This window comes from Streptomyces sp. NPDC058246, from assembly GCF_042881985.1.
In the GTDB taxonomy this organism is placed as follows: domain Bacteria; phylum Actinomycetota; class Actinomycetes; order Streptomycetales; family Streptomycetaceae; genus Streptomyces.
In genome coordinates this window covers 124,743-228,167 of record NZ_JBHVWZ010000013.1, presented here as the reverse complement: position 1 = coordinate 228,167, position 103,425 = coordinate 124,743, and the positions used below count along the sequence as shown (strand labels likewise).

The following is a 103,425-nucleotide window of genomic DNA, read 5'->3' as shown; positions in this document are numbered from 1 at the left end:
AAGCAGTCGGCGAGACGGCGGGTGTCCACCAGGACGACGGCGCCGATCGCGCCGCGGACCAGGTCGTCCCACATGAACCAGAAGCGGTCCTGACCGGGAGTGCCGAACAGGTACAGGATCAGGTCCTGGTCCAGGGTGATGCGGCCGAAGTCCATGGCGACGGTGGTCGTCGTCTTGTCTCCGGTGTGCGTGAGGTCGTCGATGCCCGCGGAAGCGGACGTCATGACGGCCTCGGTGCGCAGCGGGTTGATCTCCGAGACGGCGCCGACGAACGTGGTCTTGCCCACGCCGAAGCCGCCCGCCACCACGATCTTCGCGGACGTGGTGGAGCGGGAAGGCCCTCCGCTAGAGCTTGCGAAGTCCACTGAGCACCCTTTCGAGCAAAGTCACGTCTGGCTGGCCGCCGGCGTTCTCGTCGCCGCCGGGCTGATGGATGGCGACCAGGCCCGCCTCCGCCAAGTCGGCGACGAGGATCCTGGCCACGCCGAGGGGGATCGTGAGCAGCGCCGAGATTTCGGCGACCGACTTGATCTCTCGGCAGAGGTTGCAGATCCGCTGATGCTCGGGCAGCTGGCCCTGCATCTGGTGCGGCTGCGCGGTGGTGTGCACCAGTGCCTCGATGGCGAGCTGGTAGCGGGGCCTGGTGCGGCCGCCCGTCATGGCGTACGGGCGCACCAGGGGGTTGTTCGACGCCCCCGCGGGCGACGGCTCGGGTGAGCGTCGCTGCGGCTGCACGGGCTGGATACGCGGCGCCGGAGGCTGGTCGTACGGCGACGGGCCGGGACCCTGGGGTGCGTACGGCTGACGCCGGTGGCTGGGCGCGGAGGGGAAGTTGTACCGGTTCGGGTTCTGCGAACCGTCACCCTGGCCGCCCTGCCCCTGGCCGGGGCCGTACGACCAGTTGCCCGAAGACGAACCGCCTGGGGGTGTTGCCACTTTCTCCTCCTCCGACTGTGCCGGGCACCCATCACTGTGGGACCGCGTCCCGAAACCTTACGGCCCCGGGACGCCAAGACGCACCGTCTGTCTGTTAGTTGAGAAGGCTCCCCTGGAGCTCTGCTCGAAGGTCCGGGGTCAGGACCGTACCGGCTCGGTCCACCAGAAGCGCCATCTCGTACCCAATGAGACCGATGTCCGCCTCCGGGTGTGCGAGGACGGCGAGCGACGAACCATCGGAAACGGACATGATGAAGAGGAATCCTCGCTCCATCTCCACAACCGTCTGGTTCACACTGCCTCCCTCGAAGATGCGGGAGGCTCCCGCGGTCAACGAGGTCAGACCGGACGCGACGGCCGCCAGCTGGTCGGCGCGGTCACGGGGAAAGCCTTCGGACATCGCCAGAAGGAGTCCGTCGGCGGAGACCACCACCGTGTGGGACACCCCGGGGGTGTTGTCCACGAAGTTGGTGATCAACCAGTTCAGGTTCTGTGCCGCCTGGCTCATCGGGCTCACACTAACGCTCCTGGTTGTAGGTGCTGTCAGGACCACTGTGCTGATTCCTAGTGGCCTGGCCGTTCGTGTCACTACCTGCATTGCGTCCCCGCTGCACGCCCCGGCGCAGGTTGCTCAGCCTGCCCCGGACGTCTTCGGGGGCGCGGGAGACCTGGGGGCCGCCCTGGGGGGTCGATTCCGCGGTTCCCTCGACCAGGTTGGCCTTGGGCACCCGCCGCGGCAGACCGGACGAGGTGACCCCGCCCGCCTTGGGCTTGCGGAGCTGCTCGGCGCGCTGCCACCGGTCGTCGTTGTTCGAGCGCCAGTCGCCGTTGGTCTCCGCGGCCGAAGCCGTGGCCGCCGGCGCCGCCGGCTCCCTCTGCTCCACGGGGCGGCCGTTGCCGTTGACGTTGCCGCCTCCGGTGGATCCGCGGCGGGGCAGCCCGGCGTCGGTCAGCTCGTGGGCGGCCGAGGGGGCCGGTCCCGGACGGGTGAAGCCTACGCGGTCCTGCTCACTCACGTCAGCGGCCTGCGAGGATTCCGCTTCGGGAGCGTACTCGGAGCGGTAGCCGCCCTGATACCCGTCCTGCTGCGGCCAGTCGTCCTGGTAGGACGGCTCTTCGAAGGCCGAGAACGTCTCCGAGGCGGCGCCCCGGGCTCCCGAGTGCTCCTCCTGGACCGGCTCCGCATAAGCGGGCTCCGGGTAGCCGCCGTTGGACGGGAAGTACGTCTCGTCGTACGTCCCCTGCTGCGGATCGGCGTACGCAGTCTGCTGGTCGTACGTCGCCTGCTGATCCTCGTACACGGCCTGCCCGTTGTCGTACGCGGGACGGCTGTCGTAGGACGGCTGTCCGTCGTCGTACCCGGGCTGGCGGCCGTCGAAGTCGTCCCGGTAGCCCTGCGGGCCCTCGATGGCCTCCTGGCCCTGCGCCTGGGCCTCCAGGGCCGCACGGCGCTCCTCACGCATCAGGGAGCGGCCCACCGGATCCAACTCGCGGATGTCGTCGGGGACTTCGGTGTAGCGGCTGTCGTCGAAGCCGAGCTCCGCGGCGGTGCGCAGCGGCTGCTGCTGGACCCCGAAGTCCTCGCCCTGGAACGACTGCTGCTCCGGGATGATCTGCGAGACGGTGAACTCGTCGCGCAGCGGCTGCTGTTCGCCGCCACCACCGTGGGTGATCGCGTCGGGCAGCATGACCAGTGAGGTCGTACCGGCCTGCTCGCCCGAGGGGCGCAGCTGGACGCGGATGCCGTGCCGGTCGGACAGCCGGCCGACCACGAACAGGCCCATGCGCTGCGAGATCGCGACGTCCACGGTCGGCGGGTTGGCCAGCTTGTGGTTGATGTCCGCGAAGTCCTCGGCGGTGAGGCCGATGCCCTTGTCGTGGATCTCGACCATGATGCGGCCGTCGGGCAGACGGGTCGCGGTGACGCGGACTTTGGTCTGCGGGGAGGAGAACGTGGTGGCGTTCTCCAGGAGCTCGGCGAGCAGGTGCACGAGGTCGGTCACGGCGCGGCCGTGGATCTCGGCCTCCGGGACGCCGGAGAGCTCGATGCGCTCGTACTGCTCCACCTCGGAGGAGGCGGCGCGCAGGACGTCCACGAGGGGCACCGGCTGGTCCCAGCGGCGGCCCGGCTCCTCGCCCGCGAGCACCAGGAGGTTCTCGCCGTTGCGGCGCATACGGGTCGCGAGGTGGTCCAGGCGGAACAGGTTCTCCAGCTGGTCCGGGTCGGCCTCGTTGTTCTCCAGGTCGGTGATGAGGGTCAGCTGGCCCTCGATCAGCGACTGGTTGCGGCGCGAGAGGTTGGTGAAGATCGCGTTGATGTTGCCCCGCAGGAGGGCCTGCTCGGCGGCCAGTCGTACGGCCTCGCGGTGGACCTGGTCGAAGGCGCGGGCGACTTCGCCGATCTCGTCCGTGGTGTTGATCGGGATGGGCTGCACGCGGGTGTCGACGCGGCCCGGGTCGGTGCGCGAGAGCTGGTCGACGAGCATCGGCAGGCGCTGCTCGGCGACGCTGAAGGCCGCGTTGCGCAGCTGGCGCATCGCGCGGCTCATCTGGCGCGCCACCATGCCGGCCAGGATGAACGCGGCGAGCAGGGCGACGACGACGACGGCGCCGGTGATGAACGCGTCGGTCTTGGCGCTGTTGGAGATGTCCGCGGCCTCGGCCACCGCCTTGTCGGCGAGGTCCGATTCGATCTGGCGGTAGGCGTTGTACTTGGCGGTGTTGACCGCCCACCAGTTCTGCGCGGTGATGCCCTTGGTGGCGAGCCCGTCGAGGGCGCTCTGCTGCGGGGAGGGGAGCGTCGCGAGGGCCGAGACCATCTTGGTGGTGTCCGACGGCGGCGGCACATAGGTCTGGTTCTGGGCCGCGGCGGCAGCGGCTGCCTGCGTGGCCTGAGCCGTGAGGTCCGTCTTGATCTGCTTCTTGGCGGTGTCGAGCTTGGCCGCGTCGGCCTCGGTGCCACCACCGATGTACTCCTCGATGGCGATGCCCTCGAGGTAGGCGTACGAGGAGAGCGCGACGCGCTGGCTGGCGAGGCTGCCGGCGCCAGGGCCGGGCTTGATCAGCATGTGCATGCCGATGGACCGCTCCAGCGACAGCGCGGCCTTGGACAGCGAGATCGCGTAGACCGTACGGCCGTAGCTGGTGATGTTTCCGGTGCCCAGACCGAGCTCGTTGGCGAACTCCATCAGCGGGTGCTGGATCTGGAGGTAGCTCTCCTCGGTCTGCACGCCGGTGAGCCTGGAGGTGTACGCGACCTTGCGCAGGGAGTCGAGGCCCGGCTCGACCTTGCGGAAGACGGCGAGGCGCCGCTCCAGACCCGCCTTCTTCGGCATGCTCTGGGCGGCCACGTCGAAGGCGTCGGCGGCCGCGTCCGTGTCCTTGCGGACCGCGGTGACGGTGGCCTTGTCCTTGGCGGTCTGGGCGCTGCCCTTCAGCAGCGGGGCCGCGGTGACGTCACGCTCGACGAACAGCTTGTCGCCGTAGTTCAGGGCGGCCTGCACCAGACGCGCCGTCTTCTCCGCGTCCTGGGCTTCCTTCCAGGTGTCGATCGAGCTCTTCACCTGGAAGCCGCCCATGACAAGGCCGACCATCACGGGTATGAGCAGGATCGCGTTCAGCCTGGTCGGCACGCGCCAGTTGCGCGGGGAGAAACGACCGCCGCTCGGCGCGGGCGCCGCCGTGGGCTCCGGGCCGGGCACTTGTGCGGGCGCCGCTCCGCGCGGCGGCGGGGTGAAGTTGCCCCGTGCCGACGGCTCGGGACCGTTCTTGCTTCGCCTCACTCGACCAACAACCTCTCGGCGTCGGCACCTACGTTGTGCCGCGGTATCTCCAGCGCCCTTGACTACTGGGCAGTTCAGCGCATTCCAGCACGTCAGGCGGCGCCCTTCCAAACACTCGGAACCGATGATTCCGAGTGGCACCAGCGCCAGATAAAACGGTCATAAAGAGCGAGCCCCGCCAAAAGGCGGGGCTTTTGTGAGCGCAGCGGTACCGGGTGACCGCGATGCGTGTCGGCGCCAGTGAAATTCTCTGTCGAAACGTTATGAACACTGTGGCCGACCGTGTCAAACGACACAGCCGGCTCCAATGCGTCTACGACAACTGCCTTACGGAACTGTCGACTTGGCTACTACCGCAGCCGTGCCATGAGCGCGTGCTCGACCAGCGTGATCAGCGCGCTCTTCGCATCCGCACGGTGCCGGGCGTCCGTCGTGATGATCGGAGCGTCCGGACCGATCTGCAGCGCCTCGCGGACCTCTTCGGGGTTGTAGGGCTGGTGCCCGTCGAAGCCGTTGAGGGCGATGACGAACGGCAGACCGGAGTTCTCGAAGTAGTCGACCGCGGGGAAGCAGTCGGCGAGACGGCGGGTGTCCACCAGGACGACGGCGCCGATCGCGCCGCGGACCAGGTCGTCCCACATGAACCAGAAGCGGTCCTGACCCGGCGTACCGAAGAGGTACAGGATCAGGTCCTGGTCGAGGGTGATGCGGCCGAAGTCCATGGCCACCGTGGTGGTGGTCTTGTCCCCGGTGTGGGTGAGGTCGTCGATGCCCGCGGAGGCGGACGTCATGACGGCCTCGGTGCGCAGCGGGTTGATCTCGGAGACGGCGCCCACGAACGTGGTCTTGCCGACGCCGAAGCCACCCGCCACGACGATCTTCGCGGAGGTGGTCGCCCGGCCTCCGTCAGAGCTTGCGAAGTCCACTGAGCACCCTTTCGAGCAAAGTCACGTCCGGCGCGCCGCCGTTGTTCTCGTCGCCGCCCGGCTGGTGGATGGCGACGAGTCCGGCCTCCGCGAGGTCCGCGACGAGGATCCTGGCCACACCGAGCGGCATGGACAGGAGGGCCGACACCTCGGCCACCGACTTGACCTCTCGGCAGAGGTGGCAGATCCGCTGGTGCTCGGGGAGCAGCCCCATCAGCTGCGCCGGGTCGGCCGTGGTGCTGATCAGAGCCTCGATGGCGAGCTGGTAGCGCGGCCGGGTCCGGCCGCCGGTCATCGCGTACGGACGTACCAGCGGCTGGTCGCCCTCATCCTCGTACGGCTGTGCGTACGGATCATGAGAGGCGGTGGGCGGGGTCATGAATCCTCCGGGCGGGACAGCAAGTCGGTCAGTCGTGCCGTCTGTTGGGGCCGGTGGGGGGATTGTGGCGGCCGGACGGTGATTTCGTGCTGTGGGTAGAACCCAGGGGCGTCAGTGGAGCAGACTTCCCTGCAGTTCGGCGCGCAGGTCCGGCGTGAGCACTGCGCCCGCGCGGTCGACGAGCAGCGCCATCTCGTAGCCGACAAGGCCGATGTCGCATTCCGGGTGGGAGAGGACCGCAAGGGACGATCCGTCCGAGACGGACATCAGGAAGAGGAAGCCGCGCTCCATCTCCACGACCGTCTGTGCCACCGGGCCACCCTCGAAGATCCGGGAGGCCCCGGCCGTCAGTGAGGTGAGCCCGGAAGCGACGGCCGCGAGCTGGTCGGCGCGGTCACGGGGGAAGCCTTCGGACATCGCCAGAAGGAGTCCGTCGGCGGACACGACGACGGTGTGGGACACCCCGGGGGTGTTGTCCACGAAGTTGGTGATCAACCAGTTCAGGTTCTGTGCCGCCTGGCTCATCGGGCTCAACTAACGCTCCTGCTGGTGAGTGGGGCTGGGGAAGCTGCCGGTCTGGCCGGTACCGGCCTGTCGACCCTGCTGAATGCCCCTACGGAGATTGGTCAGCCGACCGCGTACGTCATCGGGCGCACGCGAGACCTGCGGACCGCTTTGGTGCTGTTGCTGCTGTGCCGTGCCCGCGACGAGGTTGGCTCGCGGGACGCGGCGCGGCAGGCCGGAGGTGGTGACCCCGCCCGCCGACGGTTGACGGACGCGTTCTGCCTGCCGGACGAGGTCGTCGTTCGGCGAGGTGCGCCATGAGGCAGGGGCCGGTGCGGCAGCCGGCCGCTGCGGAGCCGAGGGAGCCTGCGGCTGCTGCTGCGCGGCCTGCGGAGCACCCTGGGAACCGTTGTTCTGAGCACCGTTGGTGGGAGCGCCGTTCGCCTGACCGTGGAACCAGTTGGTCTCCAGCGTGTCGTACAGCGGCGTACGTCCGTCGCCGGGGCCCGCCGGCGGCAGCGCCTCGGGCTCCTGGGGACGTACGGGCCGCTGCTGCGGGCGCTGCGAGGTCCCCGGCCGTTCGAACTGGCCGGTGGACGACGGGTTCTGACCGTTGCCGTACCCCGGGGTGGCGAACTGGCCGGTGGACGAGGAGTCCTGGCCGTTGCCGTTTCCGGGGGTGGCGAACTGGCCGGTGGACGACGGGTCCTGGGAGGCACCGTAGCCCGGGGTGGCGAACTGGCCCGTGGTGGACGGGCTGGACGGGCCGAACACGTCCGGGCGGACGAACTGCCCGGAGTTCTGGCCGTTGTGCTGCGGCACTCCCGCACCGGGGCGCGGGGCGTCGAAGTCGGGGCGGGCGAACTCGGACGTGGAGCCCGGGCCCTGCCGGTCGTCGATCCGCGGTATGCGCGAGGTGGCGTCCGGCTCCTCGTGGCCACGCGGGGTGTCGAGGGACGCGCGCGGCACGGGCGGCTGCGCGTTGTCGTCGCTCCAGCTCGGCGTACGCGGCTGCGGGTTGCCACCGGGCAGCTCGGCGCGCGGACCGCCGCGGCCGGGAAGCTGCGGCCGGCGACGACTGCCCTTGCCGCCGGACGGCTGCTTGGGCGCAGTGGCCGCGGGGCCGCTGTCGGCGAAGCCGCTCTGACGCGTACCGGATCCGCCACGGCCCGCGCCGGGTCCGTCGCCGAACCCGCCCTGACGCGTGCCGGGTCCGTCGCCGAAGCCCTGCGGCGCACCGGTCCCGGCGGCCTGCAGACCCTGCGGGGCGCCCGGCGTGTTCTGCCCGAAGGCACCGGCGCCGGCACCGGCCGGGGCCGGCCTGCCCTGCTGCGGGTTGTTGCCCGGACCCTGGGGGCCACGCGCTCCGCCCGGAGCACCCGGACGACCGCCCTGGTTGCCGCCCGGCAGCGAGGGACCGCCCGGGTTGCTGCCGGGCAGTGCGGCCCGCGGGCCCTGGCCCGCGCCGACCTGCCCGCGCTGCGGCGGGGCGCCTATCCGTCCGGCGCTACCCGCGGGGGCACCGGCACCGAGCGAGGGACCGCCTGTCGAGCCGTTGCCGCGACGGGCCGCGGCGACACCGGCCGAGGCCTGCGCGGCGGCCGGACCACCGGTGCCCGGGGCACCCTGGCCCGGCTTGCCCGGAGCCTTCTTGCCGCCCTGGGCGACATCGACGGGGAGCATGACCAGCGCGGTCGTACCACCGGAGTCGGACGGACGCAGCTGGATGCGGATGCCGTGGCGCTGCGACAGACGACCGACCACGAAGAGGCCCATGCGCCGGGAGACCGAGACGTCCACGGTGGGCGGCGAGGCGAGCCGCTCGTTGATCGCCGCGAGGTCCTCGGGCGACAGGCCGATGCCGGTGTCGTGGATCTCGATCAGCACGCGGCCGTCGGGCAGCGCGTGACCGGTGACCTTGACCTTGGTCTGCGGCGAGGAGAAGGAGGTCGCGTTCTCGAGCAGCTCGGCGAGCAGGTGCACGAGGTCGTTGACGACCCGGCCGGCCACTTCGGTGGTCGGCACGGAGGCCAGCTCGATGCGCTCGTACTGCTCCACCTCGGAGGCGGCGGCGCGGAGCACGTCGACCAGCGGGACCGGACGGGTCCAGCGGCGGCCGGGCTCTTCACCGGCGAGGACGAGGAGGTTCTCACCGTTACGGCGCATGCGGGTCGCGAGGTGGTCGAGCTTGAACAGCGAGGACAGCTGGTCCGGGTCGGCCTCGCGGGACTCCAGCTCGGAGATGAGCGAGAGCTGACGCTGGATGAGGCCCTGGGAGCGGCGCGAGAGGTTGGTGAACATCGCGTTGACGTTGCCCCGGAGAAGGGCCTGCTCGGCGGCGAGTCGTACGGCCTCGCGGTGCACGTCGTCGAAGGCCGCGGCCACCTGGCCGATCTCGTCCCGGGAGTGCACACCGACCGACTCGACGGAGGTGTCGACGTCCTGCGGGTCCGACTCCGACAGCTGCTTGACCAGCTCCGGCAGACGGTCCTGGGCGACCTTGGTCGCGGTGTCCTGGAGGCGGCGCAGCGAGCGGATCATGGAGCGGGCCACCACGAAGGCGCCGACCAGCGAGACACCGAGGACGAGGAGGATCAGCGCACCCGAGATGATCGCTTCGCTCTCGGACTGGCTGCGCAGCTCACGGGCCTTCTGCTCCATCTGGCCGAGCAGCGTGGTCTCGATCTTCGACATCTGCTCGATCTTGGCGGAGTCGTCGTCGACCCAGTCCTTGTACGAGCGCTTGGTCTGCGTCTTGAGACCCTCGGTACCGGCCAGCACGCGCGTCGCGTAGAGGTCGGCCTGCTTGATGGTCGGGTTGCCGCTCTCGATGGGCTTGAGGAGATCGGTGACGCCGTTGCCGTAGATGTTCTTGAAGCCGTTGAGCTCGGACTCCTGGCTCTCCTGCGCGGAGAGCGCGTACTGCCGGTCGTTCTCCGACAGCGTGCCGTACGTCGACTTGTTCTCCGGCAGCGCGGCGGCGATGACGGCGCGCTGGACGGAGGCGTACTCCTTGGCGGAGGAGAAGGCGGACAGCGCGCGGGTGCGCTGGATCATCTCCGGGTTGCTGGTGGCCTCGGCCATGTCCTGCGAGAGCGCGAGGAGCTGGGTCACCAGGCGGTGGTAGGCCTCGACCGTCTGCGTCGAGTTCTTCGGGTCGTTGTAGGCGTCGCTGCGGATGGAGCTGAGCTTGTACAGCTCGCCCGCGATGCCGACCAGGCTGTCCCGGACGCCGGAGAGCTGACCGCTCGCGCTCGCGTCCTCGATCTCCTGGGTGCCCTGGAGGAAGTTCTTCTTGGCGACGTCCGTCGCGTCGCGGACTCCCTTGACCGTGTAGTCGGTGGCCGGGGCGCCGTGCGCCAGCGGGCCGGCCGACTGGTCGCGCTCCTTCTGGAGCGCGGCGGCGAGCTCGGTCGCCTGCTTGGTCATGTCGGTCAGCAGCTTCATGTTGTCGAGCTGCTGGATGGAGTCCATCGACTGGTTGATGCGCAGCGCGCCGAGCGAGGTCGCGGCGACCACGGGGAGCGCGAGCAGCGAGACCAGACGCGTGGAGATGCGCCAGTTGCGCAGGGCTACGCGCGAGCCGGGGCCCGTGGCGCTCTTCGGCTTCGCGGCCGGTGCGGCCTTGGCCTTCGCGCCGGCGCGGGCGGAGTGTGCACCGCCGCCGCCGGTCTCGGCCGATCCCGGGTTCTGGGCGTGCTGGGGCGAGGAACCGCGGTCGGTCCCGCCGTGCGGCTCCGGCTCCGCCGAAGCGCTGCCATCCCTCTTGAAACGTCCCTGCACTAGCGTCGCAACCTCTGGACCAGGCGCCCCTCCGCGAGAACGGTGGGACGGTGTCGGCGTCGTACAGGGGCGCAGATGCGCCCCCTGGTGGTCGTGAGTGACCGGCGCAGGTCCCCCCTTCCCGCCGCCACTCGGCGCTGCGTTGCGCCCCAGCGCGCCGGTTCGATTCCGCGGCGGTCCGTGGAATTCCAGCACAGTGCCGGATCTCCAACAAGGCCCGAGTACCAGGCTGTGACCTCCGTGACAGCTTGTGAGTGGCGCGTCACGAGACGTGCAAAGCGATCTCGTACATAACGGGCGTAAAGGGGCGAGGTGTTGGGGTGTGCGGGGTGTCCCAGTCGCCATGATCAGGAGCGGAATGTTTGCTTCAGTGGCGCAATGTCCGTTTGGCCGGGCGTAGTTGGGGGTCTGAAATGACCGGTTTGCCTGCTAGTAAGTGAGGAAACTCACATGGCGATCATGGCGTCTTCACGTCTTGCCCCGGGAATTGCATGTTTAGCCTGACGCTTTACAGGGATGGCGAATCCGACAACCCGCGCCGACTCGTGGGCCCTTGAGCCCACCCGGCGCCCACGACGACAAGGTCGAGTACAACAGTGAAGACGACGATGATGTTCCGCAACATAGCCAACCCGCGACGCACGACGCTGGCGCACCTCGAGGACGCCGACGTGCTGCGGACGCCGGAGCAGCCGGAGCACTCGATCGACCTCCCCACCCAGACCGCCAACCCCCGCCGCACCATCCTGATGGAAGCCCCGGTGGCGGCCGCCGTCGCGGAGTAGCACGGACACGGCTTCCGTCGCTGAGCGATACGCACCCACTCCACCCCACACTCACCGTGCCGGGGGATATACGCGAAGCTCGCACCCCTCCCCGCGTTAGCCTGGAGCGTCAGACTCCAGCCAGCTCAGTGAGGGGCGCAAGGATCCCGTGCGCATCGCCAGGTTCTCCATCGACGGCAACGTCGCTTTCGGCGCGGTCGAGGGCGACAAGCCGGACGAGCTCGTCCTCGACATCATCAAGGGCATCCCGTTCGCGGACTTCGAGCTCTCCGGTACGAAGGTCCCGCTGAACAAGGTCCGGCTGCTCCCGCCGGTGCTCCCCAACAAGGTCGTGGCCTTCGGCCGCAACTACGCGGAGCACGCGAAAGAGCTCGGCAACGAGGTGCCCGACGCCCCGTTCGCCTTCTTCAAGCCGTCGACCTCGGTGATCGGCCCCGGCGACGACATCCAGTACCCGTCCTTCTCGAACGAACTGCACCACGAGGCCGAGCTGGCGGTCGTCATCGGCCGCATGTGCCGCGAGGTCCCGCGTGAGCGCGTCAAGGACGTCATCCTCGGCTACACCTGTGCCAACGACATCACCGCGCGCGACGTCCAGAAGCGCGAGAAGCAGTGGGCCCGGGCCAAGGGCTTCGACTCCTCCTGCCCGCTCGGCCCCTGGGTGGAGACGGACCTCGACCCGAGCGACCTCACCATCCAGCTCACGGTCAACGGGCAACAGCGCCAGCTCGGCCGCACCAGCGAGATGATCCACTCCATCGAGGATCTGATCGTCAACATCACCGAGGCCATGACGCTGCTCCCCGGCGACGTGATCCTCACCGGCACCCCGGCTGGGGTCGGCCCCCTGAACGTCGGCGACGAGGTCGCCGTCACCATCGAAGGCATCGGCACTCTCACCAACAAGGTGATCAAGCGTGGCTAACGCGAACTCCCCCAAGTCCTCGACTCCGCTCGGACAGGGGGTGCCCCCACGCGTACGTTTCTGTCCGTCCCCGACCGGCAACCCCCACGTGGGCCTGGTCCGTACGGCCCTGTTCAACTGGGCCTACGCCCGCCACACCGGCGGCACGTTCGTCTTCCGTATCGAGGACACCGACGCGGCCCGCGACTCCGAGGAGTCGTACCAGCAGCTCCTGGACTCGCTGCGCTGGCTGGGCTTCGACTGGGAGGAGGGCCCCGAGGTCGGCGGCCCCCACGCGCCGTACCGCCAGTCGCAGCGCATGGACATCTACCAGGACGTCGCGCGCAAGCTCCTGGACGCCGGTCACGCGTACCACTGCTACTGCTCCACCGAGGAGCTGGACGCCCGCCGCGACGCCGCCCGCGCCGCCGGCAAGCCCTCCGGCTACGACGGCCACTGCCGCGACCTGAGCGCCGAGCAGAAGGCCGCGTACGAGGCCGAGGGCCGGGAACCCATCGTCCGCTTCCGGATGCCCGACGAGGCGATCACCTTCACGGACCTGGTCCGTGGCGAGATCACGTACCTCCCGGAGAACGTCCCGGACTACGGGATCGTACGAGCCAACGGAGCCCCGCTCTACACGCTCGTGAACCCGGTCGACGACGCCCTGATGGAGATCAGCCACGTCCTGCGCGGCGAGGACCTGCTGTCCTCCACCCCGCGGCAGATCGCCCTCTACAAGGCGCTGACCGAGCTGGGCATCGCCAAGGGGACCCCCGCTTTCGGCCACCTCCCGTACGTCATGGGCGAGGGCAACAAGAAGCTCTCCAAGCGCGACCCGCAGTCCTCGCTCAACCTCTACAGGGAGCGCGGTTTCCTCCCCGAGGGCCTGCTCAACTACCTCTCGCTCCTTGGCTGGTCGCTCTCGGCGGACCGCGACATCTTCACCGTCGAGGAGATGGTCGCCGCCTTCGACATCGTGGACGTGAACCCGAACCCGGCCCGCTTCGACCTCAAGAAGTGCGAAGCCATCAACGCCGATCACATCCGCCTGCTCGACGTGAAGGACTTCACGGAGCGCTGCGCCCCCTGGCTGAAGGCCCCGTTCGCCACCTGGGCGCCGGAGGACTTCGACGAGGCGAAGTGGCACGCGATCGCCCCGCACGCGCAGTCCCGCCTGAAGGTCCTCTCCGAGATCACCGAGAACGTCGACTTCCTGTTCCTGCCGGAGCCGGTCTTCGACGAGGCGTCCTGGACGAAGGCCATGAAGGAGGGCTCGGACGCCCTGCTGCGTACGGCCCGCGAGAAGCTGGAGACGGCCGACTGGTCTTCGCCGGAGTCCCTCAAGGAAGCCGTCCTGGCCGCCGGCGAGGAGCACGGTCTCAAGCTCGGCAAGGCGCAGGCCCCGGTCCGCGTCGCCGTCACCGGCCGCACCGTCGGCCTGCCGCTCTTCGAGTCCCTGGAGATCCTGGGCAAGGAGAAGACGCTGGCGCGCATCGACGCGGCGCTGGCGAAGCTGTAGCCGCACGGCTGGTCGACTGAGCGAAGGGGCGGTGTCCGGTTCCGGGCGCCGCCCCCTTGCGCGTCCCGTCGGCCGCGTCCCGTTCCTGCCGCGACCGAGGACACCGGCCCTTGCCCGGAGTTACCGTCGCTCCATGAGCATCAAGGCCGTGGTCTGGGACATCGACGACACGATCTTCGACTACACGGCCGCGGACCGGGCCGGGATGCGGGGGCATCTGGCGGCCGAGGGGCTGCTGGACGCCTACGAGTCCGTCGAGGACGCCCTCGTGCGCTGGCGGGAGATCACCGACCAGCAGTGGGCGCGGTTCTCGGCGGGGGAGACGGACTGGCAGGGCCAGCGCCGGCAGCGGGTCAGGGTGTTCCTGGGAAAGTCGCTGAGCGACGCCGAGGCCGACGCCTGGTTCGACCGGTACGTCGCCCACTACGAAGCCGCCTGGGCCCTCTTCCCGGACGTGCTGCCCGCGCTGGACGCACTCGCCGCCAGCCACCGGCACGCGGTCCTGTCCAACTCCAGCCTGCGCGTCCAGGACGGCAAACTGCGCGTTCTCGGCGTGCGCGAGCGCTTCGAGGCGGTCCTGTGCGCGGCTGAGCTCGGCGTCTCCAAGCCCGCCGCGGCGGCCTTCCACGCCGCCTGCCGGGCCCTCGGCCTGCCGCCGCGCGAGGTCGCGTACGTCGGCGACCACCCGGAGATCGACGGGCGGGGCGCCGCCGACGCGGGTCTGCTCTCCGTCTGGATCGATCGTGGCGGCGCTCACACCGGCCACGACGGCGGACCGGCCGGCCCGCACCGGATCGCCTCGCTGGCCGAACTCCCCGCGATCCTCGGCGCGGATACCCGTTTTGGAGCGCCGTCCACCTTCAGGTAATGTTCTTCCTGCGCCGCCGGAGAGCGGGCCGAAAGGCCGGTAACCGGAGGCGCAAGCTAAAACAAGATCCCCACAGGGGGTTGTGTTTCAGTGGCCTATGGTGTAATTGGCAGCACGACTGATTCTGGTTCAGTTAGTCTAGGTTCGAGTCCTGGTAGGCCAGCTCGCAGAGCGCATCTGCACACGCGGAGATCAATTCCGCAACGCCCCCGTTGTGTAGCGGCCTAGCACGCTGCCCTCTCAAGGCAGTAGCGCCGGTTCGAATCCGGTCGGGGGTACAGATCCTTCCCAGGGAAGCAGTCCGGGTCGCACCCACTGTCTCTCGTGCAGGATCGCTAGGGCCCCCGTTGTGTAGCGGCCTAGCACGCCGCCCTCTCAAGGCGGTAGCGCCGGTTCGAATCCGGTCGGGGGTACGCAGTTGGTCTAAACCACATTGGTCTATGGTGTAATTGGCAGCACGACTGATTCTGGTTCAGTTAGTCTAGGTTCGAGTCCTGGTAGACCAGCTCGGGTCTGCGGAAACGCAAGATCCAGGCCCCCGTTGTGTAGCGGCCTAGCACGCCGCCCTCTCAAGGCGGTAGCGCCGGTTCGAATCCGGTCGGGGGTACGCGATTCGATGGGCCTCCACTTCGGTGGGGGCCCATCGGCGTTCCCGGCCCGGCCCGGCCCGGCCCGGCCCGCGGCCGTCGACGGCGCGCACTCCATGCCCGTACGACCGCCCCGCCGCGCCCGTACGACCGCCCCGCCGCGCCCGTACGACCGCCCCGCCGCGCTCGTACGAGATCCGCCCGCGCCCCGCCGTACGACCCCTCACTCGATGCCGTACCGCCGCGCCGACTCCTCCTCCTGGGCCAGCCGGTGCAGCGCCTCCAGGACCGGCTTGAAGAGAACCGCGCCCACGACCGCCGCCTCCACCTTCTCCTCCTCGGACGGGAACGTCTCCACGTAGTCCAGGTCGCGGACGGCCGCCTGGTGCATCAACTCGCCGTAGGGCGCCATGAGTTCGGCGTCCACGGGATAGCCGAGACGGATGAGCGTGGCCACCGCCGCCACCAGGGAGCGGTGCACGGGGGAGAGGGTGCTCAACTCCCGTGCGGTCTCCCAGCCCAGCGACTGGAGCATGCGGTCCACCTCCCGACGCGCGGCCTGTACGGCGGGGTCGTCCTCGTTCGGCGCGGGTGGCTGCGGCAGCGCCCACAGAGCCGCGCCCAGCCGGATCGTGCGCCCCAGGGAGTCGTCGTCGATGTGCCCGAGGACCTCCCGGGTGGTCGCCACCGGGACCTGCCCGTCCTGGATCAGCGCGCGCACCAGGCGCAGCCGGCGCAGATGCCCCTCGTCGTAGTCGGCCGTGGTCGCACCGATCCGACGGCCCGGCGCCAACAGCCCTTCGCGCAGGTAGTACTTGATCGTCGCGATGGGCACACCGCTGCGCTCGCTCAGTGCCGCCAGCCGCATCTCTTGCGCCTCTCGTTGGATACGGGCACTATCTAAGCATCGACTCTTGGATAGCGCGGTTATCCAAGAAGGGGGCAGTCATGTTCGCCAAGCCCATCGCGGGCCGTACCACCGCGGCAGCCGACGGCGACGCCGTGGTGCTGCTGATCGGGATGCGCATCAACCACTTCTGGGCGGTGCACAGTGGGTCCCGGTGCTGCTGGCCATGCCACGGATGCTCCGCGAGCTGTCCAGGGACAGGAGCCGCGGCCTGCTCGGACATGTCCTCCTCACCGCCTCCCCACGGACGTACTACGTCGTCCAGTACTGGGAGTCCAAGGAGAAGCTCTACGCGTACGCGGCGGCGCCCGACATGTTCCACCACAAGGTGTGGGCGATCATCAACCGCAAGGAGCGGGCAGGTAAGACGCGCCGACACGTGGGGATCTGGCACGAGGCGTACATCACGCCCAAGGGCTCGTACGAGTCCATCTACGCCGACATGCCGCCCTTCGGACTCGCGAAGGCCACCGGTGTGCTGCCCGTCGAGCGGCGCGGCCGGCGCGCCGCGGACAGGCTGGCGCATCGCTGAAGGGGGAGGGGGCGGAGGTGTGCCGGGGTCTCGGGGGCCGGCACACCCCGCTCACGTGACGCGTCGCGTGTCCGCCCTGTCACGTTCTCGACTTCCGGGAAGGCCTGCCGCGGCGTTGAGGCCGGCCGGTCCCCTGACGAGCACGATCCGCCGGCGTACGAGTGTGATCCCCTCGCGTACGAGAAGGTCAGCCCGTGCGGCGCAGGGCCTCGGAGAGGCGGCCGGCGGCGTCGATGACCGCCTGGGCGTGCATCCGGCCCGGGTGGCGCGTCAGGCGCTCGATCGGTCCGGAGACCGAGACGGCGGCCACGACGCGGTTCGAGGGGCCGCGCACGGGAGCGGAGACGGAGGCGACGCCCGGCTCGCGCTCGCCGATGGACTGGGCCCAGCCCCGGCGCCGTACGCCCGAGAGCGCGGTGGCGGTGAAGCGCGCGCCCTGGAGGCCGCGGTGCAGGCGCTCCGGCTCCTCCCAGGCCATCAGGATCTGGGCCGAGGAACCGGCCTTCATGGTGAGCGTGGAACCGACCGGGACCGTGTCCCTGAGGCCCGACAGACGCTCGGCCGCGGCGACGCAGATACGCATGTCGCCCTGGCGGCGGTAGAGCTGCGCGCTCTCGCCCGTGACGTCGCGCAGGTGCGTGAGCACCGGGCCGGCCGTCGCGAGGAGGCGGTCCTCGCCGGCGGCCGCGGCCAGCTCGGCGAGGCGGGGGCCGAGGATGAAACGGCCCTGCATGTCACGCGCCACCATGCGGTGGTGTTCAAGTGCCACGGCGAGGCGATGTGCCGTGGGTCGTGCCAGTCCGGTCGCCGCGACCAGGCCCGCGAGGGTGGCCGGACCGGACTCCAGAGCGCTCAGGACAAGGGCTGCCTTGTCCAGGACGCCGACGCCGCTACTGTTGTCCATGCAACGATACTCGCGTCTCACTCTGTGAAACGCAAGTTCAATTTTCCGTGGAACGCGCCACCCTTGTAGACACAGCGGCCCGCGGACCAACGGGTCCGGCGGACGACGTCCGGTATGAGGGGTACGAACGTTGCCCGCCCCGGAAATCTCTAGTTGGGCCGGCGCCACACAGGCCGGCCGGAGGGAAAGCGATGGGTAGGACACTCGCGGAGAAGGTCTGGGACGACCATGTCGTCCGGCGCGCCGAGGGCGAGCCCGACCTCCTCTTCATCGATCTGCACCTGCTGCACGAGGTGACCAGCCCCCAGGCCTTCGACGGTCTCCGTCAGGCGGGCCGTCCCGTGCGGCGTCTCGACCTCACCATCGCCACCGAGGATCACAACACCCCGACCCTCGACATCGACAAGCCCATCGCGGACCCGGTCTCGCGCGTCCAGCTGGAGACGCTGCGCAAGAACGCCGCCGAGTTCGGTGTTCGCCTGCACTCGCTGGGCGACGTCGAGCAGGGCGTCGTCCACGTGGTGGGGCCTCAGCTGGGCCTGACCCAGCCCGGCACCACGGTCGTGTGCGGTGACTCCCACACCTCCACGCACGGCGCCTTCGGCGCGCTGGCGTTCGGCATCGGCACCTCGCAGGTCGAGCACGTGCTGGCCACCCAGACGCTGCCGCTGGCCCGCCCCAAGACCATGGCCATCACGGTCGACGGCGAGCTGCCCGACGGCGTCACCGCCAAGGACCTGATCCTGGCGATCATCGCCAAGATCGGCACCGGCGGCGGCCAGGGCTACATCCTGGAATACCGCGGCTCCGCCATCGAGAAGCTCTCGATGGAGGCCCGGATGACCATCTGCAACATGTCGATCGAGGCCGGCGCCCGCGCGGGCATGATCGCCCCCGACGAGACCACCTTCGCCTACCTCAAGGGCCGCGCCCACGCGCCCGAGGGCGAGGAGTGGGACGCCGCCGTCGCGTACTGGAAGACCCTGAAGTCGGACGCGGACGCGGAATTCGACGCGGAGGTCGTCATCGACGCCGCTTCGCTGGCGCCGTTCGTCACCTGGGGCACCAACCCGGGCCAGGGCGCGCCGCTTTCGGCTTCCGTCCCCGATCCGGCTTCGTACGAAGACGCATCGGAGCGCCACGCCGCCGAAAAGGCCCTGGAATACATGGGGTTGACCGCCGGACAGCCGCTGCGCGACATCAAGGTCGACACCGTCTTCGTAGGTTCGTGCACCAACGGCCGCATCGAGGACCTGCGCGCCGCCGCCGCGATCGTCGAGGGACACAAAGTCGCCGACGGCGTACGGATGCTGGTGGTCCCCGGCTCCGCGCGGGTCGGTCTGCAGGCCGTTTCCGAGGGTCTGGACGTGGTCTTCAAGGAGGCCGGCGCCGAATGGCGGCACGCGGGCTGCTCGATGTGTCTGGGCATGAACCCCGACCAGCTGGCCCCCGGTGAGCGCTCCGCCTCCACCTCCAACCGCAACTTCGAGGGCAGGCAGGGCAAGGGCGGCCGTACGCACCTGGTGTCGCCGCAGGTCGCCGCCGCCACCGCCGTACTCGGCCACCTGGCCTCCCCGGCCGATCTGGCCGACTCGTCTGCCGCCCGTACGCCCGCTGGAGTCTGAGACGTCATGGAAGCATTCACCACGCACACCGGCCGGGCCGTCCCGCTGCGCCGCAGCAACGTCGACACCGACCAGATCATCCCCGCCCACTGGCTCAAGAAGGTCACCCGGGACGGCTTCGAGGACGGGCTCTTCGAGGCCTGGCGCAAGGACTCGTCCTTCATCCTCAACCAGCCCGAGCGCAAGGGCGCCACGGTCCTGGTGGCCGGCCCCGACTTCGGTACGGGCTCCTCGCGCGAGCACGCCGTCTGGGCGCTGCAGAACTACGGCTTCAAGGCCGTCATCTCCTCGCGCTTCGCGGACATCTTCCGGGGCAACTCGCTCAAGAACGGCCTGCTCACAGTGGTTCTGGAGCAGAAGATCGTGGAAGCGTTGCAGGAGCTGACGGAGCAGGACCCGCGGGCCGAGATCACGGTCGACCTGGAGGCCCGCGAGGTACGCGCCGAGGGCATCACCGCGGCCTTCGAACTCGACGAGAACGCCCGCTGGCGGCTGCTGAACGGCCTGGACGACATCTCCATCACCCTCCAGAACGAGGGCGATATCGCCGCGTACGAGGCCAAGCGGCCGTCGCACAAGCCGAAGACGCTCCAGGTCTGATTTCGGCCACCGCAACACACCTCTGTACCCCCAATCGTGGACGGTTGGGGGTACAGCTGTGTCTGCCCCCGAAGGCCTTCGCCGCCCCGCGACGGGCGGCCTCAACTCCCCTCGTTACAAGGGTGGTTACCGGGGTAGCCGACCCCTGGTGCCGCGTCCTGCCGAGGTGCTCAGAACCCCCTCCAGGGGCGGCAGTTACCCCCTGCGCAGGCGACAACTCGCCCCAGATGGCACAATCTGTGCATGGAACACGACGGCCAACTCGAGCTCTACGTGGCAGTCGCGGCCCAACTCAAGGAAGCGCACACAAGAGTGCGCGCACTGCAAGTCCCGGAGGGCGTACGGATGGCGCTGACCCGGAAGCTGCTGGTCATTACGGCCGTGGCCAAGCACGATCTCGCCGACGCGACAAGGCGGCTGGAGCGGTTCACCAACGACCTCGACGAGGGTCGATTCCTCGAAGGGGAACGCTGAGGAACTCCGCGACAGCCCGAGTTCGTTGCGGCACAAGGGTGATTAGCCCGTTTCGTGTTTGATTTGCGGTATATATCTGCCTAACGTGCGAAAAAGCTTGAACGCATTCGTTCGGGCAATGTCTCCGAAGGGGAAGACGTGAACAAGGCGCAGCTCGTAGAAGCGATTGCCGACAAGGTCGGCGGGCGTCAGCAGGCCGCCGACGCGGTCGACGCCGTACTGGACGCCATCGTCCGTGCAGTTGTCGGCGGGGACCGGGTCTCGGTCACCGGCTTCGGTTCCTTCGAGAAGGTCGACCGTCCGGCTCGTTACGCCCGCAACCCGCAGACGGGTGAGCGTGTTCGGGTCAAGAAGACCTCCGTGCCGCGCTTCCGCGCGGGCCAGGGCTTCAAGGACCTGGTGAGCGGCTCGAAGAAGCTCCCGCGCGGCGGCGAGGTCGCCGTCAAGAAGGCGCCCAAGGGCAGCCTGACCGGCGGTGCCGCCGCCACGGTCAAGAAGGCCGCGGCCAAGAAGGCCACCACCGCCAAGAAGGCGACGGCGAAGAAGACCACCGCCGCCGCGAAGAAGACGACGGCGAAGAAGACCACCGCCGCCGCGAAGAAGACCACGGCCAAGAAGACGACCGCCAAGAAGACCACGGCGACCGCCAAGAAGACCGCGGCGAAGAAGACCACCGCCAAGAAGGCGACCGCCAAGAAGGCCCCGGCGAAGAAGGCGACCGCCAAGAAGGCCCCCGCCAAGAAGTCGGCGGCTCGCAAGACCACCGCCAAGAAGGCCACCGCCCGCTAGAAGCAGAGGCGCAGAGGCACCTCACGCGCCGGGCCGGGCTCCCCTCGGGAGCCCGGCCCGCGGCGTGTGTGCGGGGTGTACGACCGCCGGTCCGCAGGGCGTACGGCCGCCGGCCCGCGGCGTGTGCGAAGGGCGTCCGGACGCCGGCCCGCGGTGTGTGCGGGGCGTACGGCCCCCGGCCTTCGGCGTGTGCAGCACGTACGGCTCCCGGGCCCGCGGTGGGTGCGCAGCGCGTACAGCCCCAGCTCCAGCCCCTACAGCGTCTGCAGGGTGATCAGCGTGATCCGGCGGGCGGCGCCCTCGCCGACGGTCTCGATGCGCACGCGCTGCCCGGGGCGCAGCAGCCGCAGCCCGCCGGCGTCGAACGCCGGACCGTCGAAGGGCACCGGAGTGCCGTCGTCGAGCAGCACCTGGCCGCTACGGGTCTCGGGGTCGTACGTGTACGCGGTCGCCTGCATAGAAGGCAGCCTACTTACCCCCTGGCGCCCTCGAGAGGCGCGGGCCGTGACATCTGTGGCCCCGCCGTGTGGGCGCGACCGGCCACGGACGGCCGCGGGAAGAGAACCCGCGGACCGGCCACGGACGGCCGCGGGAAGACAACCCGCCTACTGCCCGGGAATCAGCAACCGCGCCGCCGCGGCCGCCGTGCGCGGTCCCACCCCCAGCGCCAGCGCCGCCCGCAGATCGGCCCCGGTGTCCACGTCCTGTCGTACGGAATCCACGCCGTCCACCGGGAGTTCCACCGCTCCCGAGGCACGATGCCGGGCGCGGGAATCACCACCGAAAGCCGGGAGCAATTCCCGGCCGGGAGCCGCGGCCAGCAGAGTCGTACCGATTGCGGCGGTATCCGGCAGAAAAGCGCGAGGGAATTCGGCCGCCGCATCGAGTACCCGGCCCAATTCCTCGGACCGCAGCGCGGGCAGATCGGCGTTGAGGGCCGCCACGGCACCGTCGGGGCGCCAGGAGCGTACGACCCGCGCTCCGTGCGCCAGCGCCGCGTTCAGGCCCCCACCGGGCTCGTCGGGAACGACCCGCGCGCCCAGCGCGGCCAGCTCCCGGCCGGCCAGGGCGTCGTCCGTGACGACCGCCACATCCCGGACCGCGGCGCAGGCCAGCGCAGCCGCCACGGTGTCCTGCGCGAAGGCGAGGGCGAGCCCGGGACGGAGTCCGTCGGCGGCCGTGTCGGCCAGCCTGCTCTTGGCCCGCGCCAGGGGTTTGAGGGGTACCACCACAGTCCAGCGCACGAGCGTTCCGCCCTCCCTTGTCGCGCCCCATTGTGACCCGGCGGCCCTGGCGGCCCGGATCCCGGGGCGTACGGTGTTCTCGACAGACAGGCGGCCTGGGGCGACACTTGTGCGGCCCCCCAGGCCCTAGAGGAAGGTGTCCGCGTGCCCCGCCGCAGAATCGGCTTCTGGTACCGCTTCGCAGCGGTCCTCTGCAAACCGCCGCTGGTGGTTCTGATCAAGCGGGACTGGCGCGGAATGGAGAACATTCCGGTCGAGGGCGGATTTATCACCGCGGTGAACCACAATTCGCATGTGGATCCCTTCGCGTATGCCCACTATCAGTACAACACCGGGCGAGTTCCGCGATTCCTGGCGAAGGCGGCGCTTTTCCGGAAGGGATTCGTGGGGGCCGCGATGCGCGGCACCGGACAGATCCCCGTCTACCGCGAGAGCACCGACGCGCTGAGCGCCTTCCGGGCCGCGATCGACGCGGTGGAGCGCGGCGAATGCGTCGCGTTCTACCCCGAGGGCACCCTCACCCGCGACCCCGACGGCTGGCCGATGACCGGCAAGACCGGTGCCGCGCGGGTTGCGCTGCAGACCAGGTGCCCGGTGATCCCCGTCGCCCAGTGGGGCGCCAACGAACTGCTGCCGCCGTACGCGAAGAAACCCAACATCCTTCCGCGCAAGACCCACCACGTGCTCGCCGGCCCGCCGGTGGACCTCTCGCGCTTCTACGGCAAGGAGATGAGCCCGGAACTCCTGAAGGAGGCCACCGAGGTCATCATGGCCGCCATCACCGTGCAGCTGGAGCATATCCGCGGCGAGAAGGCGCCCGCGAAGCCGTACGACCCGCGTGAGGTGCGCATCGCGCAGCGCCGCAGGGCTGCGGCGAAGGAAAAGGCACAGGCACAGCGGGAAGAGGGGCAGAGCACGTGAGCAAGCCGGTCAAGGCGGCTGTCTTCGGGACCGGATCGTGGGGTACGGCCTTCGGCATGGTGCTCGCCGACGCGGGGTGCGAGGTCACCCTGTGGGCGCGCCGCGCCGAACTCGCCGAGGCGGTCAACTCCACCCGTACGAACCCGGACTACCTGCCGGGCGTCGAACTCCCCGAGAACCTGCGGGCCACGACCGACGCCGCCCGGGCCGCCGCGGACGCCGACTTCACGGTCCTCGCCGTGCCGTCCCAGACGCTGCGCGAAAACCTCGCGGCCTGGGTGCCGCTGCTCGCCCCCGACACCGTCCTCGTCTCCCTCATGAAGGGCGTCGAACTCGGCTCCACCATGCGGATGAGCGAGGTCGTCGAGGACGTCGCCAAGGTCGGCGCGGACCGCATCGCCGTGGTCACCGGGCCCAACCTCGCCCGGGAGATCGCCGCGCGGATGCCGGCCGCCGCCGTGGTCGCCTGCCGCTCCGAAGCGGTCGCCCAGCGCCTCCAGTCGGCCTGCCACACGCCGTACCTGCGCCCGTACACGAACACCGACGTGGTGGGCTGCGAACTCGGCGGCGCCGTCAAGAACGTGATCGGTCTCGCCGTCGGCATCGCCGACGGCATGGGCCTCGGCGACAACGCCAAGGGCTCGCTCATCACCCGCGGGCTCGCGGAGACCACCCGGCTCGGACTCGCCATGGGCGCCGACCCGATGACGTTCTCCGGACTCGCGGGCCTCGGCGACCTGGTGGCCACCTGCTCCTCGCCGCTCTCGCGCAACCACACCTTCGGCATCAATCTCGGCAGGGGCATGACCCTTCAGGAGACCATCGCGGTCACCAAGCAGACCGCCGAGGGCGTCAAGTCCTGTGAGTCCGTGCTGGATCTGGCCCGCCGGCACGGCGTCGACATGCCCATCACGGAGACGGTCGTCGGCATCGTCCACGAGGGCAAGCCGCCGGTCGTCGCCCTCAAGGAGCTGATGTCGCGCAGCGCGAAGCCCGAGCGCCGCTGAACCGGTCGCACCACTGGTCGCACCACCGGTCCCACCACCGGTCGGGACGCTCCGCGGCGGCTCGTAGGAGGTCGGAAATCAACGCTGTGCGACCGCTCGTACGACGCTGAGCAACGGCGGCCGTGGGACGCTGACTCACCGCCGTACCACCGGGTACTCTCAACGCGATATGAGCACCGAGAACCTCCCCCAGAGCCCTGAGCAGCCGCCTCGCAAGCCGCGCGTGGCCGTCGTCTTCGGCGGCCGCAGCTCCGAACACGGGATCTCCGTGGTCACGGCCGGCGCCGTCCTGCGCGCCATCGACCGTACGAAGTACGACGTCCTGCCGATCGGCATCACCCAGGACGGCCGTTGGGCGCTCACCGCGGACGAGCCGGAACGCATGGCGATCGTCGACCGGAAGCAGCCCAGCGTCGAGCAGCTCGCCGAGTCGAGCGAGGGCGGCGTGGTGCTCCCTGTCGACCCGGCCAACCGTGAAGTCGTCTACAGCGAGCCGGGTTCCGTCCCCAAGGCCCTCGGCGAGGTCGACGTCGTCTTCCCCCTGCTGCACGGCCCGTACGGCGAGGACGGCACTCTCCAGGGCCTCCTGGAGCTCTCCGGGGTCCCGTACGTCGGTTCCGGCGTCCTCGCCTCGGCCGTCGGCCAGGACAAGGACTACATGAAGCGGGTGTTCACCTCGTTCGGCCTGAAGGTGGGCCCGTACGTGGTGATCCGGCCGCGCGAGTGGCAGCAGGACGAGGCCGCCGCCCGCAAGAAGATCATCGACTTCGCGGGCGAGCACGGCTGGCCGCTGTTCGTGAAGCCCGCGCGCGCGGGGTCCTCCTTCGGCATCACCAAGGTCGACGACCTCTCGGGCCTCGACGAGGCGGTCGAGGAGGCCCAGCGGCACGACCCGAAGATCATCGTGGAGGCGCTGCTGCGCGGTCGCGAGATCGAGTGCGGCGTGCTGGAGTTCGAGGACGGGCCGCGTGCCTCCGTTCCCGCCGAGATTCCCCCCGTGCAGTCCCACGCCTTCTACGACTTCGAGGCCAAGTACATCGACTCGGCCGACGGGCTCGTGCCGGCGCCGCTCACCGAGGAGCAGACCGCCGAGGTGCGGCGACTGGCAGTCGAGGCCTTCGAGGCGGCGTCCTGCGAGGGCCTGGTCCGCGCGGACTTCTTCCTCACCGAGGACGGCGAGTTCGTGATCAACGAGATCAACACGATGCCGGGCTTCACGCCGATCTCCATGTACCCGCGGATGTGGCAGGAGACGGGCGTCAGCTACCCGGAGCTGGTCGACCGCCTGGTGCAGGCGGCGCTGCGACGCCCGACCGGCCTGCGCTGAGCACCTCCTACGGCCCTCGTGTCAGTTGGCGATCCCCTTGGGGATCGCCTTCTTGATGGACGCGGCCATGTCGACGAGCATGCCGGAAGTGTCCCGCCCCTTGGGGACGGTCACCTCGACGTATGCGCTGCGGTTCGCGGTGGTGAAGCGGTTCGAGCCGTCGTCCTGCTTCTCCATCAGCCAGTCGACGCCGTTCACACCGCCGCCGACCGCCTTCGGGTCGTCGCCGAGGGCTACCTTTGGGTCGACCATCTTCGGGGGCCGTTCGACACCGCAGCGCAGTATGATCGCCGGGCTTCCCCAGCCCGCGGTCAGCGCGGACCGGGGCTCGGGGTCCTCGCGGCTCAGACCGTCCACCGTCCGCGGCAGCACCTTGTCCAGGTTCTGGCACAGCTTGGTGACCTTCGCGTTCGGACTCGGAACCGAGACCGAGGCGCTGTCGTCTGCTGAGGAGCAGCCCGCAATCGTGAACAGGAGTGCGAGCGCGGGCAGCCCGAAGAAAGCGGAGTGCCGGTGACGGAAGAAGTTCACCGGCCAAGGGTAGACGGGGGCTAGAGGTGTACGACCGGGCAGGTCAGGGTGCGGGTGATGCCGTCCACTTGCTGGACCTTCGCGACCACCATGCGGCCGAGTTCGTCGACTGTGTCGGCCTGGGCGCGCACGATGACGTCGTACGGTCCTGTCACGTCCTCGGCCTGGATCACCCCCGGGATCTTGCTGATCGTCTCGGCGACGGTCGACGCTTTGCCGACCTCCGTCTGGATCAGGATGTACGCCTGTACCACGGAACCTCCAGGGCGGCCACGAGGATCATGTGGGGAAAAGGAACGCCACGGTATCGCGTTGCCGCTCGCCACGGGGAGACCCGGGGTGACTGGGGCTTGCGCGCCGGGGTGCAGGGACTGCACGAGTTGACGGTCAACTCGACCGTACCGAGTACGGAGACGGCTCGCGACCGGGCACGGGTAGCGACAGAGGGAGCACGACGATCATGAAGGGCACCGTGGGCGAGTTGGGGGAGTTCGGGCTCATCAAGGAGCTCACCTCGCGTCTCACCACCACCCCGGCCGTCCGGGTCGGCCCCGGCGACGACGCCGCCGTGGTGGCCGCGCCCGACCGCAGGGTCGTGGCGAGCACCGACATCCTCCTGGAGGGACGGCACTTCCGCCGCGACTGGTCCACGGCGTACGACGTCGGGCGCAAGGCGGCCGCACAGAACCTCGCGGACATCGCCGCGATGGGCGCCGTACCGACCGCGCTGCTGCTCGGGCTGGTCGTCCCGGCCGAACTCCCGGCCACCTGGCCCTCCGAGCTGATGGACGGGCTGCGCGACGAGTGCCAGGTGGCGGGCGCCGCCGTGGTGGGCGGCGACGTCGTACGCGGTGACGTCATCACCGTGGCGATCACCGCGCTCGGCGATCTGCGCAACCACGAGCCGGTCACCCGGGGCGGCGCCCAGCCCGGTGACGTCGTCGCCGTGACGGGCTGGCTGGGCTGGTCGGCGGCCGGGTTCGCGGTGCTCTCGCGGGGTTTCCGCTCGCCGCGCGCCTTCGTCGAGGCCCACCGGCGTCCGGAACCGCCGTATCACGCGGGTCCGGCCGCGGCCGGGCTCGGCGCGACCTCGATGACGGACGTCAGCGACGGGCTGATCGCCGACCTCGGACACATCGCCGAGGCCAGCAAGGTGCGCATCGACGTCCGCTCGGGCGACATCGACATCCCCTCCCAGATGAACGACATCGGGCAGGCGGTCGGCGTCGACCCCCTCCAGTGGGTACTCACCGGCGGCGAGGACCACGCGATCGTCGCGACCTTCCCGCCGGACGTGAAACTGCCCGCCCGCTGGAAGGTGATCGGTGAGGTCCTCAACCCCTCGGCGCTGCCGCAGGTGACGGTGGACGGGGCGCCCTGGACCAGCAAGGGCGGCTGGGACCACTTCGGGGACATCGAGTCATGAGCGCGCCGCCCAGGGTTCTGACGGTCGCGGGCTCCGACTCCGGCGGCGGGGCCGGGATCCAGGCCGATCTGAAGACGATGCTCGCGCTCGGCGTGCACGGCATGAGCGTGATCACCGCCGTCACGGCGCAGAACTCCCTGGGTGTGCAGGGCGCTTGGGAGCTGCCGGTGGAGGCGGTGCGCGCCCAGTACCGTAGCGTCGTCGACGACATCGGCGTACAGGCGGTCAAGACCGGCATGCTCGCCTCGGCCGAACTCGTCGAGACCGTCGCCGAGTTGATCGGGGGCACCGACGCGCCCGCCGTCGTCGACCCGGTCGGCATCTCCAAACACGGCGACTCCCTGCTGGCCGCCTCCGCACTGGACTCCGTCCGTACACAGCTCCTGCCGGTCGCGACGGTCGCCACGCCGAACCTCGACGAGGTCACCCAACTCACCGGCGTACGGGTCGAGTCGGAGGACGATCTCCGGCGGGCCGCGGCGGCCGTGCTGTCCTACGGGCCGAAGTGGGTGCTGATCAAGGGGGGTCATCTGCCCGGTGACGCCGTCGACCTGCTGACCGACGGCTCCGAGGAACACTGGCTGCGGGCCCCGCGCCACGACAACCGGCACACGCACGGTACGGGCTGCACCCTGGCGTCAGCGATCGCTTCGGGACTGGCGAAGGGGCAGACCGTGCCGGAGGCGGTCGCGGCGGCCAAGGAGTACGTCACCGGGGCGATCGCGGCCGGGTTCGCGCTGGGGGGCGGGATCGGGCCGGTGGATCACGGGTGGCGGTTCCGGACGGGCGGGTAGGCGTTTGGGGGCTGGGGCTGGGGCTGGGGCTGGGGCTGGGGCTGGGGCCGGGGCCGGGGCCGGGGCTGGGGCCGGGGCTGGGGCCCGGGCTGACGGTTGGCGTCGGGGGTGACGTCGATGCGGTAACCGGTGGGTGTGGCCTTGATCTCCGTCGGCAGCCGCGTATGAAGGTAGCCGCGCATGAAGGCAGCCGCGTATGACAGCAGCCGCGTATGACAGCAGCAAAAAACCGGCCCACCGTGAGAGGTGGACCGGTTCAGTGCAAGCGAACCAGCAGTGGCCGCGCGCTAGCGGTTGTCAGCGCGAGACCTTGCCGGCCTTGATGCACGAGGTGCAAGCGTTCACGCGCTTCGGCGTCCCGCCCACCACGGTACGGACGCGCTGGATGTTGGGGTTCCAGCGACGGGACGTACGGCGGTGCGAGTGCGAGATGTTGTTGCCGAAGCCCGGCCCCTTGCCGCAGACGTCGCAGTTGGCAGCCACGGGTCACTCCAAAGACTTCAGATGCACTTACGGGTTGATCCCGGCATGCCGGAATCAGGATCTAGGATCTGAGTGGCGGTGCCAGGGGAAGGCCCGATCAGATCGGGCAACTGGAGCAGCATACAACGACTGCGTCCGGAGAACGAAACTACCATGGCTGCCCCGGGGCCCGCCCCGGCCCTCCTCGGGACCCCCTACCGCCAGTAACCCGTCCTGGGTCTACGCTGCGTCCCACGTCCAGCAGCTCAAGGAGGCGCAGGTGCCGCAGGTGCCGCAGACATTGGATGCTCTCGCGGTGCGCACCTGGTGCGGGCTCGCGCTGGAGGCGCTGGGACGGGCGCGCGAAGAGATCGACGCGATCAATGTCTACCCGGTGGCCGACGGCGACACCGGCACGAATCTGTATCTGACGGTGGAGTCGGCCGCGGCGGCGGTCGAGGCGGTTTTCGCGGGCTACGAGACGGTGGCCGAGGCGGGCGGCGACCGCCCTGCCTCCGACCGCCCGGCCTCCGACGGCACCTTCACCGACAGCACCTTCACCGACAGCACCTTCACCGACGGCTACGAGAGCGCGGTCGTCACGGGCGACGAGGGTGCGGCCGCCGTGAGTCACGACGCCTCGCCCCTGGGTGCCGGGACCCGGCGGCCCACTCTCGCCGACGCCGTGCAGGCGATGGCGCACGGGGCGCTGATCGGGGCCCGTGGCAACTCCGGGACGATCCTCGCGCAGCTGCTGCGCGGCATGGCGCAGGTGCTCGCCACCGACAGTGAGACGGCTCACACCGACGGTCAGGGCCTGCGGCTCGCCCTGCGGCGGGCAGCCGACTCCGCGCGTCAGGCGGTCGCCCACCCCGTCGAGGGCACGGTGCTCACGGTCGCATCGGCCGCCGCCGACGCCGCGACCGGCGCCGAGGGCGACTGCGGCGTGGTCGCGCGCGCGGCGTACGAGGGGGCGCGGGCAGCGCTCCTCGCGACCCCCGGGCAACTGGCCGTCCTCGAACGCGCCGGTGTGGTCGACGCGGGCGGGCGGGGCCTGGTGGCGGTGCTGGCGGCGCTGGTGCAGACGTTCACGGGGGAGGCGCCGGGGGCCCTGACGGTTCCTGTGGAGGCCCACGCGCGCGTGCACGAATCGGTGACGCACGTCACCGGCGTCGGTGACGTGGATACGGATGAGTGTTCCGCAGGGCGTTCCGATGCCCATCCCGACGGGTGTTCCGATGTGTGCGTCGACGGGGCGCCGGAGGGAAGTGGCCCCGCCTTCGAGGTCATCTATCTGCTGGAGGCGGAGGACGCCGCCGTGGCCCGGCTGCGGGACCGGCTCGACGGCTTCGGTGACTCGCTCGTGGTGGTCGGCGGGGACGGTCTGTGGAACGTCCATGTGCATGTGGACGACGCGGGCGCGGCCGTCGAGGCGGGCATCGAGGCCGGTCGGCCGTACCGGATCAGGATCACCCACTTCGGGCTGGGGGACGTCCACACGGGCGGCACGGCGGGGCGGCCGCCCCGGGAGCGGGCGCAGCGGGCCGTCGTGGCCGTCGTGCCCGGCGAGGGCCTGGCCGGGCTGTACACGGAGGCCGGGGCGACCGTCGTGCTCGCGCGACCCGGGGAGCCGCCCGCCAGCGGGGAGCTCGTCGAGGCCGTACGGCGGGCCCACGCGCGCGAGGTGGTGCTGCTGCCGAACGACGCGGACCTGCGCCACACGGCGGCCGCGGCTGCCGAGCAGGCACGCGCGGAGGGCGTCCGGGCCGCGCTGATCCCCACCCGGTCCGCCGTCCAGGGCATCGCCGCGCTCGCCGTGCACGAGCCTGAGCGCCGCTTCGACGAGGACGTCGTCGCCATGACCTCGGCGGCCGGCGCCACCCGCTACGCCGAGGTCGCCGTCGCCGAGCGGCAGTCCTGGACCATGGCCGGCATCTGCCAGGCCGGTGACGTCCTCGGCCTCATCGACGGCGATGTCGCCGTCATCGGTTCCGACCTCACCGCCACCGCCGAAACCGTCCTCGACCGCATGCTCGCCGCCGGCGGCGAAATGGTCACCCTCGTCGTCGGCGACGACGCCCCCGACGCCGTCGCCGCCCATCTCGAGTCCCGGGTCCGGGAGTCGTACCTGGCGGTGGACACGGTGGTGTACCGGGGCGGGCGCCAGGGGGCGTTGCTGCTGATCGGGGTGGAGTAGCCGCTTTCACCCCGTCGGAGAGGGGGAGGGTCGGTAGGGGCGAGAACCGCCGGCCGGCCCCTGTCACCCTTCCGTCCGCGCCCCCGCCACCCTCAGCATGTTCTCCGCCTCGGCCCGCCGCGCCTCCACGGTTTCCCCCGCCGAGCCCGCGTAGGCGGACAGCACCGCACGCGCGCGTGCGATGGCCTCGGCGGGGTGGCCCAGATCGGCCTCCAGCCACCCGGCGGCAAGCTCGGCTCCGGTCCGGGCGTCGAGGGCGTCGTCACCGAGGGAGCCGAATACGGAGACCGCCCGCGTGATGTGGGCCAAGGCCTCCTCGAGCGCGGCCCGGGCGGACGCCTCCTCCGCGTCGTCGGAAACGGAACGCGCCACAAGGTCCCCGAACTGACGGTAGGTGTGCCCGAGTTCGGCGACGAGGCGCCGGCGAGCGTCTTCGTCCTCCGTCGCGCCGGCCGCCGAGCCCGGCGCGACGGAGGCGACCGCCGACTCGCACTCCCGCACCGCCACCCCCATCAACTCCCGGGCCCCGTCGACCCCCACGTCCGTGGCGACCGCGGCCCACGCCCGGGCCCGCAGCGACCGGACCAGCCCATGGACGTTGCCGAGGGCGCGCCAGAGGTCGCCGGCACGCGCGTACGCCTGGTCGGCCTGGGCGGTCAGCCCGGCCCGCCCGAGGGCCTCGGCCGCGAGATGGGCGAGCATGGCGTGGTCGCGCTGTTCGGGCCACTGCCGGGCGATGTCCGCGGCGCGCAGCCAGTGCTCCGCGGCCTCGCGGTGCTCGCCGAGTTCGGTGAGACAGTCACCGAGCCACCACCGCGTCTGCACGATCCCACCGTCGCCGTGCATCTCGGCGGTCAGATCGGGCAGCGCCGACTCCAGCACCTCGGCCGCCTCCGCCCACCGCCCCTGACGGAGCAGGAAACCGCCCAGCTGATGCCGGGCCCAGGCGCCGAGCGTGGCGGCCTCGCCCGCCTCGTCGGCCCAGTGCGCGGCCTCCAGGGCGTGCTCCGCGGCGGGCCGGGGCTGCCCAGCGGTGCCGAGGATCTCGGCGAGCTGCAGGTGCAGCTGGGCCTGGCCCATCGGCGCCAGGTACGACCCTCCGTGCTCCAGCGCCGCGCGTGCCGCCCGTTCCGCCGCGTCCGTGTCGCCGAGACGCAGGGCGATCCCGGCGAGCCGGGAGTCGTACTCGACGGCGAACCACGGCAGCCCGGCCGCCACGAACGTCTTCACGGCCTGCGTGAGCAGTTCCACGGCCGCCTCGGCGTCCCCGGAACGCGCCGCCAGCTCCCCGAGCATCGCCTGCGCCTCCGCGGCCCGCGAGGCCAACGCCACGTCGTCCCCGATGTGGGGCTCGGCAAGCGCCAGCAACTCCCGCGCGGCCCGCGCGGCAGCGGCCGTCACGTCGCCGCCCGCCGGGGCCGAGCCGGCCTCCGCCTCACCCGCGGCTTCATCCACCCGGTGCATCAAGACGCGCGCCTGCCCGACCAGCACGGACGCCGTCTGGGGCACCCCTGTCCCGCCCTCCGCGAAGAGGGCGAGGGCCTTCTCGTACAGTTCCGCGGTGGTCGCCAGGGCCTCCTCGGTGCCGCCGGACAGGGCGAGGACGTACGCGGCGCGGGCGCGGGCCGCGAGCGCCTCGCCGGGGTCGCCCGCCTCCGCGTACAACTCGGCGGCGCGATGAAAGAGTTCGCCCCCCTCCGGGCCGCGGCCCATCGCCGCGTGATCGGCGATCTCCGCGCGGTCGCGCACCTCCAGCTCGTGTCCCTCGGCGGCGGCCGAGACCGCGGCCCACGCCTCGACGGCGTCCGGGCTCCGGAGCGCCGAGAGTCGCCGGGCCTCGGCGAGCAGCGTGGACAGGTCCGGAGCGGCGGCCTGCGCGAGGGCGGGTGCCTGGGGCGCCCGCGCCGGCGCGGAATGCACGATGTGCGCCGGGCGCGCGGAGCGCACGCCCAGCGGCAGCCGGTCCACGAGCGCCGGCTGATCCATCCGCGCGCGGGCGCGTTCGCTCACGTACGACGTGCCGTTGCGCGCGTCGAAGCGCGCGGCCAGCGCCAGCGCCTGCCCGCGCGCGTGGACAGCGAGTTCCCCCGCGGTCCACACGCGCCCGGCAGGACCGGGCACCGTCTGTTCGCCGAGCCCGAGGGCGGTCAGGCGGTCCATCAGGAGGGTCACCACCGCCATGAAGTCCAGCTTGCTGCGCGGGTCCCCGGAGTCCGTGAAATAGGCGGGCCGCTCCGCGAGCAGCTCCAGAGCGCGCGCCTCGTTGCCGGAGAGCGCGCAGAACTCCACGTGGTCCGCGTACGCGCCGCGCATGCTCTCCATGGGGCGCACCAGCCGGAAGCCCCGCAGGTGATGGGCGCGCGCCTCGTCCAGCCGGCCCAGGCGCAGCAGGGGGAGCAGGGAGGACGCCAGGACGGTGTGCGGCTCGTGGGCGCAGCTGTACTCGCCCTCCAGGACCGGGCGCCACAGTTCCAGCGCCTCCGCGTCGGCCTCGCGCACCGCCCGCCACCACCCCTGGCTGTGCAGCTCACAGGCGTGGCAGTCGGCCATGGTGTCCCGGTCGGCGGCCAGCCAGGCGGTGTACGCCCGCTCGGCGCGCTCCAGGTCGCCCAGGTGGGCGGCGACGCTGAACTCGGCGCCGCGCACGGCCCGCTCGGAGTGGCCGGCCAGCCGGTAGCGGTGCTCCATCTCGCCGAGCCACTTCTCTATGGAGGTGAGCGGGATGTGCGGCTGGTCGAGCATTCCGGCGGACATCCACTTGAAGACCCAGTGCAGGGAGTGGATCTCGTACTCGTCGAAGTCCTCGGGGCGCTCGTCCCACATGCGCAGCAGGCGCGCGAAGGGGACGAACATCTTGTCCTTCTCGGAGCTGTAGTTGTAGACCTTCAGCTGGTGTCCGAGCGCCTCGATCACGGCGAGCGGGATGTTCAGCTTCTCGGCCTCGACGAGCAGTTGCTCCGCGCGCGCGTTGCGGGCGGGCCCCTCCGGCCGCTCGTAGTTGTCCGCCATCGCCTGGCGCAGGGTGTCGAAGTCCATGGCCTGGCTCATCGGCGGTCGTCCTTCCCGGGGTCGGTGTGCGTGGCCCACTCCAGGAGGCCGATGAACGACCGATTGAGGAGCGCGGAGTCGGCCGGCCGCAGCGGGCGCTGGGCCATCAGCAGGGCCTGCCCGTAGAGGGACTCCGTGGCGGTGCCGATGAGCTCCGGGTCGCTGAGTGAACTGATCCTTCGGATCAGCGGGTTGAGGTGGTTGAGCACCAGGCGTGCGCGGGGGGCGCTGCCGCGCAGCGAGCCGAGGATGCCCGCCCACAGGTCGTCGGCCTGTTCCTCGGCCTCCGCCCGGGCCTGCTCGTGGCGGGCGGCCCGGTCGTCCAGGTGCAGCGCCGGGACCGACAGCGGGTGGAAGGCGCGCAGGACCACATCGCAGCCCAGGGGGTCGAGTTTCGCCCGAGCGGCCGCCAGGAAGGCCGACAGGGCTAGCTCCTCGGCCGGGTCGACCGAGTCCAGGTGCGCCGTCACGGTGTCGGCGTCCAGCTCCGAGACGACCGTCCCCGGCCGCACCGTCGGCAACGCCTCGACCAGCTCGCTGTCGTACGTGTAGCCGCCGTTGATCACCCCGACGCCCTGCGCGGAGGCGATCGGCGCGACCTGCCGGTACTCCTCCACGGTCCGCGTGAAGTGCACCACCGGGTGCCGCTGCGCGAACTCCTCCAGGGACAGCCGCCCGTCGGTCGTCTCGAAGGGCAGCCACGGCAGCATCGTGCGCAGCATCTCCTTGTCGTGCCGCGCCAGGGACTTCACGCCCAGGTGGTGGACGGACAGGAAGGCGGCCAGCCGCTCCGGATCGCCCGCAGCGAGTCCGGTCAGCCAGGAGCGGATGCGCTCACCCAGTGCCTCCCGTACGGCCGCGAGGGTCTCGTCCTCGTACAGCGACTCCCGTGACGCGGTGGGCCGCAGGCTGTCCGTGTCGAGGACGCAGCGCACGAAGAACGCCCAGTCGGGCAGCAGCTGTTCGGCCCGCTCGGTGAGCAGCATGCCCTTCAGGTGCACACGGTGGCTCGCGCGCTGGGCCGGACTGACCGCGGACGGCAGGACGTACGCCACGCCCCGGATCCCGGCGAGCGGCACGTCCAGGTCGATCGAGTCCAGCGGCGTGAACCCGAACAGCTCATGGCAGTGCCGCGCCAGGGCCACCCTTCGGCCGGCCGGGCTCGGATACGCGCGGTCCCAGGGCGCCGGAAGGTCCGCGATCGCCTCGTCGCCGACGCGCACGTCGTAGGGCAGCAGTGACCCGAAGTCCCGTGCCAGCGACCGGACCCGCTCCTCGCTCAGCCACTCGCCGGCCCCGGCGCGCGCCACCAGGTGCACGGTGGTGCCCGGCTCGGGGCGCGCCTCGTGCGGCAGCGTGCGCACGGTGTACGAGCCGTCGTCGGCCGCCGTCCACTCCACGGGCGCCGCGTCGGGCGTCCGCGCGCTGCGGCTGACCACCCGGATGCGCTCGGCGACGACGAAACACGCCAGCAACCCGATGCCGAACTGCCCCAGGAAGTCGGAACGCGCCGACTCCAGACCGTCGTTCCGCTTGGAGCTGCGGCCGATGGTGGCGAGAAGGTTGTGCACGTCGGACTCGGTGAGCCCCACGCCGGAGTCCTCCACCCGCAGGGCGCCGCCCTCGGCGTACAGGCGCACGGTGGCCGGGGCATGCGGCTGCTCGGCCCGTCGCGCGGTGATCGCGTCCACGGCGTTCTGCAGCAGCTCGCGCAGATAGACCTTGGGGCTGGAGTAGAGGTGATGGGAGAGCAGGTCCACCAAACCGCGCAGGTCGACCTGGAACGTATGAGGTGACTGAGGTGCCTGTGATGGCTGTGAAGTCTGGGAGTCCATCGTCGCTGCGCCGGTGGGTGGGGGGACGGGCGACGGCGCGGGGTCGGGCGGTCCCGGAAGGCGGTGACCGCGAAGAGGGCCGGAGCGCGCCATCCTAGGCCCGGAACGACCCGCCTGACCAGCGGATTTCCAGGACGTATACGGCAATGTCAGTGCCGTGGTGTGCAATGGATCTCGTGCCCGTGCTCGAAGAACCACTGAAGAAGGTGCTCGGTCCCGCCACCGCGAAGGTGATGGACGAGCACCTCGGCCTGTACACCGTCGGCGACCTGCTGCACCACTATCCCCGCAGATACGAGGAGCGCGGGCAGCTCACCCACCTCGCCGACCTCCCCATGGACGAGCATGTGACGGTGGTCGCCCAGGTCGCCGACGCGCGCCTGCTCACCTTCGCCTCCTCCAGGGCGCCCCGCGGCAAGGGCCAGCGCCTCGAGGTGACCATCACGGACGGCAGCGGCCGCCTCCAGCTGGTCTTCTTCGGCAACGGCGTGCACAAGCCCCACAAGGACCTCCTGCCCGGCACGCGCGCGATGTTCTCCGGCAAGGTCTCCGTCTTCAACCACCGCCTCCAGCTGGCCCATCCGGCGTACGAGCTGCTGCGCGGCGACAGCGACGACGCCGCCGAGACCGTCGACTCCTGGGCGGGCGCCCTCATCCCGATCTACCCGGCCACCGCCAAGCTGGAGTCCTGGAAGATCGCGAAATCCGTGCAGACGGTGCTGCCGAGTGCCCTGGAGGCCGTCGACCCCCTCCCGGACTCCCTCCGGGACGGCCGCGGCCTGGTCGCCCTGCCCGAGGCCCTCCTCAAGATCCACCGCCCGCACACCAAGGCGGACATCCACGACGCCCGCGCCCGCCTCAAGTGGGACGAGGCCTTCGTCCTCCAGGTCGCCCTGGCCCGCCGCCGCTACGCCGACGCCCAGCTCCCGGCCGTGGCCCGCACCCCCAAGCCGGACGGCCTGCTCAGCGCCTTCGACGCCAAGCTGCCCTTCACCCTCACCGAGGGCCAGCAGAAGGTCTCCAAGGAGATCTTCGACGACCTCGCGACCGAGCACCCGATGCACCGACTGCTCCAGGGAGAGGTGGGCTCGGGCAAGGCTCAGCCCCTTGACTCGACGGTACTGACACCCGCGGGTTTCCGGCGGATGGGAGACCTGCGGGAGGGCGACGAGGTTGTCGTGCCCGACGGCGAGATCGCACTGATCGACGGGGTCTTCCCCCAGGGAGAGCGTGATGTCTGGCGCATGGTTCTCTCCGACGGAAGTTCCGTGGAGTGTGACGACGAGCACCTCTGGATCGTCGGCACGAGTGGCGGGTGGCATCGTGGCCAGACGCCCAAGACGATGACCACCAGGGAGATCCGTCTCGACATGTTCAAGGCGAACGGATCGCCCAAGTGGTACGTCCCCGCCGCGACTCCCGTCGATCTGGGACAGGATGCCGGGTTGCCACTTGATCCCTACCTCTTCGGGCTGCTGTTGGGTGACGGTTCATTCCGGCACGATCTGCGTCTTTCGACGATCGATGACGAGATCCGCGACGCGGTGGCGAGCGCAGTCGCGCCGGACTGCCGGCTGGTTCCGGTGACTGGATCCCGCTGCGACTACACGATCCAGTCGAAGGAGCGCTCTGGAGGTGCCCGGAATCCTGTCATCCAGGCACTGCGGGATCTGGACCTGTGGGCAACGACGTCCCACGGCAAGTTCATCCCCGAGGACTTCAAGAACACGTCGATCAAGAACCGTCTCGCTCTCCTTCAGGGGCTGCTGGACACTGACGGCACGGTGCACAAGGACGGGCTGGGCATCTCCCTCTGTTCTGCCTCGCTCAGGCTCGCGGAGGACGTCGCGTGGCTCGTGCGCTCACTGGGCGGACGAGCTCGGGTGCTGCCCAAGAAGGCCGCCTTCAACGTCTCGGTGGCACTTCCTGCCGAATACGCGCCCTTCAGGCTGTCCCGTAAGGCTGATCGGGTCTGCCCCCGCCCGAAATACGACACATTCCGACGAGGCATTCGGGCTGTGGAGTACGTGGGCCGCAAACCGGTCCAGTGCATCAGCGTCGCTCACCCGAGCCACGCCTACGTCACCGACAACTTCACTGTCACCCACAACACCATGGTCGCCCTGCGCGCCATGCTCACCGTCGTCGACGCGGGCGGACAGGCCGCGATGCTCGCGCCCACCGAGGTGCTCGCCCAGCAGCACCATCGGTCGATCACGGAAATGATGGGGGAGTTGGCCGAGGGCGGCATGCTCGGCGGGGCCGAGCACTCCACCAAGGTCGTGCTGCTCACCGGGTCCATGGGCGCGGCCGCCCGGAGGCAGGCGCTGCTGGACCTGGTCACCGGCGAGGCCGGGATCGTCATCGGCACGCACGCGCTGATCGAGGACAAGGTGCAGTTCCACGACCTGGGCCTGGTCGTCGTCGACGAGCAGCACCGCTTCGGAGTCGAGCAGCGCGACGCCCTGCGCGGCAAGGGCAAGCAGCCCCCACACCTCCTGGTCATGACCGCCACGCCCATTCCACGCACCGTGGCCATGACCGTCTTCGGCGACCTGGAGACCTCCGTCCTCGACCAGCTCCCCGCCGGACGCTCACCGATCGCCAGCCATGTCGTCCCGGCCGCGGACAAGCCCCACTTCCTCACGCGCGCGTGGGAGCGCGTGCGCGAGGAAGTGGAGAACGGCCATCAGGCGTACGTCGTCTGCCCCCGTATCGGGGACGAGGAGGACGACCCGAAGAAGGCCGGCAAGAAGAAGTCCCCCGAGGACGAGGCCGAGAAGCGGCCGCCCCTCGCCGTCCTCGACGTCGCCGACCAGCTCGCCAAGGGCCCTCTCCAGGGCCTCAAGGTCGAAGTCCTGCACGGCCGTATGCAGCCCGACGACAAGGACGCCGTCATGCGCCGCTTCGCCGCGGGCGAGACCGACGTCCTCGTCGCGACCACCGTCATCGAGGTCGGGGTGAACGTGCCGAATGCCACGGCGATGGTGATCATGGACGCCGACCGGTTCGGCGTATCGCAGCTGCACCAGCTGCGCGGCCGCGTCGGCCGTGGCTCGGCGGCCGGCCTCTGCCTCCTGGTCAGCGAGATGCCGGAGGCCGGCCCGGCACGCCAGCGGCTGAACGCGGTGGCGTCCACACTCGACGGCTTCGAGCTCTCCCGCATCGATCTCGAACAGCGCCGCGAGGGCGACGTCCTCGGCCAGGCCCAGTCCGGCGTTCGCTCCTCGCTGCGGATGCTCGCCGTCATCGAAGACGAGGAGATCATCGCCGAGGCCCGCGAGGAGGCGGCCGCGGTCGTCGCCGCCGACCCCGAGCTCACCGCCCTCCCCGGCCTGCGCACCGCCCTGGACGCCCTGCTCGACGAGGAGCGCGAGCAGTACCTGGACAAGGGATGAGACCCGAGCCGTGCCTGAACAGGGAGTGAGACCCGAGCCGTACCTGGACAGGGAGTGAGACCCGAGCCGTACCTGGACAAGGGATGAGAGCCGCGAGCAGAACCCCGAGCCGTACCTGGACAAGCGGTGAGAGCCGCGAGCAGTACCGGACAAGGACTGAGAACCGCGACCAGACGACATCCGGGCGCAGCTGAGGGGAATCCCCGGAGCGGCAGAAAGCGTGACCCGGGCCGGGGCTGAAACGCGCGACCCCGGCGGGGGCTGAGAGACTGAGCCCGACACACACCCACCGCAAAGGACCCTCATGACCCGCGTGATCGCCGGCCGGGCCGGCGGACGCCGTCTGGCCGTCCCGCCGGGCACCGGCACCCGGCCCACCTCCGACCGCGCGCGCGAGGGCCTCTTCTCCACCTGGCAGTCGCTGCTCGGCGGCCCGCTGCGGGGGGAGCGCGTGCTCGACCTGTACGCCGGTTCGGGCGCCGTCGGTCTGGAGGCGCTCAGCCGCGGCGCCGGACACACCCTGCTCGTCGAGGCCGACGCCCGCGCGGCCAAGGTCATCCGCGAGAACGTGAAGTCGCTGGGCCTGCCCGGCGCCGAGGTCAGATCGGGCAAAGCGGAGCAGATCATCCGGACGGCGGCCCCGACAGCACCGTACGACCTGGTCTTCCTCGACCCGCCGTACGCCGTCTCGGACGACGATCTTCGCGAGATTCTGCTCACACTACGGGCAGGGGGCTGGCTGGCGGACGAAGCGCTCGTCACCGTGGAGCGCAGCACCAGAGGCGGCGAATTCGGATGGCCGGACGGTTTCGAAGGGGTCAGGGCCCGTCGTTACGGCGAGGGAACGTTTTGGTACGGTCGCGCCGCCTCTACGTGCGAAGACGCACGATGACCGCACCGGAGAGCGAGGGACCACAGTTGCGCCGCGCCGTCTGTCCGGGGTCATTCGACCCCATCACCAATGGACACCTCGACATCATCGCCCGCGCCTCCAGGCTCTACGACGTCGTGCACGTCGTGGTGATGATCAATCAGGCGAAGAAGGGCCTGTTCACCGTCGACGAGCGGATCGAGCTGATCCGCGAGGTCACCGCCGAGTTCGGCAATGTCCAGGTGGAGGCCTACCACGGCCTGCTCGTCGACTTCTGCAAGCAGCGCGACATCCCCGCCATCGTCAAGGGCCTGCGCGCCGTCAGCGACTTCGACTACGAACTCCAGATGGCCCAGATGAACAACGGCCTCTCGGGCGTCGAAACGCTGTTCATCCCGACCAGCCCCACCTACAGCTTCCTCTCCTCCTCGCTGGTCAAGGAGGTCGCGACCTGGGGCGGGGACATCTCGCACCTGGTCCCGCCGGTGGTCCTCGAAGCCCTCAAGGACCGGCTCGGCAAGACCTGAGCCGCCGGGGCCCGGGACGCTGACAGACCGTCACCCGGTGTCGGGCGGGGCAGGAGTGGTCGTACAGTCGATCCGTCCGTCTCCATCACAGCTGTAGAGAGTGGCGAGCACACGGTGGACGTGCAGAAGAAGCTCGATGAGATCGTCGCGGCGGTCGGCAGCGCCCGGTCCATGCCCATGTCCGCCTCGTGCGTGGTCAACCGCGCCGAGCTGCTCTCGATGCTCGAAGAGGTGCGCCAGGCGCTGCCCGGCTCGCTGGCCCAGGCGCAGGAGCTGATCGGCGGCCGCGAGGAAATGGTCGAGCAGGCCCGTCAGGAGGCGGAGCGGATCATCCAGTCCGCGCACGCCGAGCGCGGCTCGCTGATCTCCGACACCGAGGTCGCCCGCCGCTCCCAGAACGAGGCGGACCGCATCCTCGCCGAAGCCCGCTCGGAGGCCGAGGAGATCCGCGCCGAGGCCGACGACTACGTCGACTCCAAGCTCGCCAACTTCGAGGTCGTCCTCACCAAGACCCTCGGCTCCGTCGGCCGCGGCCGCGAGAAGCTCCTCGGCACCGGTCCCGGCGTCGACGAGCAGGGGTACGAGGACGAGGACGCCCCCGAGCGCAGCCACGACCCGGAGACCCTGCGCCGCAACGCCGACGACTACGTCGACGTGAAGCTCGGCGCCTTCGAGGCCGTCCTCGCCAAGACCCTGGAGGCCGTCGGCCGCGGCCGGCAGAAGCTGCACGGCCGGATCGCCAGCGACGACCTCGGTGACCTGAGCGCCTTCGCGGACGACGGTGCGGCCGCCCAGCAGACCAGCGACGCCGACTACCTGGCGGGGCTCGCCGACCTCTCGGAAGCCCCGGGACAGCCCGCCCAGACCCCGGAGGTGCCGGCCCAGCCGTCCTACGGGCAGCAGCAGGAGGCCTACGCGTACCAGCAGCAGGCCGACCCGTACGGGTACCAGCAGCAGTACGTCCAGCAGGACGCGTACGGCTACCAGCAGGCCGACCCCTACGCCGCCTACCCGCAGCAGGGCTACGACCAGCAGCCGGCGTACGACCAGAGCCAGCAGCAGGCCTACGGGCAGCAGACGCACGCTCTGGACCCCGGGGCGCACGCCCTCGACGAGACCAGCCTCTTCGACACCGGCATGATCAGCGCGGAGCAGCTGCGCGCGTACGAACAGGGGCGCGGCGGGCACTGAGGCGGCGCCCGAGGGCGGTGCGGCGCACCGGATTGGGCCGAGAGCGAAAGGTCCAGTATCCTGGCTCTTCGGTCGCGCGTACGTCCGCGATCAACGCTGCCCACGGAGCACCACACGGAACACCAGGGGCAGTGTCCCCTCGAGTTTCGAAGATCGAAAGCAGGAACGGCTCTGAACACCCGCCTCGACCACCGCAACCCTCTCGTGTTCGACACGCACGAGGTGGGGCGGCGTCCTGGCGCTTTGCAGCGCTTGACCCGCACGATCGACGCCCCTCAGGATCTCGGGATCCAGGGAGTCATCGGAGTGCCGGAAGGCGCCCCGGTGGAGCTCGAACTCCGCCTTGAGTCGGTCATGGAAGGGGTGCTTGTCACAGGCACCGCCCGTGCGCTGGCCAAGGGGGAGTGCGTAAGGTGTCTGGAGCCGCTCGAGCAGGAGCTCGAAGCGGAATTCCAGGAGATGTTCTCGTACCCTGACGCCGATGACCGGGGCCGCCCCAAGGCGGAGCCGGCCGACGACGCCGAGGAAGACGAGGACAGGCTCTTCCTCGAGGACGGCCTGTTCGACCTCGAATCCGTGCTGCGTGATGCGGTGGTGCTCGCACTGCCGATGCAGCCGGTGTGCCAGGACGACTGCCCCGGCCTGTGCTCCGAGTGCGGAGCCCGGCTCGCGGACGACCCGGTCCACCACCATGACGCCGTCGACATCCGTTGGGCGGCACTGCAGGGACTCGCCGGTTCACTCGAAGATGGCGAGAAGGACGAGATGAGCGGCGGCGCGCTTCCATCAGCGCACGCCGACGAGAAGCAGGAGAAGTAGCCGTGGCTGTTCCGAAGCGGAAGATGTCGCGCAGCAACACGCGCCACCGCCGGTCGCAGTGGAAGGCTGCGGTCCCCACCCTGGTTGCGTGCGAGCGCTGCCACGAGCCCAAGCTGCAGCACATCGCGTGCCCCGCTTGCGGCACCTATAACAAGCGCCAGGTCCTCGAGGTCTGAGCGGCTGGTGAGAGGTCTGATGTCTGACGCCAAGGCGGACTCAAACGCCAAGAATAAGGCGGACAACACAGCCTCGTCCCACACGCTTCTGGAAGGGCGGCTCGGGTACAAGCTCGAGTCCGCCCTTCTGGTGCGTGCGCTGACCCACCGTTCCTACGCGTACGAGAACGGCGGTCTGCCGACCAACGAGCGCCTGGAGTTCCTCGGGGACTCCGTGCTCGGCCTCGTGGTCACGGACACGCTGTACCGCACCCACCCCGACCTCCCAGAAGGCCAGTTGGCCAAGCTGCGGGCCGCGGTGGTCAACTCGCGTGCGCTGGCGGAGGTGGGCCGCGGCCTCGAACTCGGCTCCTTCATCCGGCTCGGCCGGGGCGAGGAAGGCACGGGAGGCCGGGACAAGGCGTCCATCCTCGCCGACACCCTTGAAGCGGTGATCGGTGCGGTCTATCTCGACCAGGGTCTGGACGCGGCGGGCGAGCTCGTCCACCGGCTCTTCGACCCGCTGATCGAGAAGTCATCGAATCTCGGTGCCGGCCTGGACTGGAAGACCAGTCTCCAGGAGCTCACCGCGACCGAGGGGCTCGGGGTTCCCGAGTACCTGGTCTCGGAGACCGGCCCGGACCACGAGAAGACCTTTACTGCTGCCGCCCGCGTCGGAGGCGTCTCGTACGGCACCGGCACCGGCCGCAGCAAGAAGGAAGCGGAGCAGCAGGCCGCGGAGTCCGCGTGGCGTGCGATTCGCGCCGCCGCGGACGAACGCGCGAAGTCGGCCCAGGCCGCCGAGCAGGTGGCTCAGGCCGCTGAAAAGGCGGCCCAGGCCAAGGTCGCCGAGGGGTCCGCCGACACCCCCTCGGCACCGACGAGCGACCCGGCCACGGCCTGATTCCTTCGTCACCGAGGTATCGAGGTACTGAAGCAGCAGCGAGGTACCGAGGTACTGAAGTAGCACCAGCGAAGTACCGGACCCCGCCGCAGCGCACCCGCGCCGCGGCGGGGTCCGTGCGTGAACGCGCCGCTTGAAGGGCGCTCGTGGAGGCTGAAGCCGGTGCCGTCCCGGTCCGCGGTCAGACCCTCCGAAGGCGGGCCGACCGGGCTCTGTCGACGGCGAGGCGGGCCCTGTCGACCGCGCGGTACGCTGCGGGCGTCGCCCCCTGAAGCCCGCCCCTACGGAGGAGTCCCGTGCCCGAGTTGCCCGAGGTCGAAGTCGTGCGGCGGGGCCTGGAGCGCTGGGTCAGCGGGCGAGTGGTCAAGACGGTCGAGGTGCGGCATCCGCGGGCCGTGCGGCGGCATCTGGCGGGGCCCGAGGGCTTCGCGAAGGCGCTCGCCGGCCAGCGGGTCGGACCGGCCATGCGCCGGGGCAAGTACCTCTGGCTGCCGCTCGAAGACTCGCCGTACTCCGTGCTGGCGCACCTCGGAATGAGCGGTCAGCTCCTGGTGCGGCCGGAGGACGCCCCGGACGAGAAGCACCTGCGCATCCGCGTCCGCTTCGAGGACGACCAGGCGACCGAGCTGCGCTTTGTCGACCAGCGCACCTTCGGCGGACTCTCCCTGCACGAGAACACCCCGGACGGCCTGCCGGACGTCATCGCACACATCGCCCGCGACCCGCTGGACCCCCTGTTCGACGACGCCGCGTTCCACACGGCCCTGCGCGCCCGCCGTACGACGATCAAGCGCGCCCTGCTCGACCAGTCACTGATCAGCGGAGTCGGCAACATCTACGCCGACGAGGCGCTCTGGCGCTCCAAGCTGCACTACGAGCGCCCCACGGGCACCTTCACCAGGCCGCGCACCGCCGAGCTGCTCGGCCACATCCGCGACGTCATGAACGACGCCCTCGCCGCCGGCGGCACCAGCTTCGACAGCCTGTACGTCAACGTCAACGGGGAGTCCGGCTACTTCGACCGCTCGCTCGACGCTTACGGGCGCGAAGGCGAGCCCTGCCGTCGGTGCGGGACGCCGATGCGGCGGCGTGCCTGGATGAACCGGTCCAGCTACTTCTGCCCGAACTGTCAGAGGGCGCCGCGCGTCTCGTCGTAGCACCGGCGCGCTGTCAGCACGTCGTCCATGCGGCCCTCCACGAACTGGATGAGCGTCATCAGACGCTCGGCGACGTCGCGGCCGAGCGGGGTCAGTTCATAGTCCACGCGGGGCGGGTTCGTCGGCTGTGCCTCGCGATGCACGAGCCCGTCGCGCTCCAGCGCGTGCAGGGTCTGCGACAGCATCTTCTCGCTCACACCGTCGACGCGGCGGCGCAGCTCATTGAAGCGGAGAGAGCCCTCGTGCAGTGCGCCGAGGGTCAGTGCGCCCCAGCGCCCCGTCACGTGCTCCAGCGTGCCGCGCGAGGGGCAGGCCTTGGAGAACACGTCGTACGGGAGGTTCTGCTCCTCCGCGCACTCCTGCGTGATGGTCATGGGTCAAGCGTACGCGAACGCAGCGCTAACCGGGAGGTTGCACTAACTAGAAGTTAGTGCTTTCCTTTGGTCACCACCCCAGTCACAGGAGTCCATCGTGAGCACCCCCGTCATCTCCATCGCCTACCACTCCGGCTACGGCCACACCGCCGTCCTCGCCGAGGCCGTCCGCTCCGGCGCCGTCGAGGCCGGAGCCCAGGTCAACCTGGTGAAGGTCGACGAGATCACCGACGCGCAGTGGGAACTGCTCGACGCCTCGGACGCGATCGTCTTCGGTTCGCCCACCTACATGGGCACCGCGTCGGGCGCCTTCCATGTCTTCGCCGAGGCGACCTCGAAGCGCTGGTTCGGGCAGGACTGGAAGGACAAGCTCGCCGCCGGGTTCACCAACTCCGGTTCCAAGAGCGGCGACAAACTGCACACCCTGCAGTTCTTCCAGATCCTCGCCGCCCAGCACGGCATGAACTGGATCAACCTCGGCCTGCACCCCGGCTGGAACAGCAGCACCGCCTCCGAGCACGATCTCAACCGCCTCGGCGTCTTCGCCGGCGCCGCCGCCCAGACCAACGTCGACGAGGGCCCGGAGACCGTCCACAAGGCCGACATCGCCACCGCCGAGCACCTCGGCCGCCGGATCGCCGAGACGGCTCGGGTGTTCACGCTGGGGCGGGCGGCGGCCGAGGTGGCTGCGTAAGCGTTACGTCGGGGACCGGGTGAGCGGGTACCCCTGCGCTGCGTAAACGCTTACGCAAAGGCTTGCGTAAGCGTTTACGCAAACGCTTACGCGGCTGAGGTCAGGCCGGGCCGCCCGGGCCGGGCCTGGGCCTGGGCGTCGGCCGGCCCGGGCGGGCCTGGGCGTCTGGGGCGCTCGTGCGCCTGTCTGGGCTCTGCGCGTCACGGCGCCTGCGACCCTGCTGCGCGCCCGCGCCTCTGCCGGCGCGCCGGCGCCTCTGCCCGCGCGCCGGCGCCTACTGGTGCGCGCCCCCCTCCGCGTCCACGCCTGCCCACTGCCCACTGCCTACTGCCCACGCACCCGCGTTCGTGCCCAAGCCCTGCCGACTCGGCCTGCACGCCCGCGGCTGTGTCTGCGTGCCCGCGGCCCGGCCGCTAAGCCCGCGGCCGTCTCCGCGCGCGCCTGCCTACGGGCCGCGCCTACGCGCCTGCCGCGTCTGTGCCCGCGCGCCTACGCGCCTGCCGCGTCCGTGCGCACGGACGCGGCCCCGCCTCCGTGCCGGCGGACGCACCCCCGCCCCCGCGCCCGCGGACGCACCCCCGCCCCCGCGCGTCCACGAACAGGAAAAGGCCGCGTCCACCATTCCCGGTGGGCGCGGCCTTTTCTGGCTGTCGAGGGGGCGCGGCTGTCGCCTAGTAGCCGAAGTCCTGTGTCCACCAAGGGCCGCCCGAGCCGAAGTGCGCTCCGACGCCGAGGGTCTTGAAGTCGCAGTTCAGGATGTTGGCGCGGTGGCCGGGGCTGTTCATCCAGGCTTCCATGACCGCCGCGGCGGTGGCCTGGCCGCGGGCTATGTTCTCGCCGCCCAGGTTGGTGATCCCGGCCTTCGCCGCACGGTCCCAGGGGCTGAGGCCGCTCGGGTCGGTGTGGTCGAAGAAGCCGAGTGCGTCCATGTCCTCGCTGAAGGACTGGGCCAGGTCCGACAGGGCGCTGTTCGCCGCGACGGGGCTGCAACCCACCTTGGTCCGCTCCTGGTTGACCAGCTTGAGCACCTCGGCCTCGGCCGCGGCCTCGGCGGAGACCGTCACCGGGGCGCTGGTCTTCGGCGCCTTCGTGGCGGGCTTGGAGGGCTTCGGGTTCGGCTTCGTCCTGGTGGGCTCGGCGGTGGGCGTCTTCGACGCCGGCGCCGATGCCGACGGCTGTGTCGTCGGCGCGGCGGCGGAGGACGTCGCGGGGGCGGCCGAGGGCGAGGCCGAGCGGTCCGCGCCCCGGCTCGTCGACGTGTCGTCGCGCGAGTCCGCGCTGCCGGACGTGCCGCCCTGCTGGGTCTCGAGACTGGACGGAGAGCTCGCGGCCTGCACGTTGTCGGAGTTGTTGCTGCCGCCGCCGAGCGAGTAATTGTCGCTGCCGGGCAGCACGCCGGTCGCGACGGCGACCGTGCCGAGCGCCACGGCGGCGGAGACGCCGAGCAGACCCGTGCGTACGGGCGTCGCGCCCTTCCGCTTGCGGTGCGAGCGGGCAGCGGCGGTGGACGGCAGGTCGGCGACTGCGGCGTAGCCGTACAGATTCTCCGGACCGTAGCTGTCCGTCTGTGTCCCGTGCGTGTCCGTGACCCCGGTGGCGCGGCCAGTGGCGGCGCGGCCGGCGGCGGAGCGTCGGTGGCGTCCCATTTCCTGGGCCTTCCTCGATCTTGCGGTCAGCGATCCTCAGTCGAACCTCACTCGAAAGAGTGAGTTTCATATGAGACTCATTGGGTCGGGACGGTACCCCATGGCGCAAGGGGAGGATGTGCTCCGAGAGACATTGTCCGGTTAGCGTGCACCCATGAACGAGGTTGCACGGCTGGTCGTCTGGGTCCGCGGAAGGGTCCAGGGCGTGGGTTTCCGCTGGTTCACGCGGGCCAAGGCGCTGGAGATCGGCGGCCTGAGTGGTTTTGCTCTCAATTTGGACGACGGACGGGTCCAAGTGGTCGCGGAGGGCTCCCGCGACGGATGCCAGAGCCTGCTCGACTGGCTTCAGGGGGCCGACACACCCGGGCGGGTAGACGGAGTCACTGAGATCTGGGACACGCCCCGGGGGATCTACGACGACTTCGCCATCCGCTGACGGAGACCCGTGCGACGGCCCTGCTGGGAGGGTCAGGGCATGCCACCGGCACCTGCCGGAGGCAGAAATGACCTGGTGGTTGCCAAGAACGGCTCGTCATGGCAGGCTCCGCAGTTAAGGATGATCTCCACCGCCCTGAGGGCCCCGCAGGAGTCGCAGCGCAGCCGTTCCAGGGCCGCGCGACAGTGGGTTGCCCGCCAATACGGGGCGTGATCGTGTTGACCGTCAAACTTTTTGGTGAGACGCTGAAAGCCCCGCGCACCTTAGCTGTTTGGCATGTGGAACGGCAGCAGGACATCAGCAGTGTCAAGCATCGCGGGTGCGATTCCCTCACGACCCACACCGCTTCGGTCGGTCACTCAGTGTGGAGGACCATCCATCATGGCAAAGGCGCTTCTCGGTTACGTCGGCGGTTCCGACCCGCGACTCATCGCCGAGATGCGACGGCTCCAGCAGCGCGTACAGGACCTTGAATCCGAGCTTGTACGGATCCAGGCCGAGAACGACGCGCTCGCGGCTGCCGCTTCTCACGACTCGCTTCTCGAGAGCATCGACGTACCCCAGGCGGAGCCTGCGCTCACCTGATCACTGCACGCACAACGGCAGCAGTGGTTGGGCAGCCCCTATCAACCGCTAAGTTGTCAGATTTGCAAGGGACGCCTCTTCGGCGTCCCTTCTTTCTTTCCCCCGCGCATTGTTCGAGTCTCTTTAACGTGTGGTGTGCCCTGCACGTTCATGGGTGAAACCGCGCGTTCATGGAGTGAGACCGGCACGAAAGGTAGAGTCCGGCGGCGTGCACCTCAAGGCCCTGACCCTGCGCGGGTTCAAATCGTTCGCCTCGGCGACCACGCTGCGGTTCGAGCCGGGCATCACCTGTGTCGTGGGCCCCAACGGTTCGGGCAAGTCCAATGTCGTGGACGCGCTGAGCTGGGTCATGGGCGAGCAGGGGGCCAAGTCGCTGCGCGGCGGCAAGATGGAGGACGTCATCTTCGCCGGCACCACCGGGCGTCCGCCGCTCGGCCGGGCCGAGGTGTCCCTGACCATCGACAACTCCGACGGCGCGCTGCCCATCGAGTACGCCGAGGTCACCATCACGCGGATCATGTTCCGCAACGGCGGCAGCGAGTACCAGATCAACGGTGACACCTGCCGTCTCCTCGACATCCAGGAGCTGTTGTCGGACTCCGGCATCGGCCGCGAGATGCACGTCATCGTCGGCCAGGGCCAGCTCGACTCCGTCCTGCACGCCGATCCGATGGGCCGCCGCGCGTTCATCGAGGAGGCGGCGGGCGTCCTCAAACACCGCAAGCGCAAGGAGAAGGCGCTGCGGAAGCTGGACGCGATGCAGGCGAACCTCGCCCGCGTCCAGGACCTCACCGACGAACTGCGCCGCCAGCTCAAGCCACTGGGCCGGCAGGCCGCCGTCGCGCGCCGCGCAGCCGTCATCCAGGCCGACCTGCGCGACGCGCGCCTGCGTCTCCTCGCCGACGATCTCGTACGGCTCCGGGGGGCGCTCCAGGCCGAGATCGCCGACGAGGCCGCGCTCAAGGAACGCAAGGAAGCCGCCGAGTCCCAGCTGAAGAGGGCGCTGCAGCGGGAGGCTCTCCTGGAGGACGAGGTACGGCAACTGACGCCGCGTCTCCAGCGCGCCCAGCAGACCTGGTACGAGCTCTCGCAGCTCGCCGAGCGGGTGCGCGGCACGATCTCGCTGGCCGACGCGCGCGTGAAGAGCGCCACGTCGGTGCCCGCCGAGGAGCGGCGCGGACGCGACCCCGAGGACATGGAGCGCGAGGCCGCGCGGATCCGGGAGCAGGAGGCCGAGCTCGAAGCGGCCCTGGAAGCGGCCGAGCGCGCTTTGGAGGACACGGTCGCGCACCGCGCCGAGCTGGAGCGCGAGCTGACCGTCGAGGAGCGCCGACTCAAGGACGTGGCCCGCGCCATCGCCGACCGCCGCGAGGGCCTCGCCCGGCTCAGTGGCCAGGTCAACGCCGCCCGTTCCCGCGCCGCCTCCGCGCAGGCCGAGATCGACCGGCTCGCCTCCGCCCGTGACGAGGCCCAGGAACGCGCGGTCGTGGCCCAGGAGGAGTACGAGCAGCTGAAGGCCGAGGTCGACGGCCTGGACGCGGGCGACGCGGAACTGACCGAGCGGCACGAGGCGGCCAAGCGGGGGCTGGCCGAGGCGGAGGCCGTGCTGACGGCGGCCCGCGAGGCGACCACGGCGGCGGAACGCAAGCGTGCCGCGACCCAGGCCCGCCACGAGGCCCTCGCCCTCGGCCTGCGCCGCAAGGACGGGACGGGAGCGCTGCTCGGAGCGAAGGACCGGCTGACCGGACTGCTGGGGCCGGCGGCCGAACTGCTGTCGGTGACCCCCGGCTTCGAAGTTCCCCTGGCCGCCGCCTTCGGCGCGGCGGCGGACGCCATCGCGGTGACGACTCCGGCCTCGGCGGCCGAGGCCATCCGCCTGCTCCGCAAGCAGGACGCGGGACGGGCGGCGCTGCTGCTGGCGGGGGCACCGGAGGAGCGCGTGGCCGGCGCACCCGGCGACCGCACGGGCGGTGCGGCGGCCGGTGACGACCGCACGGGAGGTACGCCGGCCGCCGGTGGCGGTCGTGCGGACGGCTGGGCGGCAGACACCCAGGCCGGCCGAGCCGCCGGCGCCGGGGCGGCGGACGATGCCTACGGCGACGTACCCCGTCAAGCGCGCCAGGACGGCCCCCCGTACGCCGCCGAGCTCGTCCGGGGTCCCGCCGAGCTCATGCCCGCCGTGCGGCGGCTGCTGCGGGGGATCGTCGTCGTGGGGACGCTCGAAGACGCCGAGGATCTTGTCTACGCGCGGCCGGAGCTGACCGCTGTCACCGCTGAAGGGGACCTGCTGGGGGCGCACTTCGCGCACGGTGGGTCCGCCGGGGCGCCCAGTCTGCTGGAGGTGCAGGCGTCGGTCGACGAGGCGGCGGCCGAGCTCGCGGAACTCGCCGTACGGTGCGAGGAGCTGACCGAGGCGCAACGGCTCGCCTCCGAAGGCCGCAAGGAGCGGGCCGCGTCCGTCGAGGAGCTGGGGGAGCGGCGGCGGGCGGCGGAGCGGGAGAAGTCGGCCGTGGCGCAGCAGCTCGGGCGGCTGGCCGGACAGGCGCGCGGCGCCGCCGGGGAGGCCGAGCGGAGTACCGCCGCCGCCGCGCGGGCCCAGGAGGCACTCGACCGGGCCGTCGAAGAGGCCGAGGAACTGGCCGAACGGCTGGCCGTGGCCGAGGAGATGCCCGTCGAGGAGGAGCCCGACACCTCGGTGCGCGACCGGCTCGCCGCCGACGGCGCCAACGCGCGGCAGACCGAGATGGAGGCCCGTCTCCAGGTCCGTACGCACGAGGAGCGGGTCAAGGGGCTCGCGGGGCGGGCCGACGGACTCGACCGGGCCGCCCGTGCCGAACGCGAGGCACGCGCGCGTGCCGAGCAGCGCCGCGCCCGGCTGCGGCACGAGGCCGCGGTCGCCGAGGCCGTCGCCTCCGGTGCCCGGCAGTTGCTCGCGCACGTCGAGGTCTCGCTGGCGCGGGCCGACGAGGAGCGGGGCGCCGCCGAGAACGCCAAGACCCACCGGGAGCAGGCGCTCGGCGTCGCCCGGGGCGAGGGCCGCGACCTCAAGGCGGAGCTCGACAAGCTCACGGATTCGGTGCACCGCGGCGAGGTGCTCGGCGCCGAGAAGCGGCTGCGCATAGAGCAGCTGGAGTCGAAGGCGCTGGAGGAACTCGGTGTCGAACCGGCCGGGCTGGTGGCGGACTACGGTCCCGACCAGCTCGTGCCGCCCTCGCTCCCCGCCGAGGGCGAGGAACTGCCCGAGGACCCGGAGCACCCGCGCAACCAGCCCAGGCAGTTCCACCGTGCCGAGCAGGAGAAGCGGCTCAAGTCAGCCGAACGGGCGTACCAGCAGCTGGGCAAGGTCAACCCGCTCGCCCTGGAGGAGTTCGCCGCGCTGGAGGAGCGCCACAAATTCCTCAGCGAACAGCTCGAAGACCTCAAGAAGACGCGTGCCGATCTGCTTCAGGTGGTGAAGGAGGTCGACGAGCGCGTCGAGCAGGTCTTCACCGAGGCGTACCGGGACACGGCCCGGGAATTCGAGGGTGTCTTCAGCAGACTGTTCCCGGGAGGGGACGGGCGGCTGATCCTGACCGATCCCGACAACATGCTCACCACGGGTGTGGATGTGGAGGCCCGGCCTCCGGGCAAGAAGGTCAAGCGGCTGTCCCTGCTGTCCGGTGGGGAGAGGTCGCTCACCGCCGTCGCGCTCCTCGTGTCGATCTTCAAGGCGCGACCCAGTCCGTTCTATGTGATGGACGAGGTCGAGGCGGCGCTCGACGACACCAACCTGCAGCGGCTGATCCGGATCATGCAGGAGCTCCAGGAGGCCTCGCAGCTGATCGTGATCACGCACCAGAAGCGCACGATGGAGGTCGCCGACGCGTTGTACGGCGTCTCCATGCAGGGCGACGGTGTGTCGAAGGTCATCAGCCAGCGGTTGCGCTGAGGGTGGCAGCCCAGCGGTTGAGCTGAGGGGCGTCAGACGGGGGCGCCGCTGACATGGGTCGGTCGGGGTGCCGCTGACATGCGTCGGCTTGTCCCCCAGTTCTCGGGGTAGACGGACCAAGTCAGCTGAATGTCTTCAAGGCTTGAACGCAATCAAGCTACGGAGACCGCCAAAACTCACAGCAACCCGATATTGACTTCGAAACTTGAAGGCATAGGCTCTGCAACGTTGCTTTAACCTTCAGGTGGTGGGCGGCGAGAAGTTGTGCGCCACTGGAATCACCACCGAAGGGCTTGCCCCCACACCCCCGGCAGCGAGGCCGGGTGGCCCGAGGAGTTACACGTGACCAGCACCGCGCAGGCACCCCCACCAGGAGCCAGGACGGCTCATCCCGAACATCTCGGGCATGTCATCTTCATCGCGGCGGCGGCCGCGATGGGCGGCTTCCTCTTCGGTTACGACAGTGCCGTCATCAACGGAGCCGTCGAGGCCATCCGAAGCCGCTACGAAATCGGCTCCGGGACTCTGGCCCAGGTCATCGCCATCGCGCTGATCGGCTGCGCCATCGGCGCCGCGACCGCGGGTCGCATAGCCGACCGCATCGGGCGTATCCGCTGCATGCAGATCTCCGCCGTCCTCTTCACGGTCAGCGCCGTCGGTTCCGCGCTGCCCTTCGCGCTGTGGGACCTCGCCTTCTGGCGCATCATCGGCGGTTTCGCCATCGGTATGGCCTCCGTCATCGGCCCGGCCTACATCGCCGAGGTCTCGCCGGCCGCGTACCGCGGGCGCCTCGGCTCCTTCCAGCAGGCCGCGATCGTCATCGGCATCGCCGTCTCGCAGCTGGTCAACTGGGGCATCCTGAACGCCGCCGGCGGCGACCAGCGCGGCAAGCTCATCGGCCTGGAAGCCTGGCAGGTCATGCTCGGCGTCATGGTCGTCCCGGCCGTCCTCTACGGTCTGCTCTCCTTCGCGATCCCCGAGTCGCCGCGCTTCCTGATCTCCGCGGGCAAGCACGAGCGCGCCCGTACGGTGCTCAAGGAGGTCGAGGGCGACAAGATCGACCTGGACGCCCGCGTCGCCGAGATCGAGCTGGCCATGAAGCGCGAGCACAAGTCCACCTTCAAGGACCTGCTGGGCGGCAGCTTCTTCTTCAAGCCGATCGTCTGGGTCGGCATCGGGCTCTCGGTCTTCCAGCAGTTCGTCGGCATCAACGTCGCGTTCTACTACTCCTCGACGCTGTGGCAGTCGGTCGGCGTCGACCCCTCGGAGTCGTTCTTCTACTCGTTCACGACGTCGATCATCAACATCATCGGCACCGTGATCGCCATGATCTTCGTGGACCGGATCGGCCGTAGGCCGCTGGCCCTCATCGGTTCAGCCGGTATGGTCATCGGTCTCGGGCTCGAAGCGTGGGCGTTCTCGTTCAACCTCGTCGACGGCAAGCTGCCGGCGACCCAGGGCTGGGTCGCGCTGGTCGCCGCCCATGTCTTCGTCCTCTTCTTCGCCCTCTCCTGGGGTGTCGTGGTCTGGGTCTTCCTCGGCGAGATGTTCCCGAACCGGATCCGCGCCGCCGCGCTGGGCGTCGCCGCCTCCGCCCAGTGGATCGCCAACTGGGCCATCACCGCGAGCTTCCCGTCGCTGGCCGACTGGAACCTCTCCGGGACGTACATCATCTACACGGTGTTCGCCGCGCTCTCCATCCCCTTCGTGCTCAAGTTCGTGAAGGAGACCAAGGGCAAGACACTGGAGGAGATGGGCTGACCCCACCCCCTCCCCGAAGCTCGGGGAGAAGGGCCAAGTCCCCGCTGCCCCTCTCCTCGTACTCGTAAGAGGCGTACTGCCCCGGTTCAGCCCTCGGTTCCTTCGAGGGCCTTGAGCCGGGGCAGTACGTTTTCGCAGAAGAGATGCAGACTGCGCCAGCCCTCGTCGATCGGCATCCCGCCGGACAGCGGATGCAGCACGAAGTTGTCCAGCCCCTGTTCCACACACCCGTCGGGCGTGAGGATCCGGTAGACCCCCTCGGCGCGCAGCTCGTCGACCGTCGTGGCCGCCGACTTCACCGCCGAGCGGATGTCGCCGGACTGCCAGGAGGCGTACGTCCGCGCCTCGTGCAGGAAGTGACCGCCGTACTCGGCCCACGCCCGGTCCGGGTCCTCGGCGATGTGCAGCAGCGGGGTCTCGGCGGACGGCATCATGGTCCAGCCCTCGGTGCCGTACTCGGTGAGCCGCTCCTTGTAGTACGCCTCCAGCTCCGGCAGATGCGCGCTCGGGAAGAACGGCAGCCCGAGCCGGGCGGCGCGCCGGGCCGCCGCCCGGGACGAACCGCCGACCAGCAGCAGCGGGTGCGGATCCGAGAAGGGGCGCGGGGTGACCCGTACCGTACGGCCCCGGTAGGTGAACTCCTCGCCGGTCCACGCCTTCAGCACCGTCTCGAGGAGCTCGTCCTGGAGCTTGCCGCGCCGCTTCCAGTCGACGTCGAAGAGGGCGTACTCCTCCGGCCGGTAGCCGATTCCGGCCACCGTGACGAGCCGTCCGCCGCTGAGCAGATCGAGTACGGCGATGTCCTCGGCGAGGCGCAGCGGGTCGTGCAGCGGGCCGATGACCGCCGAGACGGTGACCGCGATGTGCCGGGTCGCGCCGAAGACAGCCCCCGCGAAGGCGAACGGCGACGGCAGCCAGTTGTTGGCGACGCCGTGGTGCTCCTCGGTCTGCACGGTGGTGAGGCCGCGGTCGTCGGCGTACGCGGCCATCTCGACCGCTGCCTTGTAGCGGGCACTGAGCGACGCGGGGGTGGCGTCGGGGTCAACGAGGTTGAAGCGTACGACGGTTACGGGCATGGGAGGGTCCCCCTTCGGGTTTGAAGGGGGACGGTAGCTGACGGTGCGTCAGACAGCCAGAGTGGCGGGCTCTTTGGCGGATTCGGGCTGCTCGGTCGCGGCCACCGCGGGCTTCGGCAGAACCACGTACAGCAGGAAGGAGACCACGATCGTCGCCACCCAGCCGAGGCCGTACTCCCCGACGGGGTTGTTCTTCGCCAGCGGGCCCGTGAACCAGTCGGACGTCGTGAACATCAGACCGCCGGCCAGACCCACCGCCCAGGCCACGACGGCGGCCGGGCTGAAGCCGCCCCGGTACCAATAGGCGCTGGTGCGCGTGGTGTCGAGCAGGGCCTTCGCGTCGTACTCCGTGCGGCGCAGCATGTCCGCGCCGAAGACGCCGGCCCATGCCGAAAAGGCGACCGCGAGCAGCGACAGGAAGGCGATGAACGAGCCCATGAAGCTCGTCGCGAGCAGCATCAGGACACCGCCGAGGACCAGCGAGATCGCGGCGTTGACGGAAACCGCCCAGTGGCGCGGCACCTTGAAGCCGAGTGTCTGCGCGGTGAAGCCCGCCGAGTACATCGACATCGAGTTGATCAGCAGCATGCCCACCAGGGCGATGAGCAGATACGGCACCGCGATCCACAGCGGCAGGATCTTGCCGAGGAAGGAGACCGGGTCGGCGGCCGAGGCCAGGTCCGGCGTGGAGACCGCCATGACCGCGCCCATCAGGACCATGGGCAGTACGACGATGCCGGCGCCGCCGATCGAATTGCGCACGATCGCCGCGGACGACGCCGTACGCGGCAGATAGCGCGTGAAGTCGGGGGAGGAGGGAACCCAGCTGATGCCGCCCGCGGCGATCAGCCCGGCGCCCGTGATCATCAGGGAGGTCGGACCAGCCGACTGGCCGAAGACCTTGCCCCAGTCCGTGTCCACGATCAGATAGCCGAGGACGAGGACCGAGAAGGCGCCGAAGAGGTACGCCGCCCACTTGTTGCACTTCTGGACGGCGTTGATGCCGAGGCCCGAGATCGCGAACGTCGTGACGACGAAGAGCAGCAGCGTCACGATCACCAGGAGCGTGTTGCTCTTGATGCCGAAGAGGATGTCCAGGACGGTGAGCAGCGCGTAGGCGCCGGTCACGGCGTTGATCGTCTCCCAGCCCCAGCGGGCGATCCAGATCAGCGAGCCGGGCAGCAGGTTCCCGCGCTGGCCGAAGACCGCCCGCGACAGGGCCATACCGGGGGCGCCACCGCGCTTGCCCGCGATGCCTGTCAGGCCGACCAGGCCGTACGACACGATCGGCGCCGCGACACCGACGACGAGGGCCTGCCAGAAGTTGAGGCCGAACGACACGGCCAGGGTCGCGCCCATGGTCAGCAGCAGGACACTGATGTTGGCGGCGACCCAGGTGGGGAAGAGGTCGCGGGTTCTCGCGGTGCGTTCGGAGTGGGGGACGGGCTCTATGCCGCGGGTTTCGAGAGGGCTGTCGGCAGGGGCCTGGAGGGCGCCATCGGAGGGCTCGGTGGTGCTCATGACGAAACATCGTACTTTATGACGATAGGTGACCTCCAGGCGTTTATGTCCCTTGGAGGAAGCTACGGAATGCGCGCCGCGGGAAGGATTCTGCCTGCCGGGGCGGGGATGGCTGATACTGGGGGACGTTATGGAAACCGTCATCCTTGCTGTAGTCATCGCCGTGGTCGTGATCGGCGCGCTCGGCGGGCTCGTCATCGGCAGTCGCAAGCGGAAGCAGCTGCCGCCGCCGCCCCCCGCCGCCCCCGACATCACCGCCCCTCCGGCCGAGCCGCACGTCGGGGACGAGGCCGAGGCCCCGCACGACGAACCGCGCCGCGCGATCGAGGAGGTGGATCTCCCGCCCGCCTCGGCGACCGCTCCGGTCGTCGTCGAGGAGCCCACGCCGGCCGTCGAGGCCCCCGGGATCGAGGTCCCCGAGCCGACCGCCGGGCGCCTCGTGCGCCTGCGCGCCCGGCTCTCCCGCTCACAGAACGCGCTCGGAAAGGGCCTGCTCACGCTGCTCTCGCGCGAGCACCTCGACGAGGACACCTGGGAGGAGATCGAGGACACGCTGCTCACCGCCGACGTCGGCGTGCAGCCCACCCAGGAGCTGGTCGAGCGGCTGCGTGAGCGCGTGAAGGTGCTCGGCACGCGCACGCCGGAGGAGCTGCGCGGCCTGCTGCGCGAGGAGCTGCTCACGCTCCTCGTCCCCGAGTTCGACCGCGAGGTCAAGACCGACTCGAACCTCGACACCCCGGGCATCGTGATGGTCGTCGGAGTCAACGGCACCGGCAAGACCACCACCACCGGCAAGCTCGCGCGCGTGCTCGTCGCCGACGGCAAGCACGTCGTCCTGGGTGCCGCCGACACCTTCCGCGCCGCCGCCGCCGACCAGCTGCAGACCTGGGGCGAGCGCGTGGGCGCCCGCACCGTGCGCGGTCCCGAGGGCGGCGACCCCGCCTCGATCGCCTTCGACGCGGTCAAGGAGGGCATCGAGGAGGGTGCCGACGCCGTCCTCATCGACACCGCGGGCCGTCTCCACACCAAGACCGGCCTCATGGACGAGCTCGGCAAGGTCAAGCGCGTCGTCGAGAAGCACGCGCCGCTGGACGAGGTGCTGCTCGTGCTCGACGCGACCACCGGCCAGAACGGCCTGGTCCAGGCGCGCGTCTTCGCCGAGGTCGTCGACATCACCGGCATCGTGCTGACCAAGCTCGACGGCACCGCCAAGGGCGGCATCGTCATCGCCGTGCAGCGCGAGCTGGGCGTGCCGGTCAAGCTGGTGGGCCTCGGTGAGGGCGCGGACGATCTGGCCCCGTTCGAGCCGGAGGCGTTCGTTGACGCCCTTATCGGAGAGTGATCACCTACGCATATCCGTAGGTGCCCGGACGAGCCCGCTCCCGCCTGACATCAGAGGTGCTCGAAGAAGCTCCCGTCCGGCATCGGAAGTGCTCGAAGAAGCGCCCGCCCCCAAGGTGCAGTTGGGGAGCGGGCGCTTCGCCATGTGGGCCCATGGCGGTGACGGCTAGGCGCGCGACCGGTGCGCCACGTACGCCAGCGTGCCCAGCAGCAGCCGCGCCTGCGGCGGCTTCGTCGCGGTGTCGAGGGCGGGGGAGCGCAGCCAGCGGACCGGGCCGAGGCCGCCTCGGTCGGAGGGCGGGGCCGTGACATACGTGCCGGGCCCCAGGCCGTGCAGGTCGAGGGACGCGTCGTCCCAGCCCATCCGGTAGAGCAGCTGGGGGAGCTCGGCCGCGGAGCCGGGGGCGACGAAGAAGTGGGCGCGGCCGTCCGGGGTGGCCGTGACCGGCCCGAGCGGGAGCCCCATGCGTTCGAGGCGGACGAGTGCGCGGCGCCCGGCGGCCTCGGCGACCTCGATCACGTCGAACGCGCGGCCGACCGGCAGCATCACCGCGGCCCCCGGGAACTCGCCCCAGGTCTCGGTCACTTCGTCGAGCGTGGCACCGGCCGGGATCGCCGGAGCGAAGTCCAGCGGGTGCGCACCCGGCGTGGGACAGCCGGCCTCGCCGCAGGAGCAGGCCCCGGCGGCGGCCCGGGCGCCCGGGACCACGTCCCAGCCCCACAGTCCGGTGAACTCGGCCACGGCGGTGCACTCCGAGGAGCGGCCGCGGCGTCGTGAGCCGGGCCGGATTTCGCGCATCCCCCGACTGCTGCCGATCGTGAAGCCCATGCCCCCTCCAACGGGTCCGACGCACCGGTGGTTACGTGGCGGAATCGGAATGTGACCCTCTGCTCCCGACTTCCCCGTGTCGCCCGGTCCAGACGGCGCTCTGTGGTGCCCCGAGTGGTGCGCTCGGCTGCGCGCGCCCCGGTGCACACCGCTCCGCCCACTTCCGGCCGACATGTGTCAAGTGAATCGCGCGCAGGCGACACGGAGTTCATTCGAAGGGGTGGCGAATGGTGGCGTTTCCGGGATCGCCATGGCTGGACGGGTGATCGTAGGATTACTTTGAGTGCACGAGTCCTGAGGATGTGTGCACTCGTGGGTATGCCAAGGGCAAGTCGGCTTCCCGTTCGAAGGGTGAGAACTGCCGGACGCGCAGCCGTATTTACCGGCATTCTGATAGGGCTTGGGCGCACGCAGCGTGCAAGTGGTCTCAGGGATGGGGGCGTTCCAGTGGGCGGCAACGGCGGAAGCGGGATCAACGCTGACAAGCGCCCCAACGAGCTGCTCGGCTCGTGGTTCGTGCGCAGCGGCTGGTCCAAGGGTGAGCTCGCACGGCAAGTGAACCGCAGGGCCCGTCAGTTGGGGGCCAACCACATCTCCACCGACACCTCGCGGGTTCGCCGCTGGCTGGACGGGGAGAACCCGCGCGAGCCGATCCCGCGGATCCTGTCCGAGCTGTTCTCCGAGCGTTTCGGCTGCGTCGTCGCCGTCGAGGACCTCGGTCTGCGCGCCGCCCATCAGTCACCGTCCGTGTCCGGCGTCGACCTGCCCTGGACGGGCCCGGGAACCGTCGCGCTGATCAGCGAGTACTCGCGCAGCGACCTGATGCTCGCGCGCCGCGGCTTCCTCGGCAGCTCACTGGCCCTGTCCGCGGGACCTGCCCTCATCGAGCCCATGCAGCGCTGGCTCGTTCCGTCGCCCACCCCGCCCCGCGAGGAGCCCGAGCCGGCCGCCTCCGCGCGCCGCGGCCACCGGCTCTCCACACCGGAGCTGGACCTCCTGGAGTCCACCACCGTCATGTTCCGGCAGTGGGACGCCCAGTGCGGCGGCGGTCTGCGCCGCAAGGCGGTGGTCGGCCAGCTGCACGAGGTGACGGATCTGCTCCAGGAACCGCAGCCCGCCGCGACCAACAAGCGCCTGTTCAAGGTCGCCGCCGAACTCGCCGAGCTGGCGGGCTGGATGAGCTACGACGTGGGGCTCCAGCCCACCGCGCAGAAGTACTTCGTGCTCGCTCTGCACGCGGCCAAGGAAGCGGGCGACAAGCCGCTCGGTTCGTACATCCTCTCCAGCATGAGCCGCCAGATGATCCACCTCGGCCGGCCCGACGACGCGCTCGAACTCATCCACCTCGCGCAGTACGGAAGCCGCGACTGCGCGAGCCCGCGCACCCAGTCCATGCTGTATGCGATGGAGGCCCGCGCCTACGCCAACATGGGCCAGCCCGGAAAGTGCAAGCGGGCCGTCCGGATGGCCGAGGACACCTTCGCCGACGTCCACGAGTGGGACGACCCGGACCCCGACTGGATCCGCTTCTTCTCGAAGGCCGAGCTGTACGGCGAGAACTCGCACTCCTACCGTGACCTCGCCTATGTCGCCGGACGCAGTCCCACGTACGCCTCCCTGGCCGAGCCCGTGATGCAGCAGGCCGTCGACCTCTTCGGCAAGGACCCCGAGCACCAGCGTTCGTACGCACTGAACCTCATCGGCATGGCCACGGTGCATCTTCTCCAGCGCGAGCCCGAGCGGTGCGCCGAGCTGGCCAAGGACGCCATGACGTACGCCAAGAAGGTGCGCTCCGAGCGAGTGAACACTCGTATTCGAAAGACGGTCGACACGGCGGTCCGTGAATTCGGGGACCTCGCCGAGGTCGTCGACCTCACCGACCAGCTCGCCGTCCACCTGCCCGAGACCGCCGAGGCGGTCTGACCCGGCCGCGAAGCGGCCCCCGCCCAGTACGCCGGCCGCGGCCGGTCGTCCCGAACTGCCCGACTCGGCTCCCCCATGCCAGGTCATCGGACGACCAGCCGTGGCCGGTTTGGTTACCTTCGAAGAAGGTTGCGCCACCATAACGATCGCTCGGCCCGGTATCAGGCAGTTCATGGACGCGTAACACGCAGGACCTCTTCGTCACTACGGCGAAACATCGAGGGGCGTCGACGGAAACCGCGCTGCGCCAATCTCATGGCGCATAACCGGCCCACCCCTCACGCCCACTCAGGCTTCGCCCGCACGGGGCCGTACCAACGACGAGGAGACGCCGATGGCACCAGCCATCACCCTTGCCGCAGAGGCACCCAAGCTGTCTGCCGCCAACACAGGGTTCATGCTCATCTGTTCCGCCCTGGTGCTGATCATGACGCCCGGCCTGGCCTTCTTCTACGGAGGCATGGTCCGCGTCAAGAGCACCCTGAACATGCTCATGATGAGCTTCATCAGCATGGGCATCGTCACCATCCTGTGGGTGCTGTACGGCTTCTCCCTCGCCTTCGGCACCGACAGGGGCTCGCTCATCGGCTGGACCTCCGACTTCGTCGGATTCAGCGGCATCGGCAAGGTGGAGCTGTGGAGCGGGTACACCATCCCGATCTACGTCTTCGCCGTCTTCCAGCTGATGTTCGCGATCATCACGCCCGCCCTGATAAGCGGCGCGCTCGCGGACCGCGTGAAGTTCACGGCGTGGTCCCTGTTCATCGCGCTGTGGGCCACGGTCGTGTACTTCCCCGTCGCGCACTGGGTGTGGGGCACCGGCGGCTGGGCGTTCGACCTCGGCGTGATCGACTTCGCGGGCGGTACGGCGGTCCACATCAACGCGGGTGCCGCGGCGCTCGGCGTGATCCTCGTCATCGGTAAGCGTGTGGGCTTCAAGAAGGACCCGATGCGGCCGCACAGCCTCCCGCTGGTCATGCTCGGCTGCGGTCTGCTGTGGTTCGGCTGGTTCGGCTTCAACGCCGGCTCGTGGCTCGGCAACGACGACGGTGTCGGCGCGCTGATGTTCCTCAACACGCAGATCGCCACCGCCGCTGCGATGCTTGCCTGGCTGGCCTACGAGAAGATCCGGCACGGCGCGTTCACCACGCTCGGCGCCGCCTCCGGCGCGGTCGCGGGCCTCGTCGCGATCACCCCGTCCGGTGGTGCGGTCTCCCCGCTCGGCGCGATCGCCGTCGGCGTCATCGCCGGTGTCCTGTGCGCCATGGCCGTCGGCCTGAAGTACCGCTTCAACTACGACGACTCCCTCGACGTCGTCGGTGTCCACCTCGTCGGCGGTGTCGTGGGCTCCCTGCTCATCGGCTTCTTCGCCAGCGGCGGCGGCCAGTCCGACGTCCAGGGCCTCTTCTACGGAGGCGGTCTGACCCAGTTCTGGAAGCAGTGCGCCGGTGTCTTCGCCGTCCTCGCCTACTCGCTCATCGCCTCCGCGATCCTCGCCTTCCTGATCGACAAGACGATCGGGATGCGGGTCAGCGAGGACGAGGAGATCGCGGGCATCGACCAGGCCGAGCACGCCGAGACCGCATACGACTTCAGCGGCGCGGGTGGCGGCGTCGTCGGGGCCGCCGTTTCCGCCCTCGCGGGCACGGAGAGCAAGAAGGTGGACGCATGAAGCTCATCACCGCCGTCGTGAAGCCCCACCGGCTCGACGAGATCAAGGAGGCCCTCCAGGCCTTCGGGGTGCACGGTCTGACGGTCACCGAGGCCAGCGGCTACGGTCGGCAGAGGGGACACACCGAGGTCTACCGTGGTGCCGAGTACACGGTCGACCTGGTCCCCAAGATCCGCATCGAGGTGCTGGCCGAGGACGACGACGCCGAACAGCTGATCGACGTCGTCGTGAAGGCGGCCCGCACCGGCAAGATCGGTGACGGCAAGGTGTGGTCCATCCCGGTCGAGACCGCCGTTCGGGTCCGGACCGGCGAGCGCGGCCCGGACGCGCTCTAACCGGACCCGCTCGAAAGAAGAAGAAAGACGGGAGTCGCTGGGTGACGAGTACGGACACGCGTACGGAAGCAGAGGACTCGGGACCCAGCGGCTACGCGGCGGCCCGGCTGCGCCTCCTCCAGGAGGGGGCGCGGCCCGGGCCGCCGCGCCGTGCCGCCCTGTCGGATCTCACCGACGACTGGCTGACCGGCCTGTTCACCGCGGGCTCCGAGGCGCTGCGCGGGGTGTCGCTGGTGGCCGTCGGCGGCTACGGACGCGGCGAACTCTCCCCCCGCAGCGACCTCGACCTGCTCCTCCTGCACGACGGCAGCGACTCCGGTGCGGTCGCCGCGCTCGCCGACCGCATCTGGTACCCCGTCTGGGACCTGGGCCTCGCCCTCGACCACTCCGTGCGCACGCCCACCGAGGCCCGCAAGACCGCGGCCGAGGACCTCAAGGCGCAGCTCGGCCTGCTCGACGCCCGCCATCTCGCGGGCGACCTCGGCCTCACCGCCGGATTGCGTACGGCCATCCTCGCCGACTGGCGGAACCAGGCGCCGAAACGTCTCCCCGAGCTCCAGGAGCTGTGCGCCGAACGCGCAGAGCGCCAGGGTGAGCTGCAGTACCTCCTGGAGCCGGACCTGAAGGAGGCGCGTGGCGGGTTGCGCGACGCCACTGCCCTGCGCGCCGTCGCCGCCTCCTGGCTCGCGGACGCGCCCCGCGAAGGCCTCACAGACGCGCGCCGCCGTCTCCTGGACGTCCGCGACGCGCTGCATCTCACCACCGGGCGCGCCACCGACCGCCTCGCGCTCCAGGAGCAGGACCAGGTGGCCGCCGAGCTCGGCCTGCTGGACGCCGACACACTCCTGCGCCAGGTCTACGAGGCGGCACGCGTCGTCTCGTACGCCAGTGATGTGACATGGCGCGAGGTGGGGCGCGTGTTGCGATCGCGCGCCGTGCGTCCGCGTCTGCGCGCCATGCTGGGCGGCGGTCCGAAGCCCGCCGCCGAGCGCTCGCCGCTCGCCGAGGGCGTGGTCGAGCAGGACGGCGAGGTGGTGCTCGCGCGCGCCGCACGCCCCGAGCGCGACCCCGTGCTCCCGTTGCGCGCGGCGGCCGCGGCCGCGCAGTCCGGGCTGCCGCTCTCCCTGCACGCCGTGCGGCGCATGGCCGCCGCCGCGCGCCCCCTGCCCACGCCCTGGCCCGCCGAGGCGCGCGAACAGCTCGTCACGCTCCTCGGCTCCGGCCGCCCGACCATCGATGTCTGGGAGGCACTGGAGGCTGAGGGGCTGATCACCCGGCTGCTTCCCGACTGGGAGCGGGTGCGCTGCCGCCCGCAGCGCAACGCCGTGCACATCTGGACCGTCGACCGGCACCTCATCGAGACGGCGGTCAGCGCCTCCGAGCTGACCCGCCGGGTGGGCCGGCCCGACCTGCTCCTCGTCGCCTCCCTGCTGCACGACATCGGCAAGGGCTGGCCGGGCGACCACTCCGTGGCCGGCGAGATCATCGCGCGGGACGTCGCCGCCCGGATCGGCTTCGACCGCGCCGACGTGGCCGTGCTCGCCACCCTCGTACGCCACCATCTGCTGCTCATCGACACCGCGACCCGGCGCGATCTGGAGGATCCGGCGACGGTCCGTTCGGTCGCCGAGGCGGTCGGCTCGCAGGGCACCCTCGAACTGCTGCACGCGCTCACCGAGGCGGACGCGCTGGCCACCGGGCCCGCCGCCTGGTCCTCCTGGCGCGGCTCGCTCGTCGCCGACCTGGTCAAGCGGGTCTCGGCCGTGCTCGCGGGAGACGCTCCCGAAGAGCCCGAGGCCGCGGCACCGACGGCCGAGCAGGAGCGGCTCGCGATCGAGGCGTTCCGGACCGGCGGCCCTGTGCTGGCGCTGCGCGCGCAGACCGAGCCGCCCGCCGAGGAGAGCAGCGGCGATCCGGAACCGCTCGGTGTGGAGCTCCTCATCGCCGTACCCGACCAGCCCGGAGTGCTCCCCGTGGTCGCGGGCGTCCTCGCCATGCACCGGCTGACCGTCCGCACGGCCGAGCTGCGCGCCCTCGACCTGCCCGACGGCGTCGAGGGCTCGGTGCTGCTGCTCAACTGGCGGGTCGCCGCCGAGTACGGCTCCCTGCCGCAGGCCGCACGGCTGCGCGCCGACCTCGTCCGTGCCCTGGACGGGTCGCTGGACATCACGGCCCGGCTCGCCGAGCGGGACGCCGCCTACCCCCGGCGCCGGGGCACGATCGCGCCTCCGGCCCGCGTGACGGTCGCCCCGGCGGCCTCCCGGCACGCGACGGTCATCGAGGTCCGCGCCCACGACGCCCCCGGCCTGCTGCACCGCATCGGGCGGGCCCTGGAGGACGCGAAGGTCCGGGTACGCAGCATGCACGTCTCCACCCTCGGCGCCAACGCCGTGGACGCCTTCTACGTGACCGGTACGAAGGGCGCGCCCCTGCCGGGGGAGGAGGCGGCTTCGATGGCGCGTTCCCTGGAGGAGATGTTGCGGGACTGAGCGCCCGATCGAGGGGGGCCACTTCGCGCACGCGTACGGGTACGGGTACGGGGGTGCCCTGCCTACGGCGGCGTACGGGGTGGGGGTGCTCCGCGTACGCCCGCGTACGGGGATCGGGGGTGCTCCGCGTACGGGAACCGGTACCGGATCCGAGGGGCCCCAGCCCTTTTCCGGGGCCGTTCCCGGTCTCGTACGAACGCGGTGGAGACCCCACCGCGCCCGGCCAGATACCCTGGAGGGCGATTCCCTTCGCCCCCGACCCCTGAGGACAGACGAGCGCCGTGTTCGATACTCTCTCCGATCGCCTCTCAGCGACGTTCAAGAACCTGCGGGGCAAGGGCCGGCTGTCCGAAGCTGACATCGACGCCACCGCCCGCGAGATCCGTATCGCGCTCCTCGAAGCCGACGTGGCCCTGCCGGTCGTGCGGACCTTCATCAAGAACGTCAAGGAGCGCGCGCTCGGTGCCGAGGTCTCCAAGGCGCTGAACCCGGCCCAGCAGGTTCTGAAGATCGTGAACGAGGAACTCGTCACGATTCTCGGCGGTGAGACCCGCCGCCTCCGGTTCGCCAAGAACCCGCCCACCGTGATCATGCTCGCGGGTCTGCAGGGTGCCGGTAAGACCACGCTCGCCGGAAAGCTCGGCAAGCACCTCAAGGACCAGGGCCACTCCCCGATCCTCGTCGCCGCCGACCTCCAGCGTCCGAACGCCGTCAACCAGCTCAGCGTCGTCGCCGAGCGCGCGGGCGTCGCGGTCTACGCGCCCGAGCCGGGCAACGGCGTCGGCGACCCGGTCAAGGTCGCCAAGGACTCCATCGAGTTCGCGAAGACGAAGGTCCACGACATCGTGATCGTGGACACCGCCGGCCGTCTCGGCATCGACCAGGAGCTGATGCAGCAGGCCGCGGACATCCGCGACGCGGTCAGCCCCGACGAGATCCTCTTCGTCGTCGACGCGATGATCGGTCAGGACGCGGTCAACACCGCCGAGGCCTTCCGCGACGGCGTCGGCTTCGACGGTGTGGTGCTCTCCAAGCTCGACGGTGACGCCCGCGGTGGTGCGGCCCTGTCGATCGCCTCGGTCACCGGCAAGCCGATCATGTTCGCGTCGAACGGCGAGAAGCTCGACGACTTCGACGCCTTCCACCCGGACCGGATGGCCTCCCGCATCCTCGACATGGGTGACCTGCTCACCCTGATCGAGCAGGCGGAGAAGACGTTCAGCCAAGAAGAGGCCGAGAAGATGGCCTCCAAGCTGGCGTCCAAGAAGGGCCAGGACTTCACCCTGGACGACTTCCTGGCCCAGATGGAGCAGGTCCGGAAGATGGGCAGCATCAGCAAGCTGCTCGGCCTGCTTCCGGGCATGGGCCAGATCAAGGACCAGATCAACAACATCGACGAGCGTGACGTCGACCGCACGGCCGCCATCATCAAGTCGATGACCCCGGCCGAGCGCCAGGAGCCGACGATCATCAACGGCTCGCGCCGGGCCCGGATCGCCAAGGGCTCCGGTGTCGACGTCAGCGCGGTCAAGGGCCTGGTCGAGCGTTTCTTCGAGGCCCGGAAGATGATGTCCCGCATGGCCCAGGGTGGCGGTATGCCGGGAATGCCCGGGATTCCGGGCATGGGCGGCGGCCCCGGCCGCACCAAGAAGAAGCAGAAGCAGGCCAAGGGCAAGCAGCGCTCCGGCAACCCGATGAAGCGCAAGCAGCAGGAGCTGGAGGACGCTCAGCGCCGCGAGGCGGGAGCCCAGCCGGGTGGTGCCCTCGGCCTGCCGCAGCAGGGCGCCCAGGACTTCGAGCTGCCGGACGAGTTCAAGAAGTTCATGGGCTGACGGTTCTCTTCGTACGGGCGACCGCGCCGGTACGACACTGGGGCGCCCCTCGTCGGAGGGGCGCCCCGGTGCGTTGTGTGCGGGTGCTGGCCCGCATTTCGTGTCGTAACGTCCGAATATGAGCAACCCTGTGCCGCCGCGCAAGGCACCTGACCAGCCGTGGCGTACCGAGGGCACTCCGCCCGAGCCGACGCCGCCGCCCTCCGGCAGGAAGCGGATGCCCGGCGGCTGGTGGAGTCTGATCCTCGCCGCTCTGGTCGTGTTCCTGATCACCAACCTGGTGCTGTCCTTCTTCAACGAGGGCAACGAGCCGACCATCTCGTACACGGAGTTCAGCAAGCAGGTCAACGACGGCAACGTCACCACGATCTACTCCAAGGGCGACGCGATCCAGGGACAGCTCAAGAACGCCCAGGCCAACCCGGCGGGCGACGGGAAGTACACCAAGTTCAAGACCCAGCGCCCGGCCTTCGCCGACGACAAGCTCTGGGAGAACCTGGAGAAGCACAACGTCACGGTGACCGCCTCGCCGGTGGTCCAGCAGCGCAGCACCCTCTACAACGTGCTGCTCTCGCTCGCGCCGATGCTGCTCCTCGTCGTGCTGTGGGTCTTCATCGCCCGGCGGATGAGCGCGGGCATGGGCGGCGCGGGCGGCATGCTCGGCCGCAAGGCGCCCCCGAAGCCGGTCGAACTCCAGCCCGGTGCCCAGCGCACGACCTTCGCGGACGTGGCCGGGATCGACGAGGTCGAGGGCGAGCTGAACGATGTCGTGGACTTCCTCAAGAACCCCGACGCGTACCGCAGGATGGGCGCGAAGATGCCGCGTGGCGTGCTGCTCGCGGGCGCGCCCGGCACCGGAAAGACCCTGCTCGCCCGGGCGGTGGCGGGGGAGGCGGGGGTTCCGTTCTTCTCGGCCTCCGCGTCGGAGTTCATCGAGATGATCGTGGGTGTGGGCGCCTCACGGGTCCGTGAGCTCTTCGCCGAGGCCCGCAAGGTGGCCCCCTCCATCATCTTCATCGACGAGATCGACACCATCGGGCGGGCGCGGGCCGGCGGCTCCGGCATGGGCGGCCACGACGAGCGCGAACAGACGCTGAACCAGATCCTCACCGAGATGGACGGCTTCTCGGGCTCCGAGGGCGTCATCGTCATCGCCGCGACCAACCGCGCGGACGTCCTGGACCCCGCGCTCACCCGTCCCGGACGCTTCGACCGCGTCGTCAACGTCTCACCCCCCGACCGCGGCGGGCGCGAGGCGATCCTGGAGATCCACACCCGCGACATTCCGCTGTCCCCCGAGGTGGACCTCTCCCAGGTGGCCCGTACGACGCCGGGCATGACCGGTGCGGAACTGGCCAACCTCGCCAACGAGGCGGCGCTGCTGGCCGTCAAGCGCAAGCAGCGGAACGTCACGCAGACGGACCTCTCCGAGGCGCTGGAAAAGGTGCAGCTCGGCGCGGAACGCCCCTTGGTCATGCCGGACGAGGAACGCCGCCGCACGGCCTACCACGAGAGCGGCCACGCCCTCCTCGGCATGCTGCAACCCGGCGCCGACCCGGTCCGCAAGATCACCATCGTCCCGCGCGGCCGCGCCCTCGGCGTCACGCTCTCGACCCCGGATGCGGACAGGTACTCCTACACGGAGGAGTACCTCCGTGGCCGCATCATCGGCGCCCTGGGCGGCATGGCCGCCGAACACGTCGTCTACGGAGTCGTCACGACCGGCTCCGAGAACGACCTCGAACAGGTCACCGGCATCGTCCGTGGCATGGTCGCCCGCTGGGGCATGAGCGACCGGGTCGGCCGCCTCTCCGCCCTCCCGAGCGACGCCCAACAGGCCTACGGCCTGTCCGCCGCCCCGGCGACCCTCGACTCCATCGACCACGAGATGCGCCGCATCGTCGACGAGTGCTACGAGGAGGCCTGCGAGAAGCTCCGCGACCACCGCGCCCAGCTGGACGCCCTGGCCGAGGCCCTCCTGGCGAACGAGACCCTGGAGGAGGCGGAGGCGTACCGGATCGCCGGGGTCGCGCGCCTGACCAAGGAGGGCTGAAGCCTTTCAGCCCGTCCGGCGTCGGAGGACGAGGCCGTCCAGGCCGATGGCGGGGCCTGAGGGCGGCAGCCTCCAGGGACGATGAGGGGACGATGAGGGTCCCCCTGCGCGAGCGAAGCCGAGTGCTTGGGGGAGGGCAGGGGAGGAGCGGGCGAAAGCGCCCGTGGCCTCACCCCGTACGAGCGATCAGGTACCGGAAGACGTTCGGCATCCACACGGTCCCGTCGCGGCGCAGATGGGGATGGAGCGCCTCCCGGAGCTCCTTGTCGACCTGCACCTCGTCCGTGGCACCCACCGCTCCGTCGAACAGCCCCGTGGACAACAACCCCCGCACCGCGCTGTCCACACCCGCGTACCCGAAGGGGCAAGCGACCCGCCCCGACCCGTCCGGCCGCAGCCCCGCCTCCCGAGCGACCTCCTCCAGGTCGTCCCGGCAGGCGGCCCGCCAACTCGCCGCCCCCCGCAGGGGATCCGCCAGCTTGGTGGCGACCCGCAGCACGGCGGACGTGGTGCAGCGCTCCGGCGGCCCCCACCCGACCAGCACGACGGCCGCCCCCCGCTCGGACAGCGGAGTGGCCGAGCCGAGCAGCGAACCGAGCCCTTCGGAGTCCCCGGCCACCCACCCGATCGGCTCGAACGCCGTCACGAGGTTGTACGCGGACGCCCCCGCGTCGGACACGTCGGCGGGGGAGCCGTCCACGATCCGGATGTCCGCACGCGCGCGCGTGCCCCACGCCTGGGGCAGCAACCGCTGCCGCGCGAGGGCCACCCGCTCGGGCGAGGAGGAGTCGACACCGGCGACGGCGGCTCCGCGCGAGGCGGCCATCAGGAGGGCGAGCCCCGCCCCGCAGCCGAGGCCGAGCAGCCGTGTCCGGCCGTCCACTTCGAGCCGCTCGTAGACGGCCTCGTAGAGCGGTACCAGCATCCGCTCCTGGATCTCGGCCCAGTCACGCGCGCGTGCAGACTTGTCCACCCGGGGCACAGCCCCGGCGTGAGGTAGCTGCTGCCGCACGAGCGTAGGTGTCATCGAAAGCGCCCCAATCCGCCGAGAGTTGCCGCTGTGCCCCGTTTCCCTGGCCCCCGTGCAGTGCGCCGGCACACCCCCCGTATGCCAGGTAACTCCGCGCTCGACGTCGCGTCCAGGGGTTGCGGCGCCCGGTTTGTGCGCTCCCCGCGCGCGCGGCGAAAATTCACATCCCGGCAACGTGGGCCCGTACCATCGCCGCATGGCAAAGGCACCCGTTCTCACGCCCCAGGCGGACGATTTCCCGCGCTGGTACCAGGACCTGATCAACAAGGCCGAGCTGGCGGACAACGGGCCGGTGCGCGGCACCATGGTCATCCGACCGTACGGGTACGGGCTGTGGGAGCGGATGCAGCAGGAGATGGACGCGCGCATCAAGGAAGCGGGCGCCCAGAACGCGTACTTCCCGCTCTTCATCCCGCAGTCGTATCTGACGAAGGAGGCCGAGCACGTCGAGGGTTTCGCTCCCGAGCTCGCGGTCGTCACGCACGGCGGCGGCAAGGAGTTGGAGGAGCCGGTCGTCGTCCGCCCCACCTCCGAGACGATCATCAACGACTACTTCTCCAAGTGGGTGCAGAGCTACCGGGACCTGCCGCTGCTGATCAACCAGTGGGCGAACGTGGTCCGTTGGGAGATGCGCCCGCGCGTGTTCCTCCGTACGACGGAATTCCTCTGGCAGGAGGGCCACACCGCCCACGCCACCTACGAGGAGGCGCGTGACTATGCCGCGTACATCCACGAGAAGGTGTACGCGGACTTCATGGTGAACGTCCTCGGGATCGACGTCGTACTCGGCCGGAAGACGGCGAGTGAGCGGTTCGCGGGCGCCATCAACACCCTCACGCTCGAGGCCATGATGGGCGACGGCAAGGCCCTCCAGATGGGCACCAGCCACGAACTCGGCCAGAACTTCGCCAAGGCCTTCCACACCCAGTACCTGTCCAAGGAGGGCAAGCAGGAGCTCGTCTGGCAGACGTCCTGGGGGTCGTCGACCCGCATGGTGGGTGGCCTGATCATGTCGCACGGCGATGACAACGGGTTGCGGGTGCCGCCCCGGCTCGCCGCCGTACAGGCCGTAGTCCTCGCGATCAAGGGCGACGATGCAGTTCTGGCCAAGGTCCGCGAAATCGGTGACCGGCTGAAGGCGGCGGGCGTACGCGTCCACGTGGACGACCGCACGGACACCCCCTTCGGGCGCCGCGCCGTCGACTGGGAGCTCAAGGGCGTGCCCGTACGCATCGAGGTCGGCCCCCGTGACCTGGAGAACGGCACCGCGATGCTGGCCCGCAGGATCCCGGGCGGCAAGGAGCCGGTGGCGATCGACGCGCTCGTGGGCCTGCTCCCCGCGGTCTTCGAAGAGGACCAGGCGCTGCTGCTGAGGCAGTCGCGCGAGCGTCGCGAGTCCCGTACGTCGGACGTGTCGACGATCGAGGAGGCCGTCGAGGCGGCCACCGCCGGCGGCTGGGCCCGCATTCCATGGGCTGACCTCGGCGAAGAGGGCGAGGTCAAGCTGGCCGAGCACTCCGTGACCGTACGGTGTCTGGTCGCCGAGGACGGGTCGGTACCCGCCGCCGACGACGCACCCGGTAACGTCGCCGTCGTCGCGCGCGCTTACTGAGTAGTCCCCGAGGGCGACCGAAACGCCTCTTGCGCATCTGATGACGACAGCTGCCCCGGCGCGAGGACATCGTCTACGCGCCGGGGCGTACGGGCCCCTACGTACCGCCTTGGTATGAGCTGTGAGGCTTCTCCGCAGATCAGCGCACCCGCCCTCGTCAGGACGCATCAGCGGCAACTGACGGGTACGTGCAAATTATTTGGGATGCCCCGGAATAGGAACACAGAGGCCCCCCGGCTCGTTGTCACGACGTGAGCACGACACCACCTGTTCTCGCCGCAGAGCTGGCAGGGGCGTGGGCCGACATTCAGCGGCACCACCCCGAGCTGCCGGATCTTGCCGCGCCAGAGTCCCTGATCGGAGAGTCGTCGTCCGCCTGCGGGCACGAGCTCTCTTTCGAGCGACTGCTTCATGAGGCAGTCCACGGCATCGCCGCCGCCCGCGGAGTCCGCGACACCTCGCGCGCCGGCCGCTATCACAACCGCAGATTCCTCGCGATCGCCGAGGAGCTGGGCCTCGACCACCCCGAGGAGCCACATCCCAGCAGCGGCTTCTCCCTGGTCACGCTCAACCCCGAGGCGAAGCGGCGCTACCGCCCGACCATCGAGCGGCTCCAGCGCGCGCTGAAGGCCCACACGGCCGCCACCGCCGCTGACAGCGTCCGCTCCTTCCGCGGCCCGGCGGCCCGGCACGGCTCCTCCGGGGGAGGGGTGCGCGTCAAGGCGGTCTGCGACTGCGGCCGCAATGTCCGCGTCGTCCCGTCGGTCCTGGCGCAGGCACCGATCGTGTGCGGGGGGTGCGGAAAGCCGTTCCGAATCCCGGAGGTCGTCGGCGCGGCAGCCTCGTAGCCCGCGCGCAGGCGTGCCGCAAGGGACGGCGCCCGTCCCGAAGCCAGGCGGCACCCCGTAAGCGCCGGGTTGCGCATTCGTCGTTCGCGGTGAGCAGCGGCATCTCGTGGATGCCGGTCCCCGTGGCCGACGCAGGACACACCCCGGCGCCGGGTGCCGGTCTGACGTGGGCGGCCGCAGCCTGCCCGGTTAAGGCGGCCCGCCGGCGTATGGCACAATGGCTAGCTGTACTCGACAGCCGCACAGGACCCCTCTCTCCTCCGGCTGACGCGTCCATCGGGCACTCGGGTACCGCAACCCCACGCGGCCATCTCGCCGTGCCCAACCACGTCAAGACCAGGAGACACCACTTCCGTGGCAGTCAAGATCAAGCTGAAGCGTCTGGGCAAGATCCGTTCGCCTCACTACCGCATCGTCGTCGCCGACTCCCGTACCCGCCGTGACGGCCGGGCCATCGAGGAGATCGGTCTGTACCACCCGGTGCAGAACCCCTCGCGCATCGAGGTCGACTCGGACCGTGCGCAGTACTGGCTGGGTGTCGGCGCGCAGCCGACCGAGCCCGTTCTCGCCATCCTGAAGCTGACCGGCGACTGGCAGAAGTTCAAGGGCGAGCCCGCCCCGGCTCCGCTGCTCGTGGCCGAGCCGAAGGCCGCGCGCCCGTCGTTCGACGCCCTGGGCGGCGACGACGAGGGCAAGGGTGAGGCCATCACCCAGAAGAAGAAGGCTGAGAAGAAGGACGAGGCCCCGGCCGAGTCCGAGTCGACCGAGGCCTGAGCATGCTCGAGGAGGCTCTCGAGCACCTCGTGAAGGGCATCGTCGACAACCCCGACGACGTGCAGGTCGCCTCGCGCGACCTGCGCCGCGGGCGCGTGCTCGAGGTCCGGGTCCACCCCGACGACCTCGGCAAGGTGATCGGCCGCAACGGCCGCACCGCGCGCGCTCTGCGCACCGTCGTGGGCGCCATCGGCGGCCGCGGTGTCCGCGTCGACCTCGTCGACGTGGATCACGTCCGCTGACGTAACAGGCAGCACCGGCTCGGGCCGGGGAGGGCTTTCGAGCCGTCCCCGGCCCGTAGTCGTCTACCGTCTACGACGGCCCGTAGTCGCCTGCGAAGTGAAGTCGTAGGCACACGACAGGAGATCAAGCACAGTGCAGCTGGTAGTCGCTCGCGTCGGCCGCGCCCACGGCATCAAGGGCGAGGTCACCGTGGAGGTACGTACGGACGAGCCGGAACTCAGGCTCGGGCCCGGCGCCGTCCTGCTCACCGACCCGGCCTCCGCCGGACCGCTGACCATCGAGACGGGCCGCGTCCACAGTGGCCGTCTCCTGCTGCGCTTCGCGGGCGTACGCGACCGGAACGCCGCCGAAGCGCTGCGCAACACCCTGCTGATCGCCGAGGTCGACCCGGACGAGAAGCCCGAGGACCCGGACGAGTTCTACGACCACCAGCTGATGGACCTGGACGTCGTCACCGTCGACGGCATCGAGGTCGGGCGGATCACCGAGATCTCGCACCTGCCCTCCCAGGATCTGTTCGTGGTGGAGCGCCCCGACGGCACCGAGGTGCTGATCCCGTTCGTCGAGGAGATCGTCACCGAGATCGACCTGACGGAGCAGCGTGCGGTCGTCGACCCGCCGCCGGGCCTGATCGACGACCGGGCCGAGATCGCCTCCTCCCGGGACGAGGACGAGGCGTAATGCGGCTCGATGTCGTCACGATCTTCCCCGAGTACCTGGAACCCCTGAACGTCTCGCTCGTCGGCAAGGCACGCGCGCGTGGACAGCTGAATGTGCACGTGCATGATCTTCGGGAGTGGGCGTACGACCGTCACAACACGGTCGACGACACCCCCTACGGCGGCGGCCCCGGCATGGTGATGAAGACCGAGCCCTGGGGCGACGCCCTGGACTCGGTCCTGGCCGACGGTTACGAGACGGGCTCCCACGGGGCCGTCCTGGTGGTCCCCACGCCCAGCGGGCGCCCCTTCACCCAGGAACTCGCCGTCGAGCTCTCCGAGCGCCCCTGGCTGGTCTTCACACCCGCCCGCTACGAGGGCATCGACCGCCGCGTCATCGACGAGTACGCGACCCGGATGCCCGTCTACGAGGTGTCCATCGGCGACTACGTCCTCGCCGGCGGTGAGGCCGCCGTACTCGTCGTCACGGAGGCCGTGGCGCGGCTGCTGCCGGGTGTCCTCGGCAACGCCGAGTCCCACCGGGACGACTCCTTCGCTCCCGGGGCCATGGCCAACCTCCTGGAGGGGCCGATCTACACCAAGCCCCCGGCGTGGCGCGGCCGCGCGATCCCCGACGTACTGCTCAGCGGTCATCACGGGAAGATCGCCCGCTGGCGCCGCGACGAGGCGCTGCGCCGTACGACGGCGAACCGGCCCGATCTCATCGAGCGCTGCGATCCTTCCGCGTTCGACAAGAAGGACCGCGAAATGCTCTCGATCCTGGGGTGGGCCCCGGATCCCGAAGGGGCACCCCACGGCCGATTTTGGCGCAGGCCACAGGCCGTGGAAGAATAGGCCGCTGCTCTACGTCGTCCGGCGTGCGCCCCTGCCACGGGGGGACACGACGCCCGCCTCGACGCGGCAGCATCATCTTGAAAATCTATCTCCCGTTGATGACCTGTGGCATCAACGAAGAAAGCAGACGAAATGTCTCACCTGCTCGACTCCGTCGACAGCGCGTCGCTGCGCAGCGACATCCCGGCCTTCCGCCCGGGTGACACCGTCAACGTCCACGTCCGCGTCATCGAGGGCAACCGCTCCCGTGTGCAGCAGTTCAAGGGCGTAGTCATCCGTCGCCAGGGCGCCGGTGTCCGCGAGACCTTCACGGTCCGCAAGGTCTCCTTCTCGGTCGGCGTCGAGCGCACCTTCCCGGTGCACACCCCGATCGTCGAGAAGATCGAGCTCGTCACCCGTGGTGACGTGCGTCGCGCGAAGCTGTACTACCTGCGTGACCTCCGCGGCAAGGCCGCGAAGATCAAGGAGAAGCGCGAGAGCTGAGCTCACCTCGGGGTCCAAAGCGGGTCCGGATAACATCTGGCCCCGATGGACACCGAAGCACAGCCTGTGGAGCGCGACCGCTCCTCCCGCCCGTCCGTGTCCGAGGAGACCTCGGACACAGAGGGTCCGGAGGGACGGTCGCGTTTTGCGTGGGTGGACCGGGCCGCCGACTGGCTCCCGGGTGGCCGGATCACCCTGACCGTGCTGGTCTGCCTGGTTTTCGTGCTGCTCGTCAGCCGGTTCGTGATGCAGCCGTTCCAGATTCCCAGTGGCTCCATGGAGCAGGGATTGAGGATCGGGGACCGCGTTCTCGTAAATAGGTTGGCGTACCGTTTCGGTGCCGAGCCGCAGCGGGGCGACGTCGTCGTGTTCGACGGCACCGGGTATTTCGGGAACGCGGACTACATCAAGCGCGTCGTCGGTGTGGGGGGAGACCATGTGGTCTGCTGCGACAAGGAAGGGAGGCTCGAAGTGAACGGCCGGTCGGTCGACGAGTCGACGCTTCTGTATCCCGGGGACAGCCCGTCCGGCGTGCGCTTCGACGTCGTCGTGCCCGACGGCTCCCTCTTCCTCCTCGGCGACCACCGCAGCGACTCCAGCGACTCCCGCGACCACCTGGGCTCGCCCGGCGGCGGCATGATCCCCGTCCCCGACGTCATCGGCAGAGCCGACTGGATCGCCTGGCCCGCCGGCCACTGGACCCGGCTGACGCGTCCCGACGTCTACGCGCGCGTGCCCGCCGCGGACGGTGCCCATGGGTAACCGTGGCAAACCGCGCGGAGTCTCCACCAGCGCCGCCGACAACCTGCTGCCCACCGGTACCCGGCGCGCCTCCGGCGGTGCTGCCCGGCCCAGCCGTGTCGAGCGGCGCAAGCTCGCACGCAAGATCAAGCGGCGCCGCCGACGCTCGGCGATCAAGGAGATACCTCTCCTGGTCGGCGTCGCGGTGCTGATAGCGCTGGTCCTCAAGACCTTCCTCGTGCAGGCCTTCGTGATCCCGTCGGGCTCCATGGAGAACACGATCCAGATCGGCGACCGCGTCCTCGTCGACAAGTTCACGCCCTGGTTCGGCTCCAAGCCGCAGCGCGGCGACGTCGTCGTCTTCAAGGACCCCGGCGGCTGGCTCACGGCCGAGGAGACCAAGAAGAAGAACGACCCCGTGGTCGTCAAGCAGTTCAAGGAGGGGCTCACCTTCATCGGCCTGCTGCCGTCCGACAACGAGAAGGACCTCATCAAACGGGTCGTCGGCGTCGGTGGCGACACGGTCAAGTGCTGCGACACGCAAGGCCGGGTGACCGTCAACGGCACGCCGCTGACCGAGCCCTACATCCAGCCGGGCAACAAACCGTCGGACTTCCCCTTCGAGGTGAAGGTGCCGCAGGGCCGTCTGTTCGTCATGGGCGACCACCGGGCCAACTCCGCCGACTCCCGCTACCACCGCACCGACAAGTACAGCGGCACCGTCTCCGAGAAGTCGGTCGTCGGCCGGGCCATGCTCATCGGCTGGCCCATCGGTCACTGGACCCGCCTGAAGGAGCCGGGCACGTTCTCCACTGTCGCCGACGCGCCTGGAGGGTCGACGTCCGCTCTCGCTCAGTCGCATAGGGTGGCCCCTGCGGATCCAGACGGATTGATCCCCCTCCCGAGCCCTGCGGAACTCCCGCTCGTTATGGGAGTGGTGGGCCTGCGTCGAATTCGACGACGCGGGCGGCGGCACGGAGTGAGGAGTGGATGTGGGGGATGTGGCGGTCGGCGCACGGTCCGGACACGATGGTCCCGAAGGGCAGCCGGAGCGGCCCGACGATTCGGCTGCCCCTGCCGTAGAGGGCGCGTCGAGTTCCGGGAGTGAGTCCGAGGACGGCAGCGCTGCGGCCGAGCGCGCCGAGCGGGACGCGAAGTCGTCGAAGCAGCGCTCCTTCTGGAAGGAGCTGCCGATCCTGATCGGCATCGCCCTGGTCCTCGCGCTGCTGATCAAGACCTTCCTGGTGCAGGCGTTCTCGATCCCCTCGGACTCGATGCAGAACACCCTCCAGCAGGGCGACCGTGTCCTGGTCGACAAGCTGACCCCGTGGTTCGGCTCCGAGCCGGAGCGCGGCGAGGTCGTCGTCTTCCACGACCCCGACAACTGGCTGGCGGGCGAGCCCACGGCCAACCCGAACGCCCTGCAGACGGTCCTCAGCTGGATCGGTCTGATGCCGTCCGCCGAGGAGAAGGACCTCATCAAGCGGGTCGTCGGCGTCGGCGGCGACACCGTCGAGTGCAAGGGCACGGGCCCGCTGACCGTCAACGGCAAGGCCCTGAACGAGCCGTACGTGTACCCGGGGAACACCCCGTGCAGCGTCGACGAAGAGGGCGGCCAGTTCAAGGTCAAGGTGCCCAAGGGCATGATCTGGGTGATGGGTGACCACCGCCAGAACTCGCGGGACTCGCGCTACAACCAGACGGACAAGCACCACGGCATGGTCCCGGTGGGCGAGGTCGTCGGGCGCGCCATCGTGAAGGCGTGGCCCATCAACCGCTGGGGCACCCTCCCGGTCCCGGACACCTTCGACCAGCCCGGCCTGAACAACCAGGCGCTGGCCGCGGTCACGTCGCCGGGCGCCGCGGCGCTCGTGGGTGCCGTACCGCTGGTGCTGGTGCGGCGCCGTCGGAAGGCGTCCAAGTAACGGACTGAAGCGTCCCGTTGGGGCCGGCCTGCTCGGATGCGTCCGAGCAGGCCGGCCCTTCGGCCGTCCGGGGCCTGGTGGCCATCGGACCGCTGGGGAGCCCGGAGCCGGATCTGTGATCCAGACCATGGGCTGACGTGGCCCGTACCCCCGGGTAGGGTGCGGATCCATGGGTGGCGAGAGCACGATACGTACGGCCCCGCGCAGGGGTGGCACCAGCACGGCCCCGGCGGGCAGCCGGTGGGGACAGAGACTGTCCGGGATCGCCGTGGCGCTGGGCATTGTGCTGTTCCTCGGAGGGTTCGCCTGGGGAGCGGTGGTCTACCGGCCCTACACCGTGCCCACCAGCTCGATGACGCCGACGATCGACGCCGGTGACCGGGTGCTGGCACAGCGCATCGACGGCACCGACGTACACCGCGGTGACGTCGTCGTCTTCCGCGACAAGACCTGGGTCACCAACGCGGCCGTGGTCAAGCGCGTGGTCGCCGTCGGCGGCGACACGGTCTCCTGCTGCACCAAGGGCAAGCTGACCGTCAACGGCAAGCAGATCGACGAACCGTATCTGCCCAAGGGCAGCCTGGCCGAGGTCACGAAGATCCCGACCGTGAAGGTGCCCGAGGGACGTCTGTTCCTGCTCGGCGACGAACGTCAGGGCTCCCTGGACTCCAGCGCCCACCTCACGGATGCGGCCAGCGGAACGGTGTCGCGCACGGCCGTGTCGGCCAGGGTCGATGCCGTCGTATGGCCCATGAACGGCATGCTCAAGCGGCCGACCGGCTTCGAGGCGCTGGGCAGTCTCTCCCAGCCGGGGCCGCTGCGCCTGATGGTCGGCGCGGTGATCGCCGGCGCGGTGCTCGTCCTGGGCGGCGGGGCGTACGGTCCGGTCGCCAAGCTGGCGGGCCGCCGCGGCCGGGCCCGCACGGAGCTCGCCGGTGCCCGCTGAGGTGTCGTACGACGAGCACGCGCACGACGGCGGGGCGAGGGCCCCGGACGCGTACGCGGGCGGGCTGCGGAAGGTCGCCCGGGTGATCCTGCTCGACCCCGAGGACCGCATTCTGCTGCTGCACGGGCACGAGCCGGACGATGTCGCGGGCGACTGGTGGTTCACGCCCGGCGGCGGCCTGGAGGGCGACGAGAGCCGCGAGCAGGCCGCGCTGCGGGAACTCGCGGAGGAGACCGGCATCACCGAGGTCGAGCTGGGCCCGGTGCTGTGGCGGCGGATGTGCTCCTTCCCGTTCGCGGGGCGTCGCTGGGACCAGGACGAGTGGTACTACCTGGCCCGTACGACCCAGACAGCGACGAGGGCCGCGGCGCTGACGGAGCTGGAACGGCGCAGTGTCGCCGGAGCGCGTTGGTGGACGTGCCAGGAACTGACCGAGGCACATGAGACGGTGTATCCGACCAGACTCGCCGAGCTGCTGCGCAGGCTGCTCGACGAGGGTCCCCCGGCCACGCCCGAGGTCCTGGACACCGAAATCGTCTAGGGGCTAGCGGGGCTGGCGCACAATAGGGGGACGCACGGCTGAAGGGGAACATGCCATGAGCGCCGAGGACCTCGAGAAGTACGAGACCGAGATGGAGCTGAAGCTCTATCGGGAGTACCGCGACGTCGTCGGTCTGTTCAAATATGTGATCGAGACCGAACGGCGCTTCTACCTCACCAATGACTACGAGATGCAGGTGCACTCGGTCCAGGGCGAGGTGTTTTTCGAGGTGTCCATGGCGGACGCCTGGGTGTGGGACATGTACCGGCCCGCTCGCTTCGTGAAGCAGGTACGCGTACTCACATTCAAGGATGTGAATATCGAGGAGCTGAACAAGAGCGACCTGGAGCTGCCGGGCGGCTGATGAGCCGCGACCGTGACGGCCCCTGTGACCTGCGGTAACCGCTCGTGTGGGTGAGGGAGTTCTCCACAACCGCCCCCTCATCCACCAAGATCCAATAGCGGGCCGAAGTGCCCTCATCGTTGGCGCCGGAGGTGGTGCCGACATGAACACACCCAAGGCACGCAGGGCACTCGGCCAGTACGGCGAGGATCTGGCCGCACGACGGCTGACAGAGACCGGGATGACGGTCCTGGCGCGCAACTGGCGATGCGGCAGGACCGGCGAGATCGACATCGTGGCGCGCGACGGCGACGCGCTGGTCGTCTGCGAGGTCAAGACCCGCAAGGCGGGCGCTTTCCAGCACCCGATGGCGGCCGTCACGCCCGCCAAGGCGCAACGCCTGCGCGGCCTGGCCGAACGCTGGCTCCAGGAACACGGCGGGGCGCCACCCGGCGGCGTCCGCATCGACCTCATCGGCGTCGTCCTCCCCGACCGCGGCGGGCCCGTGGTCGAGCACGCGCGGGGGGTGGCCTGATGGGATTCGCGCGTACGTGTTCGGTGGCCCTGGTCGGCGTCGAGGGCGTCGTCGTCGAGGTCCAGGCCGGACTGGAGCCGGGCGTCGCGGCCTTCACTCTGGTCGGCCTCCCCGACAAGAGCCTGACGGAGAGCAAGGACCGGGTTCGGGCGGCGGTGGTGAACTCCGGTGCCGACTGGCCCCAGAAGAAGCTGACGGTCGGCTTGAGCCCGGCTTCCGTCCCGAAGGGCGGGTCGGGTTTCGACGTCGCCGTGGCCTGCGCCGTGCTGGGCGCCGCCGAGCGGATCGACCCCCGGGTGCTCGCCGACATCGTGATGATCGGCGAGCTGGGGCTGGACGGCCGGGTCCGACCGGTCCGGGGCGTCCTGCCGGCGGTCCTGGCCGCCGCGGACGCGGGCTACGAACAGGTTGTCGTACCGGAGTGCGCGGCCGCCGAGGCCACGCTGGTGCCGGGGATCTCGGTGCTCGGAGTCCGCAGCCTGCGCCAGCTGATCGCCGTGCTCACCGACGAGCCGGTGCCCGAGGAGGACCCCGACGAGCAGGGCCGCCCCGATCCGCTGCTGGCGGGCCTGCGCGTGCCCGGCACGGGGGAGGCCACCGGACTGTGCGGCATCGCCGTGCCCGAGCACGACCAGGGACATGACCTCGCCGACGTGGTCGGCCAGGTCTCGGCGCGGACCGCGATGGAGGTCGCGGCGGCCGGTGGACACCATGTCTTCCTGCAGGGGCCACCCGGCGCGGGCAAGACCATGCTCGCCGAGCGGATGCCGTCGCTCATGCCGCGCCTGACCCGACAGGAATCCCTGGAGGTGACGGCGATCCACTCGGTCGCGGGCCTGCTGCCGCCGGGCAAGCCGATGGTGGACGTCGCGCCGTACTGCGCGCCCCACCACTCGGCGACGATGCAGTCGCTCGTGGGCGGCGGCAAGGGGCTCGCCCGGCCGGGCGCGGTGTCCTTGTCGCACCGAGGCGTGCTCTTCCTCGACGAGGCACCGGAGTTCAGCACCTTCGCGCTCGATGCCCTGCGGCAACCCCTGGAAGCGGGGCATGTCGTGATCGCGCGCAGCGCCGGAGTCGTGCGGTTCCCGGCGAAATTCCTGATGGTGCTCGCCGCCAACCCCTGTCCCTGTGGGCGCTTCAGCGTGGCGAACGACTTCTGCGAGTGCCCGCCCTCCTCCATCCGCCGCTACCAGGCCAGGCTCTCCGGGCCGCTGCTCGACCGGGTCGATCTCCGGGTGGAGGTCGAGCCGGTCACCCGGTCCGAACTGACGGCACGCGGTGCCCGGGGCGAGTCGACGCGGACCGTGGCCGACCGGGTGAGCGCCGCCCGCGAGCGCGCCGCGGCGCGACTGACCGGCACGCCCTGGCACACCAACAGTGAGGTGCCCGGACGGGAACTGCGCAGCCGCTGGCAGGCGCTGCCGGGAGCGATGGACGAGGCGGAGCGTGGCCTGGAGCGTGGTGTGCTGACAGCTCGCGGCCTGGACCGGGTGCTCCGGGTGGCCTGGACGGTGGCGGACCTCTCGGGGCACGACCGACCCGACGCCGGGGATGTCGCCCTGGCGCTGCAACTGCGCACCGGAGTCCCGCGAGGGGTCCCGATGATGATCGGTTCGCCGGCATGACGGACGAGGAGCGCCTCGCCCGCGTCGCCCTCACCCGAGTCGTCGAACCCGGTGACGAGATCGGTGGGCGATGGCTGCGGGAGTTCGGCGCCGTGGAGGTGGTGCGACGGCTGGCGGACGGAGGCCGGCCGCTGCCGGGGGCGAGTGAGAAGCGCTGGGAGGGGATGCTGGGGCGGGCCGGCCGGGTACCGCCGGAGCGGGATCTGGCTCAGGCAAAGGAGGCCGGGGTGAGGTTCCTGTGTCCCGGTGAGCCCGAGTGGCCCGCGCAGCTCGACGATCTGGGGGACGCCCGGCCCACGGGGCTGTGGGTACGAGGGCGGCCCAGCCTGCGGATATGGGCGCTGCGGTCCGTGGCCGTCGTCGGAGCCCGCGCCTGCACCGAGTACGGCGCCCATATGGCCGCCACCCTCGGCGCGGGGCTCGCGGAGCGCGGGTGGGTGGTGGTGTCCGGCGGGGCTTACGGGGTGGACGGCGCCGCGCACCGGGGCGCCCTCGGAGCGGGCGGCGCCACCGTCGCCGTGCTGGCCTGCGGCGTCGACCGGCCCTACCCGCGCGGGCACACCCAGCTGATCACCAGAATCGCGGAACAGGGTCTGGTGGTGGGGGAGTTGCCGCCGGGTGACCATCCGACGCCGAGCAGATTCATCCTCAGGAACCGGGTCATCGCGGCGCTCACCCGCGGGACCGTGGTCGTCGAGGCGGCGTATCGGAGCGGTGCGCTGGTCACCGCCCGAGCGGCCCAGCGGCTGGGGCGGTTCACGATAGGGGTGCCGGGGCCCGCCACGAGCGGGTTGTCGGCGGGCGTGCACGAGCTGCTGCGGGGTGACGCGGTCCTGGTCTCCGACGCCGCGGAGGTCACCGAACTGGTGGGGGACATCGGCGAGCTCGCCCCCGACCGGCGCGGACCCGTGCTGCCCCGCGACCTGCTGGACCCGGGAGCCGGACGTGTGCTGGCCGCCCTGCCGGCGCGAGGCCTGGCGGGGGTGGCGGAGATCGCCCGGGGCGCGGGGACCACCGAGGACGACACGGTCGGGAGACTGTACGAACTCCGAGCACTTGGTTTCGTCGAACGACACGGCGATGGCTGGAAGTTGACACGCCAGGCGATGATCTCCGTCCGCGGTGATCACGAGCGGTGCTGACCGAGCGTGTTCGGCCGTCCGGGCGAACGCCGACACCCTTGGGAATTCCCGCAGTTGGCGTCCCCCGACCGTCACACAGCGCGATCGCTGTGACGCCGGGGGGCGCCCGGGGGAGCGACTCTGCGTGCGGGTGATCCCCAACTCTTCGCGCACTGCGACAGCCCAGTCACGCTACGCTCACGGGGATTCCGACTCAGACCGGCAATCTCGACATCAGACCGACAGGTCACCCAGGCAGTCCCAGTTCACGGCAGAACGGCACAAGGCGACGAATGCCCCAGCACACCTCCGGGTCCGACCGGGCGGCGATCCCGCCAGCCGCCCGCGACGGCGGTAGCGTGCGCCCGCCCGCTCCCTCGACGCTCGACGAGCTGTGGCGGTCGTACAAGGCGACGGGCGACGAGCGGCTGCGGGAACAGCTGATCCTGCACTACTCGCCCTTGGTGAAGTACGTCGCCGGGCGGGTGAGTGTGGGACTGCCGGCCAATGTGGAGCAGGCAGATTTCGTCTCTTCGGGGGTGTTCGGGCTGATCGACGCGATCGAGAAGTTCGACATCGAGCGGGAGATCAAGTTCGAGACGTATGCGATCACGCGGATCCGGGGCGCGATGATCGACGAACTGCGCGCACTGGACTGGATCCCGCGGTCGGTGCGGCAGAAGGCGCGCAATGTGGAGCGGGCCTACGCCACGCTGGAGGCGCGGTTGCGGCGGACTCCCTCGGAGTGCGAGGTGGCCTCCGAGATGGGCATCGCGGTGGAGGAACTCCACGCGGTGTTCAGCCAGTTGTCGCTGGCCAATGTGGTGGCTCTGGAGGAGTTGCTGCATGTCGGCGGCGAGGGCGGCGATCGGCTGAGCCTGATGGACACGCTGGAGGACACCGCCGCCGACAATCCGGTCGAGGTCGTGGAGGACCGGGAGCTGCGGCGGTTCCTCGCGCGGGCGATCAACACGCTGCCCGACCGGGAGAAGACCGTGGTCACCCTCTACTACTACGAGGGGCTCACACTCGCGGAGATCGGCAATGTGCTCGGGGTGACCGAGAGCCGGGTGAGTCAGATCCACACCAAGTCGGTGCTTCAGCTGCGGGCCAAACTGGCGAGTTTCGGTCGCTGAGCTCGACGGTGGCGTGGCGCTGAATCGTCCCTGCCCGGCCGGGGCGCGCCGCAGGGCCCACCGCCGTCCTCTCCGGATCGGTCTCCGGTGGGGTGTGAGGAGTGGCTGCCTTCCGGGGTGGTGCGTCCGTAGAGTGGTTGACGTGCCAAGGATTCGAGCGGCCTCCGTGGCCGAGCACCGGTCGATGCAGCGAGCCGCCCTGCTGGACGCGGCGCGGTCCCTGCTGTCCGAGGGCGGGACGGAGGCGCTGACCTTTCCGGCGCTCGCCGAGCGCACGGGGCTCGCGCGGTCCTCCGTGTACGAGTACTTCCGGTCGCGGGCGGCCGTCGTGGAGGAGCTGTGCGCGGTCGACTTTCCCCTCTGGGCGGCGGAGGTCTCGGCGGCGATGGAGCGGGCCTCCACCGCGGAGGGGAAGGTCGAGGCGTACGTCCGGCAGCAGCTGGCACTGGTCGGGGACCGGCGGCACCGGGCCGTGGTCGCCATCTCCGCGAGCGAGCTCGACGCCGGGGCGCGGGAGAAGATCCGTGCGGCTCACGGTGGGCTCGTCGCGATGATCGCCGAGGCGCTGGGGGAGATGGGGCACGCGGAGCCGCGGCTTGCCGCGATGCTGCTCCAGGGTGTGGTGGATGCCGCTGTGCGGCGGATTGAACTGGGGGCGGCGGAGGATCCGGACGCCATTACTGATGCGGCCGTTTCGATGGCCTTGCGGGGCGTTCGGGGCTGAGCCTTCTCTCCTGGGTGCCTGGTGTCGGGCTGAGCCTTCCCTCCCGGGTACCCGGTGTCGGGCTGCGCCTCCCCCTCTGAGTGCCCGGCATCAGGGCTGAGCTCGGGGTGGGTCGCGCAGCCCGGCGTCTGCGGGGTGTCGCTGTGCCTACCCGTGCCGGCCCAGGCGGCACGCATGCCCACAGTTGCGACGGCTGTGGGTCGCGCAGTCCCGGCGTCTACGGGGTGTCGCTGTGCCTACCCGTGCCGGCCCAGGCGGCACGCATGCCCACAGTTACGTACGCGGAGAGGCGGGAGGCGTGCGTGCGGGTGCGATCGATGTATCTGCGCAGCTATGACGGGCTCCTCGGTACCGGTAGCAGGCGGGATGGGCCTCTGCGCAGTAGCCATGGGGGGAGCAGGGAGAGCGGGTTGAGGTAGGTGTGGTCTCTCAGCAGGCCCCAGTGGAGGCAGGAGGTCGGGCAGTGGGAGTCGGGGGGTTCCACGGTGCCCAGGGTCTCGCCTGTTGTCACCTCGTCGCCCTTCCGCACCGACGGCCGCACCGGTCCGTACGTCGTGCGCAGAGGCGGGGTGCCCGTGCCCGCCAGTTCCACGGAGACGACCCCGCGGCCGGCGACCCGGCCCGAGAAGGACACCCGGCCCGGTGCCACCGCCCGTACCGGCGTGCCCGGCGCTGCCGCCAGATCCACGCCCCGGTGACCCCGGGCGTAGGGCGTCGCCGGTGGTGCCCAGCCCCGTAGGACCACGGGACGCATGCCCACGGGCCAGGCACGGGCGACGGTCGGGACGGAGGGATCGGGGCCCGGTGGATCCGGGGCCGGGGTTCCAGGGGTTCCCGGCGGGCCGGGTGCCGCCGCCGCGGTCGTCCGGGCCAGCGCCGACGGTGTCAGTGACCCGAGGACGGTCACCGTCATTCCCAGCACCAACCCCAGCCACGTACGCACGCATCGCTTCGCTCGCATGCGAGAACCGTCCCGCATCGGGCGGATCATGGCCGGGATCTGTGGAGTACCGGCCGGTTGTGGACAGCGGCGTCACCCGGTGCCTGTCGGGTCCCGTACACTTCTGGTGGCGATCCGGGTCACCGGGTCGACTTCGCACGCCCCGACATCTGGTCATCAAAAGCCGGTGTCAGCGCCCCTCGGTCCCTCGTGGCAAGGCGCATCGCGGGCGTCAGGCGCGGGTGCCGTCCGGCACACGCGGCACAACCGAGAACACCAAGGAGAACGGCCATGGCCGTCGTCACGATGCGGGAGCTGCTGGAAAGCGGCGTCCACTTCGGTCACCAGACCCGTCGTTGGAACCCGAAGATGAAGCGCTTCATCTTCACGGAGCGCAACGGCATCTACATCATCGACCTGCTCCAGTCGCTGTCGTACATCGACCGCGCCTACGAGTTCGTCAAGGAGACCGTCGCCCACGGCGGCACGGTCATGTTCGTCGGCACGAAGAAGCAGGCGCAGGAGGCCATCGCCGAGCAGGCCACCCGCGTCGGCATGCCCTACGTCAACCAGCGCTGGCTGGGCGGCATGCTCACCAACTTCTCCACCGTCTACAAGCGTCTGCAGCGCCTCAAGGAGCTCGAGCAGATCGACTTCGAGGACGTCGCCGCTTCCGGTCTGACCAAGAAGGAGCTTCTCGTGCTCTCGCGCGAGAAGGCCAAGCTGGAGAAGACCCTCGGTGGTATCCGCGAGATGCAGAAGGTGCCCAGCGCCGTCTGGATCGTGGACACCAAGAAGGAGCACATCGCGGTCGGCGAGGCCCGGAAGCTCAACATCCCGGTCGTCGCCATCCTCGACACCAACTGCGACCCCGACGAGGTCGACTACAAGATCCCGGGCAACGACGACGCGATCCGCTCCGTCACCCTGCTCACCCGCGTGATCGCCGACGCCGTCGCCGAGGGCCTCATCGCCCGCTCCGGTGCCGGCAAGGCCGAGGGTGAGAAGGCCGCGGGCGAGCCGCTCGCCGAGTGGGAGCGCGACCTGCTCGAGGGCGAGAAGAAGGCCGACGAGGCCGAGGTCCAGACCTCCGCCGAGACCGAGAAGGTCGCCGACGCCGAGCAGGCCGAGGCTCCCGCCGAGGCAGCTGCTGCTGCTGAGGCTCCCGCTGCCGAGGCCCCGGCCGCGGACGCCGAGCAGGCCTGACCCCTCACCCCTTCGGGTTGTGAACGGCGGGGGCTCACGAAGCCCCCGCCGTTCGGCCCGTAGATCTTCAGACTCCGAGAGAGATTCCAGGAATCATGGCGAACTACACCGCCGCTGACGTCAAGAAGCTCCGTGAGCTCACCGGCGCCGGCATGATGGACTGCAAGAAGGCGCTGGACGAGGCCGAGGGCAACGTCGACAAGGCCGTCGAGGCGCTGCGCATCAAGGGCCAGAAGGGCGTCGCCAAGCGCGAGGGCCGCTCCGCCGAGAACGGCGCTGTGGTTTCCATCATCGCCGACGACAACACCTCCGGTGTCCTGGTCGAGCTGAAGTGCGAGACGGACTTCGTCGCCAAGGGTGAGAAGTTCCAGGCCGTCGCCAACCAGATCGCCGAGCACGTCGTCAAGACCTCCCCGGCCGACATCGAGACGCTCCTCGGCTCCGAGATCGAGCCCGGCAAGACGGTTCAGGCGTTCGTCGACGAGGCCAACGCCAACCTGGGCGAGAAGATCGTCCTGGACCGCTTCGCTCAGTTCTCCGGCGCCTACGTCACGGCGTACATGCACCGCACCATGCCCGACCTGCCCCCGCAGATCGGTGTCCTGGTCGAGCTGGACAAGGCCGACGCCGACCTCGCCAAGGGTGTCGCGCAGCACATCGCCGCCTTCGCGCCGAAGTACCTCTCCAAGGAGGACGTCCCGGCCGAGGTCGTCGAGTCCGAGCGCCGCGTCGCCGAGGAGACCACCCGCGCCGAGGGCAAGCCCGAGGCCGCCCTCCCGAAGATCGTCGAGGGTCGGGTCAACGGCTTCTTCAAGGAGGCCACCCTCCTCGGCCAGCCCTACGCGCTGGACCAGAAGAAGTCCGTCCAGAAGGTCCTGGACGAGGCCGGTGTCACCCTGAAGCGCTTCGTGCGCATCAAGGTCGGCATCTGAGTCCGTACCGCGATCGACGCGCGACCCCTATAGGGTCGACAGCAGTCGTCCGCGTACGTCGGCACGCGCGCGTGCGTGTCGGACGACAGCAGATCTGACGAGGAGGCCATTGCCGCGTATGGGAGCCAACACCCACCGGCAGTGGCCTTCTTCGTATGTGCGACACGTAAAAGAGGCGAGAGCTCGATGACCACCACCCAGGCCGACAAGGGCGAGAAGACCGACGACGGCAAAGGCACGGGACGCTTTCTGCTGAAGCTTTCCGGTGAGGCGTTCGCCGGTGGCGGCGGACTGGGCGTCGACCCCGACGTGGTGCACAAGATCGCCCGCGAGATCGCGGCCGTCGTGCGCGGCGGTGCCCAGATCGCCGTCGTCATCGGCGGCGGCAACTTCTTCCGCGGCGCCGAGCTCCAGCAGCGCGGCATGGACCGGGCGCGCTCCGACTACATGGGCATGCTCGGCACGGTCATGAACTGCCTCGCTCTCCAGGACTTCCTGGAGAAGGAGGGCATCGACAGTCGTGTCCAGACCGCCATCACGATGGGTCAGGTCGCCGAGCCGTACATCCCGCTGCGCGCCGTGCGCCACCTGGAGAAGGGCCGTGTGGTCATCTTCGGCGCCGGTATGGGCATGCCGTACTTCTCCACCGACACCACCGCCGCCCAGCGCGCCCTGGAGATCGACGCCGAGGCGCTGCTGATGGGCAAGAACGGCGTGGACGGGGTCTACGACTCCGACCCGAAGACCAACCCCGAGGCCGTCAAGTTCGACTCGCTCAGCTACGGCGAGGTCATCACCCGCGACCTCAAGGTCGCCGACATGACCGCCATCACGCTCTGCCGCGACAACAAGCTGCCGATCCTGGTCTTCGAGCTCCTGGCGGAGGGCAATATCGCGCGGGCCGTCAAGGGTGAGAAGATCGGCACACTCGTGGGCGACCAGAGCAGCCGGGCCTGACGGGGACCGCCCCCGACCGGGGAGGAGCCCCGGCCGAGGACGGACCCTGACCGGGGGATGGACAATGTCCTGCCGGTCCGGAACCGTGCAGGAATAAGACGCGACGCAGCCGGCCGCCGACCCGACGAGGAAACAGCTGCCGGGCCTACTCAAGACACGCAGGAGCAAGTGGTGATCGAAGAGACCCTCCTCGAGGCCGAGGAGAAGATGGAGAAGGCCGTCGTGGTCGCCAAGGAGGACTTCGCCGCGATCCGCACCGGCCGTGCGCACCCGGCGATGTTCAACAAGATCGTGGCCGACTACTACGGCGCGCTGACGCCGATCAACCAGCTGGCCTCGTTCTCCGTGCCGGAGCCGCGTATGGCCGTGGTGACCCCGTTCGACAAGAGCGCGCTGCGCAACATCGAGCAGGCGATCCGGGACTCGGACCTGGGCGTCAACCCGAGCAACGACGGCAACATCATCCGAGTGGTGTTCCCCGAGCTGACCGAGGAGCGCCGCAAGGACTACATCAAGGTCGCCCGGACCAAGGCCGAGGACTCCAAGGTGTCCATCCGCTCCGTGCGCCGCAAGGCCAAGGACGCCATCGACAAGCTCGTCAAGGACGGCGACGTCGGTGAGGACGAGGGCCGCCGTGCGGAGAAGGAACTCGACGACACCACCCACAAGTACGTGGCCCAGGTGGACGAGATCCTCAAGCACAAGGAAGCGGAGCTGCTCGAGGTCTGATGAACGACTCTTCCTGGGGGGCGCCGCCACAAGCCGGGTACTGGGGGCCGTCCGAGCAGGGGCCTGTCCAGGGGGCAGGCCCGGCGGGTCCCGCATACGATGCGCATGACGCGCAGCAGACTCGCCCCATGCCCATCGTGCCCGACGTACCCGCACATGGCGGTGACCAGGATGACGATCGGGGGGCCGCTCGGCTGAGTGGCCCCCTGTTCCGCGACGACACACCTGTGGCGGCACCCTATGGGGATCCGTCGCACAACCAGCAGAGCCCGCAGGAGCCCATGCCCAGCCCCGCCCCCGAGCCCGCCCCCGCACCTCAGAAGAAGAGTGCGGGACGCGACTTGGGCGCGGCCATAGGGGTGGGTGTCGGGCTCGGTGCGGTCATCGTCGCGTCGTTGTTCATCGTCAAGGCCGTGTTCGTCGGAGTGATCGCGGTCGCCGTGGTGGTGGGGCTGTGGGAGCTCACCTCACGGCTCGAGGAGCGCAAGGGCATCAAGGCGCCCCTCGTGCCGCTGGCGCTCGGCGGGGCCGCGATGGTCGTCGCCGGGTACGTCCGGGGTGCCGAGGGTGCGTGGGTGGCCATGGCGCTCACCGCGCTCGCCGTCCTGGTCTGGCGGATGACGGAACCGCCCGAGGGCTACCTCAGGGATGTCACGGCGGGGGTCTTCGCGACCTTCTACGTGCCGTTCCTGGCCACGTTCGTCGCCATGATGCTCACCGCCGAGGACGGCCCGCGCCGCGTCCTGACGTTCCTGCTCCTCACGGTCGTCAGCGACACCGGTGCGTACGCGGTCGGCTGGCGCTTCGGGAAGCACAAGCTGGCGCCGCGCATCAGCCCCGGGAAGACCCGCGAGGGCCTGTTCGGAGCGGTCACCTTCGCGATGGCGGCAGGTGCGCTGTGCATGCAGTTCCTGATCAACGACGGCACCTGGTGGCAGGGCCTGCTCCTCGGCCTCGCGGTCGCGGCCAGCGCCACGCTCGGCGACCTCGGCGAGTCCATGATCAAGCGGGACCTGGGCATCAAGGACATGGGCACGCTGCTGCCGGGGCACGGCGGCATCATGGACCGGCTGGACTCGCTGCTGCCCACGGCTCCGGTGGTGTGGCTGCTGTTGGTGATCTTCGTGGGGTCCAGCTGACCTTCCTGATCTTCATAAAGCTCTGCTGACCTGCGTAAATGTGGGTGAGGGGCTCGTTGTCCACGGACGGCGAGCCCCTCACCGTATGTCTGCGTCAGTGCGTCAGTGCGTCGGCCAGTGCGCCAGCGACAGTGCGTCTGCAACACGGATGGAGCCCCACGCGTCGCGACCTGGTCGTACGTGTGCGACGACGCGGAAGTCGTACGTGTGCGACGACGCGGAAGTCGTACGTGTGCGACGGCGCGGAAGTCGTACGTGTGCGACGGCTTGTGCGACGGCTGGGAAGCCGCGCAGCGCCTGAGGGCGGCAGATCACCCAGGCGCCGTCCACACTTCAGGCCCGCCGTCGCGCCACTCGATCAGTTCGGGGTCGTCAAGCGTCGTATCCGCTTCGGGCAGGCCTGCACGGCGAAGGAACTCCACCACGTCCAGCAGGTGGTAAGCCGTGCCGACCGGCTCGCCGTGAATCGTCACCCGCCTGCCGCCGTCCGGCTGCGGCGGGTGCACGACCACAGGCACACTCTCAGGCACAATCCCAGCCTCTCACTCGGCGAGCCCAGTTACACGTCTGTGCTGGTCACTTCAGTTGGAACCGGGAGGGCAACCTCTTCCGCGGCACGCCATTCGATCACGCATTCGAATATAGCGGGGCGCGTGGGGCGATACGAGACCCCATAGGAGTGATGGCGCGACGGAGCCCCGCCGCAACCGCGAGGCGCCTGTGCCCGCCCGTACTAGTCCGCCGGGTCCTCCTCTGCCCGTCGTACAGCCTTCTTCACGGCCTGCTCGACCTCGTGGCGGTCCTGCCCGGCCGCCCGCGCGTACTTCGTGATGGCCGCCTGTGCCACCTCGGACGCCTCGCGCCACCGGCGGCACTGTGCCTCGTACTCCTCGCCGGCGAGGCCCGCGCACTTTGCGCGCTCCTCTTCGGTGGAATGTTCCAGCTTGATCAATTCGTCGGGGATGTCTGCCACGCTTCGGATCCTAAGCTCGTGTGCTCAGCGCACCGGCTGTGCGACTTGCCTTCCGCAAGGGTGCGGCGCGGTGGAATCCCCGGCCGGGCGCCGTGGCGGCCAAGAACGGGAACCTGCGTGACAGATGGTGAGGGCACAATCACGTTACAGAGTTCCAAGGTGGGGATGCGTGCCCCGGCCAGGTGAAAAACTTGCGCTTCATACGCTGATCGGGGGGTCATGACGTTTCCTGCTCCACCCTCATCTCCTCCTCCGCTTCCGGGCGAATCGCGCACCAGGAAGTCGCCCGAGCACTGGACGGCGGTCGCTGCCCTCATCACTGCCGGGACGGGTGCTCTCACCTTTCTTGTGGGCTTCATCGGGCTGCCGGCGGCCGGAATCCACTCGCCGACTGCCGGTTCCGCCACGGTCACAGCCACCGCCACGGTGACGACCACAGCACCCGCTCCGTCCGTCGCCTCCGGCGCGGGCCCCTCGGCGTCCAACGGTTCGCCTTCGGTCCGCTGGTCGGGGCCACTGCTGATCTCGGGGGACTTTGACCTGGACTCCGTTCCTCCGCATGTCCCCCTCCCGACGGAAGGTGACATCATCCTCAACCAGATCAAGGACGGGCACGAGGCCGAGTTCACGGGGCGCGCCGGCATGGCAGTCGTCCCGGAGGGAGAGAGCCCGGACCCTGCGGAGTGCATCCTTCTTGTGCAGACGCAGCCTCAGGCCCACATCGCTGTTCCCGCCGGACGCAGGCTCTGCCTGATCACGAATGAAGGGCGTGCCGCACTCGTCACCGCGACTGCCCTGCACCCGGACGCCGGCACCGTGGGCCTGAACGTCCTGGTCTGGGAGCAAGCCTGAGTGACACCGTAGTCCCGCCCCGCGCCGCCCCGTCTCGTAGGCGTCCGGCGCCAACCCGTCGCCGCCGGTTCCAGAGGGGCTGTCTCTGGGCCGTGTGAGATCAGTCAACGCCGGCCGCGTGCCCATGGCCAGCGATCATGGCGCCTGTCGAATACGTGTCTAGGCAGTCGGTCACTGCCGCCCATCACGTGAGCAGGGGAAAGGCCCCGCCGGCTGGGCCTTCCCTGGGTTGTCCGAGGGGGATCAGCGGCGACGGATGGCGACCAGCAACGGCAGGTGTCCCGACTCGCAGCCCCAGGTCACACGAGTGGATCTGCGACACTGGTACAGCCATGCCTAAGCCCGGAGAACTCACTTTCGTCGCGCCGCGCGGAGCCCAGAAGCCGCCGCGGCATCTTGCCGATCTCACGCCCGCCGAGCGCAAAGAGGCCGTTGCCGCGATCGGTGAGAAGCCGTTTCGCGCCAAGCAGCTCTCGCAGCACTACTTCGCGCGGTACGCGCACGACCCCGCGGAGTGGACGGACATCCCGGCCGCCTCGCGCGGCAAGCTCCAGGAGGCGCTGCTCCCCGAGCTGATGACGGTCGTGCGGCATCTGTCCACCGACCAGGACACCACCCGCAAGACCCTGTGGCGGCTCTTCGACGGCACGCTCGTCGAGTCCGTGCTGATGCGTTACCCGGACCGGGTGACCATGTGCATCAGCTCGCAGGCCGGATGCGGGATGAACTGCCCCTTCTGCGCCACCGGACAGGCGGGGCTCGACCGGAACCTGTCCACCGGTGAGATCGTGCACCAGATCGTGGACGGGATGCGGGCGCTCAGGGACGGCGAGATCCCCGGTGGTGCGGCCCGGCTGAGCAACATCGTCTTCATGGGCATGGGCGAGCCGCTCGCCAACTACAAGCGCGTGGTCGGGGCGATCCGGGCGCTCACCGACCCCGAGCCCGACGGGCTGGGGCTGTCCCAGCGCGGGATCACCGTCTCCACCGTGGGGCTCGTCCCCGCGATCCACCGGTTCTCCGACGAGGGCTTCAAGTGCCGCCTCGCCATCTCGCTGCACGCGCCGGACGACGAACTGCGCGACACCCTCGTACCGGTCAACACACGGTGGAAGGTGCGGGAAGTGCTGGACGCCGGCTGGGAGTACGCCGCCAAGTCCGGCCGTCGGCTCTCCATCGAGTACGCCCTGATCCGGGACATCAACGACCAGGCGTGGCGCGGTGACCGGCTCGGGCGACTGCTCAAGGGCAAGCCGGTGCACGTCAATCTCATCCCGTTGAACCCGACCCCGGGTTCGAAGTGGACCGCGTCGCGGCCCGAGGACGAGAAGGCGTTCGTCGAGGCGATCGCCGCGCACGGGGTGCCGGTGACCGTCCGGGACACCCGCGGTCAGGAGATCGACGGGGCGTGCGGTCAGCTCGCGGCCACCGAGCGGTAACCTGTCCTGCGTACGTACATCTTCATATTCCGACAGGGGAGCGCCACAGCGCTGAGAGTGCGGGAGAGACCGCAGACCCTCTGAACCTTGCCCAGGTCATTCTGGGTAGGAAGTTCGGTCGCCACTCAAGCTGTTGCGCCCTGCCCGGGAACTGTCAGAGGTCCCGGGCAGGGCCGCGTCTCTTCCTGGTCATCCAGGAGGAAAATCAGTGAGCATCACCCATAAGCGGTTCGCGGCCGTGGGCGTCGGCCTGGGCCTGGTCGCGCTGCCAGTACTGTCCGCGTGCGGGTCGTCCGAGAGCAACGGCTCCGGGGACTCCAAGACCATCACGCTCGTCAGCCACGACTCGTGGGCCGTGTCGAAGAGCGTCCTCAAGGACTTCGAGAAGCAGTCCGGCTACAAGGTCAAGGTCCTCAAGGACGGCGACGCAGGGCAGGCCGTCAACAAGGCGATCCTCACCAAGGACAACCCGCAGGGCGACGTCTTCTTCGGCGTCGACAACACCCTGCTGTCCCGCGCCCTCGACAACGGCCTCTTCCAGTCGTACGAGGCCAAGGGTGTCGACCGGATCCTGCCCGAGTACCAGGTCGACCAGGACAAGCACCGCGTCACGCCCATCGACTCCGGCGACATCTGCGTCAACTACGACAAGGCCTACTTCAGCAAGCACAAGCTGACGCCGCCGCAGTCCTTCGACGACCTCACCAAGCCCGCCTACAAGAACCTCCTCGTCACGGAGAACGCCTCCACGTCCTCGCCCGGCCTCGGCTTCCTGCTCGGCACCGCCGCGAAGTACGGCGACGGGGGCGCCTCCGGCTCGAGCGAAGCCGGGAGCGGGGGAGGCTGGCAGGACTACTGGAAGAAGCTCAAGGCCAACGGCGTGAAGGTCGTGGACGGCTGGGAGCAGGCGTACAACGAGGAGTTCTCGGGATCCGCCGGCGGCAAGAAGGCCAAGGCCGACCGGCCGCTCGTCGTCTCGTACGCCTCCTCGCCGCCCGCCGAGGTCATCTACGCCGACCCGAAGCCGGCCACCGCGCCCACCGGTGTCGCGGACGGCACCTGCTTCCGGCAGATCGAGTACGCCGGGCTGCTGAGCAACGCCAAGAACACCAAGGGCGGCAAGGCGCTCCTCGACTTCCTGGTCACCAAGGAGTTCCAGGAGGACATGCCGCTGAACATGTTCGTGTACCCGGTGGTCAAGGGCGCAGCGGTGCCCGCCGAGTTCACCAAGTACGGGCCGCAGGCCAAGGACCCCGAGACCATGGCCCCCGCCGAGATCGCCGACCACCGTGACCAGTGGGTCAAGTCGTGGACCTCGCTCGTACTGAAGTAGCGCCGCGCGGGAGCCGGCGCAGGAGCGCGGCGCGGCTCGGTCTCATGGCCGTGCCCGTCGCGTTCTTCGCCGTCTTCTTCGCCTATCCGGTGGCGGCGATCGTCGGCCGCGGGCTCAAGGTCGACGGGGCCTGGCGGTTCGGGCGGATCGGTGACGTGCTCGCGCAGTCCGACATCCGGCACGTGCTGTGGTTCACCACCTGGCAGGCGCTCGCCTCCACGGCGCTCACGCTGCTGATCGCGCTCCCCGGCGCGTATGTCTTCGCGCGCTTCGATTTCAGGGGCAAGCAGATCCTCCGGGCCCTCGTGACCGTGCCCTTCGTGCTGCCCACCGTCGTCGTCGGTACGGCCTTTCTGGCTCTCGTCGGCCGTGGCGGACTCCTGGACCAGCTGTGGGGCGTACGGCTCGACACAACCGTCTGGGCCATCCTGCTGGCGCATGTCTTCTTCAACTACGCCGTCGTCGTACGGACCGTCGGCGGCCTCTGGTCGCAACTCGACCCGCGGCAGGAGGAGGCCGCGCGGATGCTCGGCGCCTCCCGGTTCGCGGCCTGGCGCAAGGTGACGCTGCCGGCGCTGAGTCCGGCCGTGGCCGCGGCCGCGCTGATGGTCTTCCTCTTCACCTTCACCTCTTTCGGTGTGGTGCAGATCCTCGGCGGCCCGACCTTCTCGACCCTTGAGGTCGAGATCTACCGGCAGACCTCGGAGATCTTCGACCTGGCGACGGCGGCGGTGCTGACGATCATCCAGTTCGTGGCGGTGGGCGCGATCCTCGCCGTGCACGCCCGGACGGTACGCCGCCGGGAGACAGCCCTGCGTCTGGTGGCCCCGGAGACGACCGCGCGCCGACCGCGCGGGGCCGGGCAGCGGACGCTGCTGGCAGGAGTGCTGGCGAGCATCCTCATCCTCCTCGTGCTCCCGCTCGGCGTACTGGTCCAGCGCTCCTTCGTCACCCCCGGCGGCTACGGATTCGCCTACTACAAGGCGCTGACCTCCGCCGACGGCGGGATCTTCCTCGTCGCGCCGATCGAGGCGATCGGCAACTCGCTGGAGTACGCGTTCGCGGCCACCGCCATCGCCGTCCTCATCGGCGGTCTGGCGGCCGCGGCCCTCACCCGCCGCGATACGGGCCGTCTGGTACGAGGATTCGACGCGCTGCTGATGCTGCCGCTCGGCGTCTCCGCGGTGACCGTCGGCTTCGGTTTCCTGATCGCGCTCGACAAGCCCCCGCTGGACCTGCGGGCGTCCTGGATCCTGGTGCCGCTCGCGCAGGCGCTGGTGGGCGCCCCCTTCGTCGTACGGACGATGCTGCCCGTGCTGCGGGCGGTGGACGGCCGGCTGCGGGAGGCGGCGGCCGTGCTCGGGGCGTCGCCGTGGCGGGTGTGGCGCGAGGTCGATCTGCCCATGGTGCGGCGGGCGTTGCTGATCGCGGCCGGGTTCGCCTTCGCCGTGTCGCTGGGCGAGTTCGGGGCGACCGTCTTCATCGCGCGGCCCGACAACCCGACGCTGCCGGTCGCCGTGGCCCGGCTCCTCGGGCGGGCGGGTGACCTCAACTACGGCCAGGCGATGGCCCTTTCGACGATCCTGATGGTGGTGTGCGCGGTGGCGCTGCTGCTCTTGGAGCGGGTACGCACCGACCGGACCGGGGAGTTCTAGATGCTGCTGAGCCTGGAGGGCGCGACCGTACGCTTCGGCGGGCGGCCGGTGCTCGACGCCGTCGACCTCGATGTCGCCGAGCACGAGATCGTCTGCGTGCTCGGGCCGAGCGGCAGCGGCAAGTCGACGCTGCTGCGGGCGGTCGCCGGATTGCAGTCGCTCGACGCGGGCCGTGTGGTACTGGACGGACACGACCAGTCGGGGGTGCCCGCGCACAAGCGGGGCGTCGGACTGATGTTCCAGGACCATCAGCTCTTCCCGCAGCGCGACGTGGGCGGCAATGTCGCCTTCGGGTTGCGGATGCACGGCGCGCCGAAGGCTCAACAGGCCTTGGATGTAAGGGAGTTGCTGGAGCTCGTCGGACTGCCGGGCGCCGAGCGGAGGGCGGTCGCGGAACTCTCCGGCGGCGAGCAGCAGCGGGTCGCGCTGGCCCGCGCGCTGGCGCCCCGTCCGCGCCTGCTGATGCTCGACGAGCCGCTGGGCCAGCTGGACCGCTCGCTGCGCGAACGCCTTGTCGTCGAACTACGCGAGCTCTTCGGCGAGTTGGGCACGACCGTGCTCGCCGTCACGCACGACCAGGGTGAGGCCTTCGCGCTCGCCGACCGGGTCGTGGTGATGCGCGACGGGCGGATCGCTCAGTCCGGTACGCCACTTGAGGTCTGGCAGCGCCCCGCCGACGCGTTCGTGGCCCGCTTCCTCGGCTTCGACAACGTGGTCGAGGCGACGGTGAGCGGCGAGGCAGCGGACACCCCGTGGGGGAAGGTCCCGGTGCCGGAGAACGCCGTCCAGGGGCCGGGCACCCTCCTCGTACGACCCGCCGGCGTACGGCTCGTGGCCCCGGCGGACGGGCTGCGCTGCACCGTCGCCGCACGCACCTTCCGGGGCACCCACGTCGCCGTACAGCTGCAGCCCGAGGACGCGCCCCGGCTCGAAGCGGCGTGCGCGCTGCGGGACGCGCCGGAGCCCGGGGACGAGGTCGGCGTGGAGTTCGACGCAGCCGAAATTGTTGTACTCGGGGAGTCCTCTCCCGCATAAGGTGTGGATCATGACGCTTCTCGGACATGACCGCTACTGCGACGCGATCGAGTTCCAGGTAGGGCAGTTGAGGGATGTGGTGACCTCGGACGCCGCCGATCTGTCCGCCACCGTGCCGACCTGCCCCGACTGGTCCCTCCAGCAGCTCGTGCGGCACACCGGCGGGGCGCTGCGCTGGGCCGAACTCCTCGTCCGGACGCGGGCGAAGGAGAGCATCCCCGAGAAGGAGGTCCCGCTCGGCGAGGGACCACAGGACGAAAGCGACCCGGCCGCCCTGGGCGCCTGGCTCGTGGAGACCGGCGAGATGCTCGTCGGCACGCTGCGCGAGGCCGGCCCCGACGCACAGGTGTGGGGGTGGGCGGGGACCCTCACCTCCGGTTTCTGGGCGCGCCGGATGACGCACGAACTGGCGATCCATCGCGCCGACGCGACGCTGGCCGCCGGGCTGCCGTACGAGGTCGCGCCCGATGTGGCGGCCGACGCGATCGACGAGTGGCTGCAGATCGTCGAGTACGTGCAGCGGACGCGGCCGAACGACGCGGCGGACGAACTGCGCGGACCCGGACGCAGCATCCACCTCCACGCCACCGACACCACCCCCGAGCTGAACGCCGAGTGGGTCGTCGAACTCACCGAGCAGGGCGTCTCCTGGCGCCGCGGCCACGAGAAGGCGACCGTCGCACTGCGCGGCCCGCTCACGGACGTACTCCTCGCCTTCTACCGCCGACTGCCGCTGGACGGCGGCAAGTTGGAGGTCCTGGGGGAGCGGGAGCTGCTGGATTTCTGGCTGGAGCGGGCGTCGTTCGGATAGTCACACGCGATCGGACCGTGCCGGGAGATCGGGCGGCCACAGGCCATCGGGCGGCCACAGGCCATCGGACGGCCGCAAGCCATCGGACGGCCAAGCCGTCTGGCGGCGCAAGCCATCGGAGCGCGACTGGCGGCCGGTCACCGGCAAGCGAATGGCCCGCCCCCTCACTGAGGGGGCGGGCCACACGTTTCGTACGGGGGGGGGTGGGCGTCAGTTGGCCTTCGACGCGCCACGGCGGCGCATGCCGAAGAACACGGCTCCGCCACCGACCACGACGAGCGCACCGGCGATGCCGGCGATCATCGGGGTGTTGGAGTTGGCGCCGGTCTCGGCGAGGTTGGAGTCACCGGCCGCGGGGGACGGAGCGTTCTCGCCCGGCGTCGCGGGAGCGGTGGACGTGCTCTCGGAGGCCGACGGGGTCGGCGTGTCCGAAGGCGTCTGGGAGGGGGTCTCCGACGGCTTCGGGGTCTCCGAAGGCGACGGCGACTCGGTGGACTTGCACGCCTCGGACGGCGCGGTCACGGCCGGCGAGATGTCCTCGTCGACGATGTTCCCGGCCTTGATGTGCACGCGGTACTGGGCCTTCGGGGCCCAGTCCTCCGAGAACGTGACGGTGGCGCCCTCGCGGGTGCCGGTCACCGTCTGCTCGCCGATCTTCTTGGCGTCGGCGCCGTTGGACTCGAGGAAGATCGAGACGACCGCTTCCTTGCCCGAGGAGTCCGTGTCGGTCACGGTGATGATGCCCTTCCCGTTGTCGTCGCAGGAGGCGACGGCCGAGAAGTCACGAATGTTGCAAGCAAGTGCGTTGCCGGCGACGCCGAGCGCGAGCGCGGCCGAGGCGGAGGCAACACCGAGGATTCGCACGGAACGTGCGGTACGGCGAGATATGGACACGATTGCCCTTCACAGGTTGCGCAACTGCGGGGGGTGATGGCGGCTCTGCCGGGAAAAACGCTTGGACAACAGGGCCACCAGGAGTCTCACAGGTTTATAAGCGCCACCTAAGGGCTGTCAATGCATATGCCCTGCCCGGCCGTTGGCTTTGCCTTGTCATTAACCACCGAGGCGTTTGAGCGCCTCCGGAGCCTCCTCGATCCGGTCGACCAGCGCGATGCGCGACGCCATCGCACGCTCCCGGGCCAGCGACTGGAGGAGGGGCCAAGTCGGGTGCTTTTCGGTCCAATGCGCCCGGTTCACCAGGACCATGGGGGTGGGCTCGCCACGGGACTCGTAGTAGTTCGGGGTCGCGTTGTCGAAGATCTCCTGTACGGTCCCCGCGGCGCCCGGCAGGAAGACGACGCCCGCGTTCGAGCGGGCCAGCAGACCATCCTCGCGGGTCGCGTTGGCGAAGTACTTGGCGATGTGCGCGGCGAAGGCGTTCGGCGGCTCGTGACCGTAGAACCAGGTGGGGATGCCGACCGAGGGGCCTCCGGAGGGCCAGAGCTCGCGTATCTCGAAGGCGGCGCGCGCCCAGTCGGTCACCGAGGGCGCGAACGACGGCGCCTTGGCCAGGATCTGGAGGGACTCGGTGAGCATCCCGTCGTCGAAGGGCGCCGCGTACGCGCCGAGATTAGCCGCCTCCATGGCGCCCGGACCGCCGCCTGTGGCGACCGTGAAACCGGTGCGCGCCAGCTCACGGCCCAGGCGCGCCGCGCCCTCGTACGCCTCCGTGCCGCGCGCCATCGCGTGGCCGCCCATCACGCCCACCACCCGTGCGCCCACCAGGAGTTCGTCCAGGGCGTCCGAGACGGAGTCGTCGTGGATCGCGCGCAGCATCGACGCGAAGACGTCCCCGTCGGCCTTGGTCCGCTGGAACCAGGTGTACGCGCGGGCGTCCTGGGTGGTCTCATAGCCCGCGTCGAGCGAGTCGAAGAGCTCGTCGGGGGAGTAGAGCCGACCGCGGTACGGGTCGAAGGGCAGCCCGGGCACGGGCGGGAAGACGAGCGCACCCGAGGTCCGCACTTTCGCCGCCGCCTCCGGGTCCATCGGGCAGCCCAGGAAGACGGCGCTCGCGGTGTCCACCGACAGCAGCACCGCCGTACGGTCCGTCAGGTCGACGGCCTGGACACGGAAATGGGCGAGCGAGCCGCCCGCCGAGACCACCTCGTCGAACTCGGCGAGGGACTCGATCTCACGGTCATGGGATGCGTGAAGGGGGGTCGGCTGCACGCGGCCATGCTATGCGCCACGCCGACGCCGGGAGCGGGTGCCCCACAACCGGCGCCTCGATGCCGGGCGTGCGGACGCCTCCGACGGGGCCCTTGATGCCGGGCGTGCGGACGCCTCCGACGGGGCCCTTGATACCGGACGTTCGGCCGCCTCAAACGGGGCGCCCTTGATGCCGGACGTGCGGACGCCCGTGACCGAGCGCCGATGCCAGGCGTACCGACCCTCGCGCTCCCTCGAACCGGGCCTCGATCCCGGGCGTGCGGACCCCTGTACCGCGCGCCCGGACCGGTGCCGAGCGCGGAGGTCAGCCCTGGACCGCCGCCGGGTCCATCCACATGACCTCCCAGGTGTGGCCGTCCGGGTCGTCGAAGGCCCGCCCGTACATGAAGCCGTGGTCCTGGGTCTCGCCGGTCGCCGTGCCACCCGCCGCGATCGCGCCGTCGACCAGTTCGTCGACCTTCTCGCGGCTCTCGGCGCTCAGACACAGCAGCACCTCGCTGGTCTTCGTCGAGTCCGCGATCTGCTTCTTCGTGAAGTCCGCGTAGCGCTGCTTGCTCAGCATCATCGCGATGATCGTGTCGCTGATCACCACGCAGGCGCAGTCGTCCGTCGTGAACTGCGGGTTGATCGTGTAGCCGAGCTCCGTGAAGAACTTCTTCGAGGTGTCGACGTCGGCCACGGGCAGGTTCACGAAGATCATCTGCTGGTACATGAGGGGTCTCCCGTCGGTGATGTGCCGTTCGGAGGGGTAGACCGGGGATCCGCGCGGAACTCATCGCCCGGCGCCGACTTGCCACGGACCCTTTTCGCACGAGGTTCCGTGGCCGGGTTCGAATGAGGTTTCCCGTGGCCGGATTCGTACGAAGTGCAGCCGATGAGGTCGTACGAGGGTCAGTGGAGCAGGGGAAGCGCGGCCAGCTCGGCGACCGCCCAGGTCAGCGGCGCGAACACGGCGAGCAGCGCGGCGACGCGCAGGGCCGCGGCACCGCGCAGCATGGCGGCCGGCGCGCCGAGCCGCAGCAGCGCCGCCGTGGTGTCCGCGCGCGCCTGCTTCGCCTCGACGGCGGCCGTCGCCAGGGTCAGCAGCGTGCACCCCGCGACCAGCAGTGCGCCGAGGGTGGTCAGCGGGCCGAAGTCCGGGCGGGCGCCCGTGTACAGCGTCGCCATGGCGTAGCCGCCCGACGCCACCGCGCACACCACGCCGAGCGGCTGCCCGATGCGCCGCGACTCCCCCTGGAGCACCCGCCCGGCGAGCAGCCGCAGCGCGCCGGGCCGTACGGCCTGGAGCAGCCGCCCGCACAGGTACGTGATCGCCGGCCCCGCCAGCGCCAGGCCGACCGCCGTCAGCACCCAGCCGATCAGCACCCCGGCCGGACCGCCCACGAAACCGCCGGGCAGCGCGAGCCCGGGTGCCGGGCGGCTCGAACGGCTCGCGTAGGTCTCCACGGCGAGGCCGGCCGCGAGCGCGGCGGCGCCCCAGGGGAGGCCGCTGGGCGTGGACTCCGGGGGCGGGAGTCGGCGCGGGTCGAGCTCGGGGCTCGGGCCGCGTCCACGGCGATCGCTGTGGGCGGAGCCGTCCCGTGCGTCGGGCCCGTCGTACGGGGCTCCGGGGTCGTCGTGGGAGGCCGTGTGACGGCGGCTGCCGGGCCGCTCCTGGCCCATGGCGTCCTGGTGGACGGCGGAGGCGGCCTTGTGCACTCCACCACTGGCGTACGCCCGCGCGGTCCAGTGGAAGTCGGCGTCGTCGAGGGCGGCCGGGTCCGCGATGACGCCGGAGGTGTCGTGCGCGCCTCTGCGCGCGCCGGAGTGCGCCGTCGCGTTTCCCTCGACGCCCGAGCCGTCGCGCGCGCCGGGGCCCGCGAGGGCGCCTGCGCCGTCGTACCGGTCCGCCTGCTCGCGCCCGTCGGCGACCCCGGGCGCACCGGTGGTGTCGGTGGTACCGGCCGTGTCGCGGCCGTTGGCGTGCCGTCCGCCGCGCCGGCCCGGGCGACCGGTGGC

Annotated in this window: 93 protein-coding genes, 5 tRNA genes, 1 pseudogene and 1 riboswitch (1 of these 100 cut by a window edge); of the genes and pseudogenes, 69 read left to right on the top strand and 30 right to left on the bottom strand. The window is 70.3% G+C overall.

Annotated features, from left to right (window positions below; translation table 11 throughout):
- From ACFVXA_RS21185 to ACFVXA_RS21150, 8 genes are all read right to left on the bottom strand, one after another.
- The coding region (locus ACFVXA_RS21185) for an ATP/GTP-binding protein (RefSeq protein WP_383740246.1) at nt 1-365 on the bottom strand (365 nt) is incomplete at its 3' end.
- Complete coding sequence (locus ACFVXA_RS21180; RefSeq protein WP_362032203.1) at nt 346-936, bottom strand: DUF742 domain-containing protein; 591 nt, start codon at nt 934-936, stop codon at nt 346-348. The genes ACFVXA_RS21185 and ACFVXA_RS21180, both read right to left, overlap by 20 nt.
- 94 nt (nt 937-1,030) lie before the next feature.
- Nucleotides 1,031-1,444, bottom strand: coding sequence for a roadblock/LC7 domain-containing protein (locus tag ACFVXA_RS21175; protein WP_005479603.1), 414 nt, complete (start codon nt 1,442-1,444; stop codon nt 1,031-1,033).
- Nucleotides 1,445-1,454: 10 nt separating this feature from the next.
- The gene (locus ACFVXA_RS21170) at nt 1,455-4,718 is read right to left on the bottom strand and encodes a nitrate- and nitrite sensing domain-containing protein (protein WP_389749071.1); all 3,264 of its coding nucleotides are present in this window, start codon (nt 4,716-4,718) and stop codon (nt 1,455-1,457) included.
- A gap of 350 nt (nt 4,719-5,068) precedes the next feature.
- A complete protein-coding gene (locus ACFVXA_RS21165; protein WP_028802395.1) occupies nt 5,069-5,644 on the bottom strand; it encodes an ATP/GTP-binding protein in 576 nt (191 codons plus the stop codon).
- Nucleotides 5,625-6,023 carry a DUF742 domain-containing protein gene (locus ACFVXA_RS21160; protein ID WP_095936861.1) on the bottom strand — a complete coding sequence of 133 codons (399 nt, stop codon included), beginning with the start codon at nt 6,021-6,023 and terminating at the stop codon, nt 5,625-5,627. The genes ACFVXA_RS21165 and ACFVXA_RS21160 overlap by 20 nt, the downstream gene beginning before the upstream one ends.
- Before the next feature lie 111 nt (nt 6,024-6,134).
- Entirely contained in the window at nt 6,135-6,548 is a 414-nt protein-coding gene (locus tag ACFVXA_RS21155; protein ID WP_362032195.1) for a roadblock/LC7 domain-containing protein, read from the bottom strand.
- 9 nt (nt 6,549-6,557) lie between these two features.
- Nucleotides 6,558-10,310, bottom strand: coding sequence for a nitrate- and nitrite sensing domain-containing protein (locus ACFVXA_RS21150; protein ID WP_390025989.1), 3,753 nt, complete (start codon nt 10,308-10,310; stop codon nt 6,558-6,560).
- A gap of 596 nt (nt 10,311-10,906) precedes the next feature.
- Here ACFVXA_RS21150 and ACFVXA_RS21145 point away from each other — a divergent pair.
- The 9 genes from ACFVXA_RS21145 to ACFVXA_RS21105 all read left to right on the top strand — a co-directional run bounded on the left by ACFVXA_RS21145 (nt 10,907) and on the right by ACFVXA_RS21105 (nt 14,996).
- Complete coding sequence (locus ACFVXA_RS21145) at nt 10,907-11,095, top strand: hypothetical protein (protein WP_362032190.1); 189 nt, start codon at nt 10,907-10,909, stop codon at nt 11,093-11,095.
- Between the two features lie 148 nt (nt 11,096-11,243).
- Nucleotides 11,244-12,020, top strand: coding sequence for a fumarylacetoacetate hydrolase family protein (locus tag ACFVXA_RS21140; RefSeq protein WP_362032187.1), 777 nt, complete (start codon nt 11,244-11,246; stop codon nt 12,018-12,020).
- Nucleotides 12,013-13,521 carry a glutamate--tRNA ligase gene (gene gltX, locus ACFVXA_RS21135; RefSeq protein ID WP_362032184.1) on the top strand — a complete coding sequence of 503 codons (1,509 nt, stop codon included), beginning with the start codon at nt 12,013-12,015 and terminating at the stop codon, nt 13,519-13,521. Before ACFVXA_RS21140 ends, gltX begins: the two co-directional genes overlap by 8 nt.
- Nucleotides 13,522-13,654: 133 nt before the next feature.
- A complete protein-coding gene (locus ACFVXA_RS21130; RefSeq protein ID WP_390025987.1) occupies nt 13,655-14,389 on the top strand; it encodes an HAD family hydrolase in 735 nt (244 codons plus the stop codon).
- 91 nt (nt 14,390-14,480) lie between these two features.
- A tRNA-Gln gene (locus ACFVXA_RS21125) sits at nt 14,481-14,552 on the top strand.
- Between the two features lie 42 nt (nt 14,553-14,594).
- A tRNA-Glu gene (locus ACFVXA_RS21120) sits at nt 14,595-14,667 on the top strand.
- A gap of 62 nt (nt 14,668-14,729) precedes the next feature.
- Nucleotides 14,730-14,802: transfer RNA gene (locus tag ACFVXA_RS21115), tRNA-Glu, on the top strand.
- Between the two features lie 21 nt (nt 14,803-14,823).
- Nucleotides 14,824-14,895 (top strand) — tRNA-Gln (locus ACFVXA_RS21110).
- A 28-nt stretch (nt 14,896-14,923) separates the two neighbouring features.
- Nucleotides 14,924-14,996 (top strand) — tRNA-Glu (locus tag ACFVXA_RS21105).
- A gap of 203 nt (nt 14,997-15,199) precedes the next feature.
- Here the strand turns inward: ACFVXA_RS21105 and ACFVXA_RS21100 are convergent.
- On the bottom strand, nt 15,200-15,844 hold the full coding sequence (locus ACFVXA_RS21100; RefSeq protein ID WP_362032179.1) for a MerR family transcriptional regulator: 645 nt from the start codon (nt 15,842-15,844) through the stop codon (nt 15,200-15,202).
- 80 nt (nt 15,845-15,924) lie between these two features.
- On the opposite strand from ACFVXA_RS21100, the pseudogene ACFVXA_RS21095 reads away from it, so the two are divergent.
- Nucleotides 15,925-16,415, top strand: a pseudogene (locus ACFVXA_RS21095) (DUF4188 domain-containing protein).
- Nucleotides 16,416-16,602: 187 nt separating this feature from the next.
- On the opposite strand, the gene ndgR reads toward ACFVXA_RS21095, so the two are convergent.
- Nucleotides 16,603-17,319, bottom strand: coding sequence for an IclR family transcriptional regulator NdgR (gene ndgR / locus ACFVXA_RS21090; protein ID WP_010984119.1), 717 nt, complete (start codon nt 17,317-17,319; stop codon nt 16,603-16,605).
- Nucleotides 17,320-17,510: 191 nt separating this feature from the next.
- Here ndgR and leuC point away from each other — a divergent pair, with 191 nt between their 5' ends.
- The 4 genes from leuC (at nt 17,511) to ACFVXA_RS21070 (ending at nt 20,807) form a co-directional block, all read left to right on the top strand.
- Complete coding sequence (gene leuC / locus ACFVXA_RS21085) at nt 17,511-18,944, top strand: 3-isopropylmalate dehydratase large subunit (RefSeq protein ID WP_383740230.1); 1,434 nt, start codon at nt 17,511-17,513, stop codon at nt 18,942-18,944.
- A gap of 6 nt (nt 18,945-18,950) precedes the next feature.
- Nucleotides 18,951-19,544, top strand: a complete 594-nt coding sequence (gene leuD, locus ACFVXA_RS21080) for a 3-isopropylmalate dehydratase small subunit (protein WP_362032169.1) — start codon at nt 18,951-18,953, stop codon at nt 19,542-19,544.
- 243 nt (nt 19,545-19,787) lie between these two features.
- On the top strand, nt 19,788-20,018 hold the full coding sequence (locus ACFVXA_RS21075) for a hypothetical protein (RefSeq protein WP_362032167.1): 231 nt from the start codon (nt 19,788-19,790) through the stop codon (nt 20,016-20,018).
- A 138-nt stretch (nt 20,019-20,156) separates the two neighbouring features.
- A complete protein-coding gene (locus ACFVXA_RS21070; protein WP_362032165.1) occupies nt 20,157-20,807 on the top strand; it encodes an HU family DNA-binding protein in 651 nt (216 codons plus the stop codon).
- A 254-nt stretch (nt 20,808-21,061) separates the two neighbouring features.
- Here the strand turns inward: ACFVXA_RS21070 and ACFVXA_RS21065 are convergent, their stop codons facing one another.
- Entirely contained in the window at nt 21,062-21,265 is a 204-nt protein-coding gene (locus tag ACFVXA_RS21065; RefSeq protein ID WP_383740225.1) for a hypothetical protein, read from the bottom strand.
- Between the two features lie 147 nt (nt 21,266-21,412).
- Nucleotides 21,413-22,051 carry a 2-phospho-L-lactate guanylyltransferase gene (gene cofC, locus ACFVXA_RS21060; RefSeq protein ID WP_383740224.1) on the bottom strand — a complete coding sequence of 213 codons (639 nt, stop codon included), beginning with the start codon at nt 22,049-22,051 and terminating at the stop codon, nt 21,413-21,415.
- Nucleotides 22,052-22,195: 144 nt separating this feature from the next.
- Between cofC and ACFVXA_RS21055 the strand changes: the two genes are divergently transcribed.
- From ACFVXA_RS21055 to ACFVXA_RS21045, 3 genes are all read left to right on the top strand, one after another.
- Nucleotides 22,196-22,972, top strand: coding sequence for a lysophospholipid acyltransferase family protein (locus ACFVXA_RS21055; RefSeq protein WP_362032159.1), 777 nt, complete (start codon nt 22,196-22,198; stop codon nt 22,970-22,972).
- Nucleotides 22,969-23,979, top strand: a complete 1,011-nt coding sequence (locus ACFVXA_RS21050; RefSeq protein WP_362032157.1) for an NAD(P)H-dependent glycerol-3-phosphate dehydrogenase — start codon at nt 22,969-22,971, stop codon at nt 23,977-23,979. Before ACFVXA_RS21055 ends, ACFVXA_RS21050 begins: the two co-directional genes overlap by 4 nt.
- 169 nt (nt 23,980-24,148) lie before the next feature.
- Entirely contained in the window at nt 24,149-25,306 is a 1,158-nt protein-coding gene (locus ACFVXA_RS21045) for a D-alanine--D-alanine ligase family protein (RefSeq protein ID WP_384020013.1), read from the top strand.
- Between the two features lie 21 nt (nt 25,307-25,327).
- Here ACFVXA_RS21045 and ACFVXA_RS21040 read toward each other — a convergent pair whose 3' ends face one another.
- A complete protein-coding gene (locus tag ACFVXA_RS21040) occupies nt 25,328-25,837 on the bottom strand; it encodes a DUF3515 domain-containing protein (protein ID WP_389938042.1) in 510 nt (169 codons plus the stop codon).
- 20 nt (nt 25,838-25,857) lie between these two features.
- Nucleotides 25,858-26,091 carry an Lrp/AsnC family transcriptional regulator gene (locus ACFVXA_RS21035; RefSeq protein ID WP_028802415.1) on the bottom strand — a complete coding sequence of 78 codons (234 nt, stop codon included), beginning with the start codon at nt 26,089-26,091 and terminating at the stop codon, nt 25,858-25,860.
- A 206-nt stretch (nt 26,092-26,297) separates the two neighbouring features.
- Here ACFVXA_RS21035 and ACFVXA_RS21030 point away from each other — a divergent pair, with 206 nt between their 5' ends.
- Nucleotides 26,298-27,263: a thiamine-phosphate kinase gene (locus tag ACFVXA_RS21030; protein WP_362032150.1), complete on the top strand. Its 966-nt coding sequence runs from the start codon at nt 26,298-26,300 to the stop codon at nt 27,261-27,263.
- A complete protein-coding gene (gene thiD / locus ACFVXA_RS21025) occupies nt 27,260-28,057 on the top strand; it encodes a bifunctional hydroxymethylpyrimidine kinase/phosphomethylpyrimidine kinase (RefSeq protein WP_384398962.1) in 798 nt (265 codons plus the stop codon). Before ACFVXA_RS21030 ends, thiD begins: the two co-directional genes overlap by 4 nt.
- 297 nt (nt 28,058-28,354) lie before the next feature.
- Here thiD and rpmB read toward each other — a convergent pair whose 3' ends face one another.
- A complete protein-coding gene (gene rpmB, locus ACFVXA_RS21020) occupies nt 28,355-28,540 on the bottom strand; it encodes a 50S ribosomal protein L28 (protein WP_003993230.1) in 186 nt (61 codons plus the stop codon).
- 259 nt (nt 28,541-28,799) lie between these two features.
- Here rpmB and ACFVXA_RS21015 point away from each other — a divergent pair, with 259 nt between their 5' ends.
- Nucleotides 28,800-30,716, top strand: coding sequence for a DAK2 domain-containing protein (locus tag ACFVXA_RS21015; RefSeq protein WP_390025985.1), 1,917 nt, complete (start codon nt 28,800-28,802; stop codon nt 30,714-30,716).
- Between the two features lie 63 nt (nt 30,717-30,779).
- On the opposite strand, the gene ACFVXA_RS21010 is transcribed toward ACFVXA_RS21015, so the two are convergent.
- Complete coding sequence (locus tag ACFVXA_RS21010) at nt 30,780-33,764, bottom strand: tetratricopeptide repeat protein (RefSeq protein ID WP_390025983.1); 2,985 nt, start codon at nt 33,762-33,764, stop codon at nt 30,780-30,782.
- Nucleotides 33,761-35,599 (bottom strand): HSP90 family protein, encoded by a 1,839-nt coding sequence (locus ACFVXA_RS21005; protein WP_362032144.1) that lies wholly within the window; start codon nt 35,597-35,599, stop codon nt 33,761-33,763. Before ACFVXA_RS21005 ends, ACFVXA_RS21010 begins: the two co-directional genes overlap by 4 nt.
- A gap of 167 nt (nt 35,600-35,766) precedes the next feature.
- Here ACFVXA_RS21005 and ACFVXA_RS21000 point away from each other — a divergent pair, with 167 nt between their 5' ends.
- From ACFVXA_RS21000 to mutM, 8 genes are all read left to right on the top strand, one after another.
- The gene (locus tag ACFVXA_RS21000) at nt 35,767-38,997 is read left to right on the top strand and encodes a helicase-related protein (RefSeq protein ID WP_390025981.1); all 3,231 of its coding nucleotides are present in this window, start codon (nt 35,767-35,769) and stop codon (nt 38,995-38,997) included.
- Between the two features lie 304 nt (nt 38,998-39,301).
- A complete protein-coding gene (rsmD, locus tag ACFVXA_RS20995) occupies nt 39,302-39,889 on the top strand; it encodes a 16S rRNA (guanine(966)-N(2))-methyltransferase RsmD (protein WP_383906341.1) in 588 nt (195 codons plus the stop codon).
- Nucleotides 39,890-39,915: 26 nt separating this feature from the next.
- Complete coding sequence (gene coaD, locus ACFVXA_RS20990; RefSeq protein WP_362032208.1) at nt 39,916-40,395, top strand: pantetheine-phosphate adenylyltransferase; 480 nt, start codon at nt 39,916-39,918, stop codon at nt 40,393-40,395.
- A gap of 114 nt (nt 40,396-40,509) precedes the next feature.
- Complete coding sequence (locus ACFVXA_RS20985; RefSeq protein ID WP_390025978.1) at nt 40,510-41,586, top strand: ATP synthase F0 subunit B; 1,077 nt, start codon at nt 40,510-40,512, stop codon at nt 41,584-41,586.
- 171 nt (nt 41,587-41,757) lie between these two features.
- Nucleotides 41,758-42,405: a YceD family protein gene (locus tag ACFVXA_RS20980; RefSeq protein ID WP_362032206.1), complete on the top strand. Its 648-nt coding sequence runs from the start codon at nt 41,758-41,760 to the stop codon at nt 42,403-42,405.
- 2 nt (nt 42,406-42,407) lie between these two features.
- Complete coding sequence (gene rpmF, locus ACFVXA_RS20975; RefSeq protein WP_006139588.1) at nt 42,408-42,581, top strand: 50S ribosomal protein L32; 174 nt, start codon at nt 42,408-42,410, stop codon at nt 42,579-42,581.
- Between the two features lie 19 nt (nt 42,582-42,600).
- Nucleotides 42,601-43,464: a ribonuclease III gene (gene rnc / locus ACFVXA_RS20970; RefSeq protein ID WP_390025976.1), complete on the top strand. Its 864-nt coding sequence runs from the start codon at nt 42,601-42,603 to the stop codon at nt 43,462-43,464.
- Between the two features lie 296 nt (nt 43,465-43,760).
- Nucleotides 43,761-44,621 (top strand): bifunctional DNA-formamidopyrimidine glycosylase/DNA-(apurinic or apyrimidinic site) lyase, encoded by an 861-nt coding sequence (mutM, locus tag ACFVXA_RS20965; RefSeq protein ID WP_390025974.1) that lies wholly within the window; start codon nt 43,761-43,763, stop codon nt 44,619-44,621.
- Here the strand turns inward: mutM and ACFVXA_RS20960 are convergent.
- The gene (locus ACFVXA_RS20960; RefSeq protein ID WP_383740202.1) at nt 44,594-44,995 is read right to left on the bottom strand and encodes a winged helix-turn-helix transcriptional regulator; all 402 of its coding nucleotides are present in this window, start codon (nt 44,993-44,995) and stop codon (nt 44,594-44,596) included. The genes mutM and ACFVXA_RS20960 overlap by 28 nt on opposite strands.
- Before the next feature lie 97 nt (nt 44,996-45,092).
- Here ACFVXA_RS20960 and ACFVXA_RS20955 point away from each other — a divergent pair, with 97 nt between their 5' ends.
- Nucleotides 45,093-45,689, top strand: a complete 597-nt coding sequence (locus tag ACFVXA_RS20955) for a flavodoxin family protein (RefSeq protein WP_384020034.1) — start codon at nt 45,093-45,095, stop codon at nt 45,687-45,689.
- Nucleotides 45,690-46,360: 671 nt separating this feature from the next.
- Here ACFVXA_RS20955 and ACFVXA_RS20950 read toward each other — a convergent pair.
- Entirely contained in the window at nt 46,361-47,335 is a 975-nt protein-coding gene (locus ACFVXA_RS20950; protein WP_390025972.1) for a CAP domain-containing protein, read from the bottom strand.
- Nucleotides 47,336-47,489: 154 nt separating this feature from the next.
- On the opposite strand from ACFVXA_RS20950, the gene ACFVXA_RS20945 reads away from it, so the two are divergent.
- From ACFVXA_RS20945 to ACFVXA_RS20930, 4 genes are all read left to right on the top strand, one after another.
- Nucleotides 47,490-47,771 (top strand): acylphosphatase, encoded by a 282-nt coding sequence (locus ACFVXA_RS20945; protein WP_362030532.1) that lies wholly within the window; start codon nt 47,490-47,492, stop codon nt 47,769-47,771.
- 381 nt (nt 47,772-48,152) lie between these two features.
- Nucleotides 48,153-48,356, top strand: coding sequence for a hypothetical protein (locus ACFVXA_RS20940; protein ID WP_028802434.1), 204 nt, complete (start codon nt 48,153-48,155; stop codon nt 48,354-48,356).
- A gap of 208 nt (nt 48,357-48,564) precedes the next feature.
- Nucleotides 48,565-52,284 (top strand): AAA family ATPase, encoded by a 3,720-nt coding sequence (locus ACFVXA_RS20935; protein ID WP_390025970.1) that lies wholly within the window; start codon nt 48,565-48,567, stop codon nt 52,282-52,284.
- 342 nt (nt 52,285-52,626) lie between these two features.
- Nucleotides 52,627-54,045 carry a sugar porter family MFS transporter gene (locus tag ACFVXA_RS20930; RefSeq protein WP_362030528.1) on the top strand — a complete coding sequence of 473 codons (1,419 nt, stop codon included), beginning with the start codon at nt 52,627-52,629 and terminating at the stop codon, nt 54,043-54,045.
- Between the two features lie 86 nt (nt 54,046-54,131).
- Here ACFVXA_RS20930 and ACFVXA_RS20925 read toward each other — a convergent pair whose 3' ends face one another.
- Nucleotides 54,132-55,121, bottom strand: coding sequence for an LLM class flavin-dependent oxidoreductase (locus ACFVXA_RS20925; RefSeq protein WP_390025968.1), 990 nt, complete (start codon nt 55,119-55,121; stop codon nt 54,132-54,134).
- A 48-nt stretch (nt 55,122-55,169) separates the two neighbouring features.
- Entirely contained in the window at nt 55,170-56,642 is a 1,473-nt protein-coding gene (locus ACFVXA_RS20920) for a cytosine permease (protein WP_383740187.1), read from the bottom strand.
- 130 nt (nt 56,643-56,772) lie between these two features.
- Here ACFVXA_RS20920 and ftsY point away from each other — a divergent pair, with 130 nt between their 5' ends.
- Nucleotides 56,773-57,984 carry a signal recognition particle-docking protein FtsY gene (ftsY, locus tag ACFVXA_RS20915; protein WP_390025966.1) on the top strand — a complete coding sequence of 404 codons (1,212 nt, stop codon included), beginning with the start codon at nt 56,773-56,775 and terminating at the stop codon, nt 57,982-57,984.
- Between the two features lie 165 nt (nt 57,985-58,149).
- Here ftsY and ACFVXA_RS20910 read toward each other — a convergent pair whose 3' ends face one another.
- Nucleotides 58,150-58,812, bottom strand: a complete 663-nt coding sequence (locus ACFVXA_RS20910; RefSeq protein ID WP_389756763.1) for a bifunctional DNA primase/polymerase — start codon at nt 58,810-58,812, stop codon at nt 58,150-58,152.
- A gap of 447 nt (nt 58,813-59,259) precedes the next feature.
- On the opposite strand from ACFVXA_RS20910, the gene ACFVXA_RS20905 reads away from it, so the two are divergent.
- The 6 genes from ACFVXA_RS20905 (at nt 59,260) to ftsH (ending at nt 69,116) form a co-directional block, all read left to right on the top strand.
- Entirely contained in the window at nt 59,260-60,735 is a 1,476-nt protein-coding gene (locus ACFVXA_RS20905) for a hypothetical protein (protein WP_362030518.1), read from the top strand.
- A 334-nt stretch (nt 60,736-61,069) separates the two neighbouring features.
- Nucleotides 61,070-62,407 (top strand): ammonium transporter, encoded by a 1,338-nt coding sequence (locus ACFVXA_RS20900; protein ID WP_362030516.1) that lies wholly within the window; start codon nt 61,070-61,072, stop codon nt 62,405-62,407.
- Complete coding sequence (locus tag ACFVXA_RS20895) at nt 62,404-62,742, top strand: P-II family nitrogen regulator (protein ID WP_054235369.1); 339 nt, start codon at nt 62,404-62,406, stop codon at nt 62,740-62,742. The genes ACFVXA_RS20900 and ACFVXA_RS20895 overlap by 4 nt, the downstream gene beginning before the upstream one ends.
- 41 nt (nt 62,743-62,783) lie before the next feature.
- Nucleotides 62,784-65,231, top strand: coding sequence for a [protein-PII] uridylyltransferase (locus ACFVXA_RS20890; RefSeq protein ID WP_390025964.1), 2,448 nt, complete (start codon nt 62,784-62,786; stop codon nt 65,229-65,231).
- Nucleotides 65,232-65,512: 281 nt separating this feature from the next.
- Nucleotides 65,513-67,063, top strand: coding sequence for a signal recognition particle protein (gene ffh / locus ACFVXA_RS20885; RefSeq protein ID WP_383740178.1), 1,551 nt, complete (start codon nt 65,513-65,515; stop codon nt 67,061-67,063).
- A gap of 118 nt (nt 67,064-67,181) precedes the next feature.
- On the top strand, nt 67,182-69,116 hold the full coding sequence (ftsH, locus tag ACFVXA_RS20880) for an ATP-dependent zinc metalloprotease FtsH (RefSeq protein WP_384020046.1): 1,935 nt from the start codon (nt 67,182-67,184) through the stop codon (nt 69,114-69,116).
- Nucleotides 69,117-69,285: 169 nt separating this feature from the next.
- On the opposite strand, the gene ACFVXA_RS20875 is transcribed toward ftsH, so the two are convergent.
- On the bottom strand, nt 69,286-70,143 hold the full coding sequence (locus tag ACFVXA_RS20875) for an SAM-dependent methyltransferase (RefSeq protein ID WP_390025962.1): 858 nt from the start codon (nt 70,141-70,143) through the stop codon (nt 69,286-69,288).
- 199 nt (nt 70,144-70,342) lie between these two features.
- Between ACFVXA_RS20875 and proS the strand changes: the two genes are divergently transcribed.
- The 18 genes from proS (at nt 70,343) to ACFVXA_RS20785 (ending at nt 85,257) form a co-directional block, all read left to right on the top strand.
- Nucleotides 70,343-71,758 (top strand): proline--tRNA ligase, encoded by a 1,416-nt coding sequence (gene proS, locus ACFVXA_RS20870; protein ID WP_383740173.1) that lies wholly within the window; start codon nt 70,343-70,345, stop codon nt 71,756-71,758.
- A 251-nt stretch (nt 71,759-72,009) separates the two neighbouring features.
- Nucleotides 72,010-72,606: a hypothetical protein gene (locus ACFVXA_RS20865; RefSeq protein ID WP_362030503.1), complete on the top strand. Its 597-nt coding sequence runs from the start codon at nt 72,010-72,012 to the stop codon at nt 72,604-72,606.
- A gap of 354 nt (nt 72,607-72,960) precedes the next feature.
- Nucleotides 72,961-73,380, top strand: coding sequence for a 30S ribosomal protein S16 (rpsP, locus tag ACFVXA_RS20860; protein ID WP_362030501.1), 420 nt, complete (start codon nt 72,961-72,963; stop codon nt 73,378-73,380).
- Between the two features lie 2 nt (nt 73,381-73,382).
- Nucleotides 73,383-73,622: an RNA-binding protein gene (locus ACFVXA_RS20855; RefSeq protein ID WP_005479813.1), complete on the top strand. Its 240-nt coding sequence runs from the start codon at nt 73,383-73,385 to the stop codon at nt 73,620-73,622.
- Between the two features lie 133 nt (nt 73,623-73,755).
- A complete protein-coding gene (gene rimM / locus ACFVXA_RS20850) occupies nt 73,756-74,304 on the top strand; it encodes a ribosome maturation factor RimM (protein WP_362030498.1) in 549 nt (182 codons plus the stop codon).
- Nucleotides 74,304-75,137 carry a tRNA (guanosine(37)-N1)-methyltransferase TrmD gene (trmD, locus tag ACFVXA_RS20845; protein WP_390025960.1) on the top strand — a complete coding sequence of 278 codons (834 nt, stop codon included), beginning with the start codon at nt 74,304-74,306 and terminating at the stop codon, nt 75,135-75,137. The genes rimM and trmD overlap by 1 nt, the downstream gene beginning before the upstream one ends.
- Before the next feature lie 132 nt (nt 75,138-75,269).
- Nucleotides 75,270-75,620, top strand: coding sequence for a 50S ribosomal protein L19 (gene rplS / locus ACFVXA_RS20840; protein WP_030675924.1), 351 nt, complete (start codon nt 75,270-75,272; stop codon nt 75,618-75,620).
- Between the two features lie 45 nt (nt 75,621-75,665).
- A complete protein-coding gene (gene lepB / locus ACFVXA_RS20835) occupies nt 75,666-76,382 on the top strand; it encodes a signal peptidase I (protein WP_389756767.1) in 717 nt (238 codons plus the stop codon).
- Nucleotides 76,375-77,469, top strand: a complete 1,095-nt coding sequence (gene lepB / locus ACFVXA_RS20830; RefSeq protein WP_383740165.1) for a signal peptidase I — start codon at nt 76,375-76,377, stop codon at nt 77,467-77,469. The genes lepB (ACFVXA_RS20835) and lepB (ACFVXA_RS20830) overlap by 8 nt, the downstream gene beginning before the upstream one ends.
- Complete coding sequence (gene lepB / locus ACFVXA_RS20825; protein WP_383740163.1) at nt 77,354-78,286, top strand: signal peptidase I; 933 nt, start codon at nt 77,354-77,356, stop codon at nt 78,284-78,286. Before lepB (ACFVXA_RS20830) ends, lepB (ACFVXA_RS20825) begins: the two co-directional genes overlap by 116 nt.
- Nucleotides 78,287-78,455: 169 nt before the next feature.
- Entirely contained in the window at nt 78,456-79,232 is a 777-nt protein-coding gene (gene lepB / locus ACFVXA_RS20820; protein ID WP_362030487.1) for a signal peptidase I, read from the top strand.
- A 64-nt stretch (nt 79,233-79,296) separates the two neighbouring features.
- A complete protein-coding gene (locus ACFVXA_RS20815) occupies nt 79,297-79,773 on the top strand; it encodes an NUDIX hydrolase (protein ID WP_390025991.1) in 477 nt (158 codons plus the stop codon).
- A gap of 55 nt (nt 79,774-79,828) precedes the next feature.
- Nucleotides 79,829-80,137 carry a DUF2469 domain-containing protein gene (locus ACFVXA_RS20810; protein WP_003965949.1) on the top strand — a complete coding sequence of 103 codons (309 nt, stop codon included), beginning with the start codon at nt 79,829-79,831 and terminating at the stop codon, nt 80,135-80,137.
- Nucleotides 80,138-80,279: 142 nt separating this feature from the next.
- Entirely contained in the window at nt 80,280-80,651 is a 372-nt protein-coding gene (locus ACFVXA_RS20805; RefSeq protein WP_390025958.1) for a YraN family protein, read from the top strand.
- Nucleotides 80,651-82,276 (top strand): YifB family Mg chelatase-like AAA ATPase, encoded by a 1,626-nt coding sequence (locus tag ACFVXA_RS20800; protein ID WP_362030483.1) that lies wholly within the window; start codon nt 80,651-80,653, stop codon nt 82,274-82,276. The genes ACFVXA_RS20805 and ACFVXA_RS20800 overlap by 1 nt, the downstream gene beginning before the upstream one ends.
- On the top strand, nt 82,273-83,418 hold the full coding sequence (gene dprA / locus ACFVXA_RS20795; protein ID WP_362030481.1) for a DNA-processing protein DprA: 1,146 nt from the start codon (nt 82,273-82,275) through the stop codon (nt 83,416-83,418). Before ACFVXA_RS20800 ends, dprA begins: the two co-directional genes overlap by 4 nt.
- A gap of 272 nt (nt 83,419-83,690) precedes the next feature.
- Nucleotides 83,691-84,533 carry an RNA polymerase sigma factor WhiG gene (gene whiG, locus ACFVXA_RS20790; protein ID WP_362030479.1) on the top strand — a complete coding sequence of 281 codons (843 nt, stop codon included), beginning with the start codon at nt 83,691-83,693 and terminating at the stop codon, nt 84,531-84,533.
- A gap of 166 nt (nt 84,534-84,699) precedes the next feature.
- The gene (locus ACFVXA_RS20785) at nt 84,700-85,257 is read left to right on the top strand and encodes a TetR/AcrR family transcriptional regulator (protein ID WP_383740251.1); all 558 of its coding nucleotides are present in this window, start codon (nt 84,700-84,702) and stop codon (nt 85,255-85,257) included.
- Nucleotides 85,258-85,588: 331 nt separating this feature from the next.
- Here the strand turns inward: ACFVXA_RS20785 and ACFVXA_RS20780 are convergent, their stop codons facing one another.
- Nucleotides 85,589-86,218, bottom strand: coding sequence for a murein hydrolase activator EnvC family protein (locus ACFVXA_RS20780; RefSeq protein WP_384020058.1), 630 nt, complete (start codon nt 86,216-86,218; stop codon nt 85,589-85,591).
- 270 nt (nt 86,219-86,488) lie between these two features.
- On the opposite strand from ACFVXA_RS20780, the gene rpsB reads away from it, so the two are divergent.
- From rpsB to ACFVXA_RS20755, 5 genes are all read left to right on the top strand, one after another.
- Nucleotides 86,489-87,403, top strand: coding sequence for a 30S ribosomal protein S2 (rpsB, locus tag ACFVXA_RS20775; RefSeq protein WP_390025956.1), 915 nt, complete (start codon nt 86,489-86,491; stop codon nt 87,401-87,403).
- A 95-nt stretch (nt 87,404-87,498) separates the two neighbouring features.
- The gene (gene tsf / locus ACFVXA_RS20770) at nt 87,499-88,335 is read left to right on the top strand and encodes a translation elongation factor Ts (RefSeq protein WP_390025954.1); all 837 of its coding nucleotides are present in this window, start codon (nt 87,499-87,501) and stop codon (nt 88,333-88,335) included.
- Nucleotides 88,336-88,521: 186 nt separating this feature from the next.
- Nucleotides 88,522-89,292 (top strand): UMP kinase, encoded by a 771-nt coding sequence (gene pyrH / locus ACFVXA_RS20765; protein WP_362030472.1) that lies wholly within the window; start codon nt 88,522-88,524, stop codon nt 89,290-89,292.
- Nucleotides 89,293-89,463: 171 nt separating this feature from the next.
- Nucleotides 89,464-90,021, top strand: coding sequence for a ribosome recycling factor (gene frr, locus ACFVXA_RS20760; protein WP_362030470.1), 558 nt, complete (start codon nt 89,464-89,466; stop codon nt 90,019-90,021).
- Nucleotides 90,021-91,160 carry a phosphatidate cytidylyltransferase gene (locus ACFVXA_RS20755; RefSeq protein ID WP_384020064.1) on the top strand — a complete coding sequence of 380 codons (1,140 nt, stop codon included), beginning with the start codon at nt 90,021-90,023 and terminating at the stop codon, nt 91,158-91,160. Before frr ends, ACFVXA_RS20755 begins: the two co-directional genes overlap by 1 nt.
- A gap of 311 nt (nt 91,161-91,471) precedes the next feature.
- Here the strand turns inward: ACFVXA_RS20755 and ACFVXA_RS20750 are convergent, their stop codons facing one another.
- Together ACFVXA_RS20750 and ACFVXA_RS20745 are read right to left on the bottom strand one after the other, a co-directional pair.
- Nucleotides 91,472-91,672, bottom strand: a complete 201-nt coding sequence (locus tag ACFVXA_RS20750) for a hypothetical protein (protein ID WP_362030466.1) — start codon at nt 91,670-91,672, stop codon at nt 91,472-91,474.
- 221 nt (nt 91,673-91,893) lie between these two features.
- Nucleotides 91,894-92,133 carry a hypothetical protein gene (locus tag ACFVXA_RS20745; RefSeq protein ID WP_362030464.1) on the bottom strand — a complete coding sequence of 80 codons (240 nt, stop codon included), beginning with the start codon at nt 92,131-92,133 and terminating at the stop codon, nt 91,894-91,896.
- Nucleotides 92,134-92,559: 426 nt separating this feature from the next.
- On the opposite strand from ACFVXA_RS20745, the gene ACFVXA_RS20740 reads away from it, so the two are divergent.
- The 6 genes from ACFVXA_RS20740 (at nt 92,560) to ACFVXA_RS20715 (ending at nt 99,258) form a co-directional block, all read left to right on the top strand.
- Entirely contained in the window at nt 92,560-92,985 is a 426-nt protein-coding gene (locus ACFVXA_RS20740) for a hypothetical protein (RefSeq protein ID WP_390025952.1), read from the top strand.
- Between the two features lie 332 nt (nt 92,986-93,317).
- Nucleotides 93,318-94,424, top strand: coding sequence for a 23S rRNA (adenine(2503)-C(2))-methyltransferase RlmN (rlmN, locus tag ACFVXA_RS20735; protein ID WP_383740148.1), 1,107 nt, complete (start codon nt 93,318-93,320; stop codon nt 94,422-94,424).
- Nucleotides 94,425-94,448: 24 nt separating this feature from the next.
- Nucleotides 94,449-94,554: riboswitch (TPP riboswitch) on the top strand.
- A gap of 78 nt (nt 94,555-94,632) precedes the next feature.
- Nucleotides 94,633-95,757 carry a thiamine ABC transporter substrate binding subunit gene (locus ACFVXA_RS20730; RefSeq protein WP_390025950.1) on the top strand — a complete coding sequence of 375 codons (1,125 nt, stop codon included), beginning with the start codon at nt 94,633-94,635 and terminating at the stop codon, nt 95,755-95,757.
- On the top strand, nt 95,733-97,412 hold the full coding sequence (locus tag ACFVXA_RS20725; RefSeq protein WP_390025948.1) for an ABC transporter permease: 1,680 nt from the start codon (nt 95,733-95,735) through the stop codon (nt 97,410-97,412). The genes ACFVXA_RS20730 and ACFVXA_RS20725 overlap by 25 nt, the downstream gene beginning before the upstream one ends.
- Nucleotides 97,413-98,447 carry an ABC transporter ATP-binding protein gene (locus ACFVXA_RS20720; RefSeq protein ID WP_389749201.1) on the top strand — a complete coding sequence of 345 codons (1,035 nt, stop codon included), beginning with the start codon at nt 97,413-97,415 and terminating at the stop codon, nt 98,445-98,447.
- 10 nt (nt 98,448-98,457) lie between these two features.
- Entirely contained in the window at nt 98,458-99,258 is an 801-nt protein-coding gene (locus tag ACFVXA_RS20715) for a maleylpyruvate isomerase family mycothiol-dependent enzyme (protein WP_362030455.1), read from the top strand.
- 210 nt (nt 99,259-99,468) lie between these two features.
- Here ACFVXA_RS20715 and ACFVXA_RS20710 read toward each other — a convergent pair whose 3' ends face one another.
- From ACFVXA_RS20710 to ACFVXA_RS20695, 4 genes are all read right to left on the bottom strand, one after another.
- Nucleotides 99,469-100,152 (bottom strand): LAETG motif-containing sortase-dependent surface protein, encoded by a 684-nt coding sequence (locus tag ACFVXA_RS20710; RefSeq protein ID WP_362030453.1) that lies wholly within the window; start codon nt 100,150-100,152, stop codon nt 99,469-99,471.
- Between the two features lie 159 nt (nt 100,153-100,311).
- Nucleotides 100,312-101,427, bottom strand: a complete 1,116-nt coding sequence (locus ACFVXA_RS20705) for a Rossmann fold nucleotide-binding protein (protein ID WP_362030452.1) — start codon at nt 101,425-101,427, stop codon at nt 100,312-100,314.
- A 304-nt stretch (nt 101,428-101,731) separates the two neighbouring features.
- Nucleotides 101,732-102,139 carry a VOC family protein gene (locus tag ACFVXA_RS20700; protein ID WP_362030450.1) on the bottom strand — a complete coding sequence of 136 codons (408 nt, stop codon included), beginning with the start codon at nt 102,137-102,139 and terminating at the stop codon, nt 101,732-101,734.
- A 179-nt stretch (nt 102,140-102,318) separates the two neighbouring features.
- On the bottom strand, nt 102,319-103,425 hold the 3' portion of the coding sequence (locus ACFVXA_RS20695; protein ID WP_390025946.1) for a hypothetical protein. It continues 582 nt past the right edge of the window; the window shows 1,107 of its 1,689 coding nt (coding positions 583-1,689); its start codon lies beyond the right edge, outside the window — the gene reads right to left on this strand; it ends in the stop codon at nt 102,319-102,321.

What these genes read in the sequence shown, in the direction of transcription:
- proS (WP_383740173.1), top strand. Translation starts at nt 70,343, where the DNA reads ATGGCAAAGGCACCCGTTCTCACGCCCCAGGCGGACGATTTCCCGCGC.
- ACFVXA_RS21075 (WP_362032167.1), top strand. Translation starts at nt 19,788, where the DNA reads ATGGAACACGACGGCCAACTCGAGCTCTACGTGGCAGTCGCGGCCCAA.
- ACFVXA_RS20895 (WP_054235369.1), top strand. Translation starts at nt 62,404, where the DNA reads ATGAAGCTCATCACCGCCGTCGTGAAGCCCCACCGGCTCGACGAGATC.
- rnc (WP_390025976.1), top strand. Translation starts at nt 42,601, where the DNA reads ATGTCTGACGCCAAGGCGGACTCAAACGCCAAGAATAAGGCGGACAAC.
- ACFVXA_RS20910 (WP_389756763.1), bottom strand. Translation starts at nt 58,812, where the DNA reads ATGGGCTTCACGATCGGCAGCAGTCGGGGGATGCGCGAAATCCGGCCC.
- ACFVXA_RS21045 (WP_384020013.1), top strand. Translation starts at nt 24,149, where the DNA reads ATGAGCACCGAGAACCTCCCCCAGAGCCCTGAGCAGCCGCCTCGCAAG.
- ACFVXA_RS20920 (WP_383740187.1), bottom strand. Translation starts at nt 56,642, where the DNA reads ATGAGCACCACCGAGCCCTCCGATGGCGCCCTCCAGGCCCCTGCCGAC.
- trmD (WP_390025960.1), top strand. Translation starts at nt 74,304, where the DNA reads ATGCGGCTCGATGTCGTCACGATCTTCCCCGAGTACCTGGAACCCCTG.
- pyrH (WP_362030472.1), top strand. Translation starts at nt 88,522, where the DNA reads ATGACCACCACCCAGGCCGACAAGGGCGAGAAGACCGACGACGGCAAA.
- leuC (WP_383740230.1), top strand. Translation starts at nt 17,511, where the DNA reads ATGGGTAGGACACTCGCGGAGAAGGTCTGGGACGACCATGTCGTCCGG.
- ACFVXA_RS20925 (WP_390025968.1), bottom strand. Translation starts at nt 55,121, where the DNA reads ATGCCCGTAACCGTCGTACGCTTCAACCTCGTTGACCCCGACGCCACC.
- ACFVXA_RS20900 (WP_362030516.1), top strand. Translation starts at nt 61,070, where the DNA reads ATGGCACCAGCCATCACCCTTGCCGCAGAGGCACCCAAGCTGTCTGCC.
- lepB (WP_389756767.1), top strand. Translation starts at nt 75,666, where the DNA reads ATGGACACCGAAGCACAGCCTGTGGAGCGCGACCGCTCCTCCCGCCCG.
- ACFVXA_RS20755 (WP_384020064.1), top strand. Translation starts at nt 90,021, where the DNA reads ATGAACGACTCTTCCTGGGGGGCGCCGCCACAAGCCGGGTACTGGGGG.
- ACFVXA_RS20800 (WP_362030483.1), top strand. Translation starts at nt 80,651, where the DNA reads ATGGGATTCGCGCGTACGTGTTCGGTGGCCCTGGTCGGCGTCGAGGGC.
- tsf (WP_390025954.1), top strand. Translation starts at nt 87,499, where the DNA reads ATGGCGAACTACACCGCCGCTGACGTCAAGAAGCTCCGTGAGCTCACC.
- lepB (WP_383740165.1), top strand. Translation starts at nt 76,375, where the DNA reads ATGGGTAACCGTGGCAAACCGCGCGGAGTCTCCACCAGCGCCGCCGAC.
- ACFVXA_RS20810 (WP_003965949.1), top strand. Translation starts at nt 79,829, where the DNA reads ATGAGCGCCGAGGACCTCGAGAAGTACGAGACCGAGATGGAGCTGAAG.
- rsmD (WP_383906341.1), top strand. Translation starts at nt 39,302, where the DNA reads ATGACCCGCGTGATCGCCGGCCGGGCCGGCGGACGCCGTCTGGCCGTC.
- ACFVXA_RS21000 (WP_390025981.1), top strand. Translation starts at nt 35,767, where the DNA reads ATGGATCTCGTGCCCGTGCTCGAAGAACCACTGAAGAAGGTGCTCGGT.
- ACFVXA_RS20720 (WP_389749201.1), top strand. Translation starts at nt 97,413, where the DNA reads ATGCTGCTGAGCCTGGAGGGCGCGACCGTACGCTTCGGCGGGCGGCCG.
- ftsY (WP_390025966.1), top strand. Translation starts at nt 56,773, where the DNA reads ATGGAAACCGTCATCCTTGCTGTAGTCATCGCCGTGGTCGTGATCGGC.
- ACFVXA_RS21160 (WP_095936861.1), bottom strand. Translation starts at nt 6,023, where the DNA reads ATGACCCCGCCCACCGCCTCTCATGATCCGTACGCACAGCCGTACGAG.
- ACFVXA_RS21155 (WP_362032195.1), bottom strand. Translation starts at nt 6,548, where the DNA reads ATGAGCCAGGCGGCACAGAACCTGAACTGGTTGATCACCAACTTCGTG.
- leuD (WP_362032169.1), top strand. Translation starts at nt 18,951, where the DNA reads ATGGAAGCATTCACCACGCACACCGGCCGGGCCGTCCCGCTGCGCCGC.
- ACFVXA_RS21010 (WP_390025983.1), bottom strand. Translation starts at nt 33,764, where the DNA reads ATGAGCCAGGCCATGGACTTCGACACCCTGCGCCAGGCGATGGCGGAC.
- dprA (WP_362030481.1), top strand. Translation starts at nt 82,273, where the DNA reads ATGACGGACGAGGAGCGCCTCGCCCGCGTCGCCCTCACCCGAGTCGTC.
- ACFVXA_RS20950 (WP_390025972.1), bottom strand. Translation starts at nt 47,335, where the DNA reads ATGGGACGCCACCGACGCTCCGCCGCCGGCCGCGCCGCCACTGGCCGC.
- ACFVXA_RS20805 (WP_390025958.1), top strand. Translation starts at nt 80,280, where the DNA reads ATGAACACACCCAAGGCACGCAGGGCACTCGGCCAGTACGGCGAGGAT.
- rlmN (WP_383740148.1), top strand. Translation starts at nt 93,318, where the DNA reads ATGCCTAAGCCCGGAGAACTCACTTTCGTCGCGCCGCGCGGAGCCCAG.
- ACFVXA_RS21005 (WP_362032144.1), bottom strand. Translation starts at nt 35,599, where the DNA reads ATGGACTCCCAGACTTCACAGCCATCACAGGCACCTCAGTCACCTCAT.
- ACFVXA_RS21175 (WP_005479603.1), bottom strand. Translation starts at nt 1,444, where the DNA reads ATGAGCCAGGCGGCACAGAACCTGAACTGGTTGATCACCAACTTCGTG.
- ACFVXA_RS20780 (WP_384020058.1), bottom strand. Translation starts at nt 86,218, where the DNA reads ATGCGAGCGAAGCGATGCGTGCGTACGTGGCTGGGGTTGGTGCTGGGA.
- rplS (WP_030675924.1), top strand. Translation starts at nt 75,270, where the DNA reads ATGTCTCACCTGCTCGACTCCGTCGACAGCGCGTCGCTGCGCAGCGAC.
- ACFVXA_RS21065 (WP_383740225.1), bottom strand. Translation starts at nt 21,265, where the DNA reads ATGCAGGCGACCGCGTACACGTACGACCCCGAGACCCGTAGCGGCCAG.
- ACFVXA_RS21130 (WP_390025987.1), top strand. Translation starts at nt 13,655, where the DNA reads ATGAGCATCAAGGCCGTGGTCTGGGACATCGACGACACGATCTTCGAC.
- ACFVXA_RS20855 (WP_005479813.1), top strand. Translation starts at nt 73,383, where the DNA reads ATGCTCGAGGAGGCTCTCGAGCACCTCGTGAAGGGCATCGTCGACAAC.
- ACFVXA_RS20945 (WP_362030532.1), top strand. Translation starts at nt 47,490, where the DNA reads ATGAACGAGGTTGCACGGCTGGTCGTCTGGGTCCGCGGAAGGGTCCAG.
- ACFVXA_RS20940 (WP_028802434.1), top strand. Translation starts at nt 48,153, where the DNA reads ATGGCAAAGGCGCTTCTCGGTTACGTCGGCGGTTCCGACCCGCGACTC.
- ACFVXA_RS21100 (WP_362032179.1), bottom strand. Translation starts at nt 15,844, where the DNA reads ATGCGGCTGGCGGCACTGAGCGAGCGCAGCGGTGTGCCCATCGCGACG.
- ftsH (WP_384020046.1), top strand. Translation starts at nt 67,182, where the DNA reads ATGAGCAACCCTGTGCCGCCGCGCAAGGCACCTGACCAGCCGTGGCGT.
- whiG (WP_362030479.1), top strand. Translation starts at nt 83,691, where the DNA reads ATGCCCCAGCACACCTCCGGGTCCGACCGGGCGGCGATCCCGCCAGCC.
- thiD (WP_384398962.1), top strand. Translation starts at nt 27,260, where the DNA reads ATGAGCGCGCCGCCCAGGGTTCTGACGGTCGCGGGCTCCGACTCCGGC.
- lepB (WP_362030487.1), top strand. Translation starts at nt 78,456, where the DNA reads ATGGGTGGCGAGAGCACGATACGTACGGCCCCGCGCAGGGGTGGCACC.
- ACFVXA_RS21030 (WP_362032150.1), top strand. Translation starts at nt 26,298, where the DNA reads ATGAAGGGCACCGTGGGCGAGTTGGGGGAGTTCGGGCTCATCAAGGAG.
- ACFVXA_RS20875 (WP_390025962.1), bottom strand. Translation starts at nt 70,143, where the DNA reads ATGACACCTACGCTCGTGCGGCAGCAGCTACCTCACGCCGGGGCTGTG.
- ACFVXA_RS20700 (WP_362030450.1), bottom strand. Translation starts at nt 102,139, where the DNA reads ATGTACCAGCAGATGATCTTCGTGAACCTGCCCGTGGCCGACGTCGAC.
- ndgR (WP_010984119.1), bottom strand. Translation starts at nt 17,319, where the DNA reads ATGGACAACAGTAGCGGCGTCGGCGTCCTGGACAAGGCAGCCCTTGTC.
- rpsB (WP_390025956.1), top strand. Translation starts at nt 86,489, where the DNA reads ATGGCCGTCGTCACGATGCGGGAGCTGCTGGAAAGCGGCGTCCACTTC.
- ACFVXA_RS20960 (WP_383740202.1), bottom strand. Translation starts at nt 44,995, where the DNA reads ATGACCATCACGCAGGAGTGCGCGGAGGAGCAGAACCTCCCGTACGAC.
- ACFVXA_RS20715 (WP_362030455.1), top strand. Translation starts at nt 98,458, where the DNA reads ATGACGCTTCTCGGACATGACCGCTACTGCGACGCGATCGAGTTCCAG.